General features: G+C 65.3%; 110 protein-coding genes, 2 tRNA genes and 1 riboswitch (2 of these 113 running past the window's edge). Of the genes, 65 read left to right on the top strand and 47 right to left on the bottom strand.

What is annotated here, in order from left to right:
- Nucleotides 1–153: the 3' portion of a LysR substrate-binding domain-containing protein gene (locus tag P4826_RS01015; protein ID WP_317702162.1), read on the top strand. The gene continues 774 nt to the left of window position 1, outside the view; the window shows 153 of its 927 coding nt (coding positions 775–927); its start codon lies beyond the left edge, outside the window; the stop codon is at nucleotides 151–153.
- A 15-nt stretch (nucleotides 154–168) separates the two neighbouring features.
- Here the strand turns inward: P4826_RS01015 and P4826_RS01010 are convergent, their stop codons facing one another.
- Genes P4826_RS01010 through P4826_RS01000 form a run of 3 tightly spaced genes read right to left on the bottom strand, consistent with a single transcriptional unit; the run spans nucleotide 169 to nucleotide 3,357 of the window.
- Complete coding sequence (locus P4826_RS01010) at nucleotides 169–1,140, bottom strand: Bug family tripartite tricarboxylate transporter substrate binding protein (RefSeq protein WP_425605197.1); 972 nt, start codon at nucleotides 1,138–1,140, stop codon at nucleotides 169–171.
- Nucleotides 1,141–1,168: 28 nt separating this feature from the next.
- Nucleotides 1,169–2,149: a hydroxymethylglutaryl-CoA lyase gene (locus P4826_RS01005; protein WP_317702161.1), complete on the bottom strand. Its 981-nt coding sequence runs from the start codon at nucleotides 2,147–2,149 to the stop codon at nucleotides 1,169–1,171.
- Entirely contained in the window at nucleotides 2,146–3,357 is a 1,212-nt protein-coding gene (locus P4826_RS01000; RefSeq protein ID WP_317702160.1) for a CaiB/BaiF CoA transferase family protein, read from the bottom strand. The genes P4826_RS01005 and P4826_RS01000 overlap by 4 nt, the downstream gene beginning before the upstream one ends.
- Nucleotides 3,358–3,482: 125 nt before the next feature.
- On the opposite strand from P4826_RS01000, the gene P4826_RS00995 reads away from it, so the two are divergent.
- From P4826_RS00995 to efp, 3 genes are all read left to right on the top strand, one after another.
- Entirely contained in the window at nucleotides 3,483–4,385 is a 903-nt protein-coding gene (locus P4826_RS00995) for a LysR family transcriptional regulator (RefSeq protein ID WP_317702159.1), read from the top strand.
- A complete protein-coding gene (gene earP / locus P4826_RS00990; protein ID WP_317702158.1) occupies nucleotides 4,382–5,464 on the top strand; it encodes an elongation factor P maturation arginine rhamnosyltransferase EarP in 1,083 nt (360 codons plus the stop codon). Before P4826_RS00995 ends, earP begins: the two co-directional genes overlap by 4 nt.
- Before the next feature lie 152 nt (nucleotides 5,465–5,616).
- On the top strand, nucleotides 5,617–6,171 hold the full coding sequence (efp, locus tag P4826_RS00985) for an elongation factor P (protein ID WP_317702157.1): 555 nt from the start codon (nucleotides 5,617–5,619) through the stop codon (nucleotides 6,169–6,171).
- A 107-nt stretch (nucleotides 6,172–6,278) separates the two neighbouring features.
- On the opposite strand, the gene P4826_RS00980 is transcribed toward efp, so the two are convergent.
- From P4826_RS00980 to ppsA, 4 genes are all read right to left on the bottom strand, one after another.
- Nucleotides 6,279–6,761, bottom strand: a complete 483-nt coding sequence (locus tag P4826_RS00980; protein WP_317702156.1) for a hypothetical protein — start codon at nucleotides 6,759–6,761, stop codon at nucleotides 6,279–6,281.
- A gap of 116 nt (nucleotides 6,762–6,877) precedes the next feature.
- The gene (locus tag P4826_RS00975) at nucleotides 6,878–8,962 is read right to left on the bottom strand and encodes a VC_2705 family sodium/solute symporter (RefSeq protein ID WP_317702155.1); all 2,085 of its coding nucleotides are present in this window, start codon (nucleotides 8,960–8,962) and stop codon (nucleotides 6,878–6,880) included.
- Nucleotides 8,955–9,284, bottom strand: coding sequence for a DUF4212 domain-containing protein (locus P4826_RS00970; protein WP_317702154.1), 330 nt, complete (start codon nucleotides 9,282–9,284; stop codon nucleotides 8,955–8,957). The genes P4826_RS00975 and P4826_RS00970 overlap by 8 nt, the downstream gene beginning before the upstream one ends.
- Nucleotides 9,285–9,291: 7 nt before the next feature.
- Nucleotides 9,292–11,682, bottom strand: coding sequence for a phosphoenolpyruvate synthase (gene ppsA, locus P4826_RS00965; protein ID WP_317702153.1), 2,391 nt, complete (start codon nucleotides 11,680–11,682; stop codon nucleotides 9,292–9,294).
- Between the two features lie 217 nt (nucleotides 11,683–11,899).
- Here ppsA and ppsR point away from each other — a divergent pair, with 217 nt between their 5' ends.
- The 6 genes from ppsR to pcaB all read left to right on the top strand — a co-directional run bounded on the left by ppsR (nucleotide 11,900) and on the right by pcaB (nucleotide 17,844).
- Entirely contained in the window at nucleotides 11,900–12,730 is an 831-nt protein-coding gene (gene ppsR, locus P4826_RS00960) for a posphoenolpyruvate synthetase regulatory kinase/phosphorylase PpsR (protein ID WP_317702152.1), read from the top strand.
- Nucleotides 12,731–13,091: 361 nt separating this feature from the next.
- Nucleotides 13,092–13,490, top strand: a complete 399-nt coding sequence (locus P4826_RS00955; RefSeq protein WP_317702151.1) for a hypothetical protein — start codon at nucleotides 13,092–13,094, stop codon at nucleotides 13,488–13,490.
- 68 nt (nucleotides 13,491–13,558) lie between these two features.
- Nucleotides 13,559–14,416, top strand: coding sequence for an HTD2 family dehydratase (locus P4826_RS00950; protein WP_317702150.1), 858 nt, complete (start codon nucleotides 13,559–13,561; stop codon nucleotides 14,414–14,416).
- Nucleotides 14,417–14,428: 12 nt separating this feature from the next.
- Nucleotides 14,429–15,619, top strand: a complete 1,191-nt coding sequence (locus P4826_RS00945) for a CaiB/BaiF CoA transferase family protein (protein WP_317702149.1) — start codon at nucleotides 14,429–14,431, stop codon at nucleotides 15,617–15,619.
- 10 nt (nucleotides 15,620–15,629) lie between these two features.
- Complete coding sequence (locus P4826_RS00940; protein WP_317702148.1) at nucleotides 15,630–16,463, top strand: HpcH/HpaI aldolase/citrate lyase family protein; 834 nt, start codon at nucleotides 15,630–15,632, stop codon at nucleotides 16,461–16,463.
- A gap of 34 nt (nucleotides 16,464–16,497) precedes the next feature.
- Nucleotides 16,498–17,844 (top strand): 3-carboxy-cis,cis-muconate cycloisomerase, encoded by a 1,347-nt coding sequence (pcaB, locus tag P4826_RS00935; RefSeq protein WP_317702147.1) that lies wholly within the window; start codon nucleotides 16,498–16,500, stop codon nucleotides 17,842–17,844.
- 9 nt (nucleotides 17,845–17,853) lie between these two features.
- Here the strand turns inward: pcaB and P4826_RS00930 are convergent, their stop codons facing one another.
- Nucleotides 17,854–18,780, bottom strand: coding sequence for a LysR family transcriptional regulator (locus P4826_RS00930; protein ID WP_317702146.1), 927 nt, complete (start codon nucleotides 18,778–18,780; stop codon nucleotides 17,854–17,856).
- A gap of 135 nt (nucleotides 18,781–18,915) precedes the next feature.
- On the opposite strand from P4826_RS00930, the gene P4826_RS00925 reads away from it, so the two are divergent.
- The 3 genes from P4826_RS00925 to P4826_RS00915 all read left to right on the top strand — a co-directional run bounded on the left by P4826_RS00925 (nucleotide 18,916) and on the right by P4826_RS00915 (nucleotide 23,244).
- On the top strand, nucleotides 18,916–19,887 hold the full coding sequence (locus tag P4826_RS00925) for a tripartite tricarboxylate transporter substrate binding protein (protein ID WP_317702145.1): 972 nt from the start codon (nucleotides 18,916–18,918) through the stop codon (nucleotides 19,885–19,887).
- 2 nt (nucleotides 19,888–19,889) lie between these two features.
- The gene (locus P4826_RS00920) at nucleotides 19,890–20,996 is read left to right on the top strand and encodes a porin (protein WP_317702144.1); all 1,107 of its coding nucleotides are present in this window, start codon (nucleotides 19,890–19,892) and stop codon (nucleotides 20,994–20,996) included.
- Nucleotides 20,997–21,228: 232 nt separating this feature from the next.
- Complete coding sequence (locus P4826_RS00915; RefSeq protein ID WP_317702143.1) at nucleotides 21,229–23,244, top strand: 4-oxalomesaconate tautomerase; 2,016 nt, start codon at nucleotides 21,229–21,231, stop codon at nucleotides 23,242–23,244.
- A gap of 68 nt (nucleotides 23,245–23,312) precedes the next feature.
- Here P4826_RS00915 and P4826_RS00910 read toward each other — a convergent pair whose 3' ends face one another.
- Nucleotides 23,313–24,398 carry an IS630 family transposase gene (locus P4826_RS00910; protein WP_317702142.1) on the bottom strand — a complete coding sequence of 362 codons (1,086 nt, stop codon included), beginning with the start codon at nucleotides 24,396–24,398 and terminating at the stop codon, nucleotides 23,313–23,315.
- 264 nt (nucleotides 24,399–24,662) lie between these two features.
- On the opposite strand from P4826_RS00910, the gene P4826_RS00905 reads away from it, so the two are divergent.
- Together P4826_RS00905 and P4826_RS19680 are read left to right on the top strand one after the other, a co-directional pair.
- Nucleotides 24,663–25,829 (top strand): IS4 family transposase, encoded by a 1,167-nt coding sequence (locus tag P4826_RS00905; protein ID WP_317702141.1) that lies wholly within the window; start codon nucleotides 24,663–24,665, stop codon nucleotides 25,827–25,829.
- 138 nt (nucleotides 25,830–25,967) lie between these two features.
- Nucleotides 25,968–26,318, top strand: a complete 351-nt coding sequence (locus P4826_RS19680; RefSeq protein ID WP_345785527.1) for a BrnT family toxin — start codon at nucleotides 25,968–25,970, stop codon at nucleotides 26,316–26,318.
- On the opposite strand, the gene P4826_RS00900 is transcribed toward P4826_RS19680, so the two are convergent.
- The 8 genes from P4826_RS00900 to ahpC all read right to left on the bottom strand — a co-directional run bounded on the left by P4826_RS00900 (nucleotide 26,233) and on the right by ahpC (nucleotide 35,713).
- Entirely contained in the window at nucleotides 26,233–26,634 is a 402-nt protein-coding gene (locus P4826_RS00900) for a hypothetical protein (protein ID WP_317702140.1), read from the bottom strand. The genes P4826_RS19680 and P4826_RS00900 overlap by 86 nt on opposite strands.
- Before the next feature lie 35 nt (nucleotides 26,635–26,669).
- Nucleotides 26,670–29,789 (bottom strand): efflux RND transporter permease subunit, encoded by a 3,120-nt coding sequence (locus tag P4826_RS00895; protein WP_317702139.1) that lies wholly within the window; start codon nucleotides 29,787–29,789, stop codon nucleotides 26,670–26,672.
- Between the two features lie 9 nt (nucleotides 29,790–29,798).
- Nucleotides 29,799–30,911: an efflux RND transporter periplasmic adaptor subunit gene (locus P4826_RS00890; RefSeq protein ID WP_317702138.1), complete on the bottom strand. Its 1,113-nt coding sequence runs from the start codon at nucleotides 30,909–30,911 to the stop codon at nucleotides 29,799–29,801.
- Nucleotides 30,908–31,444: a hypothetical protein gene (locus P4826_RS00885; RefSeq protein ID WP_317702137.1), complete on the bottom strand. Its 537-nt coding sequence runs from the start codon at nucleotides 31,442–31,444 to the stop codon at nucleotides 30,908–30,910. Before P4826_RS00885 ends, P4826_RS00890 begins: the two co-directional genes overlap by 4 nt.
- A gap of 90 nt (nucleotides 31,445–31,534) precedes the next feature.
- Nucleotides 31,535–32,755: a TolC family protein gene (locus P4826_RS00880; RefSeq protein ID WP_317702136.1), complete on the bottom strand. Its 1,221-nt coding sequence runs from the start codon at nucleotides 32,753–32,755 to the stop codon at nucleotides 31,535–31,537.
- Between the two features lie 319 nt (nucleotides 32,756–33,074).
- Entirely contained in the window at nucleotides 33,075–33,428 is a 354-nt protein-coding gene (locus tag P4826_RS00875; RefSeq protein WP_317702135.1) for a hypothetical protein, read from the bottom strand.
- A 49-nt stretch (nucleotides 33,429–33,477) separates the two neighbouring features.
- The gene (gene ahpF, locus P4826_RS00870; RefSeq protein ID WP_317702134.1) at nucleotides 33,478–35,040 is read right to left on the bottom strand and encodes an alkyl hydroperoxide reductase subunit F; all 1,563 of its coding nucleotides are present in this window, start codon (nucleotides 35,038–35,040) and stop codon (nucleotides 33,478–33,480) included.
- A gap of 97 nt (nucleotides 35,041–35,137) precedes the next feature.
- Nucleotides 35,138–35,713: an alkyl hydroperoxide reductase subunit C gene (gene ahpC, locus P4826_RS00865; RefSeq protein WP_317702133.1), complete on the bottom strand. Its 576-nt coding sequence runs from the start codon at nucleotides 35,711–35,713 to the stop codon at nucleotides 35,138–35,140.
- 205 nt (nucleotides 35,714–35,918) lie between these two features.
- On the opposite strand from ahpC, the gene bfr reads away from it, so the two are divergent.
- The 3 genes from bfr (at nucleotide 35,919) to flhC (ending at nucleotide 37,534) form a co-directional block, all read left to right on the top strand.
- A complete protein-coding gene (gene bfr / locus P4826_RS00860) occupies nucleotides 35,919–36,395 on the top strand; it encodes a bacterioferritin (protein ID WP_317702132.1) in 477 nt (158 codons plus the stop codon).
- 226 nt (nucleotides 36,396–36,621) lie between these two features.
- Nucleotides 36,622–36,951 carry a flagellar transcriptional regulator FlhD gene (gene flhD, locus P4826_RS00855; RefSeq protein ID WP_317702131.1) on the top strand — a complete coding sequence of 110 codons (330 nt, stop codon included), beginning with the start codon at nucleotides 36,622–36,624 and terminating at the stop codon, nucleotides 36,949–36,951.
- 43 nt (nucleotides 36,952–36,994) lie between these two features.
- The gene (gene flhC, locus P4826_RS00850; protein ID WP_317702130.1) at nucleotides 36,995–37,534 is read left to right on the top strand and encodes a flagellar transcriptional regulator FlhC; all 540 of its coding nucleotides are present in this window, start codon (nucleotides 36,995–36,997) and stop codon (nucleotides 37,532–37,534) included.
- A 7-nt stretch (nucleotides 37,535–37,541) separates the two neighbouring features.
- Here flhC and P4826_RS00845 read toward each other — a convergent pair whose 3' ends face one another.
- The 3 genes from P4826_RS00845 to P4826_RS00835 form a co-directional block, all read right to left on the bottom strand.
- Nucleotides 37,542–38,816, bottom strand: coding sequence for a D-amino acid dehydrogenase (locus P4826_RS00845; RefSeq protein WP_317702129.1), 1,275 nt, complete (start codon nucleotides 38,814–38,816; stop codon nucleotides 37,542–37,544).
- A gap of 155 nt (nucleotides 38,817–38,971) precedes the next feature.
- Nucleotides 38,972–39,069, bottom strand: a riboswitch (glycine riboswitch).
- A 68-nt stretch (nucleotides 39,070–39,137) separates the two neighbouring features.
- Nucleotides 39,138–39,680 (bottom strand): FlgO family outer membrane protein, encoded by a 543-nt coding sequence (locus tag P4826_RS00840; RefSeq protein WP_317702128.1) that lies wholly within the window; start codon nucleotides 39,678–39,680, stop codon nucleotides 39,138–39,140.
- Nucleotides 39,677–40,405 carry a hypothetical protein gene (locus P4826_RS00835; protein WP_317702127.1) on the bottom strand — a complete coding sequence of 243 codons (729 nt, stop codon included), beginning with the start codon at nucleotides 40,403–40,405 and terminating at the stop codon, nucleotides 39,677–39,679. The genes P4826_RS00840 and P4826_RS00835 overlap by 4 nt, the downstream gene beginning before the upstream one ends.
- A gap of 161 nt (nucleotides 40,406–40,566) precedes the next feature.
- Between P4826_RS00835 and P4826_RS00830 the strand changes: the two genes are divergently transcribed.
- Nucleotides 40,567–41,766, top strand: a complete 1,200-nt coding sequence (locus P4826_RS00830) for a spherulation-specific family 4 protein (RefSeq protein ID WP_317702126.1) — start codon at nucleotides 40,567–40,569, stop codon at nucleotides 41,764–41,766.
- Between the two features lie 12 nt (nucleotides 41,767–41,778).
- Here the strand turns inward: P4826_RS00830 and ppc are convergent, their stop codons facing one another.
- Nucleotides 41,779–44,631 carry a phosphoenolpyruvate carboxylase gene (gene ppc / locus P4826_RS00825; protein WP_317702125.1) on the bottom strand — a complete coding sequence of 951 codons (2,853 nt, stop codon included), beginning with the start codon at nucleotides 44,629–44,631 and terminating at the stop codon, nucleotides 41,779–41,781.
- 110 nt (nucleotides 44,632–44,741) lie between these two features.
- On the opposite strand from ppc, the gene hemC reads away from it, so the two are divergent.
- The 12 genes from hemC (at nucleotide 44,742) to P4826_RS00765 (ending at nucleotide 57,508) form a co-directional block, all read left to right on the top strand.
- Nucleotides 44,742–45,671: a hydroxymethylbilane synthase gene (gene hemC, locus P4826_RS00820; RefSeq protein ID WP_317702124.1), complete on the top strand. Its 930-nt coding sequence runs from the start codon at nucleotides 44,742–44,744 to the stop codon at nucleotides 45,669–45,671.
- Between the two features lie 2 nt (nucleotides 45,672–45,673).
- The gene (locus P4826_RS00815; protein ID WP_425605196.1) at nucleotides 45,674–46,483 is read left to right on the top strand and encodes a uroporphyrinogen-III synthase; all 810 of its coding nucleotides are present in this window, start codon (nucleotides 45,674–45,676) and stop codon (nucleotides 46,481–46,483) included.
- Nucleotides 46,473–47,555 (top strand): uroporphyrinogen-III C-methyltransferase, encoded by a 1,083-nt coding sequence (locus P4826_RS00810; protein ID WP_317702123.1) that lies wholly within the window; start codon nucleotides 46,473–46,475, stop codon nucleotides 47,553–47,555. The genes P4826_RS00815 and P4826_RS00810 overlap by 11 nt, the downstream gene beginning before the upstream one ends.
- Before the next feature lie 10 nt (nucleotides 47,556–47,565).
- Nucleotides 47,566–48,834 (top strand): heme biosynthesis HemY N-terminal domain-containing protein, encoded by a 1,269-nt coding sequence (locus P4826_RS00805; RefSeq protein WP_317702122.1) that lies wholly within the window; start codon nucleotides 47,566–47,568, stop codon nucleotides 48,832–48,834.
- Nucleotides 48,835–49,086: 252 nt separating this feature from the next.
- Nucleotides 49,087–50,718, top strand: a complete 1,632-nt coding sequence (locus tag P4826_RS00800) for a cbb3-type cytochrome c oxidase subunit I (RefSeq protein ID WP_317702121.1) — start codon at nucleotides 49,087–49,089, stop codon at nucleotides 50,716–50,718.
- Between the two features lie 17 nt (nucleotides 50,719–50,735).
- Nucleotides 50,736–51,383: a cbb3-type cytochrome c oxidase subunit II gene (locus P4826_RS00795; RefSeq protein ID WP_317702120.1), complete on the top strand. Its 648-nt coding sequence runs from the start codon at nucleotides 50,736–50,738 to the stop codon at nucleotides 51,381–51,383.
- A gap of 13 nt (nucleotides 51,384–51,396) precedes the next feature.
- Nucleotides 51,397–51,987, top strand: a complete 591-nt coding sequence (locus P4826_RS00790) for a c-type cytochrome (protein ID WP_317702119.1) — start codon at nucleotides 51,397–51,399, stop codon at nucleotides 51,985–51,987.
- A 3-nt stretch (nucleotides 51,988–51,990) separates the two neighbouring features.
- Nucleotides 51,991–52,626 (top strand): SCO family protein, encoded by a 636-nt coding sequence (locus P4826_RS00785; RefSeq protein WP_317702118.1) that lies wholly within the window; start codon nucleotides 51,991–51,993, stop codon nucleotides 52,624–52,626.
- Nucleotides 52,623–53,258 (top strand): hypothetical protein, encoded by a 636-nt coding sequence (locus P4826_RS00780; RefSeq protein ID WP_317702117.1) that lies wholly within the window; start codon nucleotides 52,623–52,625, stop codon nucleotides 53,256–53,258. Before P4826_RS00785 ends, P4826_RS00780 begins: the two co-directional genes overlap by 4 nt.
- Nucleotides 53,259–53,396: 138 nt before the next feature.
- On the top strand, nucleotides 53,397–56,267 hold the full coding sequence (locus P4826_RS00775) for a valine--tRNA ligase (protein ID WP_317702116.1): 2,871 nt from the start codon (nucleotides 53,397–53,399) through the stop codon (nucleotides 56,265–56,267).
- 48 nt (nucleotides 56,268–56,315) lie between these two features.
- A complete protein-coding gene (galU, locus tag P4826_RS00770) occupies nucleotides 56,316–57,200 on the top strand; it encodes a UTP--glucose-1-phosphate uridylyltransferase GalU (protein ID WP_317702115.1) in 885 nt (294 codons plus the stop codon).
- A 14-nt stretch (nucleotides 57,201–57,214) separates the two neighbouring features.
- Nucleotides 57,215–57,508 (top strand): nuclear transport factor 2-like protein, encoded by a 294-nt coding sequence (locus P4826_RS00765; RefSeq protein ID WP_317702114.1) that lies wholly within the window; start codon nucleotides 57,215–57,217, stop codon nucleotides 57,506–57,508.
- A gap of 385 nt (nucleotides 57,509–57,893) precedes the next feature.
- Here the strand turns inward: P4826_RS00765 and P4826_RS00760 are convergent.
- From P4826_RS00760 to P4826_RS00730, 7 genes are all read right to left on the bottom strand, one after another.
- Nucleotides 57,894–57,969 (bottom strand) — tRNA-His (locus P4826_RS00760).
- Nucleotides 57,970–58,017: 48 nt separating this feature from the next.
- The gene (locus P4826_RS00755; RefSeq protein ID WP_317702113.1) at nucleotides 58,018–59,940 is read right to left on the bottom strand and encodes a SurA N-terminal domain-containing protein; all 1,923 of its coding nucleotides are present in this window, start codon (nucleotides 59,938–59,940) and stop codon (nucleotides 58,018–58,020) included.
- A gap of 59 nt (nucleotides 59,941–59,999) precedes the next feature.
- A tRNA-Val gene (locus P4826_RS00750) sits at nucleotides 60,000–60,075 on the bottom strand.
- A 15-nt stretch (nucleotides 60,076–60,090) separates the two neighbouring features.
- The gene (locus tag P4826_RS00745) at nucleotides 60,091–60,363 is read right to left on the bottom strand and encodes an HU family DNA-binding protein (protein ID WP_011805814.1); all 273 of its coding nucleotides are present in this window, start codon (nucleotides 60,361–60,363) and stop codon (nucleotides 60,091–60,093) included.
- Nucleotides 60,364–60,704: 341 nt separating this feature from the next.
- On the bottom strand, nucleotides 60,705–61,274 hold the full coding sequence (gene pgsA / locus P4826_RS00740; RefSeq protein ID WP_317702112.1) for a CDP-diacylglycerol--glycerol-3-phosphate 3-phosphatidyltransferase: 570 nt from the start codon (nucleotides 61,272–61,274) through the stop codon (nucleotides 60,705–60,707).
- Nucleotides 61,275–61,321: 47 nt separating this feature from the next.
- Nucleotides 61,322–63,280 (bottom strand): excinuclease ABC subunit UvrC, encoded by a 1,959-nt coding sequence (uvrC, locus tag P4826_RS00735; protein ID WP_317702111.1) that lies wholly within the window; start codon nucleotides 63,278–63,280, stop codon nucleotides 61,322–61,324.
- Between the two features lie 86 nt (nucleotides 63,281–63,366).
- A complete protein-coding gene (locus P4826_RS00730; RefSeq protein WP_317702110.1) occupies nucleotides 63,367–63,996 on the bottom strand; it encodes a DUF6806 family protein in 630 nt (209 codons plus the stop codon).
- A gap of 250 nt (nucleotides 63,997–64,246) precedes the next feature.
- On the opposite strand from P4826_RS00730, the gene P4826_RS00725 reads away from it, so the two are divergent.
- The 3 genes from P4826_RS00725 to P4826_RS00715 all read left to right on the top strand — a co-directional run bounded on the left by P4826_RS00725 (nucleotide 64,247) and on the right by P4826_RS00715 (nucleotide 66,258).
- Complete coding sequence (locus tag P4826_RS00725; protein WP_317702109.1) at nucleotides 64,247–65,449, top strand: tyrosine-type recombinase/integrase; 1,203 nt, start codon at nucleotides 64,247–64,249, stop codon at nucleotides 65,447–65,449.
- 139 nt (nucleotides 65,450–65,588) lie between these two features.
- Nucleotides 65,589–65,972: a type II toxin-antitoxin system RelE/ParE family toxin gene (locus P4826_RS00720; protein WP_201395682.1), complete on the top strand. Its 384-nt coding sequence runs from the start codon at nucleotides 65,589–65,591 to the stop codon at nucleotides 65,970–65,972.
- Entirely contained in the window at nucleotides 65,956–66,258 is a 303-nt protein-coding gene (locus tag P4826_RS00715; protein WP_201395683.1) for a helix-turn-helix domain-containing protein, read from the top strand. The genes P4826_RS00720 and P4826_RS00715 overlap by 17 nt, the downstream gene beginning before the upstream one ends.
- A 52-nt stretch (nucleotides 66,259–66,310) precedes the next feature.
- Here P4826_RS00715 and P4826_RS00710 read toward each other — a convergent pair whose 3' ends face one another.
- Nucleotides 66,311–68,056, bottom strand: a complete 1,746-nt coding sequence (locus tag P4826_RS00710; protein ID WP_317702108.1) for an ATP-binding protein — start codon at nucleotides 68,054–68,056, stop codon at nucleotides 66,311–66,313.
- On the bottom strand, nucleotides 68,053–69,309 hold the full coding sequence (locus P4826_RS00705; RefSeq protein ID WP_201395685.1) for an SIR2 family protein: 1,257 nt from the start codon (nucleotides 69,307–69,309) through the stop codon (nucleotides 68,053–68,055). Before P4826_RS00705 ends, P4826_RS00710 begins: the two co-directional genes overlap by 4 nt.
- Before the next feature lie 454 nt (nucleotides 69,310–69,763).
- On the opposite strand from P4826_RS00705, the gene radC reads away from it, so the two are divergent.
- A complete protein-coding gene (gene radC, locus P4826_RS00700; RefSeq protein ID WP_317702107.1) occupies nucleotides 69,764–70,273 on the top strand; it encodes a RadC family protein in 510 nt (169 codons plus the stop codon).
- Nucleotides 70,274–70,314: 41 nt separating this feature from the next.
- Here the strand turns inward: radC and arsH are convergent, their stop codons facing one another.
- From arsH to P4826_RS00665, 7 genes are all read right to left on the bottom strand, one after another.
- Nucleotides 70,315–71,037 (bottom strand): arsenical resistance protein ArsH, encoded by a 723-nt coding sequence (gene arsH / locus P4826_RS00695; protein ID WP_317703678.1) that lies wholly within the window; start codon nucleotides 71,035–71,037, stop codon nucleotides 70,315–70,317.
- Nucleotides 71,030–71,452: an arsenate reductase (glutaredoxin) gene (arsC, locus tag P4826_RS00690; RefSeq protein WP_077565969.1), complete on the bottom strand. Its 423-nt coding sequence runs from the start codon at nucleotides 71,450–71,452 to the stop codon at nucleotides 71,030–71,032. Before arsC ends, arsH begins: the two co-directional genes overlap by 8 nt.
- Nucleotides 71,453–71,702: 250 nt before the next feature.
- On the bottom strand, nucleotides 71,703–72,584 hold the full coding sequence (locus P4826_RS00685) for an arsenite methyltransferase (RefSeq protein WP_317702106.1): 882 nt from the start codon (nucleotides 72,582–72,584) through the stop codon (nucleotides 71,703–71,705).
- Nucleotides 72,585–72,634: 50 nt separating this feature from the next.
- Nucleotides 72,635–73,678 carry an ACR3 family arsenite efflux transporter gene (gene arsB, locus P4826_RS00680; protein ID WP_317702105.1) on the bottom strand — a complete coding sequence of 348 codons (1,044 nt, stop codon included), beginning with the start codon at nucleotides 73,676–73,678 and terminating at the stop codon, nucleotides 72,635–72,637.
- Nucleotides 73,675–75,441, bottom strand: coding sequence for an arsenical pump-driving ATPase (gene arsA, locus P4826_RS00675; RefSeq protein WP_077565976.1), 1,767 nt, complete (start codon nucleotides 75,439–75,441; stop codon nucleotides 73,675–73,677). The genes arsB and arsA overlap by 4 nt, the downstream gene beginning before the upstream one ends.
- Before the next feature lie 13 nt (nucleotides 75,442–75,454).
- Entirely contained in the window at nucleotides 75,455–75,814 is a 360-nt protein-coding gene (gene arsD / locus P4826_RS00670) for an arsenite efflux transporter metallochaperone ArsD (RefSeq protein WP_106685119.1), read from the bottom strand.
- 126 nt (nucleotides 75,815–75,940) lie between these two features.
- Nucleotides 75,941–76,270: an ArsR/SmtB family transcription factor gene (locus P4826_RS00665; RefSeq protein ID WP_077566284.1), complete on the bottom strand. Its 330-nt coding sequence runs from the start codon at nucleotides 76,268–76,270 to the stop codon at nucleotides 75,941–75,943.
- Nucleotides 76,271–76,641: 371 nt separating this feature from the next.
- Between P4826_RS00665 and P4826_RS00660 the strand changes: the two genes are divergently transcribed.
- The 4 genes from P4826_RS00660 (at nucleotide 76,642) to P4826_RS00645 (ending at nucleotide 80,931) form a co-directional block, all read left to right on the top strand.
- Entirely contained in the window at nucleotides 76,642–76,992 is a 351-nt protein-coding gene (locus tag P4826_RS00660) for a DUF2958 domain-containing protein (RefSeq protein WP_317702104.1), read from the top strand.
- Between the two features lie 742 nt (nucleotides 76,993–77,734).
- Nucleotides 77,735–78,559 carry a DUF932 domain-containing protein gene (locus tag P4826_RS00655; RefSeq protein ID WP_317702103.1) on the top strand — a complete coding sequence of 275 codons (825 nt, stop codon included), beginning with the start codon at nucleotides 77,735–77,737 and terminating at the stop codon, nucleotides 78,557–78,559.
- Nucleotides 78,560–78,625: 66 nt separating this feature from the next.
- On the top strand, nucleotides 78,626–80,659 hold the full coding sequence (locus P4826_RS00650; protein ID WP_201395692.1) for a ParB/RepB/Spo0J family partition protein: 2,034 nt from the start codon (nucleotides 78,626–78,628) through the stop codon (nucleotides 80,657–80,659).
- Nucleotides 80,660–80,721: 62 nt separating this feature from the next.
- The gene (locus tag P4826_RS00645; protein ID WP_201395693.1) at nucleotides 80,722–80,931 is read left to right on the top strand and encodes a hypothetical protein; all 210 of its coding nucleotides are present in this window, start codon (nucleotides 80,722–80,724) and stop codon (nucleotides 80,929–80,931) included.
- 176 nt (nucleotides 80,932–81,107) lie between these two features.
- On the opposite strand, the gene P4826_RS00640 is transcribed toward P4826_RS00645, so the two are convergent.
- The 3 genes from P4826_RS00640 to P4826_RS00630 are packed head-to-tail and all read right to left on the bottom strand — an operon-like array spanning nucleotide 81,108 to nucleotide 81,998.
- Entirely contained in the window at nucleotides 81,108–81,365 is a 258-nt protein-coding gene (locus P4826_RS00640) for a GDCCVxC domain-containing (seleno)protein (RefSeq protein WP_317702102.1), read from the bottom strand.
- The gene (locus P4826_RS00635) at nucleotides 81,362–81,640 is read right to left on the bottom strand and encodes a heavy-metal-associated domain-containing protein (RefSeq protein ID WP_317702101.1); all 279 of its coding nucleotides are present in this window, start codon (nucleotides 81,638–81,640) and stop codon (nucleotides 81,362–81,364) included. The genes P4826_RS00640 and P4826_RS00635 overlap by 4 nt, the downstream gene beginning before the upstream one ends.
- Nucleotides 81,641–81,650: 10 nt before the next feature.
- On the bottom strand, nucleotides 81,651–81,998 hold the full coding sequence (locus P4826_RS00630) for a mercuric transporter MerT family protein (RefSeq protein ID WP_201395695.1): 348 nt from the start codon (nucleotides 81,996–81,998) through the stop codon (nucleotides 81,651–81,653).
- Nucleotides 81,999–82,071: 73 nt separating this feature from the next.
- Here P4826_RS00630 and merR point away from each other — a divergent pair, with 73 nt between their 5' ends.
- Nucleotides 82,072–82,467, top strand: a complete 396-nt coding sequence (gene merR / locus P4826_RS00625) for a mercury resistance transcriptional regulator MerR (protein ID WP_201395696.1) — start codon at nucleotides 82,072–82,074, stop codon at nucleotides 82,465–82,467.
- 113 nt (nucleotides 82,468–82,580) lie between these two features.
- Here merR and P4826_RS00620 read toward each other — a convergent pair whose 3' ends face one another.
- Nucleotides 82,581–83,630 carry a DMT family transporter gene (locus P4826_RS00620; protein ID WP_201395697.1) on the bottom strand — a complete coding sequence of 350 codons (1,050 nt, stop codon included), beginning with the start codon at nucleotides 83,628–83,630 and terminating at the stop codon, nucleotides 82,581–82,583.
- Nucleotides 83,631–84,492: 862 nt separating this feature from the next.
- On the opposite strand from P4826_RS00620, the gene P4826_RS00615 reads away from it, so the two are divergent.
- Nucleotides 84,493–84,807, top strand: coding sequence for a DUF736 domain-containing protein (locus tag P4826_RS00615; protein ID WP_201395698.1), 315 nt, complete (start codon nucleotides 84,493–84,495; stop codon nucleotides 84,805–84,807).
- 360 nt (nucleotides 84,808–85,167) lie between these two features.
- Here P4826_RS00615 and P4826_RS00610 read toward each other — a convergent pair whose 3' ends face one another.
- Nucleotides 85,168–85,461, bottom strand: coding sequence for a helix-turn-helix domain-containing protein (locus P4826_RS00610; RefSeq protein ID WP_201395699.1), 294 nt, complete (start codon nucleotides 85,459–85,461; stop codon nucleotides 85,168–85,170).
- A 224-nt stretch (nucleotides 85,462–85,685) separates the two neighbouring features.
- Between P4826_RS00610 and P4826_RS00605 the strand changes: the two genes are divergently transcribed.
- From P4826_RS00605 to P4826_RS00565, 9 genes are all read left to right on the top strand, one after another.
- Nucleotides 85,686–86,033 (top strand): DUF2958 domain-containing protein, encoded by a 348-nt coding sequence (locus tag P4826_RS00605; protein WP_201395700.1) that lies wholly within the window; start codon nucleotides 85,686–85,688, stop codon nucleotides 86,031–86,033.
- A 340-nt stretch (nucleotides 86,034–86,373) separates the two neighbouring features.
- A complete protein-coding gene (locus tag P4826_RS00600) occupies nucleotides 86,374–87,123 on the top strand; it encodes a DUF2285 domain-containing protein (RefSeq protein WP_317702100.1) in 750 nt (249 codons plus the stop codon).
- A gap of 83 nt (nucleotides 87,124–87,206) precedes the next feature.
- A complete protein-coding gene (locus P4826_RS00595) occupies nucleotides 87,207–87,491 on the top strand; it encodes a helix-turn-helix transcriptional regulator (RefSeq protein WP_317702099.1) in 285 nt (94 codons plus the stop codon).
- Nucleotides 87,492–87,517: 26 nt separating this feature from the next.
- A complete protein-coding gene (locus P4826_RS00590; protein ID WP_317702098.1) occupies nucleotides 87,518–88,375 on the top strand; it encodes a replication initiator protein A in 858 nt (285 codons plus the stop codon).
- Nucleotides 88,376–88,640: 265 nt separating this feature from the next.
- Nucleotides 88,641–89,279, top strand: a complete 639-nt coding sequence (parA, locus tag P4826_RS00585; RefSeq protein WP_317702097.1) for a ParA family partition ATPase — start codon at nucleotides 88,641–88,643, stop codon at nucleotides 89,277–89,279.
- Complete coding sequence (locus tag P4826_RS00580) at nucleotides 89,276–89,560, top strand: chromosome partitioning protein ParB (RefSeq protein ID WP_317702096.1); 285 nt, start codon at nucleotides 89,276–89,278, stop codon at nucleotides 89,558–89,560. Before parA ends, P4826_RS00580 begins: the two co-directional genes overlap by 4 nt.
- Nucleotides 89,557–90,090, top strand: coding sequence for a DUF2840 domain-containing protein (locus tag P4826_RS00575; RefSeq protein WP_317702095.1), 534 nt, complete (start codon nucleotides 89,557–89,559; stop codon nucleotides 90,088–90,090). The genes P4826_RS00580 and P4826_RS00575 overlap by 4 nt, the downstream gene beginning before the upstream one ends.
- Nucleotides 90,087–90,683: a S26 family signal peptidase gene (locus P4826_RS00570; RefSeq protein WP_317702094.1), complete on the top strand. Its 597-nt coding sequence runs from the start codon at nucleotides 90,087–90,089 to the stop codon at nucleotides 90,681–90,683. Before P4826_RS00575 ends, P4826_RS00570 begins: the two co-directional genes overlap by 4 nt.
- Before the next feature lie 436 nt (nucleotides 90,684–91,119).
- Entirely contained in the window at nucleotides 91,120–93,102 is a 1,983-nt protein-coding gene (locus P4826_RS00565; protein ID WP_201395708.1) for a relaxase/mobilization nuclease domain-containing protein, read from the top strand.
- Between the two features lie 68 nt (nucleotides 93,103–93,170).
- On the opposite strand, the gene P4826_RS00560 is transcribed toward P4826_RS00565, so the two are convergent.
- From P4826_RS00560 to P4826_RS00540, 5 genes are all read right to left on the bottom strand, one after another.
- Entirely contained in the window at nucleotides 93,171–93,518 is a 348-nt protein-coding gene (locus tag P4826_RS00560) for a DUF4148 domain-containing protein (RefSeq protein WP_317702093.1), read from the bottom strand.
- 122 nt (nucleotides 93,519–93,640) lie between these two features.
- Nucleotides 93,641–93,823, bottom strand: a complete 183-nt coding sequence (locus P4826_RS00555) for a hypothetical protein (RefSeq protein WP_317702092.1) — start codon at nucleotides 93,821–93,823, stop codon at nucleotides 93,641–93,643.
- A gap of 514 nt (nucleotides 93,824–94,337) precedes the next feature.
- Nucleotides 94,338–94,688: a DUF4148 domain-containing protein gene (locus P4826_RS00550; protein WP_103045646.1), complete on the bottom strand. Its 351-nt coding sequence runs from the start codon at nucleotides 94,686–94,688 to the stop codon at nucleotides 94,338–94,340.
- Nucleotides 94,689–94,819: 131 nt separating this feature from the next.
- The gene (locus tag P4826_RS00545) at nucleotides 94,820–96,223 is read right to left on the bottom strand and encodes a heavy metal sensor histidine kinase (protein ID WP_201395709.1); all 1,404 of its coding nucleotides are present in this window, start codon (nucleotides 96,221–96,223) and stop codon (nucleotides 94,820–94,822) included.
- On the bottom strand, nucleotides 96,224–96,907 hold the full coding sequence (locus P4826_RS00540) for a heavy metal response regulator transcription factor (RefSeq protein WP_201395710.1): 684 nt from the start codon (nucleotides 96,905–96,907) through the stop codon (nucleotides 96,224–96,226).
- Nucleotides 96,908–97,063: 156 nt separating this feature from the next.
- Here P4826_RS00540 and P4826_RS00535 point away from each other — a divergent pair, with 156 nt between their 5' ends.
- The 15 genes from P4826_RS00535 to P4826_RS00465 form a co-directional block, all read left to right on the top strand.
- A complete protein-coding gene (locus P4826_RS00535) occupies nucleotides 97,064–97,399 on the top strand; it encodes a hypothetical protein (protein WP_201395711.1) in 336 nt (111 codons plus the stop codon).
- Complete coding sequence (locus P4826_RS00530) at nucleotides 97,396–98,826, top strand: TolC family protein (RefSeq protein WP_201395712.1); 1,431 nt, start codon at nucleotides 97,396–97,398, stop codon at nucleotides 98,824–98,826. Before P4826_RS00535 ends, P4826_RS00530 begins: the two co-directional genes overlap by 4 nt.
- A 16-nt stretch (nucleotides 98,827–98,842) precedes the next feature.
- The gene (locus tag P4826_RS00525; protein WP_201395713.1) at nucleotides 98,843–100,255 is read left to right on the top strand and encodes a multicopper oxidase family protein; all 1,413 of its coding nucleotides are present in this window, start codon (nucleotides 98,843–98,845) and stop codon (nucleotides 100,253–100,255) included.
- 33 nt (nucleotides 100,256–100,288) lie between these two features.
- Nucleotides 100,289–100,786 (top strand): cupredoxin domain-containing protein, encoded by a 498-nt coding sequence (locus P4826_RS00520; protein WP_201395714.1) that lies wholly within the window; start codon nucleotides 100,289–100,291, stop codon nucleotides 100,784–100,786.
- A 79-nt stretch (nucleotides 100,787–100,865) separates the two neighbouring features.
- The gene (locus P4826_RS00515; protein WP_201395715.1) at nucleotides 100,866–101,207 is read left to right on the top strand and encodes a copper-binding protein; all 342 of its coding nucleotides are present in this window, start codon (nucleotides 100,866–100,868) and stop codon (nucleotides 101,205–101,207) included.
- Between the two features lie 74 nt (nucleotides 101,208–101,281).
- The gene (locus P4826_RS00510; RefSeq protein WP_201395716.1) at nucleotides 101,282–101,752 is read left to right on the top strand and encodes an EMC3/TMCO1 family protein; all 471 of its coding nucleotides are present in this window, start codon (nucleotides 101,282–101,284) and stop codon (nucleotides 101,750–101,752) included.
- A 10-nt stretch (nucleotides 101,753–101,762) separates the two neighbouring features.
- Entirely contained in the window at nucleotides 101,763–102,041 is a 279-nt protein-coding gene (locus P4826_RS00505; protein ID WP_201395717.1) for a DUF2933 domain-containing protein, read from the top strand.
- Nucleotides 102,042–102,045: 4 nt separating this feature from the next.
- Nucleotides 102,046–102,693: a methyltransferase family protein gene (locus P4826_RS00500; RefSeq protein WP_103045654.1), complete on the top strand. Its 648-nt coding sequence runs from the start codon at nucleotides 102,046–102,048 to the stop codon at nucleotides 102,691–102,693.
- A gap of 55 nt (nucleotides 102,694–102,748) precedes the next feature.
- Nucleotides 102,749–103,252, top strand: coding sequence for a c-type cytochrome (locus P4826_RS00495; RefSeq protein WP_201395718.1), 504 nt, complete (start codon nucleotides 102,749–102,751; stop codon nucleotides 103,250–103,252).
- A gap of 180 nt (nucleotides 103,253–103,432) precedes the next feature.
- Entirely contained in the window at nucleotides 103,433–105,544 is a 2,112-nt protein-coding gene (locus tag P4826_RS00490; protein WP_201398494.1) for a copper-transporting P-type ATPase, read from the top strand.
- 35 nt (nucleotides 105,545–105,579) lie between these two features.
- Nucleotides 105,580–105,840, top strand: a complete 261-nt coding sequence (locus P4826_RS00485) for a hypothetical protein (RefSeq protein ID WP_317702091.1) — start codon at nucleotides 105,580–105,582, stop codon at nucleotides 105,838–105,840.
- A gap of 44 nt (nucleotides 105,841–105,884) precedes the next feature.
- Nucleotides 105,885–106,421, top strand: a complete 537-nt coding sequence (locus tag P4826_RS00480; protein WP_236598214.1) for a hypothetical protein — start codon at nucleotides 105,885–105,887, stop codon at nucleotides 106,419–106,421.
- A 75-nt stretch (nucleotides 106,422–106,496) separates the two neighbouring features.
- Nucleotides 106,497–107,813 (top strand): TolC family protein, encoded by a 1,317-nt coding sequence (locus P4826_RS00475; protein WP_201395719.1) that lies wholly within the window; start codon nucleotides 106,497–106,499, stop codon nucleotides 107,811–107,813.
- Nucleotides 107,814–107,827: 14 nt separating this feature from the next.
- Nucleotides 107,828–109,309 (top strand): efflux RND transporter periplasmic adaptor subunit, encoded by a 1,482-nt coding sequence (locus P4826_RS00470; RefSeq protein WP_201395720.1) that lies wholly within the window; start codon nucleotides 107,828–107,830, stop codon nucleotides 109,307–109,309.
- Nucleotides 109,306–111,902, top strand: partial view of an efflux RND transporter permease subunit gene (locus tag P4826_RS00465; RefSeq protein WP_201395721.1) — the 5' portion only. 523 nt of this gene lie beyond the right edge of the window; only the first 2,597 of its 3,120 coding nucleotides appear in the window; its start codon is at nucleotides 109,306–109,308; the stop codon falls past the right edge of the window. The genes P4826_RS00470 and P4826_RS00465 overlap by 4 nt, the downstream gene beginning before the upstream one ends.

Raw genomic sequence — 111,902 nt, 5'->3', positions numbered from 1 at the left:
CGCCTGCGCGGACCGCTGGCCGCCCAGTCGGTGGTCATGGCCTACCCCGAGCGCCTGGGTGCAGCCAATCCGCGCGCCGCGCTGTTCGCGCGTGTCGTGCGCGAGTGTTTCACGCAGCAACGCGACGCCATGACGGCGCCCGAGGCGTCTTGACACCTGCGCGGCGCCTTACTCGGCCTCGATCTTCGAGCTTTTGATCACGCCCGCCCAGTTGGCAAAGTCGGCCCTCGCGCGCTCGCTCAGCTGCTGCGGCCCAAGGTAGTCGGCCGCGGCGCCCTGCTCCTCGGCTTTCTTGCGAAAGGCCGGGTCTTCCACCACCTTCTTCAGGTCGGCGGCCAGCCGGTCGATGACCGGCCTGGGCACGGCGGCCGGCGCAAACAGCGCGAACCACGAGGTGGCGTTTACGCCGGGGTAGCCGGCCTCGACCGTGGTGGGTGCGTCGGGCAAGCTGGGCAGGCGCTCCTTGCCGGTCACGGCCAGCACACGCAGCTTGCCCGATGCAATATGCGGCATGAAGGGCGGCGCCGTGCCAAAGGTCAGGTCCACCTGGCCACCCAGCAGATCCTGCAGCGCCGGGCCCGTGCCCTTGTAGGGCACATGCACCATCTTGATGCCGCCCTGCTGCTCCAGCATGGCGCCGGTGACATGCTGCAGCGAGCCGTTGCCGGACGAAGCGTAGTTGAGCTTGCCCGGGTTGGCCTTGGCATAGGCGATCAGCTCGGCCAGGGTCTTCACCGGCAGGCTTTCGCGCACCACGATGATCTGCGGCGCCGAGATGATGTTGGCGATGGGCTGAAAGTCCTTTTGCTCCCACTGCGGAGCCTTCGCCAGGTGCGGCGAGATGACGTGAAAGCCCGAGTACTGCATCAGCAGCGTGTAGCCGTCGGCCTCGGCGCGCTTGACGATGTTGGCCGCGATGGCACCGTTGCCGCCGCCCTTGTTGTCCACCACCACGGCCTGGCCCAGCACCGGCGCCAGCGCCTGGGCCGCCATGCGCCCCGAGATGTCGGTGGTGCCGCCGGCTGCGGCCGGCACCACGAACGTCACCGTCTTGTTGGGATAGGCTCCCTGGGCCCAGGCGCCGGACATGGCGGCCGCGGCCAGGGCCAGGGTGGTGAACTGCTTGCGTGTCATGTGCATGAAAAGGTCTCCTCGGGTTGTCAAAAAGTCAGACGGCACTGCGCGCCAGCGCGCGCTCGCGCAGGGCGTCCAGGTCGGCGGGCGCGGGGTGCAGGGCCAGCCGTGGCCCGGCCTTGGCGAGCTGGCTGGGTAGGTCATGGCCTATCACCTCGGGCAGGCGGTGCGCGGCGGCCAGCAGGGCCGGCAGGTCGATTCCCGTGTCGTAGCCCATGAGTTCCAGCGCATGCACCAGATCCTCGGTACTGACATTGCCCGAGGCGCCGGGCGCATAGGGGCAGCCACCCAGCCCGCCCAGCGAGGCATCGAAGCGGCTGGCGCCGGCGTCGATGGCCGCCAGCACGTTCGCCAGGCCCATGCCGCGCGTGTTGTGAAAGTGCAGCGTGAAGGCGGCATCGGGCCACCGGGCAAGGGCTGCCGCACTCACCTGCGCCACCTGCGTCGGGTAGGCCATGCCGGTGGTGTCGCACAGCGTGATGCGCCGCACGCCCAGGTCGGCAAAGCGGCGCACCCAGTCGCATACCGTGGACAGGGCCACATCGCCCTCCATCGGGCAGCCGAACACGCAGGACAGCGACACATTCACCGGCACGCCAGCGCCCTGGGCCATGGCCACCACCTGCGACAACGCTGCGAACGACTGCATGCTGGTCATGCGCAGATTCGCCAGGTTGTGCGTGCCGCTGACCGACATCACCAGGTTGAGCTCATCCACGCGCGACTCAATGGCCCGCTCGGCCCCGCGCGCATTGGGCACCAGGGCGGTGTAGGTCACGCCGGGGTGGCGCTCGATGTTGCGCATCACCACCTCGGCATCGCGCAACGCGGGTATGGCGTTGGGCGATGTGAAGGAGGTGACCTCGATCTTTCTCAGGCCCGCGGCCGACAGCGCATGCACCAGGGCGATCTTGTCCTCGGTGGGCACGAAGCGCGCCTCCATCTGCAGGCCGTCGCGCAGGCCCACGTCGCAGATGCTGATGCGCCGGCCGGCGCCGTTCCAAACCGCGCTCATTGAATCACGCCCTTGCCACGCAGCAGTGCGATCTGCTCCCGGGTCAGGCCGGCATCCATCAGCACGGCGTCGGTGTCGTCGCCCAGGTGCGGGGCGCTGGTGCGCACCGTGCCCGGCGTGGCCGAGAGCTTGGGGACGACGCCCGGCACGGTGATGCTGTAGCCATCGCGCGTCTGCTGCTGCTGCAGCATGCCGCGCGCCTGGTAATGCGGGTCTTCGGCGATGTCTTTGGCCGTATACACCTTGCCCGCGGGCACGCGCGCCGCGGCCAGCCGCTCCATCACCTGGGCCACGCTGCGCTGGCCCGTCCAGGTGCCAATGGCGGCATCGATCTCGGCCACGCGCGCCACGCGGCCGGCGTTGTCGGCCAGTTGCGCGTCGTCGGCCAGGTCCTGCCGGTCAATCGTGGCCATCAGGCGCTTGAAGATGCTGTCGCCATTGCCGGCCACCAGCACCCAGCCGTCCCGGCAGGGGTAGGCGTTGGACGGCGCAATGCCCGGCAGCGCGCTGCCCGCGGGCTCGCGCACGGCGCCAAAGGCGCTGTACTCGGGGATCAGGCTTTCCATGCAGTTGAACACCGCCTCGTGCAGCGCCACGTCGATCACCTGGCCCGCGCCACCATTCACCTTGCGGTGGTACAGCGCCATCATCACGCCGATCACGCCATGCAGCGCCGCCAGCGTGTCGCCAATCGACACACCAACCCGCACCGGCACGCGGCCGGGCTCGGCCGTCAAGTGGCGCAGGCCGCCCATGGCCTCGCCGATCAGGCCAAAGCCCGGCAGGTCGCGGTAGGGACCGGTCTGGCCGTAGCCCGAGATACGCAGGATGACCAGGCCCGGGTTGAGCGCGTGCAGCTCCTCGGGCGCCATGCCCCAGCCCTCCAGCGTGCCGGGGCGGAAGTTCTCGATCAGCACATCGGCCTCGGCAATCAGGCGGCGCGCTATGGCCTGGGCCTCGGCCTGGCGCAGGTCCAGCGCCACCGACTTCTTGTTGCGCGACTGCACCTGCCACCAGACCGAGGTGCCCTCCTTGATCAGGCGCCAGTTGCGCAGCGGGTCGCCGCTGCCCACGGCCTCAATCTTCACGACGTCGGCGCCAAACTCACCCAGCGTCTTGCCGCAGAACGGCCCGGCGATGAGCTGGCCCATCTCGATCACGCGCACGCCGGCCAGGGCCGCAGGCGTGGGGGCGCTGCTTGTATGCATGTTGTGTCTCCTGAAAATCCGGCGCGCATCATGCGCCAGCGCCTGCCCAGGGCAAAACGCTATGGCACGAGGCTGCCATCGCAAACCGGCATGGCGGGCGCCGGAGCGCAGTACCATCGCCGGCCATGAAGCTCGATCCGCTCTCCCTGCGCCTGTTCGTCGCCGTGATGGAGGACGGCGCCATCGCCCGTGCCGCCGCGCGCGAGCATATTGCGCCGTCGGCCGCCAGCCGCCGCCTGGCCGAGCTGGAGGGCCAGCTGCGCGTGGAGCTGTTCGCGCGCAGCAACCGCGGCGCCGAGCCCACGGCCGCGGCCTACGCGCTTTTGAACCTGGCGCGCGGCGTGCTTAACGACCTGGACGGCATCGCCACGCAGATGCGCGACTACCGCGCCGGCGTGCGCGGCCATGTGCGCGTGGTGGCCAACATCTCGGCCATCACCCAGTTCCTGCCCGATGAGTTGCAGCGCTTCATGGCCGCGCACCCGCAGGTCGATGTGCGCCTGCAGGAGCAGATCAGCAGCGCCGTGGCGCAGTCGGTGGCCGAGAACGCGGCCGACGTGGGCATCCTCAACCACGGCGGCTATGGCGAGCGCGTCACCCTGCTGCCCTACCGCGAGGACGAGCTGGTGCTCATCGTGCCCGTGGGCCATGCGCTGGCGCGCAGGCAGCGCGTGCGCCTGGCCGAGGCCCTGCCCCACCCCTTCGTCGGCATGCACCCGGGCAGCGCCATCAACAACCTGCTGACGCGCTGCGCGGCCGAGCTGGACATGCCGCTGAAGCTGCGCATGCAGGTCACCAGCTACGACGCGCTGTGCCTGATGGTCTCGGCCGGCCTGGGCGTGGCTGTGCTGCCGCGCGGCAGCGCGCAAAACCTGCGCGGCTCGCTGGCGCTGCGCGCCATCACCCTGGCCGAGCCCTGGGCGCGCCGGCGCCTGTCGCTGTGCGTGCGCGCGCAGGAGTCGCTCTCGGGCGCGGCGGGCCTGCTGGTGGCGCACCTGCGCGCCCAGATCGCGGAGGCCACGCCGTGACTGGGCCGCTGCGCTGGGACATCTTCTGCCAGGTCATAGACAACCATGGCGACATCGGCGTGTGCTGGCGCCTGGCGGCCGAGCTGGGCGCGCGCGGCCACTGCGTGCGTCTGTGGGTGGACGACGCCAGCGCCCTGGCCTGGATGGCGCCGCAGGGCGCGGCCGGCGTGCAGGTGCTGCCCTGGCCCAGCACCGCGCCGCCGGACGGCCCGGGCGATGTGGTGGTGGAGGCCTTCGGTTGCGAGATTGCTCCGCAATTCATAGCTGCTATCGCGCACCATACCTGCGCAAACGGCCAAAAACCCTTGTGGATCAACCTGGAATACCTGTCGGCCGAGGGGTATGTGGAGCGCTGCCATCGCCTGCCATCGCCCCTGATGAACGGCCCGGGCAAGGGCCTGACGCGCTGGTTCTTCTACCCCGGCTTCACGCCGCATACCGGCGGCCTGCTGCGCGAGCGCGACCTGGCGGCGCGCCAGGCGGCCTTTGACCGCCAGGCCTGGCGCGCGCGCCACGGCATTGCGCCGGATGATCTGGCCGTGTCATTGTTTTGTTACGAGCCGCCGGCCCTCCCCCAGCTGCTCGCGCAACTGCATGCACGCGGCGACGCTCGGCTCTTGGTCACACCGGGCCGGGCCCAGGCTGCTGTTTTGCATCAAATTGGCCTGCAACCCGCATGGAACAAGCGCGAACAGCTATTTATTTCATATCTTGAAGCCTGCCCGCAACCGGCCTTTGACGAAATGCTCTGGGCCTCGGATCTGAACCTGGTGCGCGGCGAGGACTCGCTGGTACGCGCGCTGTGGGCCGGCCAGCCCTTGGTCTGGCAGATCTACCCGCAGCATGACGACGCGCACCACGCCAAGCTGGCGGCCTTTCTGGACTGGCTGCAGGCGCCCGCTTCGCTGCGGCGCTGGCATGCGCTGTGGAATGGGCTGGAGGCCGCGCCTGCGCTGCCGTCGCTCGATAGCGCCACCCTGGCCGAATGGCGAGCCTGCGTGCAGGCGGCACGCGCGCGGCTGCTGGCACAACCCGATTTATTGACCTTACTCATAGGGTTTGTGAACGAGAAAAGCTAGAATGCTTGGCTTTGCGCCATGAAAAGGCGGCACTCCCCGTGCCCCACCGGCGCGCCCCGCCGCGGAACATGCGCCGGGGTGGAAGGCAGCCCTCGGCCACGCCCACCCGCCCCGCCCTGTGGAGCGGCCCAACCCTTCGCTGAAGCCAAACCATGAAAATCGCTCAAGAAATCCGCGCCGGCAACGTGATCATGCAGGGCAAAGACCCGATGATCGTCCTGAAGACCGAGTACGCCCGCGGCGGCCGCGGCGCCGCCACCGTACGCATGAAGCTCAAGTCCCTGCTGGGCAACATGGGCACCGAAGTCGTGTTCAAGGCCGACGACAAGATCGACAACGTCATCCTGGACAAGAAGGACTGCACCTACTCCTACTTCGCCGACCCGATGTATGTGTGGATGGACGCCGACTACAACCAGTACGAGGTGGAAGCCGGCAACATGGGCGACGCCATCAGCTACCTCGAAGACGGCATGACCGCCGAAGTGGTGTTCTATGACGGCAAGGCCATCTCCGTCGAGCTGCCCACCAGCGTGGAGCGCGAAATCACCTGGACCGAGCCCGCCGTCAAGGGCGACACCTCCGGCAAGGTTCTGAAGCCCGCCAAGATCGGCACCGGCTTCGAAGTCGCCGTGCCGCTGTTTGTGGACCAGGGCGACAAGATCGAAATCGACACCCGTACCGGCGAATACCGCAAGCGCGTCTAAGCCGCCTGCTCACCGCAAAAAAGGAACGTCGCGACGTTCCTTTTTTTATGCACGGGGCCGGCGCAGTACGGGCAATAGATGCCGCCTGCGCATCGGTCGTAAGACTGTCAGCCAAACAATGCATGCTCCAGGCGCGCGCATTTGTCCGCGCCCACGGCCTCGCGGATCCTGGGCGCCAGGGCCGCCAGCGACTCGAAGCCGGTCGCACCCTCCACGGCCAGATGCAGGCGAAAGCCGCGCAGCCCCAGGGCTGCGGTGAGTTCGGTGGCGATCAGGTAGCCGGCCTGGTAACGCTCGCTCGTCGAGCGCTCGCTGCCTACGCCGCCCGACATCGCCACGGGCGGTACTGGCGGCTTGGCGCTGCCGGGGTTCCTGGCGGCTGGCCCCGCTTCGGCCAGCTCCAGCAGCCCGGCATCGACCATGTTGCGCACATCGTCCCAGGATATGCCCAGGGCTGCGGTGGCCTCCAGCACCTGCGCCAAGCTTCGCTGGCCATCAAACAAGAGAAAGGCCGAACGCTGGCGCAGCGAAAGAGCGCCATGGCGCTCCTTGAACGCCTGCTGTCCGGCCGCAGTCTTGAGCAAAATCATGCCTGTCCCTTGCTGTGCATTGCATCCAGGCGCAGTAGCGCCGCAAAGGTTTCAGTTTGCCACGTTTGTTTTCAATTGTGAACCTGGCGGCGTCGCGCCGATTGCACCGGCCCAAGTCATAGCCCGTCCGGAATCACCACGGCCACCCTGCCTGGCCGCGTAACCAGGCTCACCAGCCAGGTCACGAGCAGGCCTGTGGGCACGCCAAACACGCCAGAGGAGATGGGGCTGATGCCGAACCACAGCCCATCGGCAAGCAGCATGTCGGGAACGACCTCGCGCACCCCGTCCACCTGGGACAGCAGGTAGTACATGGTGACCGACAGGCCCGCCAGCATGCCCGCCACCGCGCCTCGGCGCGTGGTGCCGCGCCAGAAGATGCCCAGCACCATGGCCGGCACAAAGGCCGATGCGGCAATCGAGAACGAGGCCGAGACCATGGGCAGGATCTCGGAGGGTTTCAGCGCCGCCACGAAGGCCGCCGACAGGGCCACCGAGAGCAACGTGAACTTGGTCAGAATCACGCGCTGCTCGGGCGATGCCTTGCGCCCGCTTTGCTGAAAGTACAGGTCACGCACCAAGGCATTGCTGATGGTCAGCAGCAGGCCATCGGCGGTGGACAGCGCCGCCGCCAGGCCACCCGCGGCCACCAGGCCCGAAATGACGTAAGGCAGGCCGGCGATCTCGGGCGTTGCCAGCATGATCAGGTCGGCGCCAAAGCGGATCTCGCCAAACTGCACGATGCCGTCGCCATTCATGTCCTCCACCGACAACAGCGAGGCATCCACCCGCGCCCATTGCGCCATCCAGTTGGGCAGCTGGTCGAAGCTGCTGCCCACCAGGTTGTTCATGACCTCGTACTTCACCAGCACCGCCAGGGCGGGCGCGCTCAGGTACAGCAGTGCCACGAAGAACAGCGACCAGGCCACCGAGGTGCGCGCCGCCCCCACCGACGGCACGGTGTAGTAGCGCGTGAGCAAATGTGGCAGGCCGGCCGTGCCCACCATCAGGCAGAACATCAGCGCCAGGAAGTTGCGCCGCGAATGATCGAAGGCTTGGCGCTCGGTCGGCGTGCCGTCGGGGTCGCCGGCAAAGGCCTGGCTGTGGCGCGGCAGACCGCCGAGCTCGCGCGCGCGCTCGTAGTTGGCCAGCATCTCGCGCGTCCAGCGCTCGCGCGCGCTGGCCGCGTCACGCGGCATGGAGGCCAGCTCGCGGCTGGCGGCCACGATCAGGCCCACGTCGGCGTTCTGCGCGCGCAGGCGCTGCAGGCGTGCACGCGTGGCCTCGCGCTCACGCGCCAGCGCCGCGGGCACGTCAGTCAGGCGCGCCTCGTAGTCGCACGCGCGCTGCAGGTAGGCGGCCACCACCTGGCGCTCCACCTCGGAAGCCAGCAGGCCGTCTTCCAGCTGCGCGATCTTGCCCAGTTGCTTGCCGGCAACGATGGGTGCCACCGGGTTGCCCAGCTGCTTGTAGGCCAGCCAGGACACGGGTATCAAAAACGCCAGCAGGATCACCATGTACTGCGCCACCTGCGTCCAGGTAATCGCCCGCATGCCGCCCAGAAAGGAACACAGCAGCACGCCGCCCAGGCCCAGCATGATGCCGATCTCGAACTGCACGCCCGTCAGGCGCGATGCAATCAGGCCCACGCCGTAGATCTGCGCCACCACATAGGTGAACGAGCACAGCACGGCCGACAACGCCGCGATGATGCGCGGCCAGCGCCCGCCAAACCGCACCTGGAAGAAATCCGGGATGGTGTAGAGCTTCATGGCCCGCAGGTGCGGCGCCACCAGCATCGCCACGAGCACGAAGCCGCCCGTCCAGCCCAGCAGATAGGCCAGGCCGCCGGGTTGATCCGGTGTGCCCGAAAAACCCTGCAGGTACAGCGCCCCCGACAGGCTGATGAACGAGGCCGCACTCATCCAGTCAGCGGCCGCAGCCATGCCGTTGTAGAACGGCGGAATGCGCCGCCCGGCGACGTAGTATTCGTCGGCGTCCGTGGTGCGCGCGTAGACACCTATGCCGGCGTAGGCCATCACCGTCAGGAACAGGAAGATGGGGCCTATCCACTGGCGCGACAGGCCCTGCTGCTCGGCCCAGGCCATCAGGCCCACGAAGCCCAGCAGGCCGACGACATACAGCGCCATGATGCGGTTCAGGCGCGCCATGTAGGAGCGCCCTGCCCCGCGTTCAGTCATGGGCCTGGGCAGCGCCGGGCTGGCCTTGCGCTGCCATGTCCTGCCGCTCGAAATGATCCATCGCCACGCAGTACACGCCAACGATGACGATGAACACCAGCACCGCCCCTTGCGCCGCCAGCCAGTAGCTCAGCTGCCAGCCGCCCACCGTGACCGGCAGGTCGCGCGCGAAGTAGCAGGCGACAAAGGACACCAGCAGCCACACCAGCAGCAGCACGGCCTTGAGCCACAGGTGGCGCGCGTCATGCAGATCGGGGGCGAAGGGCGCGCCCTCGTAGTCGCCCTCGATCTGGCTTTCGGCGAACGTCCTGCGCTGCGGCATGGCTCGTTCAGCCGGCGAGCTTGTGCCAGGTGTCGATCACGCTGTCGGGGTTCAGCGAGATCGAGGAAATGCCCTCGCGCGCCAGCCACTGGGCAAAGTCCGGGTGATCGCTGGGCCCCTGACCGCAGATGCCGATGTACTTGCCCTGCGCGCGGCAGGCCAGGATCACCTTGTGGATCAGCGCCTCGACGGCCGGGTCGCGCTCGTCGAAATCCTGCGCCAGCAGCTCCAGGCCCGAGTCGCGATCGAGCCCCAGCGTGAGCTGAGTCAGGTCGTTGGAGCCAATGGAGAAGCCGTCGAAGTACTCAAGGAAGCGCTCGGCCAGGATGGCGTTGCTCGGCACCTCGCACATCATGATCAGCTTGAGCTCGTTCTCGCCGCGCTTGAGGCCATGCGCGGCCAGCAGCCCCGTCACGCGCTCGGCCTGGCCCAGCGTGCGCACGAAGGGCACCATGATCTGCACGTTGGCCAGGCCCATGTCGTTGCGCACGCGCTTGAGCGCTTCGCATTCCATCGCAAAGGCCTCGCCAAAGTCCTTGCTGATGTAGCGCGCCGCGCCGCGAAAGCCCAGCATGGGGTTTTCTTCCTCGGGCTCGTAGCGGCTGCCGCCGATCAGCTTGCGGTACTCGTTGCTCTTGAAGTCCGACAGGCGTACGATGACCGGCTTGGGGTAAAAGGCCGCCGCAATCGTCGCCACGCCCTCGGCCACCTTGTCCACGTAGAAGGCACGCGGGCTGGCGTGGCCGCGCGCCACGCTCTCCACGGCCTTCTTCAGGTCGGCATCGACGGCGGGGTAGTCCAGGATGGCCTTGGGGTGCACGCCGATGTTGTTGTTGATGATGAACTCCAGCCGCGCCAGGCCCACACCCTCATTCGGCAGCTGGGCGAAGTCAAAGGCCAGCTGCGGATTGCCGACATTCATCATGATCTTGGTGCTGATCTGCGGCATCTCGCCGCGCTGCACCTCGGTCACCTCGGTCTCCAGCAGGCCATCGTAGATGTGGCCGGTGTCGCCCTCGGCGCAGCTCACCGTCACCAGCGTACCGTCCTTCAGCAGCTCGGTGGCGTGACCGCAGCCGACCACGGCGGGGATGCCGAGTTCGCGCGCGATGATGGCGGCGTGGCAGGTGCGCCCGCCGCGGTTGGTGACGATGGCCGAGGCCTTCTTCATCACCGGCTCCCAGTTCGGGTCGGTCATGTCGGTGACCAGCACGTCGCCCGCCTGCACCTTGTCCATTTCGGCAATGTCATGAACCAGGCGCACCCGGCCGGTGCCGATCTTCTGGCCAATCGCGCGGCCCTCGGCCAGCACGGTGCCATGGCCCTTGAGCTTGTAGCGCTGCTCGGCCTGGCCCTTGGCCTGGCTCTTCACGGTCTCGGGGCGCGCCTGCAGGATGTAGAGCTGGCCGTCGGTGCCGTCCCTGCCCCACTCGATATCCATGGGGCGGCCGTAATGCTGCTCGATGACCAAGGCGTAATGCGCCAGCTGCTGCACCTCGGCATCGCTCAGGCTGTAGCGGTTGCGCAGCTCGGGGGCAACATCGGTGGTCTTGACCAGCTTGCCCGAGGCGGCCTTTTCTTCGGGAGTAGCAAACACCATCTGGATCAGCTTGCTGCCCAGATTGCGGCGAATCACCGCCTGCTTGCCGGCCTGGAGCATGGGCTTGTGCACATAGAACTCGTCGGGGTTTACCGCCCCCTGCACCACGGTCTCGCCCAGGCCGTAGCTGCTGGTGATGAACACCACCTGGTCAAAACCACTCTCGGTATCGATGGTGAACATCACGCCGGCGGCGCCCAGATCCGAGCGCACCATGCGCTGCACACCTGCCGACAGCGCCACCACGTCGTGCGCAAAGCCCTTGTGCACGCGGTAGCTGATGGCGCGGTCGTTGTAGAGGCTGGCAAACACCTCCTTCATCTTGTGCAGCACGTCCTCGATGCCGACGACGTTCAGAAAAGTCTCCTGCTGCCCGGCGAACGAGGCATCGGGCAGATCCTCGGCCGTGGCCGAGCTGCGCACGGCAAAGCTGGCCTGTGCATTGCCCGCCGACAGCTCGGCAAAGGCCGCGCGCACGGCCTTTTCCAGATCCGCCGGAAAGGGTTGGTTTTCCAGCCAGCCGCGAATCTCGGCACCGGCGGCGGCCAGCGCGCGCACATCGTCCACGTCCAGCGTGGCCAGGCGGGCGCTGATGCGCTCGGCCAGGCCCTCGTGCTTTAGAAATTCGCGGAAGGCGTGCGCCGTGGTGGCAAAGCCGGTGGGCACGCGCACCCCTTGGGGCAGCTGCGAGATCATCTCGCCGAGGCTGGCGTTCTTGCCGCCGACGGCCTCGACGTCGCTCATTCTCAGGTTTTCAAACGGTACGACCAGGGCGGTCGCCTCAAAACGTGCAGACATGGGAAAGCTCCAGAAGTTGAAACCGGGTCTGCGCCTGCGCCAGTCATGAAATACGGCAGGCGAGCGCCCATGCAGCGGCCACGACTTTGCTGTTGTGGTTGTGGGCCGGCGCGGTGCATGGGGTGAAATTGGGAATAATGGGCGCCATTGTAGGGGGCCGGCCATATCCCCGTGCACCCTGCGTTGCCCCTTGATCCACCCCCACCGATCCGATTCCATGCTGCCCACGCATACGCGCACCGCGTTCTATATCTCCGACGGCACCGGCATCACCGCCGAGACCTTCGGCAACGCCATCCTGGCCCAGTTCGACATGAAACCGCGCCATGTGCGCCTGCCCTTCATAGACACCGTGGACAAGGCACACCAGGCCGTGCGCCAGATCAACCACACGGCCGAGCTGGAGGGCAGGAAGCCCATCGTCTTCACCACGCTGGTGAACATGGATGTGCTCAAGGTGATACAGGACGGCTGCAAGGGCATGCTGATGGACATGTTCGGCACCTTCGTGCGCCCGCTGGAGCAGGAGCTGGGCATCAAGAGCCTGCACCGCGTCGGGCGCTTTGCCGACGTGGCCCTGTCCAAGGAGTACACCGACCGCATCGAGGCCATCAACTTCAGCCTGGCGCACGACGACGGCCAGAGCAACCGCGACCTGGCCGGCGCCGACGTGATCCTGATAGGCGTGTCGCGCAGCGGCAAGACCCCCACCAGCCTGTACCTGGCCATGCAATGCGGTCTGAAGACGGCCAACTACCCGCTGATCCCCGAAGACTTCGAGCGCCGCCAGCTGCCCCCGGCGCTGGTGCCGTTTCGCAGCAAGATCTTCGGCCTGACGATACAGCCCGAGCGCCTGTCCGAGATCCGCAACGAGCGCCGCCCCAACTCGCGCTACGCCGACCTCGCGAACTGCCGCTACGAGGTCAGCGAGGCCGAGGCCATGATGCGCCGCTCGGGCATTCGCTGGCTGTCCACCACCACCAAGAGCATCGAGGAAATTGCGACCACCATCCTGCAGGAGGTGAGGCCGGAGCGGTTGGTATATTGACTGTGATGGTGGTTGGGGATGCGCGGTATGGAGCATCCAATCCGCGCAAACGCCATTTTTAGAAAAAATGGCTTTTAGTCCTATATAGCAAGCGCTTGAAACTATCAGTAAATGAGCGAAACAGGCTACAGCTTCGGTGCGCCGAAGCGCGCTGGATAAGTTGGCAAAGGAGGGGGGTGGATGCGCAGGGCTATAGGACAGGTTTTGACCCCTCTGCATAGGGCTCAACTATGCGTAGTCGCCCAATGCCGGGCGGTCGCTGATGAGGCAAGACGCTGCTCCCGCAGACCCGATGCCGTGAGCATCTATACATAGTCCTTGCCCCCAGGTGCACTGGCGGCTCCACAACCTGGAGATTGCCATGCACATCAATCTTCCTCCTCGCCCCAATCCTTCAGGCCGCTCCCGCAGCCGCGCTCAGTTGGAGCGACATATACCGGCGTACCGCGAGTACCCCACGGAGCATGGCAACGCCGCTGGCTACCTGCGCAACTGCGAAGCAGCGGTGGCGCACCTTTCGATGTGGATGAAGGATATCGACAAGCGGCTGGCCAATGTTGACGAGGGCCTCGTTACCGAGTTCGTCGAGCATCGCCGCTTCTTCGCCGTCCAGGCCAAGAACTACAAGACACCATCGAGCCTGGGCGTCGTAGTCTCATCGGCGCGGCCCGGCGAATACTACCCACGGCCCGACGTCGAAACGATTGACCTCGTCGATTATTTCATCTATTGCATCAATCCATCCAAATGTTGCACTTAACTTCAGGCACTCCCTGATCGAGACTCCTTGGCTGCGCTGCACCACGCAGCCCACCCTTGGAGACCCAAGTGAACATCGCCACTGACACGCTAGATGCCTGGATCGGACGCAGCGAGACCTTCCAGGACACCATCACCACCGCCCCCTTCGTCGCCCTCACGGCCACGCTGGACTACCCCGCCGCCGAGGCCCCCGCCGGCACCACCCTGCCGCCGCTGTGGCACTGGCTGTACTTCCTGCCCAAGCACCGCCAGTCGGACATCGGCGCCGACGGCCACGCCAGGCGTGGCGGCTTCATGCCCCCGGTGCCGCTGCCGCGGCGCATGTGGGCCGGCAGCCAGTTCACGTTCCACACGCCGATCCGTGTTGGCGACACCGTGGCCCGCACCTCCACCATTGACGACGTGAGCACCAAGGAAGGCCGCACCGGCAAGCTGGTGTTCGTGAAGGTGCGCCACGAGCTGCGCTGCAACGGCGCCACCGACCCGGCGCTGGTCGAGTTCCACGACATCGTCTACCGCGAAGCCCAAGGCCCGAACGACGTGGCCCCACCGCCGCAGGCCGCCGCGCAGGGCGCATGGCGCCGCGAGATCGTGCCCGACGATGTGTTGCTGTTCCGCTACTCGGCGCTGACCTTCAATGGCCACCGCATCCACTACGACCGCCAGTACGTCACCCAGGTCGAGGGCTACCCCGGCCTCATCGTGCACGGCCCGCTGATCGCCACCCTGCTGATGGACCTGCTGCGCCGCCAGTTGCCCGGTGCCGACGTGGCGAGCTTCCGCTTCAAGGCCGTGCGGCCGACCTTCGACCTGCACCCCTTCCACGTGAACGGCGAGCTGCAGGCCGACGGCAAGACCGTGCGCCTGTGGGCCAGCGACCACGAAGGCTGGCTGACGATGGACGCTACGGCCACGCTGCGCTGAAAGACCGCCATCATGCAACCGCTCAAGGGCATCACCGTCGTCACGCTCGAACACGCCATCGCGGCGCCGTTCGCCACCCGCCAGCTCGCCGACCTGGGCGCGCGCGTCATCAAGATCGAGCGCCCGGACGGCGGCGACTTTGCGCGCGGCTACGACCAGCGCGTGCGCGGCCTGGCCTCGCACTTCGTCTGGACCAACCGCTCCAAGGAAAGCCTGACGCTGGACGTCAAGCACCCCGAGGCCGCCAAGGTGCTGGAGCGCCTGGTGCTGGAGAAGGCCGACGTCGTGGTGCAGAACCTCGCGCCCGGCGCCGCCGCACGGCTGGGCGTGGGCTACGACGCGCTGTCCCGGCGCAAGCCCGGACTGATCGTGTGCGACATCTCGGGCTACGGCGACGACCCCGTCAGCCCCGGCCCCTACCGCGACAAGAAGGCCTACGACCTGCTGATCCAGAGCGAAGCCGGTTTCGTCTCGGTCACCGGCACGGCGGAGGAGCCTTGCAAGGCCGGCCCCTCGATTGCCGACATCGCCGCCGGCATGTACGCGTACACCAACATCCTGGCCGCGCTGATGCAGCGCAGCCAGACCGGCCAGGGCCAGCGCATCGATATCTCCATGCTCGAATCGCTGGCCGAGTGGACCAGCTATCCGCTGTACTACGCCTTCGAGGGCGCCGCGCCGCCGCCGCGCACGGGCGCCAGCCATGCCACCATCTACCCCTACGGTCCGTTCCCGGCCGGCGACGGCGCCACCGTGATGCTGGGCCTGCAGAACGAGCGTGAATGGGTGAGCTTCTGCGAGAACGTTCTGCAGCAGCCCGCGCTGGCCACCGACCCGCGCTTCACCGCCAACTTCAAGCGCGTGGCCGAGCGCGTGGCGCTGCGCCGGATCATCGTGGACGCGTTCGCCTCGCTCACGGCGACGCAAGTGGTCCAGCGGTTAGAGCAGGCGCAGATTGCCAACGCCCAGGTCAACACCATGGCCGAGGTGTGGGCGCACCCGCAGTTGCAGGCCCGCGGCCGCTGGACCGAGGTCGGCTCGCCGCAAGGCCCGCTGCCCGCTATGCTGCCGCCCGGCAGTTGGGACACTGGCCCGCGCATGGACCCGGTGCCCGCGCTGGGCCAGCACACCGATGCGATCCTGGCCGAGCTGGGCTACGGCGCGGCCGATATCGAAAACCTGCACGCCTCGCAGGCGGTTTGAGAATCACGCCATGGCCAACTCCTCCGACCTGCAGCCACGCACTTACCTGTTCGCGCCCGGCACGCGCCCCGAGTGTTTCGGCAAGGCCCTGGCTACCGGTGCCGACTGCGTGCTGCTGGATCTGGAGGATGCCGTGGCCGCAGCCGACAAGCCGCAGGCCCGCGACGCCATCGCGCGGTGGTTCGCTGACGCTGCACCGGCTGACCGTGCCCGCGTCGCCGTACGCATCAACGATGCCGCCTTGCCGCACTTCGGCGACGACCTGCGCGCCCTGCGAGCTTACAGTTGCACGCAGGTCGTGCTGCCCAAGGCCGAGGAGCCATGGCAAATCGCCGCCGTGGCCACGGCCATCCTCGACGCCCAGGTGCTGGCGCTGATCGAGAGCGCACGCGGCGTGGCCCGGGCTGACGAAGTGGCCGCCGCGTGCGGCGTCACACGCTTGCTGTTCGGCACGTTGGATTTCGCGCTCGATCTGGACATCGACATCGCCGACGACGCGAGCGGCCTGGCCCATGCCGCCGGGCGCATCGCCATCGCCTCGCGCGTGGCCGGTCTGCCGGCGCCCGTGGCCGGCGTCACCCCGCAGCTGGACGACAGCGTGCGTCTGCTGGCCGACCTGGCGCAGTCGCGCCGGCTGGGCTTCGGGGCCAAGCTGTGCATCCACCCCAGCCAGGTGCCACCCATCCACGCCGCGTTGCGCCCCTCCGCGCAAGCGCTCGACTGGGCGCGCCGTGTGCTGCTGGCCGACGCCGCATCCCCCGGTGCCGCCCGGCTCGACGGTCGCATGGTCGACCGGCCCGTCGTCCTGCAAGCCCAACGCACGCTGGCTCTGGCCCGCGACTGACCCCTTCATCCACCAGCAGAAAAAGACCCACACCATGGCAGCCACCATCATCGACTCGCGCATCTTCGGCGACATGTTCAGCGACGCGCGCATGCGCGACGTCTGGTCCGATGAGAACCGCACCGCCAAGTACCTGGACATCGAGCGCGCGCTCGCCAAGGTGCAGGGCCAGCTCGGCATCATTCCGCAGGAGGCGGCCGACGAAATTGTCAAGAACTGCGAGCTGTCTCAGATCGACTGGGTGCAGCTCAAGGCCAAGACCGAGCAGATCGGCTACCCCATCATCGCGGTGGTCAATCAGATCAACGCCAACTGCCGCGACAAACTGGGCGAGTACTGCCACTGGGGCGCGACCACACAAGACATCACCGACACGGCCGCCGTGCTGCAGATGCGCGAAGGCCTGGCGCTGGTCGAGCAAGACCTCGACGAGATCGGCGACGCACTGGCGGCGCTGGCCAAGAAGTACCGCGACACGCCGGTCATCGGCCGATCCAACCTGCAGCAGGCCACGCCCATCACCTTCGGCTACAAGATGGCCAGCATCCTGGCCGGCATCGATCGTCACCGCGAGCGGCTGCAGCAGTTGAAGCCGCGCGTGCTGATGGGCGAGTTCGGCGGTGCATCGGGCACGCTGTCATCGCTGGAGAAGGGCGCGATGGAAACGCAGGCTGGGCTCATGAAAGAGCTGGGCCTGGCGCAGCCGTTGATCTCCTGGCACACGGTGCGCGACACGATCGCAGAAGTCGGCGCCTTCCTCGGTCTGGTGGGCGGCTCGCTCGGCAAGATCGCGATGGACGTCAAGCTGATGATGCAGACCGAGGTGGCCGAGGTGTTCGAGCCCTATGCGCCGGGCCGCGGCTCGTCGTCCACCATGCCGCAAAAGCGCAACCCCATCTCGTGCCTGTACATCCACGCCAACATCTCGGTGGCGCGCCAGCATGCCGCCGCGCTGATGGATGCCATGGTGGCCGACCACGAACGCTCCACCGGCCCGTGGGAGATTGAATGGGTGTCGCTGCCCGAGATCTTCTGCCTGATGTCCGGCGCGCTGAAGCAGACCAAGTTCGTGCTCAAGGGGCTGGAGGTGGATGTCGGCCGCATGCGCTCCAACATTGACATGACCAACGGCCTGGTGATGTCCGAGGCCGTGATGATGGGCCTGGGCCCGTACATCGGCCGCGAATATGCACACGACCTGGTGTATGACCTGTGCCGCGAAGCCATTGCCAAAAACCGGCCGCTGATCGAGATCCTGGCCGTGCACCCGGAGATCAGCAAGCACGTGACGCGCGCGCAACTGAATGCAATGTGCGAGCCGGCGAACCATCTGGGCCAGGCGGGCGTGATGGTGGATCAGGTGCTGGCCGCGCGCCTCTGAGGCGCCGCCTCAGGCGGGCGCGCGTTTCGCCGCAGTGGCGCGCTTGCCCTTCATCTCCGCAAAGAAATCGTAGAGCTGCTGCGCCGCCGGCGACAGCGACCGGCCCTTGCGCCGGATCAGCCCCACCTTACGCGTGACGACCGGATCCACCAGCGGCACGCTGACCAGCAGCGGGTGGTCGGCTGCCGGCATGGCCAGCGACGGCACGGCCGCCACGCCCAGCCCCGCCTCCACCAGCCCCAGCATGGTCGTCACATGCTGCGCCTCGTAGATGGCCTGCGGTCGCCCCGGCAGACCGGCCAGGGCCTGGTCCAGCAGCAGCCGATTCCCTGATGTCTTGCTGACCGAGATGAAATCGTACTGGCCCAGCTCGGCCCAGCTCACCTTGCGCTTCTTCGCCAGCGCATGGTCGCGCCGGCAGGCGGCCACGAAGCGCTCTTCCAGCAACGGCTTGAACTCGATGTCGGGCTCCTGGCTGCCAATGAAATTGAGCCCAAAATCTGCCTCGCCGCACGCCACAGCCGCCAACACATCGTTGGCGCCCGCATCGAACACCTTGACCCGGATTTTCGGGTAGCGCTCGTGGTAGCGCGAGACCACCTGCGACAGGTAGTAGTAGACGGTCGATGGCACGCACGCAATCGTCACCTCGCCCATGCGCGTGCCGGCCACGCCGCGGATGCCCAGCAACGTGTTATCCAGGTCGTCCAGCAGTTGCTGCACCTTGCGGTCGAAGTCACGACCCACAGCGGTGAGGCTCACCTTGCGCGTGGTGCGCTCCAGCAGCTTCACGCCCAACGCTTCTTCCAGCTTCTCGATGCGCCGGCTGAAGGCAGGCTGCGACACGTGCAACGCGTCCGCCGCCTTGCGAAAGCTCGAAAGCTCGGCCACGGTGCGAAATGCTTGCAGATCATTGAGATTGAAGTTGATGGCCATGGTGCTTTTGTATGTCTCCGGTGATCGACAGTGTGCATCAATCCCTCGCAAAGATGCAATTCACAAAAACCGCCGCGCAGCCGACCATTCGACCTGTTCTGAATGACAACCTTAGCCATCTACCGGAGTAGACAAATGAAGTTCAAGCAACAGCAGCTCATCGGCGCCATCGCCTTCGCAGCGGCATTCACCTGCGGCAGCGCCGCCGCCGCCTGGCCCGAGAAGAGCATCACCATCGTCGTGCCCACGTCGGCCGGCGGCGCCAACGACGCCATGGCGCGCATCATTGGGCAGGCCATGGCAGTGGCGCTCAAACAGACCGTGATCGTGGAGAACAAGGCCGGCGCCAACGGTGCCATTGCCAGCGAATACGTCAAACGTGCCGCACCCGACGGGTACACGCTGATGCTCGGCTACATCGCCACCCACGCGATGAACCCCGCACTGCAGAAGCTGCGCTACGACCCCGTCTTGGACTTCGAGCCCGTCGGCATGGTGGGCAGTTCGGCCACGCTGATGGTGGCCAGCACCAAGGTCAAGGCCAACAACGCTAAGGAACTGGTGGCGCAGTTCAAGAACGACAAGGAGATTGCGACGTATGCCTCGGCTGGCAACGGTACGGCGCCGCATTTCGCCGCCGAGATGTTCAAGCTGTCCACTGGCATCGACATGCTGCACGTGCCCTACAAGGGCTCGGCGCCGGCGATCAACGACACCGTTGCCGGGCAGACGCAGCTGATGTTTCCCAGTTTGTTCACGGCCATGAACTTCGTGAAGAGCGGCAAGCTCAAGGCGATGGGCGTGGCTGGAGCCAAGCGCTCCGAGTTGCTGCCCGACGTGCCCACGCTGGCCGAGCAGGGCATCAACGGCGTGGATGTCTCGCAGTGGTACGCGATGTTCGCGCCGGCCAAGACGCCAGCCCCGGTGCTGGAGCAGCTGAACGCGGTGTTGAACAAAATCCTGGCCGACAAGGCCATCGAAAAAAGGCTGGAGGAGCAAGGCGCCGAAGTCGAGACCATGACCCTGTCGCAGATGCGCACGTTCATCGCGGCCGAGCAGGTCAAGTGGAAGAAGATCGTCCAGGCCACCGGCCTAAAGGCCGACTGAACATGCCCACCCTGATTCAAGCAGCACCCATGCGCAGTCAATTTTTCTTGCCAGCAGCGCTGGCCACCCTGTGCGCGCTCGTCGCCGACGGCGCGCTGGCGCAGAGCAGCGTACGCCTGTACGGCATCGTCGACCTCTCGGTGCGCCAGGCCAACGGCCTCAACGGGTTCGCACCCAGCGACACGTCGGCCACCGTCATGTCCAGCGGTCTCAACAACACCAGCCGCTGGGGCCTGCGCATCCAGGAGGATCTGGGCGGCGGGCTCAGCGCCCAGGCGCAGCTCGAATCGGGCATCAACGCCAAGACCGGCGCGCCCGCCAGTTCCACCATGTACTTCGACCGCCAGTCCTGGGTCGGTCTGGGCAGCCCCTGGGGTCTAGTCAGCCTAGGCCGTCAGACCACGCTGCTGGCCGATGCGGTGTCGCCCATCGACCCGCTGGGCATGCGGCTGCCCAGCTTCAACCCCAGCATCAACACGGCGGCGCTGAGCCAGCACCAGTTGGGCGTGGGCTTCGGCGCCAGCGGCTCAAACACTGGCTCGTATCGGTTGAACAACAGCATCAAGTACAAAGGCGAGTTCTCTGGCGTCAGCGTGCGGCTGATGCACAGCCTGGGGGAGGTAGCGACGAACAGCAACGCAGCCAACTCCACCGGCGTGGGGTTGGGCTACAAGCTAGGCAAGCTACAACTGTCCGCGGCGCACCAGAGTTTTCGCAACAACGATGACACGCTGGGCCTACGCGGCTACGTGGTAGGCGCGGCCTACCAACTCGAGGGGGGCATCCGCATCGCCGGAATCTTCGCGCGTAGCAAAGCCGAAACCAGCGCTACCGCCCGAGCCAAACTTCGCACGCTGGGCCTGGGAACCACTGTTCCCGCCGGTGCGCATGTCGACCTGACGCTTGCACATTACCGCGTGGCACGCGAGAGAAGCGCGCGTGTCGATGATGGATATGGGCGCACCGTCGCGTTTGCCGAGTACAAATTGTCCAAACGGAGTGTCGCTTATCTGGAGATGGACCATACACGCTGGCAAGGCGACTTCCAGGGCGCTGCCAACAAGCAGAAGGCGACAGGTTTCAGTGTGGGGATGCGCCACAATTTCTAACTCGCCCGACGGTTCTCAAGGGATGCCATGGTTCGCTATGGCGTCCCTTTTTTTTGGTCGAAGCAGTCGAGTGCCATTACGACAGCATCTGTTGGCATTGAGCTTTCGGCCGGGCAAGGGCCACATGCCATGATGTCGCAGGCAGCCCAGGATCCATGATTGATGCATCATCAACATCAATCACGAGGAAATATGCAATTCACAACATTAGTTCCAGTTTCGACAATGCCGCATGAGCAAAATCATCCCATGCGTTCTGATGCGCGCCGGCACTTCGCGCGGCCCTTTCTTCCTTCGTGAATGGTTGCCCGAGGGCGACGAAGCACGTGACCAGGCTTTGATCGGCGCCATCGGCGCATCCGACCCATTGCAGCTCGACGGCGTGGGCGGGGGAAGCACCCTCAACAGCAAAGTCGCCATCGTGTCGCGCTCCAAGGAGCCTGGCTGCGATCTCGACTATCTTTTTGCGCAGGTGGGGGTGGGCCATCGTTCGGTAGACACGCGTCCGAACTGCGGCAACATGTTGTCGGGTGTTGCCCCCTTCGCCATCGAGCAAGGCCTCATCCCGGCGCAAGACGGCACCACAAAGGTTCGCGTCCACAACGTCAACACTGGTGCACGCATCGATGTGACCGTGCGCACGCCAGCGGGCCGGGTCAGCTACGAGGGCGATGCCCGGATCGACGGCGTGGCAGGCACGGGTGCCCCGATCCTGCTCGACTTTCTGGACGCCTGGGGCGCGGTCACTGGCAAGGTATTCCCGACTGGCAAGCGCATTGACCGCATGCAGGGTGTGGAGGTCAGCTGCATCGATGCAGCCATGCCGCTGATGATCGTGCGCGCAACCGACCTGGGGGTCAGCGGGCGTGAAAAGCCTGTGGCGCTGGATGCCGACACGGCGCTCCTGGAGCGCATCGAATCGTTGCGCCTGGAGGCCGGCTTGCGCATGGGGTTGGGAGACGTCTCCAATAGCGTGATCCCCAAGCCGGTTCTGGTCAGTACCGGCGATTCCGACAGCAGCATCACCTCGCGCTACTTCACCCCGCGCCGCTGCCATGCATCGCATGCCGTGACCGGTGCGATCGGCGTAGCCAGTGCGTTCGCCTTGCCAGGGACTGTGGCCAGCGGCGTCGCCCGTACCGCCGGGTGTCACCAACTGACAGTTCTGCATGCGGCCGGACAAATCGACATTGAAGTGGAACTAAGCCATGACGGCGCGGAAGTCTGTGTGCAGCGCGCGGCCTTGGTGCGAACAGCGCGCAAGATCATGCAGGGCGAACTGTATCTCCCCGACTACGTTTTCTCTCGGCCTGAAGAGGTCGCCAAGCTCGCCGTTCGCAAATCGATCACGCTGATCGTGCCGACCAGCGCGGGCGGTGGTAATGACACCATGGCGCGCATCATCGCGGGCAAGCTTGCCCCCTTGCTAGGACAGGAAGTGCTGGTCGACAACCGCGCTGGTGCCAATGGCGCGGTAGCGAGCGAGTATGTCGCGGGAGCAGCGCCCGATGGCCAGACCTTGATGTTCGGCTATGTTGGTACGCACGCCATGAACCCGGCACGTCAAAAGCTGGGCTACGACCCGGTAGCCGACTTTGCACCGGTGGGACTCGTTGGTTCATCGCCCACGTTGATGGTGGTCCATCCTGACGTTCCGGCCAATGATGTTCAGGCGCTGGTTAACGCATTGCGTACGCAGCCAGGTCGTTACGAGTATGCGTCGGCCGGCGATGGCACACCACCGCACTTCGTCGCAGCCTTGTTCCAGCTAGCCAGCGGAACGGCGATCACTGGCAGGACCTACGAGGGCGCGGCGCCGGCAATCGCCGACACCGCCAGCGGCCGCACGCAGTTGATGTTCCCAAGCCTGTTCACGGCATACCCCTTCGTGCAGAGCGCGCGTCTGAGGGCCTTGGCCGTCGCCGGACCACAGCGGCTACCGGGTCTACCCGACGTGCCCACTCTGGCCGAGGCTGGCGTGGCAGGTGTGGACGTAACGCAGTGGTACGGCCTGTTTGCCCCGGCGCGCACGCCTCCAGAGCGCGTGCAAGCGCTCAATTCGGCGCTGAACCAGGTCTTGGCCGATCCCGCCGTTGTGCAACTGTTTGAGCGGCACGGCGCCCGTGTCGAAGCAGGGACACCACAAATGCTGGGTGACCGCGTGCAGGCCGATCTTGCCCGTTGGCAAGCGGTTGTGTCTCAGGGAGGCCTCGCTGTGCGAGACCAGCGCACAGCCATTCTCGAATAGATCGGATAGTTAGCGGCGCCGTTCTGGTCGCGGCACCGACGTCCAGGATTTCCTTTCTAGAGCCTGAGCTAGTGTAGTGTTCCATTCTGTTTGGAGCTTAATCGGCTATTGGCCCGAATGACCTTCTGCAGGATGTCGCGGGCGCTCTTGGTCCAGATGAACGGTTTGGGGTTGGTATTGTGATGTGCCACGTATTCATCAATGGCGGCCACCAGCTGCGGCACGCTGGTGAATACGCCGCGGCGCAGCCGTTCTGTGGTCAGGTCACGAAAGAAACGCTCGACCATGTTCAGCCACGACGCCGAGGTCGGCGTGAAGTGCATGTGAAAGCGCGGGTGCTTGGCCAGCCAGTCCTGCACCACCGGGTGCTTGTGCGTGGCGTAGTTGTCGGCGATCAGGTGCAGCGTTTTGTCCTTGGGTGTCTCGCGGTCGATCTGCTTGAGGAACTTCAACCACTGCACATGGGTGTGGCGCTGCTGGCATTGGCTGATGACTTGGCCATCGAGCACGTTGAGCGCCGCAAACAATGTGGTCGTGCCGTGGCGCTTGTAGTCGTGCGTCATCGTCTGCGCACGCCCCTTCTTCAGGGGCAGTCCCGGCTGCGTGCGATGGAGCGCCTGCACCTGGCTCTTCTCGTCGCAGCACAGCACCAGGGCATGCTCAGGCGGGGACATGTACAAGCCCACGATGTCTTCGAGCTTCTGGGCAAACTGGGGGTCACGCGAGACCTTGAAGCTGTGCACCAGATGCGGCTTGAGCCCGTGCGCATGCCAATGGCGCATCACGGTGCTGGCGCTGACGCCCAGCAGCGTGCCCATCTTGCGTGTGCTCCAGTGCGTGATCGCTTCGGGGCTGCTCTGGGTTGTCAACTGCACCAGCTGGGCCACGTCCACCTTTACCGGCGGCGCGCCGCGTGGCAAGTCGCGCTCGATAGCCTTGATGCCGCCTTGCAGGTAGCGCTCGCGCCAGCGCGCCGGCTGCATGCGACCGATGCCCAGTTGCGCGGCAATATCCTTGTTGTTCAGGCCCTGGTCTGCCAGCAAGATGATGCGTGCGCGCTGCGCCAGACGTACGCTCGTCAGGCCCGAGCGCCAAAGCTTCGTCAACGCCGCACGCTCTTCATCCGTCAATTCGATCTTTGGCGCAACTCGCATGGATTGGCTCCCTTTCAAGCTCCAGTTGAGCATGGGATACCAGCCGACTTTTTAAGTTCAATCAAGAATCGAACGCTACACTAGTGCAGTGTTTGGTGCTTGACGGGACAAATAAAACCGATCAGTAGTGTCCGGTTTATTTGACTAGCGCCAGCCGCAAAGCCAGCACTGACGCGGGTTTCGAGAGCTTCATGGGTGTCCACGATTTGAATTTGCAATGGCTCATTTGCGATGCTTTCGGGTTTGAACGACCTGAGGTGACGCATGAACGTGGGCAAGACACTGTTTGCGCAGGTGATGGAGTTCGTGCCATGGAAGACCTTCGGCCGGATCATCGAGCGCCATCGTGGCGATGCCGGTGTGCGCACCTTGGGCTGCGCCGATCTGTTTCGCGTCATGGCCTTTGCGCAGTTGACCTGGCAGTCGCTGCGCGATATCGAGGTCTGCCTGACTGCAAATCGCGGCAAGCTGTTTCACATGGGGCCCAAGCACGTGCCGGCGCGCTCGACACTGTCGGATGCCTTGAACCAGCGCGACTGGCGCATCTATCACGCGCTGGCGATGCGCCTGATCTCGCGTGCCAGGGCGCTGTACGCCAAGGAACGGCTGGACATCGATCTGGACGCCACCGTCTACGCCCTGGACGCCACGACCATCGACCTGTGCCTGTCGCTGTTCGAATGGGCGCCTTTTCGCTCCACCAAGGCAGCCGTGAAGATGCACACACTGCTCGATTTGCGCGGCGCCATTCCGGCGTTCATCCACATCTCCGAGGGCAAGATGCACGACGTGAACGTGCTCGACATCCTGCCGATCGAGGCCGGAGCGTTCTACGTCATGGATCGTGGTTACCTGGACTTCCAGCGGCTGTATGGCCTGCATCAGGCGGGCGCTTTCTTCGTCACGCGCGCCAAGCGCAACATGAGTGCCCGGCGTGTGTACTCGGCACCCACCGAGCGCAGCAGCGGCGTGATCTGCGACCAGAGCATTGCTTTCAATGGCTTTTACGCCGCGCGCCACTATCCCGAGCACTTGCGCCGTGTGCGCTTCAAGGATCCCGAAACGGGCAAGACCTTGGTCTTCCTGACCAACAACACAGCGCTGCCACCCTTGAGCATCGCGGCGCTGTACAAGAACCGCTGGCAGGTGGAGCTGTTCTTCAAGTGGATCAAGCAGCACCTGCGCATCAAGAAGTTTCTGGGCACCAGCGAGAACGCGGTCAAGACGCAAATCTGGTGCGCCGTGGCCACCTACGTGCTGATCGCCATCGTCAAGAAGGAGCTTCACCTCGATGCCTCGCTCTACACATGTCTACAGATTTTGTCGGTCTCGGTTTTCGAGAAAACCCAGATTTCATGCGCCTTGCAGCCCAATGAACTACAGATCGAACAGGGCAACGACGCTAAGCAATTGATTTTGTTTGATTTTTAACCGGACACTACTGAAAACCGATAGTTTTTTAGTCTCGGCTAGGCGCAACCGCAAGCTGCGCCAGGTAGAACAGGAGCGCGATATTTTGGTAAAGGCTACGGCCTGATTTGTCGCCAACTCCACACCGAAACGCGCTTTGTGGCCGTGGGGTTCTTGGACAAGCGGTTGCATGTGCTGTGCTTCACCCCCAGGGCTGGTGGCATTCGCGTCATCCGCTTTCGCAAGGCCAATGCCAGAGAGGCAAGAGATAACACCCCTGATTCGATAGCTGCCCGCGCTTATTCCATAAGCGCTAGCGCCTTATTTTTCTCAAAAACAACAAACCCCGCCCCCATCCATCCCCAACGATGCGGGGCGCACGCAGCGCCGCATCAGCAGGCGCATGGGGCTATGCCCCGCAGCCTCACTTCACCGCAAAACGCACATTCGCCGCCTTCTTCCCCGGCAGCGTCACCAGCGCCACCACCTTGGTGCCCGGGGCGACCTTGAACTGGCCCTTGGCTTCCAGCGTGCCGGCGGCGGCCGGGGTCAGCGTGGCCTCGGTTTTGTCGCTGCCGCTCAAAAGGGTGAGCCTGGCGCTGGCGCCCTCGGTCTTGGCGGGCTTGCCGTGGTCGCGCAGGTGCAGGGTGATGCGCTCGGGCTGGGCCACGAGTTCGTAGTCCATGTCGCCCACCTCGGTGACCACGCCGCCGTGGTGCGGTGTGTGGGAATGGCCGTCGCCATGGGCGTGGGCCGGCAGGGCCGTGGCCGTGGCCAGGGCAAGTGCCAGGGCCGCCAGGGCGGCGCGGGTAGTGCTGCGGTTCATGGGATTTTTCCTTTCATCAGGTAACGGGGAAGGCATCAGAAGGCCTCGGTGCTGTCGTGGCTGAGCAGGCGCTCTGCGTCGCGCCGGCCAAAGAGCCAGAACAGCGCGGGGGTAAGGAAGGTATCGAGCAGCGTGGAGCTGACCAGGCCCGAGAAGATGACCACGGCCACCGGGTGCAGAACCTCGGTGCCGGGCCGCTCGGCCTCGAACAACAGCGGCGCCAGCGCGAAGGCCGTGACCAGGGCCGTCATCAGCACCGGGGAGAGGCGCTCGAGCGAGCCACGCACGATCATGGCGTGGTCAAAGTTCTCGCCCTCGGCGCGCATCAGGTTCAGGTAGTGGCTCACTTTCAGGATGCCGTTGCGCACCGAGATGCCGGCCAGCGTGATGAAGCCGATCAGCGCCGCCACCGACAACGGCTGGCCCGACAGCCACAGCCCCAGCACGGCGCCCACCAGGGCCAGCGGAATGTTGACCATGATGAGCATGGAGAGCCGCGCCGACTGGTAGCGCGTGTACAGCACCACGAACATCAGCGCCAGCGACACGACGGAGAGCATGCCGACCAGGCGGCTGGCCTCCTCCTGCGCCTGGAACTGGCCGCCCAGGGTGACAAAGTAGCCCTCCGGCAGGCGCTGTTCGGCCACCACCTTGCGGATGTCGGCCACCACGTCGGACAGCGCCCGGCCCTGGGCGTTGGCCGAGAGCACGATGCGCCGGCGACCGTCGTCGCGGCTGATCTGGTTCGGGCCGTCGCCCTCCTCGATGCTGGCCAGGCGCGACAGGGGCACGCGGCCCTTGGGTGTGTCGATAAGCAGCTGCGACAGGCCCAGGGCGCCGCGCGCGCTGTCGGGCAGGCGCAGCACCAGCGCAAAGCGGCGCCCGCCCTCGACGATCTGCGCCAGCTTCTCGCCCTCCACCAGGCCCTGCAGCGTGGCCAGCACCTGGGCGGCGCTCACGCCGTACTGCGCGGCAGCGGCGTAATCCACGCGCACGGTGATCTGCGGCGCCAGCACCTGCTTTTCGACCTCCAGGTCGGCCAGGCCCTCCACCTTGGACAGGCGCGCGCGCAGGTTCTCGGCCTGGCCGCGCAGCGTGTCCAGATCCTCGCCAAACAGCTTGATGGCGATCTGCGAGCGCACGCCCGAGAGCATGTGGTCGATGCGGTGCGAGATCGGCTGGCCCATGGAAACAGCCGCCGGCAGCGGCGCCAGGCGCGCGCGGATGTCGGCCTGCACCTCGGCCATGCTGCGGCGCATCTCGGACGCGGGCTTGAGGCCCACGTCCAGCTCGCTCACATGCACGCCCTCGGCATGCTCATCGAGCTCGGCACGGCCGCTGCGCCGGCCCACATGGGTGACCTCGGGCACCTGGCGCACCAGGCGCTCGGCCTGGCTGGCCAGCAGGGTGGACTCGGCCAGGGTCACGCCCGGGTTCAGGCGCATGCCGACGAGCAGCGTGCCCTCGTTGAAGGGCGGCAGAAAGGTGGTGGGAAACAGCGGCACAGCCAGCGCCGCCAGCAGCACCGCCACGCCGCCCGCCGCCACGGCCTGGCGCGGATGTTGCAACACGCGCGCGAGGCCCACGCGGTAGCGTGCCTTGAGCCAGGCCAGCAGGCGCGTGTCGCCATGCTCCAGGTTCTTCATGCGCGGCAGCAGGTAGAAGGCCAGCACCGGCGTCACGGTCACCGACACCAGCAGCGACGCCAGCGTAGAGACGATGAAGGCCACGCCCAGCGGCACGAACAGCCGGCCTTCGATGCCCGGCAGCGCGAACAGCGGCAGAAACACCAGCACGATAATGGCCGTGGCGTAGACGATGCCGGAGCGCACCTCCAGCGAGGCGAGCTTGACGATCTCCAGCGGGTGCAGGCGCGCGCTGCCCTGCTTGTGCCGGTCCATCTTCAGGCGGCGCAGCACGTTTTCTACGTCCACCACGGCATCGTCCACCAGGCCGCCGATGGCAATCGCCAGGCCGCCCAGCGTCATGGTGTTGATGGACAGGCCGAAGTACTTGAACACCAGCGCCGTCAGAAAGATGGACACGGGAATGGCGGTGAGCGCAATCACCGTGGGCCGCAGCGTGCCCAGAAACACGAACAGGATCACCGCCACGAACACCGATGCGCCTATCAGCTTGCCCTGCAGGGTGGTGACCGAGGCCTCGATGAAGCTGGCCTGGCGGAAGGTGACGCGCGGCTTGTCCATGCCGGCGGGCAGGGTCTGCGCCAGCTCGTCCAGGGCCTGCTCTATGCGCTGGGTCAGGGCCATGGTGTCTGCCGTGGGCTGCTTTTGAATGCCCAGGATCACCGCCGGCTGCCCCTCGAAGCCGGCATCGCCGCGCTTGATGGCCGGGGCAAAGCTCACGCTGGCCACCTGGCGCAGCAGCACGCTCTGGCCGTTGGGGGCGGCCAGGGCCAGGTTCTGCAGGTCTTCCAGGCGCGAGGTGCGGCCCAGGTGGCGGATCAGGTACTCGCGCCCACCCTGCTCCAGAAACCCGCCCGAGGTGTTGCTGGAGAAGCCCTTGAGCGCGCCAGAGAGCTGCTCGGGCGTGATGCCCAGCTGCGCCATGCGCGCCGTATCCGGCTGCACCTGGAACTGGCGCACCTCGCCGCCAATCGGTATCACCTGGGCCACGCCGGGTATGGCCAGCAGGCGCGGGCGCAGCACCCAGTCGGCGTACTCGCGTACCGCCATCGGCGTGGTGCGCTCGGTGGCGATGGGAATGGCCACCATCATGATCTCGCCCATGACGGAGCTGACCGGCCCCATGCTCGGCTCCACCCCGGCGGGCAGGCCCTCGTCCATGGAGGACAGGCGCTCGGACACCATCTGGCGCGCGCGAAAGATGTCCACGCTCCAGTCAAAGGTGACGTAGATGAAGGACAGGCCGGCACTGGAGGTGGAGCGCACGCTCTCCACGCCGGGCAGGCCGTTCATGCTGGTCTCCAGCGGGAAGGTGATGAGCTGCTCAACCTCCTCGGCGGCCATGCCGCCGGCCTCGGTCATGACCGTGACCGTCGGCTTGTTCAGGTCGGGGAACACGTCCACCGGCATGCGCGACAGCGTGTACGCGCCATAGGCCATGAGCACGGCCGCGGTGACCAGCACCAGCAGGCGGTGCGCCAGACTTTTTTCAAGAAGCCACTTGAACATTGCGGCTCCTTAGCGAATCTGGTTCAGCAGGGAGGCACCCTGCGTGGCCACGCGCTCGCCGGGCTGCAGGCCGTCGGTGACGGCCACATGCACGCCGTCCAGCGGCTGGATGCGCACCACGCGCGGCGCGTACTGCTCGGGCCCGGTCTTGACCCAGACGATGGCCTGGTTGGACGGGTTCTTCTGCAGCGCCGCCAGCGGCACCTGCAGCCCGGCCACGCGCGAGCGCGTCTGCACCACCAGGCGCACGCTCTGGCCCAGGGCCAGTTGCGAGAGGGCCTGGGCGTCGCCGGCAAAGGACAGCGGCAGGGCCTGCTCGCGCAGGCTGCGGGCCGCGCCCAGAAAGCGCAGCGGCACGCTCTGCCCGCCCGGCAGGGCCAGGCTGGCGCCGGCCACGTCCTGCGCCTGGGCCGGGTCGTAGGCCAGGGCCTCGATGCGCAGGCGCGCCGGATCGACGACCTCGAACACCTGCTCGCGCGCGTCCAGCACCTGGCCGGCGACGGCGTTGCTGGAGGCGATGACGCCCGACACCGGCGCCACCAGCGCGTCGCGCTGCTGCAGGCCGGCGCCCACGGCGGCCAGGCGCGCGGTCAGGCTTTGCAGCTCGCTCTCGGCGGCCTCGATGTCCTTGCGCGCCACAGTGTCGGCCAGCTCGCGCAGGCGCGCCAGGCGGCGCTGGGCCAACTCTTTAGCCGCGCGCAGCTCGGCCTGCTGGGCCAGCTGGCCGGAGCGCTCCAGCGCACCCGCCGTGGGCACCACATAGGCCAGCACCTGGCCCTTCTTCACGCTCTGGCCCGGCAGCGGCAGGCCCTGCGGGCCGGCCTCCAGGCGGCCGGCCAGGGCCGCCTGCACCTTGCCGCCGGCGTTCGGGTCCATGACCACGGTGCCCGCCAGCTCGAACGCGCGCGCATGCTCGCCCGCCGCCACGGCCAGGGTGCGCAGGCCCAGCTGCCGCTGGGCCGACTTGGGGATGAAGACGCTGCCGTCGCTCTGGCGCCGCGGGCTGTCGCCGCTGAGGGCCGGGGGCGCGTCGTCATGGCCCTCGTGGGCCTGGACGAACAGTGGCAGGGACAGGGCGCAGGCCAGGGCCAGGGCGTTCAGGTATTTGGTTTGGCGGCTCATGCTGCACCTCCCGTGCGTTGCGTGCGGCGGCTCCAGGCCCACAGAGCGGCCAGGGCCAGCAGGACGGCACCGCCGGCCAGGGCCAGGCGGCTCTTGCCCGCCCAGGCCGATGGCGGCACGGCCGTAGCCGGGGCGTGCCAGTCGATGTCGGCGGCCAGCAGGTCGCTGTCGGCGCCGGCGACGACGGTGGCGGTCACCGGAGTCTCGCCGTCCGCCAGGGGTTGGCTGAGCTCAGCCTGGTACAGGCCCTCGCCCACCCGGGTCACGGCCAGGGGCTTGCCGCCCAGCTCCAGCTCCAGCGTGGCATCCGGCACGGGGCTGTTGTCGGCCGCATGGTCCAGGTACAGGGACAGTCTGTGGCCCTCGATCACGCCGACCAGCTCGAACTGCTCGGACACAGCGGCAAAGCGCGGCGCGGCGCTGGTCTGCACGGCGGCGGGCGCATCGTCATGACCCTCATGGGCCTGGACGGCCAGGGCAGACAGCCCCAGCAAGGCCGCCAGGGCGGGGGAAAGAAAACGTCGGTGGTACATATCGGTCCCGGAACAATGGCCTGTAAGCTATATATTTAATAGCTGTTTGCGCTTTATGGAAGGGCGCTGCAGGCCTTTTTTGCTTAAAGATTACTCAGGCAGCAGGCCCAGCGCCTGGCGCAGGGTGGAGGTGGCGGCGGCGGCGTCCACGCGGGCGCGCTGCCACTGGCGTTCGGCCAGCTGGGCGTCCTGCTCCACGCGTAGGCGCGTGGGCCAGTCGGCCTCACCCAAAGAAAAGGCCTTGGCGACGAAGCCGCGCGTGGCGCGGGCCAGCTCGGCGTTGCGCGCCATGGCCTGCTCCTGGGCGGCGGCGGCGCCGGCCTGGGCCTGGGCGGACTGGATGTCGGCGGCCAGGCGCTCGCGCTCGCGCTGCACGCGCGTGTCGGCCTCCAACGCCTGGGCCAGGGCCGCAGCCTCGCGCGCCTGGGCGCGCACGCCGGCGCCCAGCGGCAGGCGCACGCCCAGGGTCACGGACTGCTGGTAGCTCTCGCCCGCCTGGCCGCGCGCGCTGGCGGCCGACAGCGTCAGCTCCGGGTTGGCGCGCTTCTGTACGGCAATCAGCTCGGCCTGGCGCCGGGCCAGGGCGGCCTGGCGCTCGCCCTCGGCCAGGGTCGGGTGCTCGGGCGGCACGCCCGGGGCCTGGCCCAGGGCCGGCGCGCTCTCCATGCCCAGGCTGTCGCCGGCCACCGGCAGCTGCGGCCCGCCACCCAGGGCGGTCAGAGCCGTGCGCGCCGCGGTGCAGCCGCCCCGGGCCTGGGCCACGGCGGCCTGGGCCTGGGCCACGCCGGCCTGGGCCTGGTAGTGGTCGGAGCGCGCCATGTCGCCCGCGGCCAGGCGCCGCGCCACGTCGGCCTCCAGGGTCTTGGCGCTGCCCTCCTGATCCTGCGCCAGCGTCAGCTCGCCGCAGGCGCGCTGCCATTGCCACCAGGCATCGCGCACGCGTCCGGCCAGCTGCAGTTGCGCCGCCTGGGCGGCGCTGTGCACGGCCTGCAACTCGGCATCACCCAGCGCCGCGCGGCGCGCGCGCTCGCCGGGCAGCCACAGCGGCAGGGCCAGGCCCACGGTGTATTCGCGCTCGCCCTGGCGGCTGCCGACGCGGTCGGTCTTGCTCTCGAGCTCCAGGGCGGCTGGCTCGGGCGTCCAGGCGTCGGCGCTGCTGCGCTGGGCCTGGGCGGCCTGGCGGCGCAGCGGCAGCGCCCGCGCTTCTGGCTGCTGCTGCCAGGCCTGCTCAAACAGGGCCTGCAATGGCGTGCCGGACTGGGCTGCGGCGGTGTTGGCCGCCAGCGCCAGGGCACTGGCCGCGAGCCACATGCGTGGCCGCGGTCGGGGGTGATTCCTCGGGGGATTCGATGGCATCCGATATTGCTCCCATGGCAAAGGTCAATACCGGCAAGACGCAATGCACCTGCGGCCCTAGTACAGCAACCCGGAAATATCGAAACATGAAAGCGCGCCTTCGCCCCCATGGCGGCGTTGCAAATCCTCGCGATAGCTACGGCTATCGCTGCGGTTTGCGCCTTGCCCTGGGCGCGAATCCATCGCTTTCATTGTGTTCCTCTACTTCCAGGTTGCCGTACTAGGCCACTGGAGCGATCAAGAGGGAAAGGGCTGCCCTGCCCCGCCTTGCCGTTCAGGCAACGGGGCGCCAGTTGGGGCGTTCGGGCCGCTGAGGGCTGGGGGTGGGCAGCGTAAAGCGCAGGGGCGGCGCCAGCTGCAGGTCTTGCGCCCACAGGGGCGTGACGCCGGCGTCCTGGTGCAGGGCGTCGCTCATGCCATGGCAGGCGTGGCAGTCCATGTCGAGCGCGGCCTTGGCCAGGTCGGTGCCGGCCTTGGCGCCGTCGCCATCCTCATGGTGCCGGTGCACATGGTGGCCGAAATGCGCGGCGCCGGGAGTCTCCTCATGGCTGCAATAGCCAGCCGCCGCGGCCCAGATGGACTGCAGCGGCATGAAGGCCAGCAAGAGGATGAGCAGGAGGCGGCGCATGAAGAGCGCGCATTCTATAACGCGCCCTCCATGGCTTCAGGCCAGGGCTTCAGGCCGAGGTGCGGATCAGGTGATCAAAGGCGCTGAGTGCCGCCGTCGCCCCTGCCCCGGCGGCAATGACGATCTGCTTGTAGGGCACCGTGGTGCAGTCGCCAGCGGCGAACACCCCCGGCGCGCTGGTCTGGCCCTTGGCGTCGATGACGATCTCGCCGAACTTGGACAGCTCGACCGCACCCTTGAGCCAGTCGGTGTTGGGCAGCAAGCCGATCTGCACAAAGATGCCGGCCAGCTCGACCTGTTTGGCCTCGTCGGTCGCGCGGTCCTTGTAGGCCAGGCCGGTGACCTTGCTTCCGTCGCCCAGCACCTCGGTGGTCTGGGCGTTCAGGATGACCTCGACGTTGGGCAGGCTCGCCAGCTTTTTCTGCAGCACGGCGTCGGCCTTCATCTGCGGCATGAATTCGAACACCGTCACATGCTCGACCAGGCCGGCCAGGTCGATGGCCGCCTCGACGCCGGAGTTGCCGCCGCCGATCACCGCCACGCGCTTGCCCTTGTAGAGCGGGCCGTCGCAATGCGGGCAGTAGGCCACGCCCTTGGTCCGGTACTGGTCCTCGCCGGGCACGTTCATGTTGCGCCAGCGTGCGCCGGTCGAGAGGATCACGGTTTTGGCTTTCAGCACCGCGCCGTTGTCCATCTCGACCTCGATCAGGCCACCCACTGCGGCGGCCGGCCTCAAGGCCTTGGCGCGCTGCAGGTTCATCACATCGACCTCGTAGTCGCGCACATGGCGCTCCAGCGCCGCGGCGAACTGCGGGCCCTCGGTGTGCGAGATCGAGATGTAGTTGTCGATATCGAGCGTGTCGTTCACCTGGCCGCCCAGGCGCTCGGCCGCCAGACCCGTGCGAATGCCCTTGCGCGCCGCGTACACGGCCGCCGCCGCGCCGGCCGGGCCACCGCCGACGATGAGCACGTCGAACGCCTGCTTGGCGTCGAGCTTGGCGGCCTCGCGCTTTGCCGCGCCGGTGTCGAGCTTGGCGACGATCTCGGCCAGCTCCATGCGGCCGGCGCCGAACACCGCGCCATTCAAATAGACCATGGGCACGGCCATGACCTCGCGCTCGGTGACTTCCTTCTCGAAGGCGCCGCCCTCGATCACCGTGGTCTTGATCTTCGGGTTCAGGATGGCCATCAGCGACAGCGCCTGCACCACGTCGGGGCAGTTGTGGCAGGACAGGCTCATGTAGACCTCGAAATTGAAGTCGCCGTCGAGCTGCTGCACCTGTTCGATCAGGTCTTGCTCGACCTTGGGCGGGTGGCCGCCGGTCCACAGCAGAGCCAGCACCAACGAGGTAAATTCATGGCCCAAAGGCAGGCCAGCAAAGCGCAGGCTGCTATCACTTCCGATGCGCTGCAGCGTGAACGAGGGCTTGCGTGCGTCCTGGCCGTCGGTGCGCAGCGTGATCTTGTCGCTGCGCAGGGATTGAATCGTCGTCAGCAGCTCGCGCATCTCGCGCGAGGTGTCGCCGTCGTCCAGGGAAGCCACCATCTCGAACGGCTGCGTCACGCGCTCCAGATAGGTGGCGAGTTGGGTTTTCAGGTTGTCGTCAAGCATGGTGGATTCCTTTATGTGTTCTAGAAGTTCAGGGCGTGAAAAAGCCGGACGGCAGGGCGCATGCGCCCCACATCTGTCCGGCTGTGCGGGCGGCGGCTTAGATCTTGCCGACCAGATCCAGCGACGGCGTCAGCGTCTTGGCGCCTTCCTTCCACTTGGCCGGGCACACCTGGTCAGGATGCGCTGCAGTGAACTGGGCCGCCTTGAGCTTGCGCAGGGTTTCTGCCACGTCACGGGCGATTTCGTTGGAATGCACTTCCATGGTCTTGATCACGCCGTCGGGGTTGACCACAAAGGTGCCGCGCAGCGCCAATCCTTCTTCGGCAATATGCACGCCAAAGGCGTTGGTCAGCTGGTGCGTGGGGTCGCCCACCAGCGGGAAATGGGCCTTGCGCACGGCATCCGACGTCTCGTGCCAGACCTTGTGCGAGAAATGCGTGTCGGTGGTGACGATGTAGACCTCGGCGCCGGCCTTCTGGAACTCGACGTAATGCTCGGCTGCGTCCTCGATCTCGGTCGGGCAGTTGAAGGTGAAGGCCGCGGGCATGAAGATCAGCACCGACCACTTGCCCTTGAGGCTGGCTTCGGTGACTTCGATGAATTCGCCTTTGCCGCCACGGTTGACGAAGGCGGTGGTCTTGAAGGGTTGAACTTGCGTGTTGATCAGGGACATCGTTGTTTCCTTTCGGTTGGGTTGGAAGTGATAACGGACTGAAGTCTAGTTGCTTGGCGACAATCAATCCAATCAATTGAATTCATTGGTTTGATTGTTCAAATCTATAAAAGTTCCCCGGCACACATTCCGGCCCGCATGTCTCCAGGCCCATGCGAAGTGGATCACAATGTGGCTCTTCCCCCGACAACCAGGAGCCCCCCCCATGAAAGGCGACGCACAAGCCATTGCCCACCTGCAGGCCCAGCTCAAGAACGAACTCACCGCGATCAACCAGTACTACGTGCATTACCGCATGCTCAAGCACTGGGGTTTCGACAGGCTGGCGAAGAAGGAGTACGAGGAGTCGATCGGTGAGATGAAGCATGCCGACAAGCTGATGGAGCGCATCTTCATGCTCGACGGTCTGCCCAATCTACAAGACCTGGCGAAATTGCAGATCGGAGAGGATGTGCCCGAGATCCTGGAATGTGACCTGCGCGCGGAGCGCGGCGCACAGACCACCATCAAGGAGGGCATCGCCTACTGCGAGTCGGTGCGCGACTATGTCTCGCGCGACCTGCTGCAGGACATTCTGGAGGACACCGAGGAGCACATCGATTTTCTGGAAACGCAGATCGAGCTCGTGGACAAGGTGGGCCTGCACAACTACCTGCAGTCGCAAATGGGCGATGCCGACTGACACCGAACCTGCCTCACTACACAACGGGCTGCGGCCCGTTTTTTTACGCCCGCATGCCGACAGCGATGTAAGGCAAACTCCTACAAAGGGCGTCAGACAAGCGGACGGCACGCAGCGCCGAACCCCGACTTCATTTTCTTTTGGCCGGGTTTCACAATCCATTTCAACGGATCACGCAACACATGCAACCAGTTGCAAGCGATCCACCACTGGAAAGGATTGACCCATGACCTCCGAACAACTTCTCGCCGAAATCCGCGAAGCCAACCTCACTTACCTGATGCTGGCCCAGACCCTGATCCGCCAGGACAAGGCCGAAGCCGTGTTCCGTCTGGGCATCAACGAAGATGCGGCCGACATTCTGGCATCGCTGTCCGCGGCCCAGGTGCTCAAGCTGGCCTCGCGCAACACGCTGCTGTGCGGCTTCCGCGTGGACGACGACCTGGTGTGGAGCTTGCTGACCAACCACAACACGCCGCGCAAGTCGATCAACGAGGCCACGAACACGCTGCACGCCAACATCCTGATGGCCAGCCGTGTCTCCGAAGTGCTCTGAGCCAAGCCCCCCTGCACCGCCCCCAAGCCAACGAAAGCCCGCCATGTCCGCACCCGTCAAGAGCGTCCTCAACGAGTCCAAGCAAATCGAACGCGCCGCCATGTTGATCGAGATGGGCGCCCGCATGCAGGTGCTGGAGTCCGAGACCACGCTGTCGTACGAGCGCCTGATCCGCCTGTACAAGGAGATCGCGGGCAAGTCGCCCTCCAAGGGCCAGCTGCCGTTTTCCACCGACTGGTTCCTGACCTGGCAGGAGAACATCCACAGCTCGCTGTTCCTGAACATCTACGAGTACCTGTCCAAGGGCGTGAGCCTGGACAGCGTGGAGCTGCTGACCAAGGCCTACCGCCTGTACAACGAGCAGGTGGCGGCCGCCGAGATCGAGCCCCTGCTGTCCTTCACGCGCGCCTGGCGCCTGATCAAGTTCGTCGATGCCGGCATGCTCACGCGCACCAAATGCTCGCAGTGCAGCGGCCAGTTCGTCACCGAGCTGTACGAGAACCGCCACTACACCTGCGGCCTGTGCAACCCGCCGGCACGCGCCGGCAAGAGCAAGAGCGCAGGTGCATTGACCCTGCACTGATAAAAGACTAGCCCTCCTGCGCCAGCGGCGCCTGGCCCACGGCCACCACGCTGGCGCTGCGCGCACGGCTTGCGGCGCACACCATGTCGGCCAGCATGTCCGCCGTCGCGGCCGACAGCGTCCAGCCCAGGTGGCCATGGCCGGTGTTGTAGAACACGTTCGGCCGGGCGCCCGGGCCCACGCGCGGCAGCATGCTCGGCGTCATGGGACGCAAGCCGGCCCAGGGTACGACCTGGCGCGTGCTGACATCCGGAAAGCACTGGTTCACCCAGTTGATCAGCGGCTGGATGCGGTCGGCGCGAATATCGCGATTGGCGCCATTGAACTCCGCGGTGCCAGCCACCCGGAACCGATCCTGTCCCAGGCGGCTGGTGACCAGCTTGGTCTCATCATCGAGCAGGCTCACGGTGGGCGCGGCCTGCTGGCTCGGTTGATCCAGAAGATTGACGGTGATGGAATAGCCCTTGACCGGGTAGATGTTGATGCGGTCACCCAGCTGCGTGGCCAGCGCACGGCTGCCAATGCCTGCACAGACGACCATGGCGTCGAAATGCCGGCGCTCCGTGACGCCGTCGCACTCGAAGTCAACGGTTGCGCCCCCGCTATTGCTGGCCACGCCCTTGACCAGCGCGCCAAACAGGCAGCGCCCACCATGGCGTTCAAACGCCGCAGCCAGGCCGGTGGTGAACTTGTGGATGTCGCCGGTGGAGTCGCTCTCGGTGAAGTAGCCACCAAAGAAATCGCCCGCCAGCGTGGGTTCGATCTGCCGCATTTCCTCGGGCGTCACGGCACGCCGCTCCAGTCCACCGGCGGCCAGCAGCCTGGAGACCTGGCCCGCATGATCAAAGCCTTTGCGATCACGGTAGATGTGCAGGATGCCCTGCTTTTTCAGATCGAACTCCACGCCCTCGGCCTCGGCCCAGGCAAACAGGTGCTGGCGCGCGGCAATCGCCATGCGTGCCGTGGCAATGGTGTTCTCTCGATATTTCGGTATGTGGGCAATGAACTCGGCAAACCACGACAGCTTGTGCCAGGTCGGGCGCGGGTTGACCAGCAGCGGCGCATCGCCGCGCAACATCCACTTCAGGCCCTTGAGGATGGTCGAGCCGTGCGTCCAGACCTCGGCATTCGAGGCAGACAGCTGGCCGCCATTGGCAAACGAGGTGTCCATCGCCGCATAGCGATGCTGCTCGAACAGGGTGACGGAAAAGCCGCGCCTGGCAAGCGCGTAGGCCGAGGTAACGCCGGTGATGCCACCGCCGATGACAGCGATTGATTTCATGAAAGCTCCAAACGTCGGAAGGGTGGAGTGCGACGGCAACATGCATGCCGCACGCCCCCTCTGTTTGGAACCTGAGAGATTCGCACCCGCGCCGCTGCGGGGTGCTTGCTCCTGCGGTGGGGAGGATGACGAATCCGCCCGCTCTTCAGAGTGTCATGAACTGGCCGGTCCTTTTGCCTGAGAGTTTCCGGGGCGGTTGCTCCTTCGGCGCCACTGGGTTGGGATGCCCAGCGGTCTCTCCCGACCAATGCGCGCGATCATAGCGCCGTTTGCAGCCGTGGCGGCCTTGCCCCATGCATCCAAGGCCTGCCGACGATCGCTTCAATATTCCCCGACCAGCAGACCGCGCACATTCCCATCCATGGGCAGCGCATAGTCATGCGCCGCCAGCACGGCATTGCCATGCGGGCTCACGAGCTTGAGGCTCACGTATACCGCCTGAGAGGCGGCCGCATAGGTTCCCACCAGCACGGCCTGGGCGGCCTGCGCCTGGCTGACCTCGCCCACCTCGCGCGAGAGCAGCAACTCACCCTGGCGTGGCCGCAGGGCCAGCGTCTCGCGCAGGCGCAGCTCGGTCACGCGCAGGCCGCGCCGGGCCAGGCGGCCGGCCAGCTGCTCGGAGATCAAACGCCCCAGGCGCGAGGATTCGCCCAGCCGATCGAGTTGCACCACGGTGGACACGAGCACGGGCTGCTCGGCATTCAGCGCCACCTGCTCCAGCAAGGCATCGGCAGCCCCATGATTGCTGGCCACCAGGTCAACCGGCGCCACTGCGGACCGGTCGCCGTAGTAATACTGCGCGCAACCCTGCAACGCGCAGGCGCATGCCAGCACAGCGGCAGCCAGGGCCGCACGGCGTTTCATGGCGCCACCACCTTCCAGGTGCGCAGCGGCGCAGGCGCCGGCGGCGGCAGCTCGGGCTGGTAGAGCGCCGCATCCGCACGTTCGATGTAGTACATGTCTGCCGACCCCGCCAGATAGCGATCCTGGGTCTTGAGGGTGGTGGTGATGAGCACCTCGGTGCGCGTGGGGCCGCCCGCCGCGGCGCCCTGGGTGTGGCGCTGGGCCAGATCCATGGCCAGACCCGCCCCCAGGCCGATGGCGGTGGCCACGCCTGGCAGCAAGACACGATCGGAGTAATGCGTTTCCCAATCACGCCACACACCTACGCCGCTGCCCAGCAGAGTCCAGGGCGTTGGAATAGGCAGGTTGCTTGGAACCCCTGCCTGGTGCTGCACCAATTGCGTCTGAACCTCCAGCTCCAGCGCCGACGGCCCGGTGGACAGTGCCACCCCCTTATTGAGCAGGCGCACCCGCAGAAGCTTAAGAAAGCCCTGGTTGAAACTGGAGTTGTCGGCTACCGTGACATGGATGGGCTGTCCACCCTCGGGCCAGGCGGCCGTCTTCTCTGCCACGCGTGCGGCCACGTCGTCGGCCAGCACATCCCAATGATGCACGGCACGCGCTTTCTTCTGCCCGGTGGCCGGGTAGTTGTCGGCGCGCGGGACGTCCAGGTTGCTGCAACCGGCCAGCAGAGTCGCCGCCAGCACAGCCGCATGAACCGAGGCGCGGTGGATGGATGAAAACATGATCCCGATGATAGGGATGGAGTCCCGGGGCAATCGACACAACAACGCCGGGTTTCCCGTTCAAAGCGGCGGTTTCGATGCCTCAAGCACTATTAGCATGCGGTCACAACAGCAACATGAATGCAACACCGCGGGAATCCACCTTCCTCCTCATGACCACCATGCACACCACATCGCACATCGCGTCTCTGCTGGCCTTGACTGCCGCCTTGGCGGGCTGCGGCGGCGGGACGGAGAAATCCACCGCCCCAACCACGCCAGCACCCCCACCGCCGTCGGGCATCGTCAGCTTGAGCTTCATCACCAACGCCCAAGCGAACGTTTTCGACAGGGGCACATTGAGCAGCGCACTGAACGTCCAGGCAGGCCTCGATGGCAGCAACGCCAACAACCTCACGGTTACGTTCACGACCACCGCCGGCAGCGTCAGCCCGGTGCAGGTCGCCACGAACAGCAGCGGGCTGGCAGCCACGTCGCTCAGCATCCCCACCGCGACGCCCACAGGCGCCGTGCGCATCACGGCCACGGCCGCGGCCAACAACACCGCCGCCGCCACCTTTGCCGGCTATGTGCGCGCCGTGCCCAACAGGCTGGAACTGCTGGTGCCCGCCTACTTCAGCGCCGGCTCCAATGCGGCAGCCTGGACGGCACTCACCGACGGCGCCACCAGCTACCCCGATGTGGCGATGAATGTCATCGTGAAGCCGGACAACGCCAGCAACGGCACCATGACCGCCGCCATCACCAAGGCCGACGACAAGCTCATCACGGCCATCACCGCGCTCAAGACCGCGCAACCCCGCGCCAAGGTGTTTGGCTACGTGGCCACCGGCGGCGGTGCCAATGCGGCGATTTCAAGCACCGACGTCTCCGTCACCATCGACAGGTACATCGCCCTCTACCCCGGGCAACTTGACGGCATTTTTCTGGACGGCATGGCCACCGATGACAGCCGCAGGGCCTTTTTCCAGGGCATCTACGCCTACGCCAATGACAAGGGGCTGAAGGTCATCGGTAACCCCGGCGCCTACCCGGCCCCCAGCTATGCCGGCCTGGCCGACATGTTGGTGACCTACACCGGGCCCGCCACCAGCTACCAAGGCGCCGACCCCCAGCCCGCCAACACCTGGGTCTACGACAGGCAGAACACCGCCCAGGGCATGCTCGTGCATACCGCCAGCACCTGTTCCGAAATGCAGAAGCTGGTGACCGACGCCAACCGGCCGCGCATGAACACGGGCCTGGTGTACGTCACCGACCAGGCCATCGGCAGCCCCTGGTCTGCCCTGCCCAGCTATTGGAAGAACCTGCTGGGCACCGTGGACGCAACCAACAAGGGCCTTGCGCGGCCGGTTTGCTGATGGTGCGCAAGCTCACCCGGTATTGCGCAACCCCGCCGCAATGCCGTTGATGCAGATGTGGATGCCCGTCTGCACCCGCTCGTCGCCCTGGCCGGTGCGCCAGCGGCGTATCAGCTCGACCTGCAGGTGGTGCAGCGGGTCGATGTACGGAAAGCGGTGGCGTATCGAGCGTGCCAGCGCCGTGTTGGCCGCCAGGCGCTGCTTTTCGCCGGTGATGCGGGTCAGTGCCTCGGCCGTGCGCTGCCATTCCTGCTCTATGGCCGCGAACACCTTCTTGCGCAGGCGCGCGTCGGGCACCAGCTCGCTGTAGCGCGAAGCCAGCGCCAGGTCGCTCTTGGCCAGCACCATGTCCATGTTGGACAGCAACGTGCGAAAGAACGGCCACTGCCGGTACATCTTCTGCAGCAGTGCCAGCTGCGCCTTCGGCTCCTTGTCCGGCTCGTTCATGAAGGCCTGCACCGCCGCGCCAAAGCCGAACCAGCCCGGCAGCGTCAGGCGGCACTGGCCCCAGCTGAAGCCCCAGGGGATGGCGCGCAAGTCCTCAATTTTCTGGTTGGCCTTGCGCGACGCGGGACGCGAGCCGATGTTGAGCTGGGCGATCTCGCGTATCGGCGTGGAGTTGAAGAAATAGTCGGTGAAGCCGGGCGTCTCATACACCAGCGCGCGATACGCCGCCATGCTGGCCTGCGACAACTGTCCGGCCGCCTCCAGGAAGGCCTTGGTGGCCGGTTTGGTGGGCTGCAGCAGCGTGGCCTCCAGCGTGGCGGCGACCAGGGTCTCGAGGTTGCGCCGGCCGATTTCAGGGTTGGCGTATTTGCTGGCAATCACCTCGCCCTGCTCCGTCAGCCGGATCTGGCCGCGCACGGTGCCCGGCGGCTGCGCCAGGATGGCCTGGTAGCTGGGGCCGCCGCCGCGGCCCACGGTGCCGCCACGGCCGTGGAACATGCGCAGGCGTATCGGCGCACCGGCCTGGCCGGCGTTCAGCTCGTCGAACAGCGCCACCAGCGCGATCTCGGCGCGGTACAGCTCCCAGTTGCTGGTGAAGATGCCGCCGTCCTTGTTGCTGTCGCTGTAGCCCAGCATGATGTCCTGCTCGCCGCCGCCCGCGCGCACCAGCTGCGCGATGCCCGGCAGTTGGTAGAACTCGCGCATGATGGGCGCGGCATTGCGCAGATCTTCTATGGTCTCAAACAGCGGCACGACGATCAGGTCGGCGCGCGCGCCGGCATCCAGCTGGCCCTGCATCAGGCCCACCTCTTTTTGCAAAAGCAGCACCTCCAGCAGGTCGCTCACGGTCTCGGTGTGGCTGATAATGTAATGACGGATCGCGTCGGCACCATAGCGCTCGCGCATCTGCCGCGCGGTCTCGAAGATGGCGATCTCACTTGTCGCCAGCTCGGAATATTGCGCGCCCACCACGCGCAGCGGCCGCGCATCGCACAGCAGCGTCATCAGCAGCGCACGGCGCTCGGCCTCGGGCAGGGCGGCATAGTCGGCATGCACGCGCGCCTTGGCCAGCAGCTCGGCCACCACCTTCTCGTGCTGATCCGAGCTTTGGCGCAAGTCCACCGTTGCCAGGTGAAAGCCGAACACCTCCACGGCACGCATCAGGGGGTGCAGGCGCTCGGCCGTGAGCACCGCGCCGCGGTGCGATTGCAGCGAGGCCTCGATGACGCGCAGATCGGCCAAAAACTCCGCTGCGCTGGCATAGGGGTTTTGCGGTGCCACGGCGTGCAGCGCGGCCTTGCCGCCGGTCAGGTCGGTGAGCGTGGCGGCCAGGCGCGCATAGATCCCGGTAAGCGCACGGCGGTAGGGCTCGTCGCTGCGGTGTTCGCTGGTGTCGGGTGAGCGCTCGGCCAGGGCACGCATCTCGGGCGTGACCTGCACCAGGTTGCTGGACAGCGACAGCTCGCGGCCCAGGTTGTGCACCTCGGTCAGGTGGTGGCGCAGCACCACCTCGGCCTGGCGGCGCAGGGCCAGGGCCAGGGTGTCGGCGCTGACATTGGGGTTGCCGTCGCGGTCGCCGCCTATCCACTGGCCCATGCGCAGAAAGCTGGCCACGGCCTGGTTGCCGCCCAGCTCGCGCTCCAGGTCGGCGTAGATGCGCGGTATCTCACGCAGAAAGGTGGACTCGTAGTACGACAGCGCGTTCTCGATCTCGTCGGCCACCGTGAGCTTGGAGTAGCGCAGCAGCCGCGTCTGCCACAGCTGGGCCACGCGGGCGCGCAGCTGGGCCTCGTTCGCAGCCAGCTCACGCGGCGTGAGCGCGTCCTTGGCGCTGTTGTAGAGCTGGGCGCGCGCCTGTATGTCGTCGCGCTGGGTGAGCAGCTGGGCGATCTCGCGCTCGGCGTCCAGGATGCTCTTGCGCTGCACCTCGGTGGGGTGGGCCGTGAGCACCGGTGCCACATAGCTGGTGGCCAGGGTCTGGGCCACGGTGCGCGGCGCAATGCCGGCCCAGCGCAGGCGCGCCAGCGCCACCTCGATGCTGCCCTCCTGGCTGCTGCCGGCGCGCTCATGCACGGCCCGGCGGCGGATATGGTGCCGATCCTCGGCCAGGTTCGCCAGGTGACTGAAATAGGTGAAGGCGCGGATCACGCTCACCGTCTGGTCGCCCGTCAGGCTCTTGAGCAGTTTTTTCAGCGCGCGATCCGCCTCCTGGTCGGCGTCGCGCCGAAAGGCCACCGAGAGCTTGCGCACCTGCTCCACCACCTCGTAGGCGGCCACGCCCTCCTGCTCGCGGATCACGTCGCCCAGGATGCGCCCAAGCAGGCGAATGTCCTGGATCAGCGGCAGATCCTTGTCGATCTTGCGTGCCGGGGCTGCGGCAGGCGCGGCTTCTACTGTCTTGCGTGCGGGAGCGGTCATGCGCGGGTGTCTCCTGATGCGCCTGTGGGTATGGCGGGTGCTGCAGCGCAGCATGCTAGCATCCCCTGCTGCCCCAAGCCGTGTCCACGGGGCCCGAAAAAACTCTCCCCATGACCACTGCCCGCGCCCTCCCCCCCATCGTCATCGCCACGCGCGAAAGCCAGCTTGCCCTGTGGCAGGCCGAGCATGTGCAGGCCCTGCTCACCGCGCGCGGCCACAGCGTGAGCCTGCTGGGCATGACCACGCGCGGCGACCAGATCCTCGATCGCACGCTGTCCAAGGTCGGCGGCAAGGGCTTGTTCGTCAAGGAGCTGGAGGTGGCGCTGGAGGAAGGCCGGGCCGACATCGCCGTGCATTCGCTCAAGGATGTGCCGATGGAGCTGCCCACCGGCTTTTCCCTGGCCTGCGTGATGGAGCGCGAAGACCCGCGCGACGCCTTTGTTTCGCCCCACTACGCAACGCTCGATGAGCTGCCCCAGGGCGCCGTGGTCGGCACCTCCAGCCTGCGCCGCCAGGTGCTGCTGCAGGCGCTGCGCCCCGATTTGCAGATAGAGCCGCTGCGCGGCAACGTGCAGACACGGCTGCGCAAGCTCGACGAGGGCCAGTACGCCGCCATCGTGCTCGCCGCCGCCGGCCTGAAGCGCCTGGGCCTGCACGAGCGCATCCGCAGCGTGTTTGAACCCGACCAGATGCTGCCCGCCGCCGGCCAGGGCGCCTTGGGGTTAGAGATACGCAGCGACCGCCAGGATCTGCGCGACGCGCTGGCGCCACTGGCCCATGAGCGCAGCTGGCTCACCGTGACCGCCGAGCGCGCCGTGAGCCGCGCCATGGGCGGCAGCTGCTCCATGCCCCTGGCCGCGCATGGCCAGTGGAGCGGCGACCAGCTGCGCCTGCAGGCCGCCTGGGGCGACATGGAGGGCCAGTTGCCCCTGGTGCGCGCCGAGGGCGAGGCCTGTGTGCGCACGCTGGACGAAGCCGACGCCCTGGGTCTGGCCGTGGCCGCCAGGCTGCGCGCGGCCGGCGCCGTGGCGGCCTGCTGAGCATGGCGCCGCGCGCCATCGTCACCCGCCCCGCGCGCGAGGCCGCGCAATGGGTGGCCGACCTGCAGGCGCGCGGCATTGCGGCCTGCGCCCTGCCGCTGATCGCCATCCACCCAGTCAGCACGCCCTTGCTGCTCCAGGCGCTGCACGGCGCGCGCCAGCGCTTGCCCAGCTACCGCGCGGTGATGTTTGTGAGTGGCAATGCCGTTCAGTATTTTTTTGATTCAAATCTGCCTATAGCGCTTATGGGACAAGCGCAAACAGCTACAAAAACAAGAGCTTGGGCACCCGGCCCCGGCACCGTGGCAGCGCTGCGCCAGGCGGGCCTGCCGACGCAGCACATCGACGCACCCGCTGCCGATGCCGCGCAGTTCGACTCCGAGGCGCTGTGGCAGGTCGTGGCGCCGCAGATCGGCCCGGGCGACCGCGTGCTCATCGTGCGTGGCGGCACCACACCTGGCGCCGAAGGCGGCAGCGGCCGCGAGTGGCTGTCGCGGCAGATCGCCGCCGCCGGGGGTACGGTGGACTTTGTTGCCGCCTATGAACGCGGCGCGCCGCAATTCGATGCCGACCAGCAGGCGCTGGCGCGCCAGGCGGCCACTGACGGCTCTGTCTGGCTGCTGAGCAGCTCTGAGGCCGTGGCGCACCTGGCCGCCGCCCTGCCCGGCCAGCACTGGGGCCAGGCCCGCGCACTGGCCACGCACCCGCGCATTGCGCAGGCGGCGCAGGCGGCCGGATTTGGCAGCGTCAATGAATGTCGCCCGGCATTCAATGAGGTAGCCGCGTCGATAGAATCGCTTCATGAGCACTGAGTCCGCCCCCGAGCCGTCCATTGCCGCAGCGGCAGCCCCACAGCCGGCCCCAACCATGGGCCACAGCGGCGGCGTGGCGCTGTATGCGCTGGCCATCCTCACCATCGCCGCGCTGGTCAGCTCGGTGCTGTTGTGGCAGCGCGTGACCAATATGCAGGAGCAGCTGGCGCGGCAGTCGGCCGACTCCGGCACGCAGGCGGTGGAGGCACGCACCATCGCCCAGCAGGCGCAGGATGTGGCACGTGAAACCTCGGCACGGTTGGCCGTCACAGAGGCGCGCGTGGGCGAGGTGGCACTGCAGCGCGGTCAGCTGGAAGAACTCATGCAAAGTCTGTCGCGCTCACGCGACGAAAACCTGGTGGTGGACATAGATGCCGGCCTGCGCCTGGCGCAGCAGCAGGCGCAGCTGACGGGCAGCCTGCAGCCGCTGGTGGCGGCCCTCAAGAGCGCCAGCCAGCGCATCGAGCGCGCCGCCCAGCCGCGCCTGGCGCCGGTGCTGCGGGCCATGGGCCATGACCTGGAGCGGCTGGAGCATGCCTCCGTCACCGACACGGCGGGCCTGCTGGTGCGCATCGACGACCTGGTGCGCCAGGTGGACGACCTGCCGCTGATCAACCAGGTGGCCCAGGCCGCCGTGATGCGTCGTCAGGCTGAAAGCGCGCCCACCCCCGCCGCAGCAGCCAGCAGCGCCAGCGAGTCGCCGTGGCAAAGCACGCTGCGCCGCGCCTGGGAAGGCGTGCGTGACGAAACCCGCGGCCTGGTGCGCGTGAGCCGAGTTGATCACCCCGAAGCCATGCTGATTGCACCCGACCAGGCCTTCTTCCTGCGCGAAAACCTCAAACTCAAGCTGCTCAACGCACGCCTGGGCCTGCTGGCGCGGCGCATGGACTCGGCGCGCGCCGATGTCGCCGCGACCATCAATGCCTTGAACAAATACTTCGACCCCGCATCGCGGCGCACGCAAGGCGCGGCCACGGCATTGCAGCAACTGCAGTCCCACATGAAAACCGCCGAGCTGCCGCAGCTCGACGACAGCTTCGCCGCCCTGGCCACCGCTGCGGCAGGCCGCTGAGCACCGACATATGCGCGCAGCACTCTGGTTCCTGGCACTGTTTGGCGCCGCCGTCGCCGTGGCGCTGTTTGCGGGCAACAACCAGGGCACGATCACCGTGTTCTGGCCACCCTGGCGCGTGGATCTGTCGCTGAACATGGTGGTGCTGCTGCTGCTGGGCGGCTTTACCCTGCTGTATGCGGCGCTGCGCGGCCTGTCCAAGCTGTTGCAGATGCCGGTGCGGGCGCGACTCTGGCGCCTGCAGCAGAAGGAGCGGGCCATGCACGGTGCGTTGCTGGATGCGTTGTCGCAAATGCTGGCCGGGCGCTTTCTGCGCGCGCGCAAGGCGGCAGAGTCGGCCATCGCCCAGGCCGGCGCGCTGGACGACGCCAAGCACCGCCTGCCCCACGGCACCCAACTGCGCACGCTGGCCCATCTGGTGGCCGCCGAAAGCTCGCACGCCCTGCAGGACAAGAGCACGCGCGAGGCACATCTGCAGCAGGCGCTGGATCAGATTCCCGAACGCGCGCCGGCCCCCATGCTGGAGCTGCGCGAGGGCGCGCAACTGCGCGCCGCACGCTGGTCGCTGGACGAACGCGATGCCGGCATGGCGCTGGAGCGCCTGGCCACCCTGCCCGCGGGAATGGCCCGGCGCACCCTGGCGCTGCGTGCCCGGCTCAAGGCCGCGCGCATGTCGCACCAGACCGAGCAGGCCCTGGAGACCGCACGCCTGCTGGGCAAGCACCACGCGTTCTCGCCGGTGGCCGCTGAAAGCATAGTGCGCGGCCTGGCCATCGAGTTGATCGGCAGCGCACATGACCCAGCCCAGCTGCAGCGCATCTGGCTTGGGCTGGAAGGCGCCGAGCGCGCCATGCCGGAGATCGCCGTGCATGCGGCCCAGCGCCTGGCGCAACTGGACGGTGACGCGGCCCAGGTGCGCGCCTGGCTGCTGCCAGTGTGGGAGCGCATGGGCGAGCTGCCCGATGCGCAGCAACTCAAGGTGGTGCAGGCGCTGCAGGCCAGCCTGGACGGCCTGGACGCCAACTGGCTGGCGCGCATCGAATCAGCCCAGCGGGCGGATCCGCGCAATGCGCGCCTGCTCTACCTGTCGGCCATGGCCTGCCTGCAGCGCGAGCTGTGGGGCAAGGCGCAGCAACTGTTCACCCAGGCAGCGCAACAGCTTGCCGACGCCCCGCTGCGCGCCAGTGCCTGGCGCCACCTGGCCCAGCTGGCCGAGCAACGCGCCGACGCCGACGCCGCCGCGCACGCCTGGAAACAGGCCGCGCTGCAATACCCGTAGTAGCAGCGCGCCCCACGGCGGCGCCGTCCGCGCAATCACCCTTCTGACGCGCTAGCGCACTACGGCGCTGTGCCGCGCGTCGCCCCCATGTACCAACGCTTGGAGCATGGGCTTGCGCACGAATAAACATTCATTTCAAATGGGTTTTATGATCGCGGCCGTTCGTCATAACACGGTGCCGCTGTATGGCACTTGTGTCACATCAACCCATGGGTTAGAAGACATGCCTCCAGAACTGAAAGGGAACCAACCATGGACAGTGCGATATTGAGCCTGTTGGGCGCCTTCCTGCTGTCCATCATTGGACTGTTCGTCTTCATCTGGTCGCTGCGCAAGGGCCTGCTGGTGGAGAACCCACGCGCAGCATCGGCCATTTTTGCGCGCGGCGAGATCGGCCATATCGACGACCCGGCCCTGGGTCACGCCGGCCAGCAACGCTTCCAGGCCGCGGCCACGGAGCCCGGCGACTCGGGCCACCTGCCCGACGAGCACGAGATCGAGGACCGCATCGCGGCCGACCGCTCCAGCGCCTTCCCGGTCTTCATGTTCATCGCCTTTGCCTGCATGTGGCTGCTGTTCGGCGGCATCGCGGGCCTTACCGCTTCGCTCAAGCTGCACTGGCCCGACTGGCTGGTCAGCGAGGCCTGGATGACCTTCGGCCGCATGCGCACGGTGCACCTGACGGCGGTGCTCTACGGCTGGATCACCAACGCCGAGCTGGCCATCATCATCTGGCTCATGCCGCGCCTGCTGCGCCGGCCGCTGATCGGCAATATGTGGATCATGATGGGCGGCGCGCTGGTCAACGTGGCCATTGCCAGCGGCATCGGCGCCATTGGCGCGGGCTGGACGGACGGCCTGGAATACCTGGAGATGCCCTGGCAGATCGGCATCTTCTTTGCCGCCGGCATGGTCTGCATCATCGGCCCGGTGATGTATACGCTGGTCAACCGCAAGGTCGAGTCGCTGTATGTGACCACCTGGTACCACACGGCCGGCCTGTTGTGGATCACGCTGCTGTTCATCGTCGGCAAGATGCCCGGCGTGCACTTTGGCGTGCAGCAGGCGGCGATGAACTGGTGGTATGGCCACAACGTGCTCGGCCTGTGGTTCACGCCGGTGGCGGTGGGCGCCATCTACTACTTTCTGCCCAAGATCATTGCGCGGCCCATCCGCTCCTACAACCTGTCCATCCTGGGCTTCTGGACGCTGGCCTTCTTCTACGCCCAGGTCGGCGGCCACCACCTGGTGGGTGGGCCGGTGCCGGGCTGGCTGATCACGCTGTCCATCGTGCAGAGCATGATGATGATCATCCCGGTGCTGGCGTTTTCCATCAACATGGGGCTGACCATGCGCGGGCGCATGCGCCTGGGGATGTACTCGCCAACACTGCGCTTCATGATGTTTGGCGGCTTCATGTACCTGCTGTCGTCGCTGCAGGGCTCGTTCGAAGCGCTGCGCTCGGTGCAGCAGGTGGCGCACTTCACGCACTTCACCGTGGCCCACGCCCACCTGGGCGCCTACGGCTTTGTCACCATGGTGCTGTTTGGCGCCATCTACTTCATGATGCCGCGCATCATGAACTGGGAATGGCCATACCCCCGGCTGATTTCCTGGCATTTCTGGCTGGCCAGCATCGGCATCATGATTTATTTCGTCGGCCTGACCTATGGCGGCTGGCTGCAGGGCCTGGTCATGCTGGATGAAACGCGACCCTTCATGGACTCGGTCGCCGTGACCATTCCCTGGCTGCAGTGGCGCAGCGTGGGCGGCGCGCTGATGGTGGCCAGCCACCTGGTCTTCGTCTTCCACTTCCTGGCCATGGCCATGCGCTTTGGTCCGAACCGCGCCGGCGCGGCGCTGTTCGCCACCCAACAACCTTAAGCCCGGGAGACAAGCTCATGGAAAATGAAGCCAAACTCACCGCCGGGGCCATGGTGACCTTTGCCATCGCCGTCTCGGCGCTGGTCATACTGCCCTACGTCCAGGTGCGCGACGTGAAGGCGCCAGAAGGGCTCAAGCCCTATACCAGCGCCGAGCTGCGCGGGCGCGCCAGCTACATCGCCAATGGCTGCGTCTACTGCCACAGCCAGCAGCCGCGCTCAGAAAGCTTTGCCCCCGACGCCAAGCGCGGCTGGGGTCGGGCCTCGGTGCCCGGCGACTATTACTACGACAAGCCACACCTGCTGGGCAGCATGCGCACCGGGCCCGATCTGATGAACATCGGCGTGCGTCAGCCCAGCAAGGACTGGCATCTGGGCCACCTGTACCAGCCGCGCGCCTATGTGCCAGGCTCCATCATGCCGCCCTACCCCTATCTGTTCGACATCAAGGACAAGGCGGAGCCGGGCGAGGAGGCCATCAAGCTGCCGCCCGGCTACACCCCGCCAGGCAAGGTGGTCGTGCCCACGCCCGAGGCGCTGGATCTGGTGCGCTACCTGCAGGCGCTCAAGCGCGACTACCCCATCCTGCCACCCGAGCCGCAAGAGGCCACCGGCGCCAAGACCTCGTCCGTCGCGCCCGCCCCCAGGCCCACGCCCGCTTCATGAAAGGACTGTGACCATGAGCCAAGACCCGGTCACACGCGCACAGCAGCGCGAGAACGAAGACCCCGAGGAAGCCGTCCGCCCCATGCCCGTGGCCGCACTGCTGGTGGCCGCCGGCATGGTGGTGTGGGCGGTGGTCTACATCCTCTCCACCGAGCCGCTCACCCTGTCGCAGTTTGGCGACCAGCGCACACGCGCCGAGCTCTCCGGCCCCGTGGCCGCGGCCGGCGGCGCCGTGGACGGCAAGGCGCTGTATGCGGCGCAATGCGCCGCCTGCCACCAGGCCAGCGGCACGGGCCTGCCGGGCGTGTTCCCGCCGCTCGATGGCTCGGAATGGGTGCAGGGCGAGCCGCGCGTGCTGGCCAACATCCTGCTGCACGGCATCACCGGCGAGATCACCGTCAAGGGCAACAAATACCAGGGCGCTATGCCGGCCTTTCCCCAGCTGAGCGACGCCGAGCTGGCCGGCATCGCCAGCTTCATCCGCGGCAACTGGTCGAACAAGGCCGAACCTCTGCAGGCCGAACTGTTTGCCAAGGAGCGCGCGGACGGCAGCCGCACCACCCCGTTCGAGGGCGAAGCCGCGCTCAAGGCCTTGTCGCCATAAGCGATGCTGCTGCGCACGGCCCTGGCCAGCGTCCTGCTGCTGCTGGGCGGCTGGGCCGCGGCCAGCTGGCTGACCTACGGCTTTCAGGCCTGGACCGACGAGGGAGCGCGCCGCCTGGAGGTGGCGCTGCACCCCGTCACCGCGCCACCCATCACCGTCCAAGGCCCGGGCCTGACCGGCAGCCTGCCGGCGCTGCTGGGCGAGGATGGCGGCGTGACCATTGTCGATTTCATCTACACCCATTGCGAGACAGTGTGCCTGACGCTGGGCAGCAGCTTCCAGCAACTGCAGGCCGCGCTGCAGGCGGATCTGGCGGCGGGCCACGACACAAAACTCAGGCTGCTGTCCATCAGCTTCGACGGCGCGCGCGACGACCCCACGGCGCTGCAGGCCTACGCCCAGGGCCTGCGCGCCGACCCGGCCCTGTGGCGCTTCGTACGCGTGCCCGATGTGGGCGAGCAGCAGGCGCTGCTGCGCGCGCTGGGCGTGGTCGTGATCCCCGACGGTCGTGGCGACTACGAGCACAACGCCGCGCTGCTGTTGTTCGACTCCCGGGGCCGCATGGTGCGCATCTTCGACCTGGCCGAGCAGCAGCTGGCATTCAACTACGCGCGCCACCTGGCACGGGGCCCGCGATGAAGCGCCCCGCCTGCAAGCCCTGGCACCAGGCCGTCCTGGGACTGGTATTGGCAGCCCTCCTGGCGCTGCCCATCACCCGCCATGGGCTGGAGGCCAGCATGTGGAGCCACATGTTGTTGCAGTTTCCGCTGTGGATGCTGGCCGGCGCCCTGCTGGCCGCAGCCCTGCCGCCACGCCTGCGCCGCGCCATCGCCAGCTGCAACGCCCACGGCATCACCGGCCTGGTCTGGGTGGGCGTGGTGCTGTCGGTGCTGATGGTGCCGCGCGTGCTGGATCTGGCGCTGCGCGACATGGGCGTGGAGCTTGCCAAATGCACCGCGCTGCTGCTCGCAGGCGTGCTGCTGCGCCTGTCCTGGCGGCCGGCGGGGCTGGTGCTGCAGGGCTTTTTTTTGGGCATGCTGCTGCCCATGATGGCCGTCGTGGGCCAGCTCTACATCGACTCGCCCCTGCGCCTGTGCAACGCCTACCTGCAAGATGACCAGATGCGCCTGGGCCGTTGGCTGATCGGCCTGGCGGCCCTGCTGGCCCTGGCCTGGCTGGCGCATGTGGGCTGGCGCCTGGTGCGGCGCGAAGAGGTCATGCTGATGACCGCCGAGCCCCAGGCGCCGGAATACCGCCGAAATTCACAATGAAATACGGCCTCTGCGCTTTATCAACAAGCGCCAATAGCTATAAAAAAAGAAGCGCAACGCCAAGCGAATAGAATTCCTGCACCCCACCGATCCACTGCCACCCAAGCGGCATCCCACGGGATGCCGCTTTTCATTGCCATGAGCGACACCCCCGCACAACCGGGCCTGAACGGCCTGTCCAAGTCCTTTGAACCCGCCGCCCTGGAGGCCCACTGGGGCCCCGAGTGGGAGCGCCGTGGCTACGGCCGCGCCGGCGTGCGCGGCACGGGCGCGCCCGACGCGGCCGCCCCGGCCTTCGCCATCCAGCTGCCCCCGCCCAACGTGACCGGCACGCTGCACATGGGCCACGCGTTCAACCAGACCATCATGGACAGCCTGACGCGCTACCACCGCATGCTGGGCTGCAACACGGCGTGGATTCCGGGCACCGACCACGCCGGCATCGCCACGCAAATCGTCGTGGAGCGCCAGCTGCAAAGCGAAGGCGTGAGCCGCCACGACCTGGGCCGGCCCGATTTTGTGAAGAAAGTGTGGGAGTGGAAGGAGCACAGCGGCAACACGATCACCACGCAGATGCGCCGCCTGGGCGACACCGTGGACTGGAGCCGCGAGTACTTCACCATGGACGACAAGCTGTCCAAGGTGGTGACCGAGACCTTCGTCAAGCTCTATGAGCAGGGCCTGATCTACCGTGGCAAGCGCCTGGTCAACTGGGATCCGGTGCTGCAATCGGCCGTGTCGGATCTGGAGGTGGAAAACGAAGAAAAAGACGGCTCGCTGTGGCATATCGCCTATCCCCTGGCCGACGGTTCGGGCCAACTGGTGGTGGCCACCACCCGGCCTGAGACCATGCTGGGCGACGTGGCCGTGATGGTGCACCCCGAGGACGAGCGCTATGCGCACCTGATCGGCAAGCAGGTCAAGCTGCCGCTGTGCGACCGCGAAATCCCGGTGATTGCCGACGAATACGTGGACAAGGCCTTCGGCACCGGCGTGGTCAAGGTCACACCCGCGCATGACCAGAACGACTATCAGGTAGGCCAGCGCCACAAGCTGCCGATGATTTGCGTGCTGACGCTGACGGCCACCATCAACGACCAGGCGCCCGAGAAATACCGTGGCATGGACCGCTTTGCCGCGCGCAAGGCCGTCGTGGCGGACCTGGAAGCGCTGGGCCTCTTGGTCGAAATCAAGAAGCACAAGCTCATGGTGCCCATCTGCACCCGCACCGGCCAGGTGATCGAACCCATGCTGACCGATCAGTGGTTTGTCGCCATGAACAAGGTGGGCCAGGGCGACGCCACCGGCAAATCCATCGCGCAAAAAGCGATTGACGCCGTCGCCAGCGGCCAGGTGCAATTCGTGCCCGAGAACTGGGTCAACACCTACAACCAGTGGATGAACAACATCCAGGACTGGTGCATCTCGCGCCAGCTCTGGTGGGGCCACCAGATTCCGGCCTGGTACGACGAGGACGGCAAGGTCTACGTGGCCAAGAGCGAGGCCGAGGCGCAGGCACAGGCCCCCGGCAAAACACTCACGCGCGACGCCGACGTGCTCGACACCTGGTACTCCAGCGCGCTGGTGCCGTTTTCCACCATGGGCTGGCCAAATCAAACCGACAGCGCCACCGACGACTACAACCTGTATTTGCCCAGCAGCGTGCTGGTCACGGGCTACGACATCATCTTCTTCTGGGTGGCCCGGATGATCATGATGAGCACCCACTTCACCGGCCGCGTGCCGTTCAAGCATGTCTACATCCACGGCCTGGTGCTCGACGCGCACGGCAAGAAGATGAGCAAGAGCGAGGGCAACGTGCTCGACCCGGTCGATCTGATCGACGGCATCGAGCTCGAACCCCTGCTCGACAAGCGCACCCAGGGCCTGCGCCGCCCCGAGACCGCACCCCAGGTGCGCAAGAACACGCAAAAGGAATTCCCCGAAGGCATTCCGGCCTACGGCGCGGACGCGCTGCGCTTTACCTTCGCCGCGCTGGCGTCCTTGGGCCGCAGCATCAACTTCGACAGCAAGCGCTGCGAGGGTTATCGCAACTTCTGCAACAAGCTCTGGAACGCCAGCCGCTTCGTGCTGATGAATTGCGAGGGTTTTGACTGCGGCTTTGACGGCGACGGCAGCTGCAGCGAGAGCTATCTGCATTTCAGCCAGCCCGATCGCTGGATCGTCTCGCGCCTGCAAAAGGTGGAGGCTGAGGTGGCCCGTGGCTTTGCCGAATACCGCCTGGACAACGCCGCCAACGCCATCTACGACTTCGTCTGGAACGAGTTCTGCGACTGGTACCTGGAAATCGCCAAGGTGCAGATCCAGACCGGCTCCGAGGCGCAAGAGCGCGCCACGCGCCGCACGCTGATCCGCGTGCTGGAAGCCATCCTGCGCCTGGCGCATCCCATCATCCCGTTTGTCACCGAAGCGCTGTGGCAAGTGGTGGCGCCCGTGGCCCGCATTGAGGGCGCATCGATCGCCATCGCCGCCTACCCAGAGGCGCAGCCGGCCAAGATCGACGAGGCGGCTGAAGGCTATGTGGCGCGCCTGAAAACCATGGTGGACGCCTGCCGCACCCTGCGCGGCGAGATGGGCGTGTCGCCCGCGCAGCGCCTGCCGCTTCTGGCCGTGGCCGACATGGCAGAGGACAGCGCCTTCCTGCGTGCCAACGCCGATGTGCTGAAAAACCTGGCCAAGCTCAGCGACGTGAAGGTGTTTGACGACGCCGCCGCCTGGGCCAGCGAGGCACAGAACGCCCCGGTCAACGTGGTGGGCGGCGCGCGCCTGGCGCTGTTTGTCGAGATCGACGTGGCGGCGGAAAAGGCCCGCCTGGGCAAGGAGGCCACGCGCCTGCAAGGCGAGATCACCAAGGCCAACGCCAAGCTCGGCAACGAAGCCTTCTGCGCCAAGGCCCCCGCCGCCGTGCTGGAGCAAGAGAAAAAGCGCCTGGCCGACTTTGGCAGCACGCTGGCGCGCATCCAGGAACAACTCGCCCGCCTGGGCTGACCCCGGGAGCGCCGGCGTCCCGCCGGCCCTCTCCACCAAGGAACCCCCATGACCAGCACCCGCGTCCGCAAAGCCGTCTTCCCCGTCGCCGGCCTGGGCACCCGCTTTCTGCCCGCCACCAAGGCGTCCCCCAAAGAGATGCTACCCGTGGTGGACAAGCCCTTGATCCAATACGCCGTAGAAGAAGCCTACGAGGCCGGCATCCGCGACATGGTCTTCGTCACCGGCCGCAGCAAGCGCGCCATCGAAGACCATTTCGACACCGCCTACGAGCTGGAGAACGAGCTGGAGCAAGCCGGCAAGCAGGCCATGCTGGAACTGGTGCGCTCCGTCAGCCCGTCCGACATGAACTGCCTGTTCGTACGCCAGCCGCGCAGCCTGGGCTTAGGCCACGCCGTACTCTGCGCCGAGCCGCTGGTCGGCCGCGAGCCCTTTGCCGTGCTGCTGGCCGACGACCTGATGGTGGGCGAAAACGGCGGCCCAGGTGTGATGGCGCAGATGACGGCTGCGTTTGAAAAACAGGGCCGCTCCCTGTTGGCCGTGCAGGAAGTGCCGCAAGAGCACACCAGGCGCTACGGAATCGTCAAGGGCGAAGCCGCCGGCGGCCCGCTCTTGCGCGTCGATGAAATCGTGGAAAAACCCGCCCCCGAGGTGGCCCCGTCGCGCATGGGCGTAGCCGGACGCTATGTGCTCACGCCGCGCATTTTTGAAGAAATCCGCAACCAGCCCAAGGGCGTGGGCGGCGAGATCCAACTCACCGACGCCATCGCCCGCCTGATGGCGCATGAGGCCGTTTACGCATACCAGTACAGCGGAAAACGCTATGACTGTGGTAGCAAAGAGGGTTTTCTTGAAGCGACCGTGGAACTGGCGCTACAGCACCCCGAGGTGGGAGCGTCGTTTCGGCAGTACCTGCAGCAACTGTCTCTGTGATCGGAGTGCATGGCATGTCGGATGTGGCGGAAGAACAAGTGGTTCTTGCTTTCGCCAAGGCGTGGAACCGTCTGGAGCCGGATGGTTTTCTGGCATTGCTTGCACCGGGAGCACGGTACACGTCGCAATGGGTATTCGAAGAACTGGTTGGTGCGGCCGCTATTTCAGACTATCTGCGGCGCAAGATGCACACAGTACGCGCTCGTGGCGTCAATGACCCGGATTCGCGTGTTCGGGTGGAGATTGGCCGCACGAGTCACGGAGAAGACGGCAGGCCTTGCTTTGATGACGCAAGGTCAGAGCGATGAAGTGAAAGCGGTCGTACTTTTTGAAGTCCATGACGGCATGGTTGCACGCTATGACCTGTGCATCCCGCAACTCGTCGGTGATGTGCGGACGGGTGTGTTTCCGGTTTAGGTGTACTCAGGGTGATCAGCGGCCAAGACACACCGCGAACTGACGGCCAAAGCCGAGAGCAAGCAGCAGCAGGCGACCCCGAAGGAGTAGCTGCCAGACCAACGGCGATTTGTTGCCGAATCGATTTCTATCCGCGCTTTTCCTGAGAGCCCATGCCAGATGGGACGCTGGCCACATGGTGCAACACGCAGTCACGCTGGCTACATGGTGGCTACCAAACCCGGATAACAAAAAAACCCCGCTATCTGTCGAATAGCAGGGTTTTCTTTGTTTACCTGGGGTGGCTGATGGGACTCGAACCCACGACGACAGGAATCACAATCCTGGACTCTACCAACTGAGCTACAGCCACCGTAGCCTTGAATTATAGCTCGATAAATCTATGCAAACGGAAATATCATCAGCTTTGTGGCTCGATTTGTCCAATCGGACGTGGCGCCTTGATTTGCACCTTGAAGCGTTGCTTGAGCAGGTCGTAGTATGCCTGTGCCTCGGCAGAACCCCAGGCCTGCAGGTATTGCTGGCGCTCCATGCGCGCCATGGCGTCGTCCACGGCGTCGCGGGCCACGATGCGGTTGACCTTGATCACGGCATAACCCTGCGCGGCCAGATCCACACCTACCCAGGCCGGCAGCTTGTCAACCGGCGCGTGCAGGGCGCTATCGACAACAGCACGCGGCTGGTCTTGCAGTCGGTCACGTGATACCGTGACCGGAGCAGACAGGCCCGTCGCACTATCGGGGGCTGCCTTCCACGCGGCTAGCTTGGCCTGACCTTCCTCACGCGCAAGTTTTGCTGAGTTCTCCGCCACGTACAGGGCTCGCACCTGATCACGTGCCTTGTCCAGTGGCAATGTCATGGCTGGTTGATAGGTCGTAATCCGACCCGCAGCCAAGGTACTGGGGGCAATTTCGACGGCCTCGGTGTTGCGCTTGTTCTGCAGCGAGTCAGGCTGAAACAGCGCCTCGAGAAAGCGAGGACTGGCCAACGCCCCTTGCGCACCACCAACCGGCATGCGCGTGATGGCGTCAGCCATGTGAATCTTGAGTTTGAGCTTTTCGGCCACGGGTTGCAGGCTGTCGGCCTGCTCATAAACCGCATTGGAAAACGCTTCCGCCACCTCGGCAAACTTGCGCTGCGCCTGCTGCTGCTTGAGCTCGGCCTCCAGCGTAGGGCGCAGTTCCTCGAAGCTGGGCTGGCGCGGTGTCTTGATGTCCGTGAGCATGATGATGTGGTAGCCGAAGTCGGTTTCCACGACATCGCTGATCTCACCTTTCTTCAGCAAAAACGTGGCATCTTCAAACGGTTTGACCATGGCGCCATGGCCAAAAAAACCCAGATCGCCGCCAGACGCAGCCGATCCGGGATCTTGCGAGTCCTTCTTCGCAAGTTCGGCAAAGCGGCCAGGCGCCTTGCGCAGCTCGGCCAGCAACTCCATGGCCTTGGCCTTGGCCTTTTCTCGCTCGGCAGCCGGGGCGTCCTTGGCTGCACCGATCAGGATGTGACTGGCCCGGCGCTCCTCCTTGCCAGCCAGACGGTTGAGGTTTTCCTTGTAATAGGTACGCAGATCGTCTTCATTGAGCGTGATGCCTGCCTTCACGGCGTCCAGATCCAGCACTACATATTCGACGCTGGCCTGCTCGGGTTGCTGAAACTTTGCAGGATTGGCCTTGTAGTACGCCTCCAAATCAGCATCGCTCACGGCAACGTTGGGCACAAAGGATGATGCATTGAATCGGGCCACCTGAATCTCCCGACGCTGCAGGATCGCATCGAGTGCCAGCTTGGCTTCGGCAGTGCCAGCGAATGCCGATGCCATGACGCTGCCCATGACCTGGCTGACCGAGATATCGTGGCGTATGCGCGCCTCGAGGCCTTCCGGCGTGAGCCCCTGAGAGCCTGCCAAGGCGCGATACGCCTCGGCATCCAGCGAGCCATCAGGCCGCTTCAAAGCTGCAATCTGGGGAATGCCTTGCAGCTCACGCGCCAGGCGTACGTCGCTGGTCAACATGTGCATGTTCTGCGCGGCAGTTTGCAGCACTCGGTCGCGCACCAGGCGTTCCAGGGTGGCATAGCGCGCCTGCGGTGTATCAAGCAGCTTGGCATCGATGTCTGGAGATTGGGCACGGACACGGTCGCTTTCCACGCGATGGGCGTTGTCCCAATCAGCCTGCGTGATGTCCTTGCCATCAACCCGCGCCACAACAGGGCTGCCGCCAGTAAAGTAGTTTTGGTCTATCCCGACGAGGACAAAGGACGGGATGATCAACAAGAACAACAAGCCCATCACCCACTTGGTGTGCTTGCGTATGGATTCCAACATGGTGAATCTTTCAACGGCTGCAAAAGAAAAGGCGAACTCGCGTTCGCCTTTGTCTGGGGTGGTGGGTGCTAACGGGCTCGAACCGCTGACCTACGCCTTGTAAGGGCGCCGCTCTACCAACTGAGCTAAGCACCCCCCATATTTCTTGAGTCAGTTCAAGGCGTCTTTCAATGCCTTGCCTGGACGGAACTTTGGCACTTTAGCAGCTTTGATTTTAATCGTAGCACCAGTACGGGGATTGCGACCGGTACGTGCAGCACGCTTGCCTACTGCAAAAGTACCAAAACCAACCAGGGACACTGTCCCGCCCTTCTTCAAAGTCTTCTTGACCGCCTCAATCGTGGACTCCAGGGCGCGCGCTGCGGCGGCCTTGGAGATATCTGCGTTGTTGGCAATGTGCTCAATCAGTTCGGTTTTGTTCACAAGAAACCTCTCGGGGTATGAGTGGGTGGATGTCTTATGTGGGTCTGCACTTCACGGTTCTGCGCTGGCGCTCAAGGTTCCCAAGCAAATCCGGAAGCTGCTCGCAGTAGCAGAGTGGCTACCGAAGTGTAAAACCATAGCGTCACGGGCTGTCAATGCAACGCGCCGCCTACGCGACAACATGGGGGCGAATTCTAGACGCATTTGAACCTCACCCCGGATCTTATGAAGCGCTTTGTCTCGCAAACGTCGTCGCTAGGCCGATTCCGTATTGACATGCCCTATTGGGGCGCGGACATACCCTTGCATGCTTGAGCCCCGCTACACGCCCATTGCAACGGTTATTTGGCCACTCGAGAACGTATCTCGGGCAAGGCCTTTTGCAGGTAGTACACCATGGACCACACCGTCAGCACTGCGGCCAACCAGATCAGCCAGGTACCCCATACGCTGGTATCAATGATGTCCAACAGGCGGTCGTCGTACAGCAACAATGGAATAGCCACCATCTGAACCGTGGTCTTGAGCTTGCCCAACATGTGCACTGCCACACTCTTGCCCGCGCCAATCTGTGCCATCCACTCACGCAATGCGCTGATGGCAATCTCCCTGCCGATGATGATCAGAGCCACGAATACATCGGCGCGCTGCATGTGCACCAGTACCAGCAGTGATGCGCAAACCAGAAATTTGTCGGCAACCGGATCGAGGAAGGCACCGAAGGCCGATGCCTGATTGAGCTTGCGCGCCAAAAAACCATCCAGCCAGTCGGTGGCTGCAAACACCATGAACATCACCGTAGCGATGAGGTTGCAGGTAGCGGGCTCCAGCGGCGCATAGAACACGCCCACAATCAATGGAATCGCGACGATGCGCGTCCAGGTCATGATCGTGGGGATGGTAAAAAACATGGGTAGCGATTGTGGCACGCATCGCCATGCCTCACAGCAGCATCGCCTCAACGCAAAGCACGGTAGATCTCTTCAGCCAAGCATCGGGATATTCCGTCCACTGTAGTCAGGTCTTCAATGCTGGCATCGGCCACGCCGCGTACGCCACCAAAACGCTGCAGCAAGCGTGCGCGCTTCTTGGGGCCGACGCCGGGTATGTCCTCCAGGCGGCTGCCACTCATACGCACCTTGGCGCGAGCCGCACGCATCCCGGTAATCGCAAAGCGATGCGCCTCATCACGGATCTGCGCCACCAGCATCAACGCAGCCGAGTCTCGGCCCAGGTAGACCTTGGCACGCCCATCGGCAAACACCAACTCCTCCAGTCCGACCTTGCGCCCCTCGCCTTTCTCGACTCCGACGATACGCGCAGTATCCAGACCCAGTTCGGTGAACACCTCGCGCGCCATGCTTACCTGGCCCTTGCCACCATCAACCAGCACAAGATCCGGCAGCCGTGCCAGAGCATTCGACACCTCGGCACCTCCGGCCTCGCGCTGCGCTTCCGCTACTTTGCTGTAGCGCCGCTTGAGCACTTGGCGCATGGCAGCGTAGTCGTCGCCGCCTGTAATACCCTCGATCTTGAAGCGGCGGTACTCGCCACTTTGTAGCTTGTGGTGATGGAAGACCACGCAGGACGCCTGCGTAGCCTCGCCCGCAGTGTGCGAGATGTCAAAGCACTCGATGGTCAGATCATCCAGGTTTTCAACATCCAGATCCAACGCCTCCGCCAAAGCACGCGTGCGCGCCTGCTGCGACCCTTCCTCGGCCAGCAGACGGGCCAGCTGGATCTCGGCATTCTGTTGCGCCATGTCCAGCCACGCACGACGCTGCTCACGAGGCTGATGCACCGCTGTCACGCGCACACCCGTTTGCAGCGTCAATGCCTCCAGCAACATGGGAGCTACCGCCTCACTGGTAATCAGCGAGGGCGGAACCGGCACGCCCATGTAATGCTGGGCCAGGAAAGCCGCCAATACCTGCGCCTCGACTGTGGGGCTCACCGGTACAACACCCTCGCCTTCGTCGTCCTCTTCCATGTGGAACACGCCAGCGGCATCGTCCACATGCACCGGGAAATAGGCCCTATCTCCCAGGTGCCGCCCTCCACGCACCATCGCCAGATTCACGCAGGCACGCCCACCTGCGACCTTCACGGCAAGAATATCCACGTCCTTGTCGGATACGCTTTCAATGGCCTGCTGATGCAGCACGCGCGACAGTGCCGTGATCTGGTTGCGCACCTCGGCCGCCAGCTCAAACTCCAGCCTGTCCGAATGGGCGAGCATGCGCTGTTCCAGCACCTGCATCAATTCCTGGGTTTCACCACGCAGCAAGGCTTCAGCGCCATGTACATCATCGGCATACGCCGCAGTGGAGATGAAGCCTACGCAAGGGGCCGTGCAACGCTTAATCTGATACAGCAGACAGGGGCGCGTACGGTTGGCAAATACCGTGTCTTCGCAGGTGCGTAGGCGAAACACCTTTTGCAGCAGCTGTATCGTTTCCTTGACCGCCCAGGCGCCTGGATAAGGGCCAAAGTAGCGATGGCACTTGTCCACGGCGCCGCGGTAGTAAGCTACGCGCGGATAGCACTGGCCTGCCACGCTACCCGTACCATCCTTGGCCGAAACGCCTGTTATCTTCAGATAGGGATAGCTCTTGTCGTCGCGAAAGAGAATGTTGTACTTGGGGTTGAGCGACTTGATGAGGTTGTTTTCAAGCAGCAGCGCCTCGGCTTCGGAACGCACCACGGTCGTCTCCAGACGCGCAATTTTTCCGACCATATGGCCTATGCGCGTACCGCCATGCTGCCTGGCGAAGTAGCTACCGACGCGTTTTTTCAGGTTACGTGCTTTGCCGACGTATAGCAGGACATCCTGCACATCGAAATAGCGGTACACGCCCGGCAGCGGCGGCAGGGCAGCCACCTGTGCCAGCAGTTCGGTGGAGTGGATTGCAGCCATGGCGCTATTGTGGACGCTGATTCAAAAACGCCGCCACCACGCCATCCAAGCGGCAGCGTTGCACTGCCGTCACACCAACAAACAATTCAATGCAAATGACGTGGACGACGACCGCCACCATGGCCACTGCCACCCTGCCCGCCAAGACCACGCGGTGGCTTGCCGATTTCCAGTGAACTCACCAAGGCATCAAAGCGTTGTGCAAACAGCTTGTCGACCTCTGACACCACGCCACCAAGTTCGGAAGCATCAAAGTGGCGCTCCATGAGGTTGATCACGTCCTGCACCAGCAGGTCACGCTGAACCTGCATGATGGCCGCGGGCGTGGGGCCGACGAAAAGCATCACAAAATCGTCGCGCGCGTCCTCGTCCTCAGGTGCATCTTCTTCATCAAACTCGGTGTCATAAAAGGTGACTTCAATGGCAGCACCCTGCTCCGCCAACTCGTTGATCCCCATGCACATTTCATCAAGCGACTGACGGAAATCCTCATCGCCTCGAACCGTCCAGCACATCTGCAGTACATGCTCCTTGACGTCAAACTGGATTCCAGGCTCTTCTTCATAGGCGCTGGCCGCACCATCGGCAAGCGATCGTGCACCCGCGTACTTCCACAAGGGCTTGAGCGCTTCCTGAAGCTGACTGAAGCCCACATCGGCGCGCAGTTGCACCTGACCATGAACATGGATCTCAAAAGGAGCGTTGTAATGTGACATATCGAACTCTTCGTGGTGCCCCGAGCCGGGGTCGAACCGGCACGCCCCTTTGCAGGAAAGCGGCGGATTTTAAGCCAGAGCATGGCATCCGCGCCGGGTTAACGCTGGGCTTGGATGAGGCTTGCTGTAGCAGGTTTCCCCTAGGGCCAATGCCTTCGATCATATCCCGGTGCGCGATGCAAACCGCCCCGGTTCCCTTTCACCTGGCTCCTAGCCGGCCCCTGGAATCGGGGGCTTTCAGGAGCACCTCATGGCAAAGATCAAACTCACCAAGTCCGTCGTTGACACGGCGCAAGCGCAGACCTGCGACGTGGAACTCCGTGACACGCTCGTTCCAGGCTTCTTATGCAAGGTTACACCAACGGGCCGCAAGGTATTTATGGTTCAGTACCGCACGAACTCCGGCGTGCGGCGCAAGCCGGCACTCGGTCAATTCGGCGAGCTGACGGTCGAACAAGCCCGGTCGCTGGCGCAAGACTGGCTGGCCGAAGTCCGACGTGGCGGCGACCCTGGCCACAACAAGGCCGAAGCCCGCAAGGCGCCGACGGTCAAGGAACTGTGCGGCCGGTTCATGGACGACCACTCCAAGCCGCACAACAAGCCCAGCACGCAGGCCGGCTACCAATACCAGATCGACAGCTTCGTCATCCCGGCCTTCGGTAGCAAGAAGGTTCACGAGGTCACGCGCCACGACATCACCGCGCTGATGAAGCGCATGGAGAAATCGCCCACCCAGGCCAACCGCGTGCTGTCGCTCGTCCGAAAGATGTTCAACCTGGCCGAACTGTGGGGCTATCGGTCCGATGGCTCCAATCCCTGCCGCCACGTGCCCAAGTACCCGGAAAAAGGCTCGACCCGGCTCATCACCGACGAACAGATGGTCAGCCTGTTCGCCTACTTGGACAAGGCCGAGGCCGAGGGGCTGGAACATCCGATCTATCTGCTGGCCGTCCGGCTGCAATTCGAGTTCGCGGCCCGCATGTCGGAGATCCTGCTGTTGCAATGGGATTGGCTTGACTTGCCCAATGGCCGGGTTGTCTGGCCGGACAGCAAGACGGGCGATATGTCCAAGCCGTTGAGCGAGGAAGTCCGCCAGCTACTGACGAACGCGCCTCGCTATGGCCAGTCGCCCTACGTCTGCCCGGCTATCCTCGACCATGACAAGCCACTTGGCCCCCATTCTTACTATCAGGCATGGCGGCGCATCCTTCATCGCGCCGGTGTGCCGAAGGTCGGCACCCACGGTATCCGCCACCGCTCGGCGACCGACATTGCCAATTCCGGTATCCCCGTCAAGGTCGGCATGGCGCTGACCGCGCACAAGACCGTGGCGATGTTCATGCGCTACGTCCACACCGAGGACGACCCGGTGCGTAAGGCAGCTGAGTTGGTGGCGAGCCGGCGCAAGTCGGTCGTCAGCACGCGCCAAGAACCGAAAGAGGCAACCACATGATCAGTGAGCAGAAACTCGCCATACCGGCCCTGATTGCCGTGTCGCCGTCAAGTCAAGTGGTTCGGCGGCCCTCCCCGCCCGTACATCGCGCTGGGGCCTGGAAAAGTGTACCCGTTTCGGGTATAGTTTGGGGGTCAAGATGACTATCGTCCTCAAGCGGAGGGACTTTGCGCGGTGGCAGGCGGGCGAAAAGCTGCCTGATGCCACCTTGTGCAAGGCGGTTCAGGAGATGGAAAGCGGTCTGATTGACGCGGACTTGGGCGGCTTCCTCTACAAGAAGCGGGTGGCCCGCCCCGGCGGTGGCAAGAGTGGCGGCTATCGCACGCTGCTGTCGGCCCGGTTCGGTAGCCGCTACGTGTTCCTGTATGGGTTCCCCAAGAGCGACAAGGCGAACATCACACAGGACGAAAAGAAGGCGCTGCAGTTCGCCGGCAAGGTGTTCCTGGAACTGTCCGCCGAAGCCTTGTCGAAGGCGTTGCAGTCGGGCGTGTTATTGGAGGTGCATTGTGAGCAAGATCATTGAATCCCTGCGTGGCGACCTGGCTGCGCTCCACGAAGCGGGAGCGATCAGCAAGGTGACGATGCGCGAGTTCGACGCGATCTGCCCGCCGCCGGTGCGGGAGTTCAACGCTGCCGACATCAAACGCCTGCGCGAAGCCTTGAAGTTCAGCCAGCCGGTGTTCGCTCTTCATTTGCACACATCGGCCTCGACCGTACGCAAGTGGGAGCAAGGCGACACCCATCCCACGGGGCCAGCACTCAAACTGCTCAACGTCATCGCCGACAAGGGCTTGCAGGCCATTATCTGATGCCTATTCGTATCTACTGACCGCTGCGGTCATTAGTGTTTCGAAAAGAACCCTATACCTTCCAGTTGGTCTGGTAGTTGGGACCGTCAGAAAGAGGCTTCGCGCTCGGCGGGAAGACTTGAATGGTCAACGGGATGGGGAAATCGGCGCCGATGATCGCAGCCTCGCCGGGCTTCAGATTGGGCAGAAACGACGATGCCGATCGGTCGATTTCGCCGCAGGCGCGTTCGACAACCTCGCGATCCCGATCATTCGTGAGCCGATGCACAACGAGTGTTCCCATCTGGCTCAGAACACCCTCCGTTATGTCGCGTGGGCGCTGAGTCGACAGACAAATGTTGAGTCCGTACTTCCGGCCCTCTTTGGCGATCAGCTCAAATGCGTCTAGGCGAGCGACTGCATCATCGGCTCCGATCTGTCGCCCGAGAAAGTTGTGCGCTTCATCGACGATAACGACCACAGGACGGCTCTTGAACGCGCCATTGCGCGCCATGTTGAGTAGATGCCGTCCGATTACATTCGCGACGATCTCGCGGGCCTTGAACTCGAAGGCAACGCCGCTGAGGCATATCCGGAGCAACCGATCCTCGTTTGAGACGAAGGACGAGATTTTCTCGGTCAACGCGGGAGCCTTCGACTTGAAGACGCACTCGAAGGACGATGAACTGAGAATGCCGTTGATGCGCGACATCAAGGACAGGCAGAACGAGACCTCGCCCGAGTCGCCACCCCATTTGGTGAAGTCCTTCTGCCCCCTGGCTGACCCGAAGCCATCTGGGTAAACGCACTCCTGTTCGATCTGAGAGACGAGCTTCCACACGTCGAAAGCTTGCTGCGGATCATCAAGCTTCTCCGCGATGCCCGCCTTGGCTTCCTCGGTCATGATCGGGACTTTGGACTGATCAATCTTCTTGATGATCCCGCCCGTCGCAACGTGGGGAGCGAGAGCGGCGAGTCGAAGGCTGCGAATCGCCGCGCGCAGTTTTGGTCCCTGAACCTTGCCGGCAGGCTCAAACAGCGCGATGAAGTCCGATTCAATGAAAGACGTTTGCGGCAAGGTGCAAGGGGCGGAAGATTTCGCAGTGTTGACCGGCGCGCCCAGATGAAAGTTGGCGACGTGCTCTCCATCGAACCCGCGATACTCCCCCATCGCGTCAAGCAAGATGATCTTGGTCTTGTAGCGCAGGCATTCTTCGATGATCCGAGCGGTCGTCCAACTCTTGCCACCGCCGGTGGCACCAAGAATCGCGCAATGCCGGCCGAACAACTTCTCTGGCTTCACCGACACATAGCTTTCAGGCGCGACATCGATCGACCCCAGCTTGAGAAGGACGTGGCTAGCCTCAGCCTCCGCGGCCTCCATGAACTTCGGCAGGTTGGCGATGAAGCTGTGCGGCGCCGCGTAGACGCGATCACCCAAGCGAGGGTACGAGTCAACGCCCGCCGAGATCCGAAGCGAGTCCATTGCAATGGAGCCCAGCAGTTGGATCGTCCCGATGCCATCCAGGTCCGGCACCCTGCCGTGCGAGGTGTCGATCAGGCGCCGGTCGGCGTCCGGTAAGTGGATCTCGACGACCCGCCCAAGCAGCAAGTTGATCTGTCCTTCGATCAGGACGAACTCTCCCACCTCACCTTTTCCGTACCGGCCGCCGAGAAAGTGGGAGCCGCTGGGCGAGCCCGCCTCGTTGAGATTGAACTTCACCGCCTGGGCGGAGACGGCGCACAGTTGGCCGACATACAACTCTGGCCGGAGCAAGCCGCGCGGAAAGGCGTCGGCAACGTCGAACGCGGTACTCATGTCGGTTTGACCAGCGACTTGATGTCGCGCGTAAGCCGCTGCGCGGGCGTCAGCGACTTGAGATCCGGGATCATCTCGGCGAACTCGCTGAACGTGGCATTGATCAGCCACACGTCCTCGCCCTGCTTGGCGAGGCCGTAGAGCGCATCCCAGTATCGGTTGTTTTCCTTGGGCCGGGAGGCCAGGTCGTCCGCCGATGGATTGACGATGATCAACCGCAAATGCGGGTTGGTGCGAACCGCCGCGACAATGGGTTCAGACAAGTGATCGTCATTGAAGCCGAAGCCCGAAACGATGAGGCAGGTATTCGGTTCACGCAGCGCCGCCAGGTACTGGGAAATTAGCTCCAGGTGCGGTTGTACGTAGGACTGCTGGTATTTGCCTTTGGCGGGATAGATGAGACAGGCCGTTGCTGGCGTCGGATCTGTCTTGATCTCGATATCGCCCGAACTGGATTGATCCCAGTTGACCGAGCCATGCAATTTGTAGAGGTGAAACACGCCCTCCAGCGGGTTGCCGACTTCATCGCCTGTTGAAGGTCGGCGGACGATGTCGTACAGGAAGAACCGCGGATCAAACTGCCTAGGTTGCGTGAACGAGAAGCCGTCGAGCAAGACCAGCCCCTGCTTGCCAGCAGCGTGTTCAAAGCACAAATCGTAGTTCGTCGTGAACAGCTTCATCCGCGAGTCGCGGACGCGGCGACGAGACAGTCGGTGCAAGAACGTGCGATGGCTGGCCAGTTTGGAATCGTCCGCGCCATCGAGAAAAGCGGAGCACTTCTTCAGAATCACGGCTTTTGAGGCGGACACGAATTTCTCGACCTGCTCGCTTTTCTTGATCTGAAGGTATGCATCGCACCGCGAAAGCAAGGCCTCGATGTTCTCGTGTTCGACGGCAGTCTCATAGCCGATCTCAGCAATGACGGCTTTAGCCTGCTCGGTCGGCTTTCGCTCATCCTTTCCAGTATCAGGATTCGAGTTCACGCAGTGATCCCACAGCGTCCACATCGAAGGGCCGTTGATCTCCCCCAGAGATGTTCCACTGCCTGCGAGGGCGACCACATGCTGCATCTGAAGCGAGGACAGCAATACTGCTTTCAGTTCTTCGCGCGCGGCAGCAGCTTCCGATAGCACCTGCTGCCTCTTCACATCGTCGGCCCCGCCAGTCACGTCCGGCCTGAGCGCCTTCCAAGTGCCGGCTTCCGGACTGAAGAAAAGTTGTTGACCGAAGGTGGTCGGCTGTGGCGTCGTCATGTCGTCCCTACAAATGTATTTGGATACTTCCGGATACCCAATCGCCCCGGACTTGCCTTTGGAATAGTAACAAAACGCTTCGCACATTCTGGCCGACCCGCGCCCCAATATCTGTGAAAGCCAAGGCCGTGCGTCCCGGCGCGATACGCCGTCGGGTTCGCGAACTGCGCCCCGCGCTTCGTGCCGAATCGCGGCCATTCGGCTTTGACCCCTGACGCCTCCGGCCCTCTCGGGCCTGCGCGCTCCGCTTGCCCCGAAAGCCGACTGTGTGCTGTGGGCGGGTGTGGGCGGTCTTGCTGTTCCCTTCACCGTATCACGGCGTTCTCGCCGTCAAGGGCAGCGCGCGCCATGCGCGCTTGCGTCCTGGCGGCCGGCTACGCCCCCCTGACTGCTTGCGCTGCGCCGTGCTGGCAACGGTTCCGGGCAATTCCGCCCGAGCAACCGGAGCACGATCATGTCGCAACTGTCCTTTTCCTCGTTCGATACCTCGCTGATGGTGCGTGACGCACAGAGCCGCTACCTGCTGGCCACGGCGGACCAGATTCTGGAGGCCGCGCGCCAGGCCATCGAGCACAAGATGCAGCGCGGTGCGTCGTTCACTTCGCCGGCGGCGGTCAAGGAATACCTGTGCGCCAAGCTGGCCGGCTTCGAGCACGAGGTGTTCGCGGTGCTGTTCCTCGATACACAGCATCGCCTGATCGAATACGCCGAGATGTTCCGCGGCACCATCGACAGCGCATCGGTGTATCCGCGCGAGCTGGTCAAGGAGGCGCTGCGGCTCAATGCAGCGGCGGTCATCGTTTCGCACAACCATCCGAGCGGCAATCCAGAGCCGAGCAGAGCCGACGAAGTACTGACCCAGCGGCTCAAGGAGGCGTTGGCGCTGGTGGATGTTCGCACGTTGGATCACATCATCGTGGCGGGTGGCAGCACCATATCCTTCGCCGAACGCGGTCTGATTTGAGCGAGGGGGCTTCGGCCCCCTTTTTGCTGCGATGGCGGTTCTCAGATCGCTGCTTGATTGACGCGCCTGCTCAGGGCTTCGGCGCTTTCCTTGCGCTCGCTGTAGCGATCCACGAGATAGGGTGCCACATCGCGCGTGAGCAGCGTGAACTTCATCAGCTCTTCCATCACATCCACAATGCGGTCGTAGTAGGCAGAGGGCTTCATGCGTCCTGCTTCATCAAACTCCTGGTATGCCTTGGCCACCGAGGACTGGTTGGGAATGGTCAGCATCCGCATCCAGCGGCCCAACACGCGCATCTGGTTGATGGCATTGAAGGATTGAGAACCGCCCGATACCTGCATCACCGCCAGCGTCTTGCCCTGAGTGGGGCGCACCGCGCCGATGGACAGTGGAATCCAGTCGATCTGCGTTTTCATCAGGCCGGTCATGGCGCCGTGGCGCTCAGGCGAACTCCACACCATGCTTTCGGCCCATTGCACCAGTTCGTGCAGTTCCCTGACCTTCGGGTGATCGTGAGGCGCATCGTCCACCAGCGGCAGGCCCGAGGGGTTGAACATTCGCGTTTCGCCACCGAGCGCACGCAGGATGCGCGCCGCTTCTTCGGCAGCCAGGCGGCTGAACGAGCGTTCACGCAGTGAGCCGTAGAGCAGCAGGAAGCGCGGCGCGTGGGTGGCACGCTCGGGCGCCATCAGCCGCTGGGCATCGGGTTGCTGGAACAGCGCGGTGTCGATATTGGGCAGGTCAACTCTGGATTCAGACACGGCGGCCTTCCGCATTCACGACGGCTTCGCCGTCTTCCTTGCTGAATGCACCGCGCTGCGGCTGGGGCAGGATGTCCAACACCGTCTCCGAAGGCCGGCACAGCATGGTGCCCAGCGGCGTGACCACGATGGGGCGGTTGATAAGAATGGGGTGCTGGAGCATGAATCCGATCAACTGCTCGTCGCTCCATTTCGGGTCATCGAGACCCAACTCGGCATAAGGCGTACCCTTTTCGCGCAGGACGGCACGTACCGGCACGCCCATGGCGGCGATCAGCGCTGTCAACGTGGCCCGGTCGGGCGGTGTCTTCAGGTACTCGATGACGACAGGCTCCTCGCCACTGTTACGGATCATGGCGAGCACGTTGCGCGATGTGCCGCAGGCGGGGTTGTGATAAATAGTGATTGGATTCATTGCTGTATGCCGACTCAGAAATTCGTAGGGTTGGGGATCTGTGTTCCAGTGGCCCAGGCGTATTCGATGGTTGCCAATATGCTGAGCAGCCCAAGCATGAGGTGGCCCAAGGCTGGGCCGCTCGGAACGTACAGCGCCATCCAAAGCGGCAGGTAGCGTTCGAATCGGCCCATAGGCGAGGCAGCGCGGGCCATGACACTCTCCAGCTCGCCAAGGCCCACAGGCGCTTTAGCACCCACGGGCCCTTCAGTCATGAGAGATGCGACGGCGTGGTGCCCGGCTTGATGGCTTCGATCGTGGCCGAGACGACGAAGTCGGTGACCTTGCGTCCCGGCGCCCAGTCCTCGATGAAGGTCTTCGACTCGTCTTTCGGCTGGATGCGGATCTGCTCGAATCCGGCGGCACGCATCATCGCCTCCAGGTCGGCAATCAGCGATGCGTTGCCCATGCACCCGGCAATGAGCGCGGCATCGTTGCGCATGTCCTCGGGCAGCGGGGCAGTCGCGACCACGTCGGAAATGGCCAACCGCCCTCCGGCCTTGAGCACGCGGAAAGCCTCGCGGAACACCTGGGGCTTGTCGGGCGACAGGTTGATGACGCAATTGGAGATCACCACGTCGGCAACAGCATCGGCAATCGGCAGGTGCTCGATCTCGCCGAGGCGGAACTCCACGTTTTCGTATTGACCCTTTAGCGCATTGGCACGTGCCTTGGAGACCATCTCCGGGGTCATGTCAACGCCGATCACCTGGCCGCTGCGCCCCACCTCGCCAACGGCCAGGAAGCAGTCGAAGCCACCGCCCGATCCCAGGTCGACGACTGTTTCGCCCGGCTTCAGTGCGGCAATGGCCTTGGGATTGCCGCAGCCCAGACCCATGTCGGCGCCAGCGGGCGCCAGATCCAAGTCGGCCTGGCTGTAACCCAGACGGGTGGAGATGAGCGTGTTGATGGCGCCATCGTCGCTGACGCCGCAGCAACTCGAAGCATTGCCGCCGCTTTGTCCTTTGCCGCTGACCTGAGCCACCTGGGCATAGGCATCTCGCACGGTACGGCGATGCGCATCGTCACTCATTGACGTCAACGATACGTTGGGCTGCGCCGCAGAGGCGCAGCAGGCATTCGGCTTGTCCATAGATGGGCTCCTTAGGTGAGAGGTTCCAGATACCCGTTTGCCGACATTCGTCATAACGCTGCAAAACGCACGCGCGTGCGGTTGGCAAAAGCCACCAGGGACAGCATCACTGGCACCTCGACCAGCACGCCAACCACGGTGGCCAGCGCCGCGCCCGAGTTCAGGCCAAACAGGCCAATAGCCACGGCCACCGCCAACTCGAAGAAGTTGGACGTGCCGATCATTGCGCAGGGTGCGGCAATCGGGTGCGGCAGGCGCCAGGCCCAGGCCCAGGCATAGCCCAGGGCGAAGATGGCGTAGGACTGGATCAGGATGGGCAAGGCAATCAGCGCAATCAGCGTGGGCTGGGCCAGGATCACCGGGCCCTGAAAGCCGAACAGCAGCACCACGGTGAGCAGCAGGCCGAGCATGGAGACAGGCTTGATGCGCGCGGTGAAGTCCGAGACGGCCGCCTCGCCGCCCTGGGCGGTCAGGCGCTTGCGCGTCCACCAGCCTGCGATCAGGGGTAGCACGATGTAAAGCACCACCGACAGCACCAAGGTTTCCCAGGGGATGGCGATTTCGGTGACGCCCAGCAGCAGGGCGACGATGGGTGCGAACGCCACCACCATCACCAGGTCGTTCACCGAGACCTGCACCAGCGTGTAATTCGGATCGCCCCGAGTCATTTGTGACCACACGAAGACCATGGCGGTGCAAGGCGCGGCGCCCAGCAGGATCAGGCCGGCGATGTATTGCTGAGCATCACCCGGGTTGATCAGATCAGCCAACAGATACTCAAAGAACAGCACCGCCAGCGCCGCCATGGTGAAGGGCTTGATCAGCCAGTTGATCGTCAGCGTGATCACCAGCCCCTTTGGTCGCCGGCCCACGGCCTTGAGCGAACCCAGATCAATGGCGATCATCATCGGGTACACCATGGCCCAGATCAGCACGGCGACGATGAGGTTGACCGAGGCGTATTCGATGGCTGCCAGTGCACTGAACAGCTCTGGCATCAGGTTGCCCAGAGCCAGCCCGGCCAGGATGCACAGCGCGACCCAGAGCGTCAGGTAGCGCTCGAACAGGCCCATGGGCGAGGCAGCGCGGATCATGAAACCCTCCAATTCGCCAAAGCCCGCAGGCGTTCCACACCCACCGGTTCCTCCGTCAGCAGCGGCACGATGGCGTAACGCTGCGCGTGCTTCGTGGCCACAGCGTCGATCTCGCGCAGCTCGTTGCGCGCGCGCTGGCGCAACAGCGGGGAATGCGGGTGCGCGGCCGCCACGCTGTTGTTGACGACCCACGCCCACGGCTCGATACCTGCACGACGCAGGTCGTCTTGCAGGTTGGCCGCTTCCAGCACCGGTGTGGTCTCGGCGAGCGAGACGATGAGCACCTTCGTCTGCTTGGGGTCTTGCAACTGCATCATCGGCGTCGTGAAGTGAACGCCCGTCTCCCCCATCTGCCGGGCAATGTCGCGGTGGTAGGCGCCGGTGGCGTCGAGCAGCAACAAGGTGTGGCCGGTGGGCGCGGTGTCCATCACCACGAACTTCCGTTTCCCTTCGCGGATGGCGCGGGAGAACGCCTGGAACACCGCGATTTCCTCGGTACAGGGCGAACGCAAGTCTTCTTCCAGCAGGGCGCGGCCTTCGGCATCGAGCTGCGCGCCCTTGGTTTCCATCACATGCTGGCGGTAGCGCGCCGTAGCTTCCTGAGGGTCGATACGGCTGAGCGCCAAGTTGGGAAGCGAGCCTTCCAACGTATCGGCCAGGTGCGCGGCCGGGTCGGAGGTGGTGAGGTGCACGGGCAAGCCCCGGCTCGCCAGCTCCACGGCGATGGCAGCGGCCAGCGTGGTCTTGCCCACGCCGCCCTTGCCCATCACCATGACCAGTCCATGTCCATCGGCGGCAATCTCGTTGACCAAGGCGGACAAGTCTGGCGCATTGATCTGGTCGGGCAGCTGGATGGCATCGGCGCCATGCGTGGCGTCGGTATCGACCAGCAGGTGACGCAGGGCATCGAGGCCGACGAGGTTGAACGGCTTGAGCGCGATTTGATCCCGAGGCAAGGCCTGCAGTGCCTGCGGAATGGTGGCCAGTGTGGCTTGCTCTCTTTGGTAGATGGCGGCGGCGAGTGGGTCGTTTTCGGCCTCGCCGGCGGGGAAGACACCGTTGATGACCAAGTGTTGCTGCGACAGGCCGATGGCGGCCAGTTCTTCATGGGTGCGTGCCGCCTCGCGCAGTGTGGGGCGCTGCGCACGGGCCACCAACACCATGCGGCTGCGCAAGGGGTCGGCCAGTGCCTCCACCGCAGCCTTGTACTGACTGCGCTGTTTTTCCAGGCCCGCCAGCGGCCCCAGGCACGACGCATCGCCCTTGCCCGCTTCCAGAAAACCGCTCCACGCGCCCGGAAGTTGCAGCAGGCGGATGGTGTGGCCGGTAGGGGCCGTGTCGAAGATGATGTGCGCGTAATCCTGCGTCAGCGCCGAGTCGGTCAGCAAGGCCGTGAACTCGTCGAAGGCGGCGATTTCCGTGGTGCAGGCACCCGACAGGGATTCTTCGATGCCGCGCACCACGTCGTCGGGCAGCACGCCTCGCACCGGGCCGACAATGCGGTCACGGTAGGCTTGCGCTGCCGCCTGTGGGTCGATCTCCAGCGCCCATAGGTTCGGTACGGCGGGAATCGCCGTGATGTGGTTGCCGATGCGTTCGCCGAAAACCTGCCCCACGTTGGAAGCCGGATCGGTGCTGACGAGCAGCACGCGCTGGCCCTGGGCCGCAAGTTGTACGGCCGTTGCGCAGGCGATGGAGGTCTTGCCGACGCCCCCTTTTCCGGTGAAAAAAAGGAAGCGAGGCGCCTGGGTCAGGAAGTGCATGGGATCTCCTTATTTAGCAGCAGCGGTCGCCAGAGCAGCAGGTGTTTTGGGCTGGAGAGGCTTCGGGCGCCTCGATGCCAGCCCAGCGGGTCAATTCGCTTCGGCTGGGGTAGCGGCCGGCCAAGGCCACCTCACAATCGACCAGAACCAGGGGCAGCGCCTCTTGGCCCGAGCGTTGCAAAAAGCCTTTCACGGTTGGGTTTTCGGCGAAAGCGAGGGGTTGCTGTGCCAGGTTGAAGCGTTCGACCTGAGCACCGTTTTGCTTGGCCCAATCCACATCGGCGGCGAAGTTCACTAAGTTTTGATCCACTTCAACGCCACATACGCCGGTGCTGCAACACAGCGCCGGGTCGAAAATCTGGATGTTTGGCATGGGGTGTCCTTTCAAGTCTGGTTGTTGATGAAGTGACGCTCTTCACTCTTGGCCGATGTTTCGCAACTCGCGGTTCAGGCCATCGACATGCAGGTGGACGTGGAAGCGCTTCATGGAGAGTTCCTTTCAGCAGGAGGCACAGGTGAAGGGCGATTCAGTGACTTCGCATACGCCGCCCTGGCAGCAGTGCTCGGTCATGTAGCCAAGCAGACTATTCATCTGCGCGAAGTCGGCGCGGTAGATCAGGTTGCGGCCTTGCTGTTCGATGGTGACGAGGCCGGCATGGGCCAGTTCCTTCAAGTGGAAGGACAAAGAGTTGCGGGCCACGTCGAGCTGGTCGGCGAGGACGCTGGGCGTCAGCCCCTCGGAGCCTGCGACGACCAAGGCGCGAAATACGCGCAGGCGTTGGGTGTGAGCTAGGGCGCCGAGGGCGGAAACAGCTTGATCTTCGTTCATGGTTTCATAATACAACGTTTATTGAATCATAGCGCAAGTAACCCTCATGGCGTCCCGGCGTGCCACCGTCGGGCTCGCGGGCTGCGCCCCGCGCTTCGTGCCGAATCGCGGCCATTCGGCTTTGACCCCTGACGCCTCCGGCCCTCTCGGGCCTGCGCGCTCCGCTTGCCGAAAACTCAGCGCGTGGAGGTGCGAGGGAGGCGGTCTTGCTATTCCCTTCATCGTGCCACGGCGTGCTCGCCGTCAAGGGCTGCGCGCCGATAGCGCTTGCGTCCTGGCGGCCGTCGTTGACCCCTGACTGCTTGCGCTGCGCCGTGCCGTGCCCTGGAAGGGTCGGGCAATTCCGCCCGGCAACCTTTCAGGAGTTCACCATGAACAACGCACTCATCACTGCCGAGCAGCGCATCGTGCTGCTGGCCAACGGCCGCGAATCTCTGGAGAACCCGGACTTCGATCCGGCGCCCGTGGTCAAGCTGTTCACGCCGGATGCCGGCGCGACCTGGCTGCTGACCGAGATTGATCCCGATGACCATGACCACGCCTTTGGTCTTTGCGACCTGGGCCTGGGGATGCCGGAAATCGGCTGGGTCAGTCTGGGCGAACTGGCGATGGTGCGCGGCGGGCTGGGCCTGCCGATCGAACGCGACCTGTCGTTCCGCGCCGAGAAGCGGTTGAGCGCCTATGCGCGCGATGCGCGGCTGGCCGGGCGGGTCGTCGTCTGACCCGGCCCTGGGGCGTCGCGGGATGCCCCTTCGCATCGCGCCCACGCGGCGCGATGCCTGCGCGCCTTCGGCTTGCTCTCCAGGGGAAAGCCCTACGGGCTATCCCCGCCGCGCAGGCTTGGCGCCCCTGAGCACCGCCGACCCGGCTACGCCGAATCGGCCAGATTCCATTCGCAGCAGATCCACGATGCCTTGCGTGTGCTCGCCCTGACCCTGTGGTTTCTTCGGCTTTGATGGTTGGGCGTCCCCGGCCCCCAAGGAGATGGCCGGTCGCGCTGTCGTGCTGCGCATCGAGCCGCCTCCGGCGTCTCGCCCCTGTCGGGCTTCCATCGTTCCTTCGCTCCGCTCGGCTGACGCCTCCGGCCCGGCTTCCAGCTTCGGGCCTGCGCGCTTCGCTTGCCGTGCGGTCTGCACATCAAGGCGGCCGTTGCCATGTCCAGCCGTCTTCCCTGACTTCATCACCTTGTCCGCGACTGTAGCCCGCGCCCGTGTGCCGTCAAGGCGCGCAGGGCCGTGTCCTCGGCTGCGCCTGCGGGCCGCACCAACCCTGCGCTTATCTCCTTGACGGCACACGGGCGCGCGCTCCTGACCGTCGCGGGCGATGAACTCAGGAAAGACGGTGGCAACAGGGCCGACCGGGTTCCTCGTGCCGACCGCACCGAACAGCCGAAAGGCTGGGCTCCGAATCTAGGAATCCGGTATGCGGTTTTTTTCAACAGCCAACTTTGTCAGGAGAAAGACCATGCTTGCAACCCGTTTCGCTTCCCACTCCCCGGTACTGCGCAGCGATTCCCCGCTGTCTGATGACCAGATTCACCGTGTGGCCCCGTCCATCTTCGCGGAAGCGCCGCACGAAAGCCGTTCGCAGAGGTACGCCTACATCCCCACCGCCACGGTGCTGACCGAGCTTCGCAAGGAGGGGTTTCAACCCTTCATGGTGACGCAGACCCGCGTGCGCGATGAAGGCCGCCGCGAGCACACCAAACACATGATCCGGCTGCGCCACGCCAGCCAGATCAACGGCGCGGAAGCCAATGAAATCGTGCTGCTGAACTCCCATGACGGCACCAGCAGCTATCAGATGCTGGCCGGGATGTTCCGCTTCGTTTGCAGCAATGGCCTTGTCTGCGGCGACACCGTGGCGGACGTGCGCGTACCCCACAAAGGCGATGTGGCCGGGCACGTCGTCGAAGGCGCTTATCAAGTGTTGAGCGGCTTCGAGCGCGTGAAGGAAAACCGCGAAGCAATGCGGGCCGTCACGCTCGACGATGGCGAGGCCGAAGTATTCGCCCGTGCCGCATTGGCCCTCAAGTACGACGACCCGAACAAGCCCGCGCCCGTCACCGAGTCACAAATCCTGATGCCGCGCCGGTTTGACGACCGCCGCCCCGACCTGTGGAGCGTGTTCAACCGCGCACAGGAGAACTTGACCAAGGGCGGATTGCATGGCCGCAGCGCCAACGGACGCCGCCAGCGCACCCGCCCCGTGCAGGGCATTGATTCCGATGTGCGCCTGAACCGCGCCCTGTGGCTGCTGGCCGATGGTATGCGCGCCCTCAAAGCCTGACCGTTCCCCCCGTCGGAGGGGCGGTTTCCCCTCCATTCCCTTGTTTCACTCGATTGGAGATTCACCATGAACGCCGTCACCCAAACCGAAGCCCGCGCCATCCAAGCCCCTGCGCTGGAAGCTGCCGACCCCACGAAGAACCTGATTCTGGTGCCGCTGTCGCGGCTGGTGCTGCGCCCCACGGGCCGCAACGTGCGCAAGACCCCGCGCATGTCCATTCCCGAGTTGGCTGCATCCATCCAGCGTGTGGGCCTGTTGCAAAACCTGATCGTGATTGCATCCGCCGATGGCGAGCATTACGAGGTGGTGGCCGGTGGCCGCAGGCTGGCCGCGTTGAAGCTGCTGGCGAAAAAGCACCGCATCAGCAAGGAATGGGAAGTGCCTTGCCTGCTGGTGGCCGACGGCACGGCCCGCACGGCCAGCCTCACCGAGAACGTGCAGCGCGAAGCTATGCACCCCGCCGACCAGTTCGAGGCATTCGCCGCGCTGGTGGCCGAAGGCAGACCCATTGAGGACATTGCAGCGGATTTTTCCGTCACGCCGCTGGTGGTGCAACGCCGCCTGAAACTCGCCAATGTCTCGCCGCGATTGATAGCCGACTATCGCGCCGATGCCGTCACGCTCGATCAGTTGATGGCCTTATCCATCACCGATGACCACGCTGCGCAGGAAAGCGCGTTCTACGATGCGCCGCAGTGGCAGCGCGGCCCGTCTGCATTGCGGGAACGGCTGACCGAGCGCGAAATTGACGCCCATCGGCATCCGCTGGTGCGGTTTGTGGGGCTGGATACCTACGAAGCCGCAGGCGGTGGCATCCGGCGCGATCTGTTCGCGGAAGATGACGCGGGCGTGTATCTCAACGATGCGGGTTTGTTGGAGCGGCTGGCGCAAGACAAGCTGACGGGCATCGCCGCCACGGTTCGCGCCGAGGGATGGGCGTGGGTGGACGCTGCGCCCGCTACCACGTATGCCGACCTGCAAGCCTTCCAACGTGCTCCGAGGGAACGCCGCGAGCCGAATAAGCGCGAAGCGCAGCGCATCGAGAAGCTGCAAACCAAGATGCAGGAAGTCGCCGAAGCTGTGGATGCCGCGATGGACGCCGAGGACGAGGACAAGGCCGATGCTCTGCAGGAGGAAGGCGAAGCCCTGGGCGAGCAGTTGCAGGCGCTGGAGGATGGTTTGCAAGGGTATGCCTCGAACGTGAAGGCCGCAGCCGGTGCCGTCATCACCATCGACCGCAACGGGCAGGCCGTGATTCATCGTGGGCTGCTGCGCGAGGTCGAGGCGAAAGCCCTTCGCACGCTGGAAAAGCTGCGGCAGGGTTTCAGCGGCGCGGATACCGCGAACGAGGACGAAGGCGAGGAAGACGAAGCGCCCAAGGTCGCAGCGATTTCCGACAGGCTGGCTCAGCGCCTGAGCGCCCACCGCACCGCCGCGCTGCAAATCGAGGTGGCCCAGCATCCGCAGGTGGCATTGGCCGCACTGGTGTATGGCATGGTGCAGACCGTCCTGCAGGGCCGCTACCACGGCCACGACCTCCCGCTGGGCGTGCGCCTCACGGTGCAAGACCGGCTGGAAGGCATGGCCCCGGACTGGCCGGAATCGCCCGCCGCCGTGGCTCTGCGCGAATTGCAGCAAGTCACGGGCGACGCCTTGCCGCAGGACAGCGCCGAACTGTTCGCCGCGCTGCTGGCGATGGAGCAAGGCGAGCTGGTGAAGCTGCTGGCCGTGTGCGTGGCTTCGACGGTGGACGTGGTGACGCCACGCGCCACGCCGCACCAGCCCGGCGCGGAACTGGCGCAGGCAGTGGGCCTTGATATGGCTGCATGGTGGAAGCCGACTGCGGAAGGCTACTTTAAGCACGTTCCGAAGGCCGTGATTCTGGATGCCGTGGGCGAGTTTGCGCCGGATTCCGTCAACCGGCTGGCGAAGCTCAAGAAGGCCGACATTGCCAGCGAGGCGGCGCGACTGGCCGAGGGTACGGGCTGGATGCCCGCCATCTTCAAGGCCGAAGAGCCGCAGGAAGAAGGCCCGAAGCAGGACGCCCCGGACGATACCAAAGCCGTGGCGGATGAACCCACCGAGGCATTGGCAGCTTGACCCGTGCCGAAGGAGAGCGCCCCGGCCTCAACCGGGGCGCATCCTTTCAGGGAGAACCGCCCATGACCCGCACCACTACCAGCCGCCCGCGCATGGCTGCAATCTACGCCCCCGGCACGGTGCGCGCCCGCCGCTGGCACGGCGATGGCGACGTACGCGGCTACCGCCCGCCCTCGGGCTGGACGGCCCGCGCCGACCTCACCGACGTTCACCCCATCACGGGCCGCGCCTTGGTGCGCGCCGTGTGGTGGATCATCGAGACGAAGGAATAACCGTCATCGGCACCGGCCCCAGCGTTTTACCGCTGGGGCCGGTGGATTCAAAAATCCGGGTGCGGCGGTGGCCGCACCCGGTGTCAAATCCGAACAACCTGGATACCACACCGCCGCCCTCGCTCATGCTCGGGCGGCGGCGCTGCAATACCCGAGTGGCATGCCTACACAACGAGTCAGATGGCCGCCGCGTGGCAGGCGTCCCTCATGCACTGCAACTTGAGCACCCCCCGCTGCATTTGCACAGGCGGGCACTTGACCGATCCGTAGGAGCAGAAAACGCAGCAGTCTCCCGTCTTTGGCCGCAGCAACGTATTGCACTGCTCGCACTCGTAGAAGAACTGGCAGGCATCGGTCGGCATGGTCTCATGCGTAGCATGGCCGCAGTGCGGGCAGGTCAGTACCGACTCCAGCGTGGGTGTGCCGGCCCTCATTTGCGCTCCGTCGAAGGGTAGCCCGCGTCGGTGGTCGCCTTGACGAGTGTCGAGACCTGGGCCTGGTCTGCATCGAACGTGATGGTCGCCGTCTTCTTGGCGAAGTCGATCCTGACCTGGCTGACGCCAGGCAATCTCTCCAGGGACTTCTTCACCGTGACCGGGCACAGCTCGCAGGTCATGTTCTGCACATGGAGCGTGGCCGTCTGCGGCGTTGCGGCCAGGGCAGCGAACGGCGACAGTGCCACGAGCAGTGATGCGACTGATTTACGCATGAGGGCTCCTTCAGAGAAACAAGGGTGCCAGCCAGGGCACCGACAACAAGGCGAGAAGCACCAGCGCGACGATCCAGAAGATCAGCCGCTGGCGCTTGAGGACGCTCGATCGGGCGCAGGCGTCGCCGGGCTCGCAGGCCGGCTGCTGAAAGTACAGACGCCGGAACGCCAAACCCACGAACAGAAACGTTGCCGCAATGAACCAGGGCCGCAGCGGCTCCAGTGCGGTGAGACTGGCGATCCAGGCGCCACCGATGCCCATCATCAGCAGCACCAGCGGCACCACACAGCACACCGAGGCGCCGATGGCGGCCAGCGCCCCGGCGACGAGCGAGTTCTTGAAGTTGAAGGTGGGCATGGGTGTGTGGAAACGTCTTCGATACTTGCCACTCTAAACTCCGTACCATGCTACGGAGTCAAGGGGGCGAACAATGAGCGAGCTGACGATAGGGAGCCTGGCCGACGAGGCCGGCGTCAACGTCGAGACCATCCGCTACTACCAGCGGCGCGGACTGATGCCGGAGCCGGACAAGCCGGCCCAGGGGTATCGCCGCTACGACGCCACCACGGTCAAGCGCGTGCGCTTCATCAAGCGGGCGCAGGCGCTGGGCTTCACACTGGAGGAGATCGGCGGCCTGCTCAAACTCGACGAGGCCCATGCCTGCGCCGAAACGCGCGAACTGGCCTCGCACAAGCTACAAACGATCGAAACCAAGCTGGCCGATTTGGTGGCAATGCGCAAGGCACTCACGGCACTGCTGTGCCAGTGCGATGCAGGTGCGATGAAGGGGAACTGCCCCATCATTCATGCTTTGGGGTCAGACTGACACCCGCGAAGCTTAGATTTCCACGCCTTCGCGCCTGCGGCGCTGCACTTGGCGCTCCTGCTGCACCGCCGAACCGGCTATGCCGGCTCGGTCAGGGCCTGGTCTCACATGCGCTAATGGCTGTGTTGGTGATGCACGTCCGGGAAGTGCGGATGGCGGTGCGAGAGGGGCTCATGCCGATGCGGGTGGGCGTGCGGCTCGACGCCATCCCAGGGGAAGTCATGTGTGTGGCGGTGGTGTTCGTCATGCACATGCCGGTGGGCATGTGCCAGGGGCTCATGCGTGTGCGCGTGTTCGTGCCGCTCGGTCAGGTGCAGCCAGACGCCCACCCCCATCAGCGCCGCCGCCAGCCAGAACACACCCGAGGTCGGCTCACCCAGGGCCACGATGGCGATGGCGGCTCCGATGAAGGGTGCTGTCGAGAAGTACGCCCCCGTGCGGGCCGAGCCGAGGCCGCGCAAGGCCAGCACGAACAGCACCAGGCTGACGCCGTAGCCGGCCAGTCCGACGCTCATGGCCTGTGCCACGCGCGGCCAGGCCGGCAGCGTTGCGCCGAGCGCCAGTGCCAGCGCGAGGTTCGTGGCGCCCGCCACCAGTCCTTTGGTGCCCGCGATGAAAACCGCATCAGAGGCCGACACCTTGCGCGTCAAGTTGTTGTCCACGGCCCAGCACAGGCAGGCGCCGGCCACGGCCAAGCTGCCCAGCGTGCTGCTCTGTCCCATGCCATCGTGTTGCGGCCAGGCCAGCAGCAGGCCACCCGCCACGATGAAGGCTATGCCCAGCACGATGCGTCGGTCGGCGTTTTCCCGGAAGACGACCCATGCCAGCACGGCCGTCAGCACCGCCTCCATATTCAGCAGCAGCGAGGCATCGGCGGCCGTGGTGTGCGCCAGCCCGATCATCAGCAGCAAGGGGCCCAGCACGCCGCCACTGGCGATGGCGCCAAGCAGCCAGGGCCATTCCCGCGCGGGCAGGCCGAGCGCGGCAAAGCCGCGATCTCTGATGAGGCGAACGGTCCACAGGCCGATGCCGCTGCCCAGGTACAGCAGGCCGGCCAGCATGATGGGCGACACGTCGCCGACCATCTGCTTGGCGAAGGGCGTGCTAGCACCGAACAGCAGTGCGGCGGCCAGGGCGGCGAGGATGGAGGAGCGGCCTGTCATGGAGGGTGAACTTACGAATCGAGGGGCAAATATCACCTTACACCGATTCCATAACGCCTCGATGATGCGGGGCTGGTTTGAGCGTTGATGCAGCAGGGCGTATCGGCGCAATGCGCCGCCGGGCTATTGGGCTGCGCCCCGTGCCGACTTTGTCGTCACGTCCATTCGGCGGCTATCCCTCACGCACCTTCGCGCCTGCGGCGCAGCGCTTACCTCCGGGGGAAAGCCCTGCGGGCTATCCCCGCCGCGCAGGCTTGGCGCCCCTCGATACCACCGAACCGGCAGCGCCGGATCGGCCGGGCCAGCGCCCCGTCGCATGGGCAGTGCCCGGTGGGTACGCCGGGGCTTGCTGCGGCAGGTTGTGCGAATGCGTGCCGTCCACGACGCTGGGGGCTCATTGCCCGTGTTGTCACGAAGGACGGTTCACGGATGGTCGCTCGGCCTTGCTGGGGACTCCACACCGTGCGTTCAGCATGACCGCCTGCATGGGATGAGGCGCATTCCCGCTGGTCGTTGGGGAATGGCCTTGTCGAGTCAGGGGGCGTGCCGCTGAAGCCTTCGTGCGGGGATGCCGGGGTGGCCATGGCTCCTTTCGGATGGGGGGTGGTTCGGCCCAAGGCGTCCTTGTGTTCTTGTGAATCCTGGCGGGGGCGCGGCTGCGCCTCGGGCTTCATGGCTGCAACCGTCCGGCGAAAACAATTTCCCCGCCGCTGTGCGGCTCCTCGCAGGACAAATTGTTTTTGCCCCCCGGTTCTCCACTGCGTTGCGACCGCAAGCGGTGCAGCCCGCCCGTCCACCGCCGGTCGGATCACAACAAGGACGCGATAGGCGCGAACCTTGTTCAACCGTAAGGAGATTCATCATGGCAACCATCGGCACCTTCACCGCGGACAAAGACGGCTTCACCGGCACGCTGCGCACCCTGACCCTCAACATCAAGGCCAAGCTGGTTCCCAACGACAAGGGGGACAACGAGCACGCCCCGGACTTCCGGGTACAGGCGGCAGGCTTCGACATCGGCGCGGCGTGGAAAAAGGTCAGCAAGGCCGAACGGCCCTACGTGTCCGTGACCCTCGACGATCCTTCGTTCCCGGCCACGGTCTATGCCCGGCTGATTGAGGACGAAGACGGCACGCATACGCTGATCTGGTCGCGCAGCAAGCCCCAGGCGGCCTGACGGCCGCCCAGCGCCCCGCCCGAGCGGCGGGGCGCTGGGCTGCTTTCGCAGCACGGCATGGAGGCAACATCGTCACTGGAGCGCGACCCGTGTCGGCCTGTTACAGCGTTGAGACCGTGGTTGCACGGACAGCATGGCGTGCCGGTGCTTTGCACCGCCGGGCTTTCGGGCTGGGCCCCGTGCCGGCTGCGCCGTCACGGCCATTCGGCTTCAATCCCTCACGCCTTCGCGCCTGCGGCGCTGTGCGCTTTGCTTGCCTCCAGGGGAAAGCCTTGCGGCTATCCCCGCCGCGCGACGCTTGGCGCCCCTGAAAACTCCGAACCGGCTGTGCCGGATCGGCCAGGCCAACGCCAATGCAGGCTACTGCGCATCGTCTTTCTTCAGCATGGCCTCCAGCTCCTGCCGCACTTGTGCCAGAAGCTGCTCGGCCCGCTGCGCGTCGTCGCCGGCATAGGCCAGCGTCAACAGCGTGAGCGGGTGAACCTCCATGACCTCGCACAGCTCGGCGAGCTTGTTCAAGGTGGGACTTTTCAGGTCGCGCTCCAGCGAACTCATGTAGGTACGGCTGGACACATCCGAGAAGGCTTCCTGGCTCAGTCCACGCGCCTTCCTGATGGTCTTCAACGCCTCCGACAATGTGTGTTTCGCTGCCAACCTTGGATCTCCCCGAAATCCAAGATGACAGTTGATTGCGCCTTATAGAGCTACAACCTATAGTGTTCATTACTGACCGATTATCGCTCTTGTGCTTTTATGGCAATCCGTATTCACGGCTTCCGACGCAAGCGCAAAACCGCATCCGTGGTTTTCCTCAAACCCGTCGATCCGGTTCTACGCTTTCACGCTTTGGCGGATTTGTGCAGCAAGAAGGGATTGCCATGAACCGACTCATCACCGAAGACGAGCGCAGGCAGTTGCTGGCCCACGGCCAATCCCGGGCCGCTGGCCAAGCCATCGACCCGCTGCCCGTGGTGCGGCTGTTCACGCCGGATGCCCATGCCACCTGGTTGCTGGCTGCACTTGACCCGGCCGATGGCGATACGGCCCACGGCCTGATCGACCTCGGGATCAGCATGCCCGAGCTGGGAACGGTGAAGCTCTCCGACCTCGCTGCCATCGTTGGGCCCCGCCAGCAGCCGGTGATGCGGGATCGGTATTTCCAGGCGGTGCGGCCTCTGTCGGAATACCTGCGGCTGGCGCAGAAGAACGGTTCCGTCGTCGATTGAAACGTTCGCGCGTCAGCCAAGTGGGGCGCATTCAGACTATTTCAGTCTGGCTCCAGACTCACCACGTCTCAATCAGCACTCTTGCGCGCAGGCCCTGTACTTGTGCTGGAAACAGTCACGATCTTTCATGCAGCTTGCGGCACGGTATCTGATGCCGCGCGATGTTTTGGAATTGCGCGGTCGTCGTATTCGGACGAATTTCGCAATACACCGGAGCCCATCGGTCTTGACACCCAATGTTACAGCCCAACCCGATTGTGATGGCAGCTGATCGTCTGCGATAGCCCCGTGTTGAACGCCCGTGACGACGTTCCTGATCTTCGACAGGAGCTTGGCGATCATGGGCAACCCTCACCATCTCGCGCACTGGTATCCGACCGCTGCCTACCTCTACATCCTGGGCCTGGATGCACTCGCGCTGGCCTGGGAGTACCTGCGCAGGCATCCCGATTACCGGCTCGACTGGCTGCGCCGTGCGCGCCGCCCCGATGCTGCGCAGCGCTGGGGCCTGCGCCTGCTGGAAGACCCGGCCCTGGATGCGCGCGAGGCGTATCCGGCCTGGGTACCCGGCCACGATGCCGTGGTGCAGCTCTATCCGGACGCTGATCCGCCGCAGGGTGCCACCACCTTCGCGTTCTGGCGCATCCCCGGCCACAAGCAACTGCTGCACGACGGCAAGGGGCTGATGCTGATCGCGCGAAGCCCCGGCCATTGGCAGCGCTTCGTACTGGCGCCCGGCCTGGAAGACGGCATGGCCGTGGCCCATGCCTATCGCGGTCGCGGCGTCACGCATGCGCCCGACACGCCGGCGCCAATGGCCCGGCCCAGGCCGCCCCCCGCTGCGCTGCTGGAACTGCACACCTTGCAGGCGCTGGACGCGACCCTGGCGGGCGCGTCCTCACGCGACGTCGCCGAAGGGCTGTTCGGCGCCGATGCCGTGGTCGATTGGTACAGCGACGGCGGCCTGCGCTCGAAGGTGCGCCGCCTGGCACGGCGTGGCGATGCGCTGATGCGCGGCGGCTACCGCCGCCTAGCACAACTGTCCCCGCTTGAGAAGGGTCGTTTTGAAGGCGACGCAAAACGGCCCTGAGCAAAAGGGCCGCATTTTCTGAGACTGCCTCCATCCGGTTGCGCTGTGTGGCCGGGCGTTTTCAACCGATGGAGGTTCACACCATGCGTCCCGCTCCCTTGCGGCCTGCCGCCACTGTCTCGACCACTGCCGCTGCGCAGCCGCAGCGTTACCTCACCAACGACGAAGCCGCCGACTACTTGCGCCTGTCGCCGCGCACGCTGGAGAAGCAGCGCGTGATCGGCGGCGGCCCGCGCTTTCGCAAGTTCGGCCGGCGCGTCATGTACGCCGTGGCCGACCTCGATGCGTGGGCCGCGGATCGCAGCTTTGAGACGACTTCTGATCCCGAATACGCTGAGCAGCACTCGGCCGACAGCCGTGCGCGCTGATCGGCGGCGCGCGGCAGGCCATCGCCATGTCCAGCACCGCGCTGCCGTCCCGGCAGCGGCCGTTGCAAGAGCGCGAACAGCTCAACCTGTTCCACGCCTTGCCGGGCGACATGGCACCGCGCGACAGCCAGGATTTGATGGCCTATCCGTTCTTCTCACTCGGCAAGTCCAAGCGGGTCAAGCCCATCGACTTCCGGGCGGGCAACGTCACGATCCGCGTGGAAGGCACGCAGGAGCACGGCATCGCCACGATTTGGGATGCGGACATCCTCATTTGGGCGGCCTCGCAGATCGTGGAAGCAAAGGACGCGGGCTTGCGGCCGTCGCGGCTGATGCGCGCCACGCCCTACGAGATCCTGCGCTTCATCGGGCGCGGCAAGTCGCTGCGCGACTACCAGCGCCTCAAGGCCGCGCTGGATCGCCTGCAATCGACCACGGTGGCCACGTCCATCCGCGAGACGACCGGGCGGCGCCTGCACCGCTTCTCGTGGATCAACGAATGGAAGGAGCTGGCCGATGCCAGCGGCACGCCGCTGGGTATCGAGCTGATCCTGCCGGACTGGTTCTATGCGGGCGTGTTCGATGCGGCCCTGGTGCTGACCATCGACCCGGCGTATTTCAGGCTGACGGGCGGCATCGAGCGGTGGCTTTATCGCCTGGTGCGCAAGCACGGCGGCAGGCAGCCGGGCGGCTGGCAGTTCGATTTCCGACACCTGTATCGGAAATCGGGCAGCGCCACGCGCTTCTCGGACTTCGCCTACGACTTGCGCGCGCTGGTCGCGCGGCAGTCACTGCCTGGCTACGTCCTGGGCATCGAGCGGATGCCGGACAACGGTGCCGAGCTGCTGACCTTCCGGCCCGTGCCGTTCACGGCACGGGGATAACTGCGGTAAAGCCTGTGGACGGGCTCGTGCTATCAGGCGTGCCAGGTATCGTGCTATCAGGCGTGGGACTATCGTGCTATCAGGCGTGTCCATCGCCCGCAAAGCCAATGCTGGCGCGGGTTTCGGCCTCCCTTAACTTCCCTAACTTAAAAACTCTAACTGGTAGTAGAAGCGCCGCGCCTCGGTGGACAACCACCAAACCGGCGAACGAAGGGCTCGAAAACCAGCAGCAACAGCCCGGCTTTCCAACACGGAGGGCCAGGCCATGATCGTCGCTTTGCTCAACCAGAAAGGCGGCGTCGGCAAGACCACGCTCGCCACGCACATTGCCGGCGAGCTGGCGATGCGGGGGCAATCGGTGATCCTGCTGGATGCCGATCCGCAAGGTTCTTCGTTGGATTGGACGCAGCGCAGAAGCCAGCAAGGCTTGCCAAGGTTGTTCAGCGCCGTGGGCCTCGCACGCGAAACGCTGCATCAAGAGGCGCCAGAACTCGCCAGACGTGCCGATCACGTCATCATCGACGGCCCGCCGCGCATCGCCGCACTGGCGCGCTCCGCGCTGCTGGCGGCCGAGCGCGTGCTGATCCCGGTGCAGCCCAGCCCCTACGATCTGTGGGCCAGCGCCGAGATGGTGGCGCTGATCCGCGAGGCACAAGTGTTCCGGCCGCTGCTCGCCGCAGCCTTCGTCATCAATCGGCGCGTCAGTACCACCGTGATCGGGCGCGAAGCGCGCCAGGCGCTCGCCGACCAGCCGCTTCCTGCGCTGCGCGCGGAAGTGCATCAGCGCATCGTGTTCGCCGACAGCGTGGCCGCTGGCCGGCTTGCACGCGAGACGGCGCCCGACAGCACCGCCGCGCGCGAAATCACCGCGCTGGTGGACGAACTGCTGCGGTGGCCGGCATGACAGCGAAGCCGCCAACGAACAGCAAACGCACGGCAAAGCGCGTCGGCATCGGCGCGCGTCCGCCCGCGAATCCGCACGCCGAGGCGTGGATTCGCCAGGGCGACGCCGATGCGCTGGGCAAGGGCGACCTCTACACCGCCCGTCTGACCCTCGACATCACGCCCGCCATGCGCTCGCGCATCAAGGTGTTGGCCTTCACGCAGGGCGTGACGGTGGTCGACCTGCTGCGCGGCCTGCTGGAGCGCGAGTTTCCCGAGCAACGCAGGGAGAACACACCATGAACGCATCCGCTTCGCCTGCTGCTGGCGCGACCACGGCTGCGCTCGCAGCACCTTCCGGCCAACCTGCCAGCACGCCGCTGACGCGCGTGGCACTGGCCTACATCGAACCGCGTTTCAAGCTCTACCTGCGCTTCGGCGAACCCGTGCGCACGCTCCAGATCGACCGCTGGCGGCGCTGCGCGGTGTTCCTGCCGGGCGCGATGTTCTGCCGCATCCGCTGGCAGGCCAACGACTACGGCACGATTCGCTGGCAGCTCATGGTGATGCAGGCTTGCACGCCGCTGGATGCGGCGCAGCGCATCCCTGGCGTGCAGCCGGGCGCGCGCCTGCTGCTGCACGCCGAGGGCGAGGATCAGGTGCGCGCCGTGCTGGAGCGCATCGACGCCATCGAGGCGCTGGGCATTGCGCCGGTCGGTGCCTCACCCGCGTACTGGCGCACGCTCGCCAACCGGCTCGCTGCGCGCCTGCCGCTGCCCGAATACACCGCCGAGCGGCACACCGCCTGGCTGGCCGGGAGGGCGCTGCCATGACCGCCGTTTCGACTGCCGGCACCGCGCCGCGTCCTCGCTCGCCCCGCGCACGTTTGCGCGCTCGCCTCGTACTGGCGGGCCTGTCCGCCTGCGGCCTCGCTGCGCTGGCCTGGGCGTTCTTCGTGCATCCGCTACCGCGCCTGATCTACAACCCGTCCGACAGCGTGGCGATCGGCTGGTATCGCGTCGATCCGCAGGGCCACGGCATTGACTCGCTGCCACATTCCTTCTCCGTCGGCAGCATCGTCCTGATTACGCTGCCGCCAGACGCCGCCGCGCTGGCCGCGCAGCGCGGCTACCTGCCGGCGCGCGTGCCGCTACTCAAGCGCGTGGGTGCCGTCGCGCCGCAGGAGGTGTGCACCGCTGGCGGTGTCGTCCGCATCGACGACGTGCCTTCGGCCACCGTGCTGCCCGCTGACCGCTGGGACCGGCCGCTGCCGTCCTGGCAGCAATGCCGTCGCCTCGAACCCGGTGAACTGTTCCTGCTCAGTGTGACCAACCCGGCGTCGTTCGACAGCCGGTATTTCGGGCCGGTCAGCGCATCCGCCGTGATCGGCGTCGCGCAACCGGTCTGGCTGGAGACACGACCATGATGGGCGCCGATTCGCTGCGCGTCATCGTGCTATCAGGCGTGCCAGTCCGGTGCCTTTCCACATGTCGTCGCGCGTGCAGTGCGGGTGCATTCGCGCCGCACTTCGCGCTGCCTTCGGCGCAGCCGTCCAACGTGCAGGCGTCTTGCCTCGAACGCGCCTGGCCTGGGGCCGTGTCTGCGTTCGCCGGCGCGCTGGCTGCAAGCAGCACAGGGCCGCCGGGCCGCCGACGCCCGGAGCGACAGCGAGGGGCAAAGGCGGAAGGCAAGACAAAAGGGTGCGGCACCTGTCGGCCCGCAAAGCCAGTCTGCACGTGGGGGTGGCGCGGCACGCAGCGGCTTCGCCGCCGTGCCGCGTGGGGCGCGAGGCCCGCGCCGATGCAAGCATGTCCGCGTGCTTCGCACGACAGGACACGCCAGAGCTTGCAGGGAGCACAGCCATGACCGACCGCCGCGACGATGATTTCCGCATCCGTCCCAGCGCGCCGAAGAACCGGGGCCAGAGCTTCGTTTCCAAGGTGCTCAAGCAAGCGGGCAAGGCCAGCGGCGGCAAGTTCACGGTGCGCCGTCCTGGCGGCAGTGGTAAGGGCACCGGAACCGGCCACCGGCCCGGCTCGCGCCTGGGACGCGGCCACACGGCGGCGCGCTTCGCGGGCGCGAAGCTGACGCCCATGTCTCGGCGTGTGACCATCAAGACGCTGTTGGTCAACCAGCGCCAGGCCAGCCCGCAGTCGCTCGCCAAGCACCTGCGCTACATCGAGCGCGACGGCGTGGGGCGCGATGGCGAGCCGGGGCAAGCCTACGGGCCGCAGACCGACGAAGCCGACCTCGATGCGTTCAAGGAACGCTGCGCCGACGACCGGCACCATTTCCGCTTCATCCTCTCGCCCGAGGATGGCGCGGAATTGGAAGACCTGCGCACCTACACCCGGCACCTGATGGGCCGCATGGAGGCCGACCTGGGCACGGGGCTGGAATGGGTGGCCGTCGATCACTGGAACACCGACAACCCGCACACGCACATCGTCGTGCGCGGGCGCGACGACACCGGCAAAGACCTCATCATCGCGGGCGACTACATCGCCGATGGCTTCCGCCATCGCGCCGCCGAACTGGCGACCGAATGGCTGGGGCCGCGCACCGAGCTGGAGATCCAGCAGACCTTACAGCGCGAGGTGGAGCAAGAGCGGTGGACGAGCCTGGATCGCGCACTCAAGCGTGAGCTGGGCGACGATGGCCAAGTGCAGATCGAATGCTTCAACGATCCACGACTGCAACGCCAGCGCCTGCTGCTGATCGGTCGCCTGCAACGCTTGCAGCGCCTGGGCCTGGCCGACGAGATGCAGCCGGGCACCTGGGCTGTTCATGCCGACGCCGAGAAGACCTTGCGTGCCCTGGGTGAGCGTGGCGACATCATCCGCACCATGCAGCGGGCCATGCGCGGCGAGCCGCGCGAGCTGGCGGTGTTCGAGCCGGGGGACGATGCCCGAACCATCCTCGGCCGCGTGACAGCCAAGGGGCTGGCCGACGAACTGCGCGACCGGGGCTATCTGGTCATCGACGGCGTGGACGGCAAAGCCCACTACGTCGCGCTCAACGTCCGCGACGAGCTGGCGAACTACCCGACCGGCGCCGTGGTGGAGGTGAAGGGATCGGCCGACGTGCGCGCGGCCGACAAGAACATCGCCGCGCTGGCGAGTGATGGCCTCTACCGTACTGACCATCACTTGGCCGTGGCGCAGGGTCAGGCCGTGCCGGGCCGCGACCCGCACGAAGTCGTAGCAGCCCACGTTCGGCGCCTGGAAGCCCTGCGCCGGGCGGGCATCGTGGAGCGCGTGGCCGAGGGGCTATGGAAAGTGCCGGACGACCTGCTCGAGCGTGGCCGCCAGTACGACGCTCAGCGCCTGGGCGGCGTGGCCGTGGAGCTGAAATCGCACCTGCCCATCGAGCGCCAGGCCCGCATCATCGGCGCCACCTGGCTCGACCAGCAGTTGATCGGCGGCGGCAAGGGGCTGGGCGACCTAGGCTTTGGCAGCGAAGCCAAGCAGGCGATGCAGCAGCGCGCCGATTTCCTGGCCGAACAGGGTCTGGCCGAGCGGCGCGGGCAGCGCGTGATCCTCGCGCGAAACCTGCTGGGCACGCTGCGCGGCAGGGAGTTGGCTCAGGCCGCCAAGGACATTGCAGCCGACGCTGGCCTGGAGCATCGGCCCGTGGCCGACGGGCAGCGCGTGGCGGGTATCTACCGGCGCAGCGTGATGCTGGCCAGCGGGCGTTACGCGATGCTTGATGACGGCATGAGATTCAGCCTGGTGCCGTGGCGGCCAGTAATCGAGCAGCGGTTGGGACAACAAATTGCCGCGACAGTGCGCGGCGGTGGGGTGTCTTGGGAAATTGGACGACGGCCTGGGCTGTCCCAAAATTAGTCAGGCCGACGCCAACGATTTCACAGAATGGATTCAACGTGCCCAGCCGCAACTCCAACGGGAGGCCATTAACCCGGAGAGTAGAGGCGCAGACGTGCGTCTCGTTCGCCAGGCGATTCGCTCAACAGTTCGTTGATCACCTGCTCGCGCGTCTTGCTAGACCCCACATCGGGCGTGCGGATTGGGAAGTTGCTCTGGCCGTAGGAAAGACGTCCCCGCTGCATGGCGGCCTTGGTTTCCTCGATGACCTGCGCGCGCGTCTTCCCGCTCTTGAAGTGCTCCGGATGAACGATGACGCCCTTTTCGTTGTTGGCCGGATGCTCGTACGCCGCCGAAGCCATCCCTGGAAGGCCCAGGGCAGCCGCCGCTGCGACAGCGGCGATCATGGAGGGAAGGGAGAGGCGGTATTGGGTCATGGTGAAGCTCCTGAAAGGTGGATGAAACTTGCATCTCTCATGCCCTGGACGGGCGTTGAGGAGATGGGTTCATCGTAGGGAGCGCACCCCAACAGAATCTGGACAGCCCGATGAGATTGTTGTCAGCTTCGCGGCTTGGCCACGCGATGCGGAAACACCAGGGTGAAGCAGGTGCGCCCCTGGCCCGAGCTCGCCGTGACGCTGCCGCCGTGGGCCTGGGCGATGGCGCGTGATGGCCAGGCCCAGGCCAGAGCTATCGATGTCGGGATGAACCTGCGCGGCGTTAGCGCGGTAGGAGCGGTCAAACAGCTGCTGACCTCCCTCAAATACGATGTCTGTGCAGCCGTTCTCTACCGCAACCGTGGTAGCTTCTACCGTATGGGTAATGCGTCTGGTGGTATTACCGCCCTCGGGCGTGTGGCATTGGACAGCAGATTGCTCAGCGCACGGCGGAATTGCTGCATCACACCGCCGAAGAGGTCTTCTTCGGCCACGTTGTCATCAAGAGTCTGCTCCACTGCGGCCACGAGTTCAGCGTCGGCACCCAGTGTCTGATGTTGCATTGCCGTCACCGAACAGGATCGTGCCACACTGGGCAGTGCTGACGCCAAGGTCAGGAATATGTTCGGGGAATTGTTCGGGCGAGATCGGCACCCGAGAAGAAATGACTGATTTCGGGCGTGCGGCTTCTCACACGGCAAGCGTTTGAGATCGGCTGCCGGGCGTGGTTATAAGCAGCACTGCTTCACGAGACATCACGTGTCGCCTCGGCATATCCTGAATTGCCGGATCAATGTTGTCGGTGTAGCAGCAGGAGAATCAGCCCGGAGAGTAAAGGCGCATACGCGCATCGCGCTCGGCGGCCGACTCACTCAACAGTTCGTTGATGACTTGCGCACGCGTCTTGCCGGAACCGGCGTCAGGAACGGGAAGCGGGTAGTTGCTGGCTTCTCCGTAGAAAAGACGGCCTTGCTGCATAGCAGCCTTGGTCTCCGCGATGACCTGCTCTCGCGTTTTCTCGCTCTTGAAGTGTTCTGGATGAACGATGACGCCCTGTTCGTTGTTGGCGGGATGCTCGTATGCTGCCGAAGCCATCCCTGGAAGGCCCAGGGCAGCCACTGCGGCTGCAGCGGCGATCATGGAAGAAAGGGAGAGGCGTTGTTGGGTCATGATTGAAGCTCCTGACAAAGGTGGATGAAACTTGCATCTCCCATGCCTTGGTTAGGCGCTGAGGAGATGTGTTCATCGTAGGGAGCGCACCCCAACAGAATCTAGACGGCCCGATGAGTTTGTTGTCAGCTTCAGGGTTTCGCGACGCGATGCGGAAACACCAGGGTGAAGCAGGTGCGCCCTTGCCCCGAGCTTGCCGTGACGCGGCCGCCGTGGGCCTCGGCGATGGCGCGCGTGATGGCCAGACCTAAGCCCGATCCGTCGGTGTCCGGATGGATCCTGGAAGCATCGGCGCGGTAGAAGCGGTCGAACAGCCGGGGCAGAATCTTGGCGTCGATGTCGGCGCCGGTGTTCTCCACGGCCACTGTCGTGGCCTGTACGGTGGTGGCGATGCGGATGGTGACGTCGCCGGCCTCGGGCGCGTGGCGCAGGGCGTTGGACAGCAGGTTGCTCACCGCGCGGCGGAACATCAGGCGGTCGCCCTCGACCTCGCCGTCGCCCTCCAGGCGCAGCCGGATGCGCTTTTCCTCGGCCACGGCCTCGTAGAAGTCGAGCAGCGCCTGCGCGTCCTGGCGGACGGAAAACCGCTCCTTGTGCGGCAGATCCACGCCGCGCTCGGTCTTGGCCAGGAACAGCATGTCGGACACCATGCGCGCCAGCCGCTGGAATTCCTCGGCGTTCGAGGCCAGGATGTCGCGGTAGGTTGCGGCATCGCGCTTGGTCGCCAGCGCCACCTGGGTCTGGGTCAGCAGATTGCTGATGGGGGTGCGCAGCTCGTGTGCCAGGTCCGACGCGAAATCGGTCAGGCGCTGGAAGTCCTCCTGCAGCCGATCCAGCATACGGTTCAGCTCTTGCGCCAGGTCGGCCATTTCCACCGGCACGGCCTGCACGGGCATGCGCTCACCGAGCTTCTGGCCCGTCACCTTGGCGGCCCGTGACTTCATGTCGCGCAAGGGCGCCAGCCCCTGGCGCGCGGCGAACCACGAGAGCAGGCCGCAGATGGCGATGGCGGCGAGCACATACAGGGCCAAGCTGCGCCGCAGGCCGTTGAGAAACTGCGTGTGGTGATCCGTATCCGCCGCGATCCAGACCATCAGGGGGGTGCTGGAGTAGGCAGGGGCGGCCTTGAAGACCAGTGTATGGAACCGGGCACCGTCGTGCCGCAACACCCCAAACACCTTGTTTTCACCGGCGCGCAGAGGCATATCGCCGCGCATGGTGGGGATGAACCCTCGGGATTGAAAGACCACTGCTCCTTGTCCATCCTGGACTTGGGCGTAGAGATCATGGTGATAGCTCAGGGCCTCGCCCAGTCGCCGGCGAGCGTCGTCCGCCGAGTTGGCATTGCGCAGAATTTCCTCGATCAGGTGTTGCTTGTCTTGCAGCGCCATCCGATCGAGCTCGATGAAATGCCGCTCGGTTTCGACCAGAAACAAGGCGCCCAGCCCCAGCACCACCGAGGCCGCCACCGCAGTGAAGAGCAGGGTCAGGCGCTGTGTCAGCGGCAACCGGCCCCAACGAACCCGAAGCAACACCTATTCCTCCTGCGGTACGTCGAGCACATAACCCATGCCGCGCACGGTCTGGATGAGCTTGACCGGGTGGCCCTCGTCAATCTTCATGCGCAGTCGTCGCATCGCCACCTCTATGACATTGGTGTCGCTGTCGAAGTTCATGTCCCACACCTGCGATGCGATCAGGGACCGCGGCAGCACCTCGCCGTGGCGACGCATCAGCAGTTCCAGCAGGCCGAATTCCTTGGCCGTCAGGTCCACGCGCTTGCCGTTGCGCGAGACCCGGCGGCGCAGCAGATCCAGCTCCAAATCGGCGACACGCAACATGGTGCCTTCGTTGCCCGCCGGGCCGCGGCGCAAGATGATGCGCACGCGGGCCAGCAGTTCCGCAAACGAGAACGGCTTGACCAGATAGTCGTCGGCGCCAAGCTCCAGTCCCTTGACGCGGTCTTCCACCTGGTCGCGTGCGGTCAGGAACAGCACTGGCATTTGCAGGCCGCGCTCGCGCAGCGATTGCAGCACCTGCCAGCCGTTCAGCCCGGGCAGCATGACATCCAGGATCACGAGGTCGTAGGCACCGTGCAAGGCCATGTGCAGCCCATCGGTGCCATGGGGCACCAGGTCCGCGACATACCCGGCCTCGCTCAAGCCCTGGCGCAAATATTCACCAGTCTTGGGCTCGTCTTCGACGATCAATATCTTCACCGGTTCGGCTCCTTTGCGGTTCTGGCGCAAGTGTGCCCCGTGTAAGGCCTGCCGGCATGAAGCTGACAGGAATGTAATGTTGCAAACATCTTGCTGAAAGGGTGGCCTCTCCAGAATCTCCCTATCGTGAGATCAAAGATTCTTCTAGAGGAGACCATGGCCACTTCCAATCACCTGCCGCCTTTCAGGGCCCTGTTGCCTTGGACACTGGCGTTGTTCGCAGGGGCGGCGTTTGCACAAGCCCCGGCAGATACCGAAGCTCCCCAGCCTTCACTGCCGACGAAGCTGCAGTATTCGTCCGCTATCGGTGCGTACCAGACCTATGCGGATCAACAGGTGCAATCCTGGCGTGAAGCCAACGATCGCGTGGGCCAAATCGGCGGTTGGCGCGCCTATGCCAAGGAAATCAAGACGGGCAAGTCCGCGTCCGTCAAGGATGCCACCCCCTCTAGCGACCCGCATGTAGGTCATCACGGGGGAGGCACGCCATGATGCGTTTGCGTGCCTCGCACGCCAGACTCGCCCTGTCTGCACTCGGGCTGGCGGTACTGACCGGATGTGCCAGCGTCAGCCTGGAGCAGAACATCGGCCGCGTCAACGACGAAGCGGGCGGCTTCACCGAAGGCAAACTGGCACTGGCACGCACCCAGGAGGAGCGCGACCGGCGTGCGCAAGCCACCGAAGCCCTGCTGGCGCAGCCTTTGGGGCAGAAAGAGGCCGTCCAGCTGGCCTTGAGCAACAGCCCATCCCTGCAGGCCCTGCTGGCGCAAGGCTGGGCCGAGGCGGCCGACGCCGCCCAGGCGGGGCGGATTGCCAATCCCATTTTCGATTTCGAGCGCATGACGGCCGGCCCGGAACTGGGCTTGAGCCGAGCGCTGTCCTTTGGCCTGTTGGATCTGTTGACCTTGCCGACCCGGTACGGCATCGCCACCCGGCGCATCGAGCAATCTCAATTGCGCCTGACCGGCAACGTGGTGGACCAGGTCACCGGGGTGCGCCAGGCCTGGGTGCGGGCCGTGGCCGCACAGCAGGCGCTCCAATATGCCAAGCAGGTCTATGACAGCGCCGAAGCGGGCGCCGAGCTGGCCCGGCGCATGCAAGGCGTGGGCAACTTCAACCGCATCACCCGTGCGCGCGAGCAGGCTTTCTATGCCGATGCGGCCACCCGGCTGAGTGAGACCCAGCACCAGGTCACGGCCCGCCGGGAAGAGCTGGTGCGCCTGCTGGGGCTGAATGAGAGCCAGGCGCAGGCGCTGAAGCTGCCCGAGCGCCTGCCCGACTTGCCCAAGCAAGCGCTGGACCCGCAGGCGGTCGGCGCGCTGGCCACCCGGGCGCGCCTGGACCTTCGCCTGGCGCAGACCGCGCTGGATGCCGCGGCCAAGGCCCAAGGCTTGAACATGGTGACCAGCTTCACCGATATCGAACTCACCGGGCGCCGCAATACCACCTTCGACAACGCTGCGGGAACCCGCGGCACCGCGCGCGGCTGGGAGATCGCGGTGCGCCTGCCCGTCTTTGACTGGGGCGGCATGCAGCGTGACGCGATGAACGCCCGAACCCTGGCGGCCGCCAACCAGCTCGAAGCGGCGGCGCGTGCCGCAGGCTCCAGCCTGCGTGAAAGCTACTCGGCCTATCGGACGGCCTACGACGTGGCGCGGCATTACCGCGACGAAGTGGTGCCGGTGCGCAAGGTGATCGCGGAGGAGAACCAGCTTCGCTACAACGGCATGTTGATCAGCGTGTTCGAACTGTTGGCCGATGCGCGCGACCAGGTCGGTGCCGTCACGGCGGCCCTGGACGCGCAGAGGCAATTCTGGCTGGCCGATGCCGCCTTGCAGGCCTCCGTGATCGGGCGCCCCACCAACACCACCCTGTCAGTCACCACCAGCGCGCCCAGCGACGCGGCTGCCGGTCACTGATGCACAGACGATTGCCATGACATCCAGAAGAGATTTTTTCAAGGTCGCCGGGATTGCGGGCGGCGCCGTCGCGGCCGGCGCGGTCAGCCGTGTCGCCATGGCGGCCTTGCCCGAGCCCGTCATTCAGACCAGCCCAAACACCATGGCGCCACTGATCCCCGATTCGGGCCGGCCGTACAACCCCGTGGTCACGCTCAACGGCTGGACGCTGCCTTGGCGGATGAACCAGGGCGTCAAGGAGTTTCATTTGGTGGCCGAACCCGTGGTGCGCGAGATGGCTCCGGGCATGAAGGCCCACCTGTGGGGCTACAACGGTCAGAGCCCCGGCCCGACCATCGAAGTGGTGGAGGGCGACCGCGTGCGCATCTTCGTCACCAACAGGCTGCCTGAGCACACAGCCGTGCACTGGCATGGCCAGCGCCTGCCCAACGGCATGGATGGCGTGACCGGTCTGACGCAGCCAGCCATTCCGTCCGGCAAGACCTTCGTCTACGAGTTCGTTGCGCGCCGCCCGGGCACCTTCATGTACCACCCGCACGCCGACGAGATGGTGCAAATGGCCATGGGCATGATGGGCTTCTGGGTCACGCACCCGAAAGCCAAACACTCCTTGATCGACGAAGTGCAGCGGGATTTCTGTTTCCTGCTCAGTGCGTATGACATTGAGCCAGGCGCTGCAACGCCCAAGGTCGCGGAAATGACGGACTTCAACCTGTGGACATGGAACAGCCGTGTCTTTCCGGGCATCGACTCCTTGAATGTCCGTCTCAATGACAAGGTTCGCATTCGCATCGGTAACCTCACCATGACCAACCACCCGATGCACGTGCATGGTCATGAATTCACGGTCACCGGCACCGATGGCGGCCCCGTGCCCAAAAGCGCGCGCTGGCCCGAGGTGACCACCGACGTGGCCGTGGGCCAGATGCGCCAGATCGAATTCGTTGCCGACGAGGAAGGCGACTGGGCCTTTCACTGCCACAAGAGCCATCACACTATGAACGCCATGGGGCACAACGTGCCCACGCTCATTGGCGTGGACCACAGCGGCCTGTCCAAAAAGATCAACCAGCTGATCCCGGACTACATGGTCATGGGCGAACGCGGCATGGCCGACATGACCGAGATGGAAATGCCGATTCCCGACAACACCATCCCGATGATGACCGGTGAAGGACCGTTCGGGTCGGTGGAGATGGGCGGCATGTTCAGCGTGCTCAAGGTGCGCCGTGACCAGAAGCCGGGCGACTACACGAACCCGGGCTGGTTCAAGCATCCCGCCGGCACGGTGGCGCATGAGGTCACCGGCCCCATGGCCGAGCCGGCGCGTTTCAGTGCCGAGGGCGGCCAGTCCATGCCGCGCCAGCGCAAGCCGGCAACGCCGACCGAAGTCAAGGTGCGCAAGCCCGCTTCGCATGGCGAGCATTGAATTTTCCCTTCGATTTCCAACCCGAGAACACCCATGAAATTCACGCGATCCACTATTTCTCAACTCTTCGCCATGCTTGCGCTGGCCGCATCGGGGGCAGCCTTTGCCAGCGGCAACCATGCGGGCGGCCACGGCCATGACGAGGGGGGCGAGACGGCCATTGGCAAGCCCGGTGTCGCCGCCAAAGCCAGCCGCACCATCACCATCGAGATGAGCGACAAGATGCGCTTCACGCCTTCCGACCTGACGGTCAAAAAGGGCGAGACCGTGCGTCTCATCGTCAAGAACACCGGACAGCTCAAGCACGAACTCAGCCTCGGCACTCAGGAGGAACTGATGGAACACCTGGAGCAGATGAAGAAATTCCCCGGGATGGAGCACGACGAGCCCGGCAAGATCACCCTGGAGCCGGGCAAGCAGGGCGAGATCGTCTGGCAGTTCACCAAGGCGGGTGTCGTCGATTTCGCCTGCCTGCTACCGGGCCACTATGAAGCCGGCATGAAGGGCGCCATCAAGGTGGGCCGCAAGTGATGGCCTGAAACGCCCACCACAGCCGGCCCAGCCATGGCCGAGCCAGCCTATAGATCCATCCATTCACCCAGAGGTCACCATGAACACCATCCAACGTCTGCTCACCCTCTCCGCCCTGGCCATGGGCCTTGCCCTGCCGATGGCGGGCCATGCCCAGGTCAGCCCCAGTCCAGGCCAGGTGGCGGCGCCTGTGTCGGACTCCATGACCGATGGCGAGGTCAAGAAGGTCGATCCGGACAACGGCAAGATCACCCTCAAGCATGGAGACATCAAGAACCTGGACATGCCCGGAATGACCATGGTCTTCACCGTTCGCGACAAGGGCCAACTCACCAAGCTCAAGCCCGGCGACAAGGTGCAATTCATGGTCGTCCAGGAAGGCGGGAAGATGGTCGTCACCGACATCCAACCCGCGCACTGAGCAGAGTCACCACCGCATCATGCCGCCGGACGCGGCTGCCCTAGCCAACCCCTGCAACGCAAGAAGGAAGCATCATGGTTCATATTCGCCATACCCTGATCGGTCTCTGTGTCGCCGCCGCCTCCGTGGGCGTGCTGGCGCAAGGCGCCGACGGGCACAAGGACCACCACCCGGCGGAAACGACCGCCCCTGCGGCGGCAGCTCCGGCGCCGGCTGCAGCACCGCCATCGCAGGCCATGAGCCCGGACATGATGGCCGCGATGGAACAACGCATGCGGGCCATGCACGAGAAGATGGCCGCCGCCAAGACGCCCCAGGAGCGCCAGGCGTTGATGGCCGAACACATGAAGACCATGCAGGACGGCATGCGCATGATGAAGTCGATGCACGGCCAGATGGCATCGGGCAACCCACCCGCCGGTATGGCTGGCATGCAGCACGACCCGCAGATGATGGAAAAGCGCATGGCCATGATGGAGTCGATGATGCAGATGATGATGGATCGAATGTCCATGCCGCAAACCTCCACTCCCGGCACAAAGTGAGGAGGCCGTCATGACCCATGACCATGCATCCCATCCGCAGAGTGTGCAGACCGGCGGGTTCTGGCGCTCGCGCTATGCCATCGGCCTGCTCGTGTTCGGCGCCGTCGCCGGGTACTTCCTATGGACCGAACACCGTGCCCACCTGGCGCAATGGTGGCCCTATGCCTTCCTGCTGGCCTGCCCGCTGATGCATGTCTTCATGCACAAAGGCCATGGTGGTCATGGCGGCCACGGTGGTGGCGCCGGAGCCACTGGCCAGGGCACTGGACAAAACTCCGACAGGGGCTGAGGCCATGGAGCACACGGGATCTTCGTATGGCCTGTGGACTCTGGTGGTGCTCAACGTGGCGATCTTCGTCATGTTCGCCTTCAGCTTCTTCAAGCCGGCCAGCGCGCGCGACTGGCGCAGTTTCGGGGCGTTCACAGCGTTCATCGTGGCGCTGTTCGTGGAGATGTATGGCTTCCCGCTGACCATCTACTTCCTGTCGGGCTGGCTGGGCCAGAAGCTCCCGGGCGTGGACCTGCTGAACCACAACGCCGGTCACCTGCTGGAGCTGCTGTTCGGCTGGGGCGGTGATCCGCACCTTGGGCCATTCCACATCCTCAGCTACCTGTTCATTGGCGGTGGCTTCTGGCTGCTGGCCGCGGCTTGGCCCGTGCTCTACGAGGCCCAGCGGCAGGGGCGGCTGGCGCGCACCGGTGTTTACGCTCGGGTGCGGCATCCGCAGTACATCGCCTTCGTGCTGATCATGTTCGGCTTTCTCCTGCAATGGCCGACCTTGCTGACGCTGTTGATGTTCCCGGTGCTTGTGGTGATGTATGCCCGCCTGGCGCACAACGAGGAGCAGGAAAGCGGACGCCGTTTTGGACAGGCTTGGCAGGAGTATGCGCAGCATGTCCCGCGTTTCATTCCGCGCTGGGGCGCATGGGTTCAGCCTTGAGCGACGCATCCGATGACCAGAATGTGACCATCAGCATGAAATCAAGGAAGTTGCGATGACGTTGAAACCGCTGATCCTGGGGGCCGTAGGATTGCTGGCCTTGCTGCTGGTCGCAGGGGTGGGTTACTTTTCCCTGCGCGCCAGCAACCGGCCAGTGACGCCGCCGCCGCACAGCATGCGTCCCGATGATCCCCAGGTGCTGCGCGTCGGCGCCCGCATCTACGCGCAGCAGTGTGCGGCTTGCCATGGGGCCAAGGGCGAGGGCCAGCCCAACTGGCGTGATCGTGGATCGGATGACTTGCTTCCTGCGCCGCCGCACGATCCCAGCGGCCACACTTGGCACCATCCCGACGAGCAACTGTTCGCCATCACTAAGCAGGGACTGGCCCAATTGATCAATCAGCCCGACTACCGTACGGCGATGCCCATCTATGGTGGAGTATTGAGCGACGACGAGATCGTGGCCGTGCTGTCATGGATCAAGGCGCAATGGCCGCCAGAGATACGGCGCCGCCACGACGAAATCAATGTCCAGTACCGCCAGTCTTTGTCCCGATAGCCATCGGGGCATGGGCCAATGCGGACCGAATGCGTCCACAAGGAAAGGGACTTGACCTTGCCGCGATGGCAAGGTCAAGAATCGAGATAACTCAACAAAGGCATGGGCATGAACCAACACCTGCATCACCACGGCCATACCGCAGGCGAACAGACCCCGGCAACTTCTGCCGCGGTGCCCATGGAGGCCCCGGCGGGCACCATCTACACCTGCCCCATGCACCCGGAAGTGCAGCAGGATCATCCCGGCAATTGCCCGAAATGCGGCATGTCGCTCGAACCGGTGATTCCGCTGGATGAGGAGGACAACAGCGAACTGATCGATTTTCAGCGCCGCTTCTGGTGGACCCTGCCGCTGACCGTGGTGGTCACCATCCTGGCGATGTTCGGCCACCGCCTCGGCTGGTTCGACATGAAGACCCAGACCTGGGTCGAGCTGGTGCTGTCGCTGCCGGTGGTGTTGTGGACGGGATGGCCATTCTTTGTCCGCTGCTGGCAGTCCATCGTCAACCGCAGCCCCAATATGTGGACGCTGATCGGCCTGGGCACCGGCGCCGCCTTTGTCTACAGCGTGGTCGCCACCCTCGCGCCCGGCGTGTTTCCAGACTCGTTCATCGCCCACGGCCGCGTCGCCGTCTATTTCGAGGCGGCGGTCGTCATCATCTCGCTGACCATGCTGGGTCAGATCATCGAATTGAAGGCGCGCTCGCAGACTTCGGCGGCCATCAAGGCTCTGCTGGGCCTGGCCCCCAAGACGGCGCGCCGCATCAATGCCGACGGCAGCGAGGAGGACGTGCCTTTGAACCATGTTCACGTCGGCGACCTGCTGCGCGTGCGGCCCGGCGAGAAAGTGCCCGTCGATGGCGTGGTGACCGAGGGCAGCAGTGCCGTCGATGAATCCATGCTCACCGGCGAGCCCGTGCCGGTGACCAAGCGCGCCGGCGACGGCCTGATTGGCGCCACGATGAACACCAGCGGCGCACTGGTGATGCGCTCGGAGAAGGTCGGCGCCGCCACCATGCTGTCGCAGATCGTGCAGATGGTGGCCAATGCCCAGCGCTCCAAGGCGCCGATGCAGCGCATGGCCGACGTGGTGGCCGGCAAGTTCGTGGTCGTGGTGGTGCTGATCGCAATCGCGACCTTCTTCGTCTGGGGATTCTTCGGCCCCGAGCCGAGCTGGGTGTTCGGCCTGATCAACGCCGTGGCGGTGCTGATCATTGCCTGCCCTTGCGCGCTGGGCCTGGCGACCCCGATGTCCGTGATGGTCGCCACCGGCCGCGCGGCAACGCAGGGGATTCTATTCCGCGATGCCGGCGCCATCGAAAAAATGCGCGAAGTGGATACGCTGATCGTGGACAAGACCGGCACCCTGACCGAAGGCAAGCCGGCCTTCGACACCGCCGTCGCCGACCCGGGCTACACGCCGGATGAGGTGCTGCGCCTGGCGGCCAGTCTGGATCAGGGCAGCGAGCACCCGCTGGCGGATGCCATCGTCCGCGCCGCGCGGGACAAAGGGCTGAGCCTGACCAAGGCCGACGACTTCGAATCGGGCAGCGGCATCGGCGTGCGCGGCACGGTCGAAGGCAAGCATCTGGTGCTGGGCAACACCGCCTTGATGCAGCAGGAGAACGTGGCCACCGATGCGCTCAAGGCGGACGCAGAGCGCCTGCGCAGCGAGGGTGGCAGCGTGATGCACCTGGCCGTGGACGGGCGGCTGGCAGGCATCCTGGCCGTCACCGACCCGATCAAGGCCACCACGGCCGACGCCATCAAGACGCTGCACGACAGTGGCCTGCGCATCGTCATGGCGACGGGCGACGGCCTGACCACGGCCCGGGCGGTGGGCGCTAAGCTCCGCATCGACGAAGTGCATGGCGAAGTCAAGCCGGCCGACAAACTGGCCTTGGTGGAGCGGCTGCAGAAGGAGGGGCACGTCGTCGCCATGGCCGGCGACGGCATCAACGACGCACCTGCCCTGGCCAAGGCCGACGTGGGCATCGCTATGGGCACCGGCACCGACGTGGCCATGAACAGCGGCCAGATCACCCTGGTCAAGGGCGATCTGCGCGGCATCGCAGCCGCGCGCGACATCTCCATCGACACCGTGCGCAACATGCGCCAGAACCTGTTGTTCGCCTTCGTTTACAACGGTATCGGCGTGCCCATCGCCGCCGGCGTGCTTTATCCCATCACGGGCTGGTTGCTGTCTCCATTGATTGCAGCACTGGCCATGAGCCTGAGCTCGGCCTCCGTCATCTTCAACGCGCTGCGGCTGCGGCGCGCACGAGGCTAACCCGCATCGAGACAATCAAAGAAAGGAGATCGATCATGATGAACGGAATGTATATGAACGACATGGCGTGGTGGTTTGGCGCCCACTGGCTGATGATGCTGCTGGGTGCGGTGGTGATCGTGCTGCCGTTTTGGAAGATCTTTGCCAAGGCGGGCTTTTCCGGCTGGCTCGGCCTGCTGATGATCGTCCCCATGGTCAACCTGATCGCACTGTACGTGCTTGCGTTCTCGGAGTGGCCGAGATCGAAACGCGCCGACAAGTTGGATTCCGGTGAAATGAATCCAGGGTCTCGGTGACCTCGCATGCGCGGTGACTGGGCTGTCACGCGGGTAGATGAGCCATGGTGGCACTTCTTTCCTGGGACGGCTCTCTGATCCGCGGCAAGTTGTCACACATCCAGCACAGCGAACATCCCACCATGGTTTCCATCCGACGCATCGTCACACAATGGGGCCGCCGAATCGTCGGCGGCCTCATCGTGACCTTGTTGTTCTCGCAGATGGCGCTGGCGATGTATGCCTGCCCCAAGCTGGATGCGGATACGCACGCGGCATCGATGCAGATGGCGGGCATGGCCATGGACGAAGCCGCCGGCATGTCCGCCATGCCGGACTGCCATGCCATGCCAGGGACGATGGACGACGAGTCTCCGCAGTTATGCCGTGCCCATTGCAGCGGTGACGGCAAGCCCGCGCCGTCTCCGCAAGGGCTGGACGTTCCATCTATTGCGGCGGCCCATGCGGTCTGGATTGCCTACCTGCTTCCCGTGGTGCCCGACCCGCAATCATCGACCGGCGCCAGGTTTGACCCAGCGTGGCTCGACCACCGAACGGGCTCTCTCCCCCTCTATCTCACTTTCCAAGTCCTGCGCAATTGACACACCAGGTCGTGCCCGTCGTGCATTGGCACGGCAGAACACGTGACTTCGTGGCTATCAATTTCGAGGACCATCATGCTTATTTCTTCCTCCGGCGCTCCCGGCGAGCGTCGCCCCGCGCCTGGACATGGCGTATTGCGTGCGATCCCGCGCCGCACATGGATACATCGACTGAGCATCTTGAGCATTGCCCTGGCTGGCAGCATGTTCGCCGCCAGCCGGACCTACGCGCTCAGCTTTGCCGAAGCACGAGAAATCGCTGAACAGCAAAGCCCGCGGGTTTCCGCGCAGCGATTGCAGATCGACGCGGTCGAGTCCGCGCAGAAGGCCGCCGGCACGCTACCCGATCCCAAGCTCTCCGTCGGTCTTGAAAACCTCCCCATCAGCGGCATGGACCGCTGGAGCCTGACGCGCGAGTCCATGACCGGGCAGCGCCTGGCCCTGATGCAGGAGGTTCCCAATCAGGCCAAGCGCGCGGCCAAGGTGGCCAGCGCCCAGGCGCGCGTGGAACGCGAACGCGCGGCGCTGGTGCTGCAGCGCCTGCAGATACGGCAGGAACTCGGTCTGGCCTGGATCGCCGCGCAGGCAGTCGAGCAGCGGGAACAGTTGCTGACGGAGCTGCTGGCGGAGAACCAGCGCCTGCAAGACAGCCTGCCCGCGCGGGTGGCGGGCGGATCGGCCCAGGCAGGCGACCTGCTGGCCGCGCAGCAGGAGGCGCTGGCGCTGTCGGACCGGCGCGACGACCTGCAACGCGACCGGTCCAAGGCGCGAGCCATGCTGCGGCGCTGGGTCGGGCCGCGCGCCGACGAATCGCTACAGGGCGGCACCGGACCGCTCATCCATCCCGTTGCGCAGTTGCGCGCCGAGCTATCCAGCCACGCCGAGCTGGCGCTGTACCCGACCATGCAAAGCATGGCACGGGCGGAATCCCACGAGGCGCAGTCGGAATCGCGTGGCGACTGGTCCTGGGAAATTGCCTATAGCCGACGCGATCGTCGATGGGGCGACATGGTGTCGTTCCAGGTGACGTTCGATCTGCCATGGCAAAAGGATCGACGCCAGACCCCGATGATCCAGGCCAAGCAGCGCGAGCTGGAGCGCCTGGAAGCCGAGCAGGAAGACGTGGCGCGGCGGCATTTGCAGGAGCTTGACGACAGCGCGGCCGAATTGCAGGCCCTGGACAGCCAGATCGAGCGCCTCAAGTCCACCGGGCTGCAGTTGGCGCAGGGGCGAGCGGAGCTCGCGCTGGGCAACTACCGGGCCGCCAAGGGCGACCTGGGCGCCGTGCTCGGCGCCCGCGCTCAGGTGCTGGAGACGCGCCTGCGCCTGATCGACCTGCAAGCCCAGCGCGACGGCGTGACGACGCGCCTGAACAGCCTGATCGCTGATTAACGGATCTCACAACCATGAACAACTCTCTGAAAAAATCGCTCGCGGGCCTGACGCTGATCGCCATCGGCGTGGCCGCGGGTTGGGGCCTGTCCCAATGGCGCAGCAGCACACATGCTGTGGACGGAGCAGCGCCCCAAGCCGGCGCGGCGGCCGAGCGCAAGGTGCTGTACTGGTACGACCCCATGTCGCCGACGCAGAAGTTCGACAAGCCCGGCAAGTCTCCTTTCATGGACATGGATCTGGTACCCAAGTATGCCGACGAGGATGCCCAGGACAGCGTGGGCCTGAGCGTATCGGCCCAGACCGTGCAGGCGCTGGGTCTGCGCACGGCCGAGGTGGTGCAGCGCGCCATAGGCTCCGATGTGGACGCGGTGGGAACGGTGCTGCTCAACGACCGCGATGTCAGCATCGTGCAGGCGCGCTCCGCCGGCTTTGTGGAGCGGGTCTATGCGCGCGCGCCGGGCGATGTGATCGCGGCCGGCGCGCCGCTGGCGGATCTGCTGCTGCCGGAATGGGTGGCGGCGCAGCGCGAATTTCTGGCGGTGCGTGCGCTCAAGGATGAGTCGCTGACGGCGGCCGCCCGGCAAAGGCTGCTGCTGCTGGGCATGCCGCAGGCCCTGGTGGCCCAGGTGGAGCGCACGGGCGAGCCCAGGGGCGTCTACACCGTGACCACGCCCCAGGGCGGGCTGGTGGCCGAGCTCATGGTGCGCCAGGGCATGACTATCTCTGCGGGCGCAAGCCTGGCGCGCGTGAATGGCCTGGGCACCGTCTGGATCGAGGCCGCAGTACCCGAGGCGCAAAGCGGCCCGCTGCAACTGGGGCAAGAAGCCCAGGTGCGCCTGGCGGCGTTTCCCGGCGAGGTGCTGCGGGCGCGCATCGTGAGCATCCTGCCGCAGGCCAACAGCGACACGCGCACGGTGCGCGTGCGGCTGGAACTGGCCAACCCCGGCCAGCGCCTGAAGGCCGGCATGTCCGGCCAGATAACGCTCAAGGGCCGCGAGCAGCCCGCACTGCTGGTTCCCAGCGAAGCCGTCATCCGCACCGGCAAGCGCGCCCTGGCCTATGTGGTCGATGGCCCTGGCAAATTCCACCCCGTGGAGGTGCAGCTGGGGGCGGAGATCGGCGACCAACTCGTGGTGCAAGGTGGACTGGAGGCGGGGCAGCAGGTGGTGGCCTCGGCACAGTTCCTGATCGACTCCGAGGCCAGCCTGCGCGGCCTGTTGCCCGCAGCGCCGGGGGCGACGCCGGAGCATGGGGCGCATGGCGCGGCCCCGGCCTACACGGTGCGCGGTGTGGTGGAAGAAGTCTCCACTGCCGAGCTGACGCTGGCGCATGACGCCATCCCCGCCCTCAAGTGGCCCGCCATGACCATGGGCTTCAAGCTGGCCGACCCCCGCCTCGCCGCAGGCCTGGCACCCAAGCAACAGGTGCGCTTCACCTTCTCCAAGCAGGGAGAGGACTACGTGATCACCGCCATCGAAGGGATCAAGCCATGATTGCCAAATTGATCCGCTGGTCGGTGGCGAACCGCTTTCTGGTGCTGCTGGCCACGGCCATGCTTACGGCCTGGGGGGTGTGGGGCGTGCGCAGCACGCCCGTGGATGCCTTGCCGGACCTGTCCGACGTGCAGGTCATCATCCGTACCAGCTACCCCGGCCAGGCGCCGCAGATCGTGGAAAACCAGGTCACCTATCCCCTGGCCACGACCATGCTGTCGGTGCCGGGGGCCAAGACGGTGCGCGGCTTTTCGTTTTTCGGGGACTCGTTCGTCTATGTCCTGTTCGAAGATGGCACTGACCTGTACTGGGCGCGCTCGCGGGTGCTGGAGTACCTGAACCAGGTTCAGGGACGCCTGCCGGCCACAGCCAAGCCGGCCCTGGGGCCGGATGCCACGGGGGTGGGCTGGATCTTCCAGTACGCACTGGTGGACCGCACGGGCAAGAACGATCTGGCGCAGTTGCGCGCGCTGCAGGACTGGTTTCTGAAGTTCGAGCTCAAGAGCCTGCCCAATGTGGCAGAGGTAGCCTCGGTGGGCGGCATGGTCAAGCAGTACCAGGTTGTGCTCGACCCGGTCAAGCTCGCCTCCTACGGACTGAGCCAGGAGCAGGTGCGCGCGGCGCTGGTGGCCGCCAATCAGGAAACTGGCGGCTCGGTGCTGGAGCTGGCGGGGGCCGAATACATGGTGCGCGCCAGCGGCTATCTGAAAACCCTGGATGATTTCCGTGCAGTACCGCTGGTGGCGCGCGGCGGTGTGCCGGTGCGCCTGGGCGACGTGGCCACGCTACAGATCGGGCCGGAGATGCGGCGCGGCATCGCCGAACTCGATGGCGAGGGCGAGGTCGCCGGCGGCGTGGTCATCCTGCGTTCGGGCAAGAATGCCCAGGAGACGATTGCCGCCGTCAAGGCCAAGCTGGGCGAGCTGCAGGCCAGCCTGCCGCAGGGGGTGGAGATCGTCACCACCTACGACCGCAGTGCCCTCATCGAGCGCGCCATCCGCAACCTCACCATCAAGCTAGGGGAGGAGTTTCTGGTGGTGGCGCTGGTCTGCGTGCTGTTCCTGTGGCACCTGCGCTCGGCGCTGGTGGCCATCATTTCGTTGCCGCTGGGGGTGATGATGGCCTTCCTCATCATGCGCTACCAGGGGATCAATGCCAACATCATGTCGCTGGGCGGCATCGCCATCGCCATAGGCGCGATGGTGGATGCGGCCGTGGTCATGATCGAGAACGCGCACAAGAAGCTGGAAGCCTGGCAACACGCGCATCCGGATCAGCGGCTGCAAGGCAAGGAACGCTGGGAGGTGATCACGCGGGCCGCGGAGGAAGTCGGTCCGGCGCTGTTCTTCTCGCTGCTCATCATTACCTTGTCCTTCATCCCCGTCTTTACCCTCGAAGCCCAGGAGGGACGCCTGTTCGGGCCGCTGGCGTTCACCAAGACCTACGCCATGGCGGCGGCGGCGGGCCTGTCCGTGACGCTGATCCCGGTGCTCATGGGCTACTGGATTCGCGGACGCATTCCCGACGAGCAGAAGAATCCCATCACCCGCATGCTGATTGCGGTGTACCGGCCCAGCCTGGAATGGGTGCTGCGCTGGCCCAAGGCAACCTTGCTGATCGCGGTGCTGGCGCTGGCGACCACGGCCTGGCCGCTGGCCCGGCTTGGTGGCGAATTCCTGCCCCGGCTGGATGAGGGGGATCTGCTCTATATGCCCTCGGCCTTGCCGGGGCTGTCGGCGCAACGCGCCACGGAGCTGCTGCAGCTCAGCAACCGCATGATCAAGACGGTGCCCGAGGTCGAAACCGTGTTCGGCAAGGCGGGTCGTGCGGAAACCGCGACCGACCCCGCGCCGCTGGAGATGTTCGAGACCTCGGTGAAGCTCAAGCCCCGAGAGCAATGGCGCGCCGGCATGACGCCCGAGAAGCTCATCGAGGAGCTGGATCAGGCGGTGAAAATCCCCGGCCTGTCCAACATCTGGATTCCGCCGATCCGCAACCGCATCGACATGTTGGCTACCGGCATCAAGAGTCCGATCGGCGTCAAGGTGACGGGCAACGACCTGCATGTGATCGATCGCATCGCGGCAGAGGTGGAGCAGGTCGCGAAGGGCATTCCAGGCGTGTCGTCATCGTTGGCGGAGCGGCTGACCGGCGGCCGGTATGTGGACGTGCAGATCGACCGCGTGGCGGCGGGGCGCTATGGGCTGAACGTGGCCGATGTCCAGGCGGTCGTCGCCGGTGCCGTCGGTGGCGAAAACGTGTCGGAGACCGTGGAGGGGCTGGCGCGCTTCCCGATCAATCTGCGATACGCGCGTGAATGGAGGGATTCACCGGAAAGGCTGAAGCAACTGCCCATCTTCACCCCCATGGGGCAACAGATCACGCTGGGCACGGTGGCGCGCATCGCCATCACCGATGGCCCGCCCATGCTCAAGAGCGAGAACGCGCGCCCGTCCGGCTGGGTGTACGTTGACGTGCGCGGGCGCGACCTGGCCTCGGTGGCTAACGAGCTGCGCGATGCGATCAGCCGTCAGGTGAAACTGGAGCCGGGGGTGAGCATTGCCTACTCTGGGCAGTTTGAGTACATGGAGCG

The sequence above is a fragment of the Diaphorobacter limosus genome, from assembly GCF_033100095.1.
Lineage (GTDB): Bacteria > Pseudomonadota > Gammaproteobacteria > Burkholderiales > Burkholderiaceae_C > Alicycliphilus > Alicycliphilus limosus.
This window is presented reverse-complemented; position numbering and strand designations above follow the sequence as displayed.

Coding starts and splice junctions, on each gene's coding strand:
- P4826_RS01010 (WP_425605197.1), bottom strand. CDS start 1,140: ATGCACATGACACGCAAGCAGTTCACCACCCTGGCCCTGGCCGCGGCC.
- P4826_RS01005 (WP_317702161.1), bottom strand. CDS start 2,149: ATGAGCGCGGTTTGGAACGGCGCCGGCCGGCGCATCAGCATCTGCGAC.
- P4826_RS01000 (WP_317702160.1), bottom strand. CDS start 3,357: ATGCATACAAGCAGCGCCCCCACGCCTGCGGCCCTGGCCGGCGTGCGC.
- P4826_RS00995 (WP_317702159.1), top strand. CDS start 3,483: ATGAAGCTCGATCCGCTCTCCCTGCGCCTGTTCGTCGCCGTGATGGAG.
- efp (WP_317702157.1), top strand. CDS start 5,617: ATGAAAATCGCTCAAGAAATCCGCGCCGGCAACGTGATCATGCAGGGC.
- P4826_RS00980 (WP_317702156.1), bottom strand. CDS start 6,761: ATGATTTTGCTCAAGACTGCGGCCGGACAGCAGGCGTTCAAGGAGCGC.
- P4826_RS00975 (WP_317702155.1), bottom strand. CDS start 8,962: ATGACTGAACGCGGGGCAGGGCGCTCCTACATGGCGCGCCTGAACCGC.
- P4826_RS00970 (WP_317702154.1), bottom strand. CDS start 9,284: ATGCCGCAGCGCAGGACGTTCGCCGAAAGCCAGATCGAGGGCGACTAC.
- ppsA (WP_317702153.1), bottom strand. CDS start 11,682: ATGTCTGCACGTTTTGAGGCGACCGCCCTGGTCGTACCGTTTGAAAAC.
- ppsR (WP_317702152.1), top strand. CDS start 11,900: ATGCTGCCCACGCATACGCGCACCGCGTTCTATATCTCCGACGGCACC.
- P4826_RS00955 (WP_317702151.1), top strand. CDS start 13,092: ATGCACATCAATCTTCCTCCTCGCCCCAATCCTTCAGGCCGCTCCCGC.
- P4826_RS00945 (WP_317702149.1), top strand. CDS start 14,429: ATGCAACCGCTCAAGGGCATCACCGTCGTCACGCTCGAACACGCCATC.
- P4826_RS00940 (WP_317702148.1), top strand. CDS start 15,630: ATGGCCAACTCCTCCGACCTGCAGCCACGCACTTACCTGTTCGCGCCC.
- pcaB (WP_317702147.1), top strand. CDS start 16,498: ATGGCAGCCACCATCATCGACTCGCGCATCTTCGGCGACATGTTCAGC.
- P4826_RS00930 (WP_317702146.1), bottom strand. CDS start 18,780: ATGGCCATCAACTTCAATCTCAATGATCTGCAAGCATTTCGCACCGTG.
- P4826_RS00925 (WP_317702145.1), top strand. CDS start 18,916: ATGAAGTTCAAGCAACAGCAGCTCATCGGCGCCATCGCCTTCGCAGCG.
- P4826_RS00920 (WP_317702144.1), top strand. CDS start 19,890: ATGCCCACCCTGATTCAAGCAGCACCCATGCGCAGTCAATTTTTCTTG.
- P4826_RS00915 (WP_317702143.1), top strand. CDS start 21,229: ATGAGCAAAATCATCCCATGCGTTCTGATGCGCGCCGGCACTTCGCGC.
- P4826_RS00910 (WP_317702142.1), bottom strand. CDS start 24,398: ATGCGAGTTGCGCCAAAGATCGAATTGACGGATGAAGAGCGTGCGGCG.
- P4826_RS00905 (WP_317702141.1), top strand. CDS start 24,663: ATGAACGTGGGCAAGACACTGTTTGCGCAGGTGATGGAGTTCGTGCCA.
- P4826_RS00900 (WP_317702140.1), bottom strand. CDS start 26,634: ATGAACCGCAGCACTACCCGCGCCGCCCTGGCGGCCCTGGCACTTGCC.
- P4826_RS00895 (WP_317702139.1), bottom strand. CDS start 29,789: ATGTTCAAGTGGCTTCTTGAAAAAAGTCTGGCGCACCGCCTGCTGGTG.
- P4826_RS00890 (WP_317702138.1), bottom strand. CDS start 30,911: ATGAGCCGCCAAACCAAATACCTGAACGCCCTGGCCCTGGCCTGCGCC.
- P4826_RS00885 (WP_317702137.1), bottom strand. CDS start 31,444: ATGTACCACCGACGTTTTCTTTCCCCCGCCCTGGCGGCCTTGCTGGGG.
- P4826_RS00880 (WP_317702136.1), bottom strand. CDS start 32,755: ATGTGGCTCGCGGCCAGTGCCCTGGCGCTGGCGGCCAACACCGCCGCA.
- P4826_RS00875 (WP_317702135.1), bottom strand. CDS start 33,428: ATGCGCCGCCTCCTGCTCATCCTCTTGCTGGCCTTCATGCCGCTGCAG.
- ahpF (WP_317702134.1), bottom strand. CDS start 35,040: ATGCTTGACGACAACCTGAAAACCCAACTCGCCACCTATCTGGAGCGC.
- ahpC (WP_317702133.1), bottom strand. CDS start 35,713: ATGTCCCTGATCAACACGCAAGTTCAACCCTTCAAGACCACCGCCTTC.
- bfr (WP_317702132.1), top strand. CDS start 35,919: ATGAAAGGCGACGCACAAGCCATTGCCCACCTGCAGGCCCAGCTCAAG.
- flhD (WP_317702131.1), top strand. CDS start 36,622: ATGACCTCCGAACAACTTCTCGCCGAAATCCGCGAAGCCAACCTCACT.
- flhC (WP_317702130.1), top strand. CDS start 36,995: ATGTCCGCACCCGTCAAGAGCGTCCTCAACGAGTCCAAGCAAATCGAA.
- P4826_RS00845 (WP_317702129.1), bottom strand. CDS start 38,816: ATGAAATCAATCGCTGTCATCGGCGGTGGCATCACCGGCGTTACCTCG.
- P4826_RS00840 (WP_317702128.1), bottom strand. CDS start 39,680: ATGAAACGCCGTGCGGCCCTGGCTGCCGCTGTGCTGGCATGCGCCTGC.
- P4826_RS00835 (WP_317702127.1), bottom strand. CDS start 40,405: ATGTTTTCATCCATCCACCGCGCCTCGGTTCATGCGGCTGTGCTGGCG.
- P4826_RS00830 (WP_317702126.1), top strand. CDS start 40,567: ATGCACACCACATCGCACATCGCGTCTCTGCTGGCCTTGACTGCCGCC.
- ppc (WP_317702125.1), bottom strand. CDS start 44,631: ATGACCGCTCCCGCACGCAAGACAGTAGAAGCCGCGCCTGCCGCAGCC.
- hemC (WP_317702124.1), top strand. CDS start 44,742: ATGACCACTGCCCGCGCCCTCCCCCCCATCGTCATCGCCACGCGCGAA.
- P4826_RS00815 (WP_425605196.1), top strand. CDS start 45,674: ATGGCGCCGCGCGCCATCGTCACCCGCCCCGCGCGCGAGGCCGCGCAA.
- P4826_RS00810 (WP_317702123.1), top strand. CDS start 46,473: ATGAGCACTGAGTCCGCCCCCGAGCCGTCCATTGCCGCAGCGGCAGCC.
- P4826_RS00805 (WP_317702122.1), top strand. CDS start 47,566: ATGCGCGCAGCACTCTGGTTCCTGGCACTGTTTGGCGCCGCCGTCGCC.
- P4826_RS00800 (WP_317702121.1), top strand. CDS start 49,087: ATGGACAGTGCGATATTGAGCCTGTTGGGCGCCTTCCTGCTGTCCATC.
- P4826_RS00795 (WP_317702120.1), top strand. CDS start 50,736: ATGGAAAATGAAGCCAAACTCACCGCCGGGGCCATGGTGACCTTTGCC.
- P4826_RS00790 (WP_317702119.1), top strand. CDS start 51,397: ATGAGCCAAGACCCGGTCACACGCGCACAGCAGCGCGAGAACGAAGAC.
- P4826_RS00785 (WP_317702118.1), top strand. CDS start 51,991: ATGCTGCTGCGCACGGCCCTGGCCAGCGTCCTGCTGCTGCTGGGCGGC.
- P4826_RS00780 (WP_317702117.1), top strand. CDS start 52,623: ATGAAGCGCCCCGCCTGCAAGCCCTGGCACCAGGCCGTCCTGGGACTG.
- P4826_RS00775 (WP_317702116.1), top strand. CDS start 53,397: ATGAGCGACACCCCCGCACAACCGGGCCTGAACGGCCTGTCCAAGTCC.
- galU (WP_317702115.1), top strand. CDS start 56,316: ATGACCAGCACCCGCGTCCGCAAAGCCGTCTTCCCCGTCGCCGGCCTG.
- P4826_RS00765 (WP_317702114.1), top strand. CDS start 57,215: ATGTCGGATGTGGCGGAAGAACAAGTGGTTCTTGCTTTCGCCAAGGCG.
- P4826_RS00755 (WP_317702113.1), bottom strand. CDS start 59,940: ATGTTGGAATCCATACGCAAGCACACCAAGTGGGTGATGGGCTTGTTG.
- pgsA (WP_317702112.1), bottom strand. CDS start 61,274: ATGTTTTTTACCATCCCCACGATCATGACCTGGACGCGCATCGTCGCG.
- uvrC (WP_317702111.1), bottom strand. CDS start 63,280: ATGGCTGCAATCCACTCCACCGAACTGCTGGCACAGGTGGCTGCCCTG.
- P4826_RS00730 (WP_317702110.1), bottom strand. CDS start 63,996: ATGTCACATTACAACGCTCCTTTTGAGATCCATGTTCATGGTCAGGTG.
- P4826_RS00725 (WP_317702109.1), top strand. CDS start 64,247: ATGGCAAAGATCAAACTCACCAAGTCCGTCGTTGACACGGCGCAAGCG.
- P4826_RS00720 (WP_201395682.1), top strand. CDS start 65,589: ATGACTATCGTCCTCAAGCGGAGGGACTTTGCGCGGTGGCAGGCGGGC.
- P4826_RS00710 (WP_317702108.1), bottom strand. CDS start 68,056: ATGAGTACCGCGTTCGACGTTGCCGACGCCTTTCCGCGCGGCTTGCTC.
- P4826_RS00705 (WP_201395685.1), bottom strand. CDS start 69,309: ATGACGACGCCACAGCCGACCACCTTCGGTCAACAACTTTTCTTCAGT.
- radC (WP_317702107.1), top strand. CDS start 69,764: ATGTCGCAACTGTCCTTTTCCTCGTTCGATACCTCGCTGATGGTGCGT.
- arsC (WP_077565969.1), bottom strand. CDS start 71,452: ATGAATCCAATCACTATTTATCACAACCCCGCCTGCGGCACATCGCGC.
- P4826_RS00685 (WP_317702106.1), bottom strand. CDS start 72,584: ATGGACAAGCCGAATGCCTGCTGCGCCTCTGCGGCGCAGCCCAACGTA.
- arsB (WP_317702105.1), bottom strand. CDS start 73,678: ATGATCCGCGCTGCCTCGCCCATGGGCCTGTTCGAGCGCTACCTGACG.
- arsA (WP_077565976.1), bottom strand. CDS start 75,441: ATGCACTTCCTGACCCAGGCGCCTCGCTTCCTTTTTTTCACCGGAAAA.
- arsD (WP_106685119.1), bottom strand. CDS start 75,814: ATGCCAAACATCCAGATTTTCGACCCGGCGCTGTGTTGCAGCACCGGC.
- P4826_RS00665 (WP_077566284.1), bottom strand. CDS start 76,270: ATGAACGAAGATCAAGCTGTTTCCGCCCTCGGCGCCCTAGCTCACACC.
- P4826_RS00660 (WP_317702104.1), top strand. CDS start 76,642: ATGAACAACGCACTCATCACTGCCGAGCAGCGCATCGTGCTGCTGGCC.
- P4826_RS00655 (WP_317702103.1), top strand. CDS start 77,735: ATGCTTGCAACCCGTTTCGCTTCCCACTCCCCGGTACTGCGCAGCGAT.
- P4826_RS00650 (WP_201395692.1), top strand. CDS start 78,626: ATGAACGCCGTCACCCAAACCGAAGCCCGCGCCATCCAAGCCCCTGCG.
- P4826_RS00645 (WP_201395693.1), top strand. CDS start 80,722: ATGACCCGCACCACTACCAGCCGCCCGCGCATGGCTGCAATCTACGCC.
- P4826_RS00640 (WP_317702102.1), bottom strand. CDS start 81,365: ATGAGGGCCGGCACACCCACGCTGGAGTCGGTACTGACCTGCCCGCAC.
- P4826_RS00635 (WP_317702101.1), bottom strand. CDS start 81,640: ATGCGTAAATCAGTCGCATCACTGCTCGTGGCACTGTCGCCGTTCGCT.
- P4826_RS00630 (WP_201395695.1), bottom strand. CDS start 81,998: ATGCCCACCTTCAACTTCAAGAACTCGCTCGTCGCCGGGGCGCTGGCC.
- merR (WP_201395696.1), top strand. CDS start 82,072: ATGAGCGAGCTGACGATAGGGAGCCTGGCCGACGAGGCCGGCGTCAAC.
- P4826_RS00620 (WP_201395697.1), bottom strand. CDS start 83,630: ATGACAGGCCGCTCCTCCATCCTCGCCGCCCTGGCCGCCGCACTGCTG.
- P4826_RS00615 (WP_201395698.1), top strand. CDS start 84,493: ATGGCAACCATCGGCACCTTCACCGCGGACAAAGACGGCTTCACCGGC.
- P4826_RS00605 (WP_201395700.1), top strand. CDS start 85,686: ATGAACCGACTCATCACCGAAGACGAGCGCAGGCAGTTGCTGGCCCAC.
- P4826_RS00600 (WP_317702100.1), top strand. CDS start 86,374: ATGGGCAACCCTCACCATCTCGCGCACTGGTATCCGACCGCTGCCTAC.
- P4826_RS00595 (WP_317702099.1), top strand. CDS start 87,207: ATGCGTCCCGCTCCCTTGCGGCCTGCCGCCACTGTCTCGACCACTGCC.
- P4826_RS00590 (WP_317702098.1), top strand. CDS start 87,518: ATGTCCAGCACCGCGCTGCCGTCCCGGCAGCGGCCGTTGCAAGAGCGC.
- parA (WP_317702097.1), top strand. CDS start 88,641: ATGATCGTCGCTTTGCTCAACCAGAAAGGCGGCGTCGGCAAGACCACG.
- P4826_RS00580 (WP_317702096.1), top strand. CDS start 89,276: ATGACAGCGAAGCCGCCAACGAACAGCAAACGCACGGCAAAGCGCGTC.
- P4826_RS00575 (WP_317702095.1), top strand. CDS start 89,557: ATGAACGCATCCGCTTCGCCTGCTGCTGGCGCGACCACGGCTGCGCTC.
- P4826_RS00570 (WP_317702094.1), top strand. CDS start 90,087: ATGACCGCCGTTTCGACTGCCGGCACCGCGCCGCGTCCTCGCTCGCCC.
- P4826_RS00565 (WP_201395708.1), top strand. CDS start 91,120: ATGACCGACCGCCGCGACGATGATTTCCGCATCCGTCCCAGCGCGCCG.
- P4826_RS00560 (WP_317702093.1), bottom strand. CDS start 93,518: ATGACCCAATACCGCCTCTCCCTTCCCTCCATGATCGCCGCTGTCGCA.
- P4826_RS00550 (WP_103045646.1), bottom strand. CDS start 94,688: ATGACCCAACAACGCCTCTCCCTTTCTTCCATGATCGCCGCTGCAGCC.
- P4826_RS00535 (WP_201395711.1), top strand. CDS start 97,064: ATGGCCACTTCCAATCACCTGCCGCCTTTCAGGGCCCTGTTGCCTTGG.
- P4826_RS00530 (WP_201395712.1), top strand. CDS start 97,396: ATGATGCGTTTGCGTGCCTCGCACGCCAGACTCGCCCTGTCTGCACTC.
- P4826_RS00525 (WP_201395713.1), top strand. CDS start 98,843: ATGACATCCAGAAGAGATTTTTTCAAGGTCGCCGGGATTGCGGGCGGC.
- P4826_RS00520 (WP_201395714.1), top strand. CDS start 100,289: ATGAAATTCACGCGATCCACTATTTCTCAACTCTTCGCCATGCTTGCG.
- P4826_RS00515 (WP_201395715.1), top strand. CDS start 100,866: ATGAACACCATCCAACGTCTGCTCACCCTCTCCGCCCTGGCCATGGGC.
- P4826_RS00510 (WP_201395716.1), top strand. CDS start 101,282: ATGGTTCATATTCGCCATACCCTGATCGGTCTCTGTGTCGCCGCCGCC.
- P4826_RS00505 (WP_201395717.1), top strand. CDS start 101,763: ATGACCCATGACCATGCATCCCATCCGCAGAGTGTGCAGACCGGCGGG.
- P4826_RS00500 (WP_103045654.1), top strand. CDS start 102,046: ATGGAGCACACGGGATCTTCGTATGGCCTGTGGACTCTGGTGGTGCTC.
- P4826_RS00495 (WP_201395718.1), top strand. CDS start 102,749: ATGACGTTGAAACCGCTGATCCTGGGGGCCGTAGGATTGCTGGCCTTG.
- P4826_RS00490 (WP_201398494.1), top strand. CDS start 103,433: ATGGAGGCCCCGGCGGGCACCATCTACACCTGCCCCATGCACCCGGAA.
- P4826_RS00485 (WP_317702091.1), top strand. CDS start 105,580: ATGATGAACGGAATGTATATGAACGACATGGCGTGGTGGTTTGGCGCC.
- P4826_RS00480 (WP_236598214.1), top strand. CDS start 105,885: ATGGTGGCACTTCTTTCCTGGGACGGCTCTCTGATCCGCGGCAAGTTG.
- P4826_RS00475 (WP_201395719.1), top strand. CDS start 106,497: ATGCTTATTTCTTCCTCCGGCGCTCCCGGCGAGCGTCGCCCCGCGCCT.
- P4826_RS00470 (WP_201395720.1), top strand. CDS start 107,828: ATGAACAACTCTCTGAAAAAATCGCTCGCGGGCCTGACGCTGATCGCC.